The 110,312-nt window shown below is 61.8% G+C and carries 114 protein-coding genes, 2 tRNA genes and 3 pseudogenes (2 of these 119 cut by a window edge); 50 read left to right on the top strand and 69 right to left on the bottom strand.

Going from position 1 to position 110,312, the window contains the following annotated elements:
- On the top strand, positions 1–664 hold the final stretch of the coding sequence (gene ilvD / locus ACSQ3Z_RS14955; RefSeq protein WP_436172116.1) for a dihydroxy-acid dehydratase. It extends 1,061 nt beyond the left edge of the window; only the last 664 of its 1,725 coding nucleotides appear in the window; the start codon falls outside the window, past its left edge; its stop codon occupies positions 662–664.
- Positions 651–1,475 (top strand): tetratricopeptide repeat protein, encoded by an 825-nt coding sequence (locus ACSQ3Z_RS14950; RefSeq protein ID WP_436172115.1) that lies wholly within the window; start codon positions 651–653, stop codon positions 1,473–1,475. Before ilvD ends, ACSQ3Z_RS14950 begins: the two co-directional genes overlap by 14 nt.
- A 129-nt stretch (positions 1,476–1,604) precedes the next feature.
- On the opposite strand, the gene ACSQ3Z_RS14945 is transcribed toward ACSQ3Z_RS14950, so the two are convergent.
- From ACSQ3Z_RS14945 to erpA, 4 genes are all read right to left on the bottom strand, one after another.
- Positions 1,605–1,940, bottom strand: coding sequence for a hypothetical protein (locus ACSQ3Z_RS14945; RefSeq protein ID WP_436172114.1), 336 nt, complete (start codon positions 1,938–1,940; stop codon positions 1,605–1,607).
- Between the two features lie 79 nt (positions 1,941–2,019).
- Positions 2,020–2,814 (bottom strand): exodeoxyribonuclease III, encoded by a 795-nt coding sequence (gene xth, locus ACSQ3Z_RS14940; RefSeq protein WP_436172113.1) that lies wholly within the window; start codon positions 2,812–2,814, stop codon positions 2,020–2,022.
- Positions 2,815–2,821: 7 nt separating this feature from the next.
- Complete coding sequence (locus ACSQ3Z_RS14935; RefSeq protein WP_436172112.1) at positions 2,822–3,211, bottom strand: VOC family protein; 390 nt, start codon at positions 3,209–3,211, stop codon at positions 2,822–2,824.
- Between the two features lie 10 nt (positions 3,212–3,221).
- On the bottom strand, positions 3,222–3,569 hold the full coding sequence (erpA, locus tag ACSQ3Z_RS14930) for an iron-sulfur cluster insertion protein ErpA (protein ID WP_436172111.1): 348 nt from the start codon (positions 3,567–3,569) through the stop codon (positions 3,222–3,224).
- Between the two features lie 70 nt (positions 3,570–3,639).
- On the opposite strand from erpA, the gene ACSQ3Z_RS14925 reads away from it, so the two are divergent.
- From ACSQ3Z_RS14925 to ACSQ3Z_RS14865, 13 genes are all read left to right on the top strand, one after another.
- On the top strand, positions 3,640–4,869 hold the full coding sequence (locus ACSQ3Z_RS14925) for a deoxyguanosinetriphosphate triphosphohydrolase (RefSeq protein ID WP_436172110.1): 1,230 nt from the start codon (positions 3,640–3,642) through the stop codon (positions 4,867–4,869).
- Positions 4,870–4,930: 61 nt separating this feature from the next.
- Complete coding sequence (gene argS / locus ACSQ3Z_RS14920; RefSeq protein ID WP_436172109.1) at positions 4,931–6,688, top strand: arginine--tRNA ligase; 1,758 nt, start codon at positions 4,931–4,933, stop codon at positions 6,686–6,688.
- A gap of 103 nt (positions 6,689–6,791) precedes the next feature.
- Complete coding sequence (locus tag ACSQ3Z_RS14915) at positions 6,792–10,292, top strand: SPOR domain-containing protein (protein ID WP_436172108.1); 3,501 nt, start codon at positions 6,792–6,794, stop codon at positions 10,290–10,292.
- Between the two features lie 134 nt (positions 10,293–10,426).
- Entirely contained in the window at positions 10,427–11,446 is a 1,020-nt protein-coding gene (gene nagZ / locus ACSQ3Z_RS14910) for a beta-N-acetylhexosaminidase (RefSeq protein ID WP_436172107.1), read from the top strand.
- Positions 11,447–11,510: 64 nt separating this feature from the next.
- The gene (locus tag ACSQ3Z_RS14905; protein WP_436173911.1) at positions 11,511–12,311 is read left to right on the top strand and encodes a segregation and condensation protein A; all 801 of its coding nucleotides are present in this window, start codon (positions 11,511–11,513) and stop codon (positions 12,309–12,311) included.
- Complete coding sequence (gene scpB / locus ACSQ3Z_RS14900; RefSeq protein ID WP_436172106.1) at positions 12,308–13,063, top strand: SMC-Scp complex subunit ScpB; 756 nt, start codon at positions 12,308–12,310, stop codon at positions 13,061–13,063. The genes ACSQ3Z_RS14905 and scpB overlap by 4 nt, the downstream gene beginning before the upstream one ends.
- 179 nt (positions 13,064–13,242) lie before the next feature.
- Positions 13,243–13,464 carry a twin-arginine translocase TatA/TatE family subunit gene (locus tag ACSQ3Z_RS14895; protein WP_006203465.1) on the top strand — a complete coding sequence of 74 codons (222 nt, stop codon included), beginning with the start codon at positions 13,243–13,245 and terminating at the stop codon, positions 13,462–13,464.
- Between the two features lie 85 nt (positions 13,465–13,549).
- Positions 13,550–14,263, top strand: a complete 714-nt coding sequence (gene tatB, locus ACSQ3Z_RS14890; RefSeq protein WP_436172105.1) for a Sec-independent protein translocase protein TatB — start codon at positions 13,550–13,552, stop codon at positions 14,261–14,263.
- Positions 14,260–15,135 (top strand): twin-arginine translocase subunit TatC, encoded by an 876-nt coding sequence (gene tatC / locus ACSQ3Z_RS14885; protein WP_436172104.1) that lies wholly within the window; start codon positions 14,260–14,262, stop codon positions 15,133–15,135. Before tatB ends, tatC begins: the two co-directional genes overlap by 4 nt.
- Before the next feature lie 176 nt (positions 15,136–15,311).
- On the top strand, positions 15,312–16,742 hold the full coding sequence (gene serS, locus ACSQ3Z_RS14880; protein WP_436172103.1) for a serine--tRNA ligase: 1,431 nt from the start codon (positions 15,312–15,314) through the stop codon (positions 16,740–16,742).
- Positions 16,742–17,500, top strand: a complete 759-nt coding sequence (gene surE, locus ACSQ3Z_RS14875) for a 5'/3'-nucleotidase SurE (protein WP_006203469.1) — start codon at positions 16,742–16,744, stop codon at positions 17,498–17,500. Before serS ends, surE begins: the two co-directional genes overlap by 1 nt.
- The gene (locus ACSQ3Z_RS14870) at positions 17,497–18,150 is read left to right on the top strand and encodes a protein-L-isoaspartate(D-aspartate) O-methyltransferase (protein WP_436172102.1); all 654 of its coding nucleotides are present in this window, start codon (positions 17,497–17,499) and stop codon (positions 18,148–18,150) included. Before surE ends, ACSQ3Z_RS14870 begins: the two co-directional genes overlap by 4 nt.
- A gap of 142 nt (positions 18,151–18,292) precedes the next feature.
- On the top strand, positions 18,293–19,822 hold the full coding sequence (locus ACSQ3Z_RS14865) for a peptidoglycan DD-metalloendopeptidase family protein (RefSeq protein ID WP_436172101.1): 1,530 nt from the start codon (positions 18,293–18,295) through the stop codon (positions 19,820–19,822).
- A 99-nt stretch (positions 19,823–19,921) separates the two neighbouring features.
- On the opposite strand, the gene ACSQ3Z_RS14860 is transcribed toward ACSQ3Z_RS14865, so the two are convergent.
- Together ACSQ3Z_RS14860 and ACSQ3Z_RS14855 are read right to left on the bottom strand one after the other, a co-directional pair.
- Entirely contained in the window at positions 19,922–20,752 is an 831-nt protein-coding gene (locus ACSQ3Z_RS14860) for an isocitrate lyase/PEP mutase family protein (protein ID WP_436172100.1), read from the bottom strand.
- 134 nt (positions 20,753–20,886) lie between these two features.
- A complete protein-coding gene (locus ACSQ3Z_RS14855; RefSeq protein WP_436172099.1) occupies positions 20,887–21,762 on the bottom strand; it encodes an ATP-binding protein in 876 nt (291 codons plus the stop codon).
- Between the two features lie 271 nt (positions 21,763–22,033).
- On the opposite strand from ACSQ3Z_RS14855, the gene yajC reads away from it, so the two are divergent.
- From yajC to ACSQ3Z_RS14825, 6 genes and pseudogenes are all read left to right on the top strand, one after another.
- On the top strand, positions 22,034–22,369 hold the full coding sequence (gene yajC, locus ACSQ3Z_RS14850) for a preprotein translocase subunit YajC (protein WP_120017843.1): 336 nt from the start codon (positions 22,034–22,036) through the stop codon (positions 22,367–22,369).
- A gap of 52 nt (positions 22,370–22,421) precedes the next feature.
- Entirely contained in the window at positions 22,422–24,974 is a 2,553-nt protein-coding gene (gene secDF / locus ACSQ3Z_RS14845) for a protein translocase subunit SecDF (protein WP_436172098.1), read from the top strand.
- Between the two features lie 11 nt (positions 24,975–24,985).
- Positions 24,986–25,375, top strand: a complete 390-nt coding sequence (locus tag ACSQ3Z_RS14840) for an Mth938-like domain-containing protein (protein WP_436172097.1) — start codon at positions 24,986–24,988, stop codon at positions 25,373–25,375.
- A gap of 26 nt (positions 25,376–25,401) precedes the next feature.
- Positions 25,402–26,217, top strand: coding sequence for a phytoene/squalene synthase family protein (locus ACSQ3Z_RS14835; protein WP_436173910.1), 816 nt, complete (start codon positions 25,402–25,404; stop codon positions 26,215–26,217).
- Between the two features lie 36 nt (positions 26,218–26,253).
- Positions 26,254–26,682 carry a hypothetical protein gene (locus ACSQ3Z_RS14830; protein WP_436172096.1) on the top strand — a complete coding sequence of 143 codons (429 nt, stop codon included), beginning with the start codon at positions 26,254–26,256 and terminating at the stop codon, positions 26,680–26,682.
- Positions 26,682–27,631 (top strand): annotated as a pseudogene (locus ACSQ3Z_RS14825) (sterol desaturase family protein). The gene ACSQ3Z_RS14830 and the pseudogene ACSQ3Z_RS14825 overlap by 1 nt, the downstream one beginning before the upstream one ends.
- A 9-nt stretch (positions 27,632–27,640) precedes the next feature.
- Here ACSQ3Z_RS14825 and ACSQ3Z_RS14820 read toward each other — a convergent pair.
- The 4 genes from ACSQ3Z_RS14820 to ACSQ3Z_RS14805 form a co-directional block, all read right to left on the bottom strand.
- Entirely contained in the window at positions 27,641–28,219 is a 579-nt protein-coding gene (locus ACSQ3Z_RS14820) for a hypothetical protein (protein WP_436172095.1), read from the bottom strand.
- 3 nt (positions 28,220–28,222) lie between these two features.
- Positions 28,223–29,632: a methylenetetrahydrofolate--tRNA-(uracil(54)-C(5))-methyltransferase (FADH(2)-oxidizing) TrmFO gene (trmFO, locus tag ACSQ3Z_RS14815; protein ID WP_436172094.1), complete on the bottom strand. Its 1,410-nt coding sequence runs from the start codon at positions 29,630–29,632 to the stop codon at positions 28,223–28,225.
- 371 nt (positions 29,633–30,003) lie between these two features.
- Positions 30,004–30,144: a DUF1127 domain-containing protein gene (locus ACSQ3Z_RS14810; RefSeq protein WP_097576666.1), complete on the bottom strand. Its 141-nt coding sequence runs from the start codon at positions 30,142–30,144 to the stop codon at positions 30,004–30,006.
- 51 nt (positions 30,145–30,195) lie between these two features.
- Positions 30,196–30,336, bottom strand: coding sequence for a DUF1127 domain-containing protein (locus tag ACSQ3Z_RS14805; protein ID WP_006203483.1), 141 nt, complete (start codon positions 30,334–30,336; stop codon positions 30,196–30,198).
- 235 nt (positions 30,337–30,571) lie between these two features.
- On the opposite strand from ACSQ3Z_RS14805, the gene ACSQ3Z_RS14800 reads away from it, so the two are divergent.
- Positions 30,572–31,690: a DUF2157 domain-containing protein gene (locus ACSQ3Z_RS14800; protein ID WP_436172093.1), complete on the top strand. Its 1,119-nt coding sequence runs from the start codon at positions 30,572–30,574 to the stop codon at positions 31,688–31,690.
- Entirely contained in the window at positions 31,687–32,271 is a 585-nt protein-coding gene (locus ACSQ3Z_RS14795; RefSeq protein WP_436172092.1) for a GDYXXLXY domain-containing protein, read from the top strand. Before ACSQ3Z_RS14800 ends, ACSQ3Z_RS14795 begins: the two co-directional genes overlap by 4 nt.
- A gap of 179 nt (positions 32,272–32,450) precedes the next feature.
- Here the strand turns inward: ACSQ3Z_RS14795 and ACSQ3Z_RS14790 are convergent.
- A tRNA-Leu gene (locus ACSQ3Z_RS14790) sits at positions 32,451–32,535 on the bottom strand.
- A gap of 332 nt (positions 32,536–32,867) precedes the next feature.
- Between ACSQ3Z_RS14790 and tig the strand changes: the two genes are divergently transcribed.
- The 5 genes from tig to ACSQ3Z_RS14765 all read left to right on the top strand — a co-directional run bounded on the left by tig (position 32,868) and on the right by ACSQ3Z_RS14765 (position 37,748).
- The gene (gene tig, locus ACSQ3Z_RS14785) at positions 32,868–34,343 is read left to right on the top strand and encodes a trigger factor (RefSeq protein WP_436172091.1); all 1,476 of its coding nucleotides are present in this window, start codon (positions 32,868–32,870) and stop codon (positions 34,341–34,343) included.
- 175 nt (positions 34,344–34,518) lie between these two features.
- Complete coding sequence (locus ACSQ3Z_RS14780) at positions 34,519–35,037, top strand: hypothetical protein (protein WP_436172090.1); 519 nt, start codon at positions 34,519–34,521, stop codon at positions 35,035–35,037.
- A gap of 177 nt (positions 35,038–35,214) precedes the next feature.
- Positions 35,215–35,595, top strand: coding sequence for a c-type cytochrome (locus ACSQ3Z_RS14775; protein WP_436172089.1), 381 nt, complete (start codon positions 35,215–35,217; stop codon positions 35,593–35,595).
- A gap of 21 nt (positions 35,596–35,616) precedes the next feature.
- The gene (locus tag ACSQ3Z_RS14770) at positions 35,617–36,552 is read left to right on the top strand and encodes a heme o synthase (RefSeq protein ID WP_436172088.1); all 936 of its coding nucleotides are present in this window, start codon (positions 35,617–35,619) and stop codon (positions 36,550–36,552) included.
- A 377-nt stretch (positions 36,553–36,929) separates the two neighbouring features.
- Positions 36,930–37,748, top strand: coding sequence for a DUF2189 domain-containing protein (locus tag ACSQ3Z_RS14765; protein ID WP_436172087.1), 819 nt, complete (start codon positions 36,930–36,932; stop codon positions 37,746–37,748).
- A gap of 60 nt (positions 37,749–37,808) precedes the next feature.
- Here the strand turns inward: ACSQ3Z_RS14765 and ACSQ3Z_RS14760 are convergent, their stop codons facing one another.
- The 10 genes and pseudogenes from ACSQ3Z_RS14760 to ACSQ3Z_RS14715 all read right to left on the bottom strand — a co-directional run bounded on the left by ACSQ3Z_RS14760 (position 37,809) and on the right by ACSQ3Z_RS14715 (position 45,218).
- Entirely contained in the window at positions 37,809–38,282 is a 474-nt protein-coding gene (locus ACSQ3Z_RS14760) for an aminoacyl-tRNA deacylase (protein ID WP_436172086.1), read from the bottom strand.
- Positions 38,283–38,460: 178 nt separating this feature from the next.
- Positions 38,461–38,859, bottom strand: coding sequence for a cytochrome C oxidase subunit IV family protein (locus ACSQ3Z_RS14755; protein ID WP_436172085.1), 399 nt, complete (start codon positions 38,857–38,859; stop codon positions 38,461–38,463).
- A 9-nt stretch (positions 38,860–38,868) separates the two neighbouring features.
- Positions 38,869–39,591: a heme-copper oxidase subunit III family protein gene (locus tag ACSQ3Z_RS14750; protein ID WP_436172084.1), complete on the bottom strand. Its 723-nt coding sequence runs from the start codon at positions 39,589–39,591 to the stop codon at positions 38,869–38,871.
- 12 nt (positions 39,592–39,603) lie between these two features.
- A complete protein-coding gene (locus ACSQ3Z_RS14745; protein WP_436172083.1) occupies positions 39,604–40,308 on the bottom strand; it encodes a cytochrome c oxidase subunit 3 in 705 nt (234 codons plus the stop codon).
- Complete coding sequence (gene ctaD / locus ACSQ3Z_RS14740; RefSeq protein ID WP_436172082.1) at positions 40,305–42,074, bottom strand: cytochrome c oxidase subunit I; 1,770 nt, start codon at positions 42,072–42,074, stop codon at positions 40,305–40,307. The genes ACSQ3Z_RS14745 and ctaD overlap by 4 nt, the downstream gene beginning before the upstream one ends.
- Positions 42,075–42,094: 20 nt before the next feature.
- Positions 42,095–42,979, bottom strand: coding sequence for a cytochrome c oxidase subunit II (locus ACSQ3Z_RS14735; protein WP_436172081.1), 885 nt, complete (start codon positions 42,977–42,979; stop codon positions 42,095–42,097).
- Between the two features lie 143 nt (positions 42,980–43,122).
- Positions 43,123–43,425 (bottom strand): annotated as a pseudogene (locus ACSQ3Z_RS14730) (JAB domain-containing protein); the annotation flags it as partial.
- A 77-nt stretch (positions 43,426–43,502) separates the two neighbouring features.
- On the bottom strand, positions 43,503–44,720 hold the full coding sequence (locus tag ACSQ3Z_RS14725; protein ID WP_436172080.1) for an integrase: 1,218 nt from the start codon (positions 44,718–44,720) through the stop codon (positions 43,503–43,505).
- Positions 44,717–44,974 carry a hypothetical protein gene (locus ACSQ3Z_RS14720; protein WP_436172079.1) on the bottom strand — a complete coding sequence of 86 codons (258 nt, stop codon included), beginning with the start codon at positions 44,972–44,974 and terminating at the stop codon, positions 44,717–44,719. The genes ACSQ3Z_RS14725 and ACSQ3Z_RS14720 overlap by 4 nt, the downstream gene beginning before the upstream one ends.
- Before the next feature lie 88 nt (positions 44,975–45,062).
- Complete coding sequence (locus tag ACSQ3Z_RS14715) at positions 45,063–45,218, bottom strand: hypothetical protein (protein WP_436172078.1); 156 nt, start codon at positions 45,216–45,218, stop codon at positions 45,063–45,065.
- A 511-nt stretch (positions 45,219–45,729) separates the two neighbouring features.
- On the opposite strand from ACSQ3Z_RS14715, the gene ACSQ3Z_RS14710 reads away from it, so the two are divergent.
- Together ACSQ3Z_RS14710 and ACSQ3Z_RS14705 are read left to right on the top strand one after the other, a co-directional pair.
- Complete coding sequence (locus ACSQ3Z_RS14710) at positions 45,730–46,800, top strand: type I restriction enzyme HsdR N-terminal domain-containing protein (protein ID WP_436172077.1); 1,071 nt, start codon at positions 45,730–45,732, stop codon at positions 46,798–46,800.
- A gap of 162 nt (positions 46,801–46,962) precedes the next feature.
- Positions 46,963–47,526 carry a hypothetical protein gene (locus ACSQ3Z_RS14705; protein WP_436172076.1) on the top strand — a complete coding sequence of 188 codons (564 nt, stop codon included), beginning with the start codon at positions 46,963–46,965 and terminating at the stop codon, positions 47,524–47,526.
- Between the two features lie 121 nt (positions 47,527–47,647).
- Here the strand turns inward: ACSQ3Z_RS14705 and ACSQ3Z_RS14700 are convergent, their stop codons facing one another.
- The 3 genes from ACSQ3Z_RS14700 to ACSQ3Z_RS14690 all read right to left on the bottom strand — a co-directional run bounded on the left by ACSQ3Z_RS14700 (position 47,648) and on the right by ACSQ3Z_RS14690 (position 49,349).
- Entirely contained in the window at positions 47,648–47,911 is a 264-nt protein-coding gene (locus ACSQ3Z_RS14700) for a hypothetical protein (protein ID WP_436172075.1), read from the bottom strand.
- A gap of 95 nt (positions 47,912–48,006) precedes the next feature.
- A complete protein-coding gene (locus ACSQ3Z_RS14695; protein WP_436172074.1) occupies positions 48,007–48,840 on the bottom strand; it encodes an ATP-dependent DNA ligase in 834 nt (277 codons plus the stop codon).
- Between the two features lie 143 nt (positions 48,841–48,983).
- Entirely contained in the window at positions 48,984–49,349 is a 366-nt protein-coding gene (locus tag ACSQ3Z_RS14690; protein ID WP_436172073.1) for a sunset domain-containing protein, read from the bottom strand.
- Positions 49,350–49,515: 166 nt separating this feature from the next.
- Between ACSQ3Z_RS14690 and ACSQ3Z_RS14685 the strand changes: the two genes are divergently transcribed.
- The gene (locus ACSQ3Z_RS14685) at positions 49,516–50,049 is read left to right on the top strand and encodes a DUF4231 domain-containing protein (RefSeq protein ID WP_436172072.1); all 534 of its coding nucleotides are present in this window, start codon (positions 49,516–49,518) and stop codon (positions 50,047–50,049) included.
- A 400-nt stretch (positions 50,050–50,449) separates the two neighbouring features.
- Here the strand turns inward: ACSQ3Z_RS14685 and ACSQ3Z_RS14680 are convergent, their stop codons facing one another.
- Positions 50,450–50,929, bottom strand: coding sequence for a hypothetical protein (locus ACSQ3Z_RS14680; RefSeq protein ID WP_436172071.1), 480 nt, complete (start codon positions 50,927–50,929; stop codon positions 50,450–50,452).
- 630 nt (positions 50,930–51,559) lie between these two features.
- Between ACSQ3Z_RS14680 and ACSQ3Z_RS14675 the strand changes: the two genes are divergently transcribed.
- On the top strand, positions 51,560–51,997 hold the full coding sequence (locus ACSQ3Z_RS14675; RefSeq protein WP_436172070.1) for a hypothetical protein: 438 nt from the start codon (positions 51,560–51,562) through the stop codon (positions 51,995–51,997).
- Here ACSQ3Z_RS14675 and ACSQ3Z_RS14670 read toward each other — a convergent pair whose 3' ends face one another.
- Entirely contained in the window at positions 51,998–52,753 is a 756-nt protein-coding gene (locus ACSQ3Z_RS14670; RefSeq protein WP_436172069.1) for a hypothetical protein, read from the bottom strand.
- 242 nt (positions 52,754–52,995) lie between these two features.
- Complete coding sequence (locus tag ACSQ3Z_RS14665) at positions 52,996–53,379, bottom strand: hypothetical protein (protein ID WP_436172068.1); 384 nt, start codon at positions 53,377–53,379, stop codon at positions 52,996–52,998.
- 265 nt (positions 53,380–53,644) lie between these two features.
- On the opposite strand from ACSQ3Z_RS14665, the gene ACSQ3Z_RS14660 reads away from it, so the two are divergent.
- Positions 53,645–54,166: a hypothetical protein gene (locus tag ACSQ3Z_RS14660; RefSeq protein ID WP_436172067.1), complete on the top strand. Its 522-nt coding sequence runs from the start codon at positions 53,645–53,647 to the stop codon at positions 54,164–54,166.
- A gap of 191 nt (positions 54,167–54,357) precedes the next feature.
- Here the strand turns inward: ACSQ3Z_RS14660 and ACSQ3Z_RS14655 are convergent, their stop codons facing one another.
- The 9 genes and pseudogenes from ACSQ3Z_RS14655 to map all read right to left on the bottom strand — a co-directional run bounded on the left by ACSQ3Z_RS14655 (position 54,358) and on the right by map (position 62,736).
- On the bottom strand, positions 54,358–54,927 hold the full coding sequence (locus ACSQ3Z_RS14655; protein WP_436172066.1) for an HK97 family phage prohead protease: 570 nt from the start codon (positions 54,925–54,927) through the stop codon (positions 54,358–54,360).
- A 164-nt stretch (positions 54,928–55,091) separates the two neighbouring features.
- Entirely contained in the window at positions 55,092–55,655 is a 564-nt protein-coding gene (locus ACSQ3Z_RS14650; RefSeq protein WP_436172065.1) for a hypothetical protein, read from the bottom strand.
- A gap of 2 nt (positions 55,656–55,657) precedes the next feature.
- Complete coding sequence (locus ACSQ3Z_RS14645) at positions 55,658–56,188, bottom strand: hypothetical protein (protein ID WP_436172064.1); 531 nt, start codon at positions 56,186–56,188, stop codon at positions 55,658–55,660.
- 506 nt (positions 56,189–56,694) lie between these two features.
- A complete protein-coding gene (locus ACSQ3Z_RS14640; protein ID WP_436172063.1) occupies positions 56,695–57,480 on the bottom strand; it encodes a hypothetical protein in 786 nt (261 codons plus the stop codon).
- A gap of 1,279 nt (positions 57,481–58,759) precedes the next feature.
- Complete coding sequence (locus ACSQ3Z_RS14635; RefSeq protein ID WP_436172062.1) at positions 58,760–60,172, bottom strand: AAA family ATPase; 1,413 nt, start codon at positions 60,170–60,172, stop codon at positions 58,760–58,762.
- Positions 60,153–60,320: a hypothetical protein gene (locus ACSQ3Z_RS14630; protein WP_436172061.1), complete on the bottom strand. Its 168-nt coding sequence runs from the start codon at positions 60,318–60,320 to the stop codon at positions 60,153–60,155. Before ACSQ3Z_RS14630 ends, ACSQ3Z_RS14635 begins: the two co-directional genes overlap by 20 nt.
- Positions 60,321–60,476: 156 nt before the next feature.
- Positions 60,477–60,938 (bottom strand): annotated as a pseudogene (locus ACSQ3Z_RS14625) (UPF0758 domain-containing protein); the annotation flags it as partial.
- A 125-nt stretch (positions 60,939–61,063) separates the two neighbouring features.
- Positions 61,064–61,834 (bottom strand): TIGR01458 family HAD-type hydrolase, encoded by a 771-nt coding sequence (locus ACSQ3Z_RS14620; RefSeq protein WP_436172060.1) that lies wholly within the window; start codon positions 61,832–61,834, stop codon positions 61,064–61,066.
- Positions 61,835–61,908: 74 nt separating this feature from the next.
- The gene (map, locus tag ACSQ3Z_RS14615) at positions 61,909–62,736 is read right to left on the bottom strand and encodes a type I methionyl aminopeptidase (protein ID WP_436172059.1); all 828 of its coding nucleotides are present in this window, start codon (positions 62,734–62,736) and stop codon (positions 61,909–61,911) included.
- A 220-nt stretch (positions 62,737–62,956) separates the two neighbouring features.
- Between map and ACSQ3Z_RS14610 the strand changes: the two genes are divergently transcribed.
- From ACSQ3Z_RS14610 to ACSQ3Z_RS14595, 4 genes are all read left to right on the top strand, one after another.
- Positions 62,957–63,349, top strand: coding sequence for a hypothetical protein (locus tag ACSQ3Z_RS14610; RefSeq protein ID WP_436172058.1), 393 nt, complete (start codon positions 62,957–62,959; stop codon positions 63,347–63,349).
- 115 nt (positions 63,350–63,464) lie between these two features.
- The gene (locus ACSQ3Z_RS14605; RefSeq protein ID WP_436172057.1) at positions 63,465–63,701 is read left to right on the top strand and encodes a hypothetical protein; all 237 of its coding nucleotides are present in this window, start codon (positions 63,465–63,467) and stop codon (positions 63,699–63,701) included.
- 135 nt (positions 63,702–63,836) lie between these two features.
- Positions 63,837–64,133 carry a DUF982 domain-containing protein gene (locus ACSQ3Z_RS14600; protein WP_436172056.1) on the top strand — a complete coding sequence of 99 codons (297 nt, stop codon included), beginning with the start codon at positions 63,837–63,839 and terminating at the stop codon, positions 64,131–64,133.
- Positions 64,134–64,254: 121 nt separating this feature from the next.
- Entirely contained in the window at positions 64,255–64,551 is a 297-nt protein-coding gene (locus ACSQ3Z_RS14595) for a DUF6074 family protein (protein ID WP_436172055.1), read from the top strand.
- A gap of 79 nt (positions 64,552–64,630) precedes the next feature.
- Here ACSQ3Z_RS14595 and ACSQ3Z_RS14590 read toward each other — a convergent pair whose 3' ends face one another.
- From ACSQ3Z_RS14590 to ACSQ3Z_RS14570, 5 genes are all read right to left on the bottom strand, one after another.
- Positions 64,631–66,175: an efflux transporter outer membrane subunit gene (locus ACSQ3Z_RS14590; protein WP_436172054.1), complete on the bottom strand. Its 1,545-nt coding sequence runs from the start codon at positions 66,173–66,175 to the stop codon at positions 64,631–64,633.
- Between the two features lie 130 nt (positions 66,176–66,305).
- Positions 66,306–69,422, bottom strand: coding sequence for an efflux RND transporter permease subunit (locus ACSQ3Z_RS14585; protein WP_436172053.1), 3,117 nt, complete (start codon positions 69,420–69,422; stop codon positions 66,306–66,308).
- The gene (locus ACSQ3Z_RS14580; RefSeq protein ID WP_436172052.1) at positions 69,419–70,576 is read right to left on the bottom strand and encodes an efflux RND transporter periplasmic adaptor subunit; all 1,158 of its coding nucleotides are present in this window, start codon (positions 70,574–70,576) and stop codon (positions 69,419–69,421) included. Before ACSQ3Z_RS14580 ends, ACSQ3Z_RS14585 begins: the two co-directional genes overlap by 4 nt.
- Positions 70,557–70,781, bottom strand: a complete 225-nt coding sequence (locus ACSQ3Z_RS14575) for a hypothetical protein (RefSeq protein ID WP_436172051.1) — start codon at positions 70,779–70,781, stop codon at positions 70,557–70,559. The genes ACSQ3Z_RS14580 and ACSQ3Z_RS14575 overlap by 20 nt, the downstream gene beginning before the upstream one ends.
- A gap of 111 nt (positions 70,782–70,892) precedes the next feature.
- Positions 70,893–71,591, bottom strand: a complete 699-nt coding sequence (locus tag ACSQ3Z_RS14570; protein ID WP_436172050.1) for a hypothetical protein — start codon at positions 71,589–71,591, stop codon at positions 70,893–70,895.
- 213 nt (positions 71,592–71,804) lie between these two features.
- Between ACSQ3Z_RS14570 and ACSQ3Z_RS14565 the strand changes: the two genes are divergently transcribed.
- The 3 genes from ACSQ3Z_RS14565 to ACSQ3Z_RS14555 all read left to right on the top strand — a co-directional run bounded on the left by ACSQ3Z_RS14565 (position 71,805) and on the right by ACSQ3Z_RS14555 (position 74,249).
- Positions 71,805–72,530 (top strand): response regulator, encoded by a 726-nt coding sequence (locus ACSQ3Z_RS14565; protein WP_436172049.1) that lies wholly within the window; start codon positions 71,805–71,807, stop codon positions 72,528–72,530.
- Positions 72,527–73,774 (top strand): ATP-binding protein, encoded by a 1,248-nt coding sequence (locus ACSQ3Z_RS14560; protein ID WP_436172048.1) that lies wholly within the window; start codon positions 72,527–72,529, stop codon positions 73,772–73,774. The genes ACSQ3Z_RS14565 and ACSQ3Z_RS14560 overlap by 4 nt, the downstream gene beginning before the upstream one ends.
- A gap of 229 nt (positions 73,775–74,003) precedes the next feature.
- A complete protein-coding gene (locus ACSQ3Z_RS14555; RefSeq protein ID WP_436172047.1) occupies positions 74,004–74,249 on the top strand; it encodes a hypothetical protein in 246 nt (81 codons plus the stop codon).
- A 1,484-nt stretch (positions 74,250–75,733) separates the two neighbouring features.
- Here the strand turns inward: ACSQ3Z_RS14555 and ACSQ3Z_RS14550 are convergent.
- The 3 genes from ACSQ3Z_RS14550 to ACSQ3Z_RS14540 all read right to left on the bottom strand — a co-directional run bounded on the left by ACSQ3Z_RS14550 (position 75,734) and on the right by ACSQ3Z_RS14540 (position 78,214).
- On the bottom strand, positions 75,734–76,381 hold the full coding sequence (locus ACSQ3Z_RS14550; protein WP_436172046.1) for a helix-turn-helix domain-containing protein: 648 nt from the start codon (positions 76,379–76,381) through the stop codon (positions 75,734–75,736).
- A 122-nt stretch (positions 76,382–76,503) separates the two neighbouring features.
- Positions 76,504–77,757: an MgtC/SapB family protein gene (locus tag ACSQ3Z_RS14545; RefSeq protein ID WP_436172045.1), complete on the bottom strand. Its 1,254-nt coding sequence runs from the start codon at positions 77,755–77,757 to the stop codon at positions 76,504–76,506.
- A 10-nt stretch (positions 77,758–77,767) separates the two neighbouring features.
- Complete coding sequence (locus ACSQ3Z_RS14540) at positions 77,768–78,214, bottom strand: pyridoxamine 5'-phosphate oxidase family protein (RefSeq protein ID WP_436172044.1); 447 nt, start codon at positions 78,212–78,214, stop codon at positions 77,768–77,770.
- A 180-nt stretch (positions 78,215–78,394) separates the two neighbouring features.
- Here ACSQ3Z_RS14540 and ACSQ3Z_RS14535 point away from each other — a divergent pair, with 180 nt between their 5' ends.
- Complete coding sequence (locus ACSQ3Z_RS14535) at positions 78,395–78,619, top strand: hypothetical protein (RefSeq protein ID WP_436172043.1); 225 nt, start codon at positions 78,395–78,397, stop codon at positions 78,617–78,619.
- Here ACSQ3Z_RS14535 and fixJ read toward each other — a convergent pair.
- Both fixJ and ACSQ3Z_RS14525 read right to left on the bottom strand, forming a co-directional pair.
- Positions 78,616–79,230: a response regulator FixJ gene (gene fixJ, locus ACSQ3Z_RS14530; RefSeq protein ID WP_436172042.1), complete on the bottom strand. Its 615-nt coding sequence runs from the start codon at positions 79,228–79,230 to the stop codon at positions 78,616–78,618. The two genes, ACSQ3Z_RS14535 and fixJ, sit on opposite strands and share 4 nt — an antisense overlap.
- The gene (locus ACSQ3Z_RS14525; protein ID WP_436173909.1) at positions 79,217–80,731 is read right to left on the bottom strand and encodes a PAS domain S-box protein; all 1,515 of its coding nucleotides are present in this window, start codon (positions 80,729–80,731) and stop codon (positions 79,217–79,219) included. Before ACSQ3Z_RS14525 ends, fixJ begins: the two co-directional genes overlap by 14 nt.
- Before the next feature lie 227 nt (positions 80,732–80,958).
- Between ACSQ3Z_RS14525 and ACSQ3Z_RS14520 the strand changes: the two genes are divergently transcribed.
- The 3 genes from ACSQ3Z_RS14520 (at position 80,959) to ACSQ3Z_RS14510 (ending at position 82,914) form a co-directional block, all read left to right on the top strand.
- Complete coding sequence (locus tag ACSQ3Z_RS14520) at positions 80,959–81,771, top strand: universal stress protein (RefSeq protein ID WP_436172041.1); 813 nt, start codon at positions 80,959–80,961, stop codon at positions 81,769–81,771.
- 176 nt (positions 81,772–81,947) lie between these two features.
- Positions 81,948–82,283, top strand: coding sequence for a DUF6455 family protein (locus ACSQ3Z_RS14515; RefSeq protein ID WP_436172040.1), 336 nt, complete (start codon positions 81,948–81,950; stop codon positions 82,281–82,283).
- Positions 82,284–82,365: 82 nt separating this feature from the next.
- Positions 82,366–82,914 (top strand): hypothetical protein, encoded by a 549-nt coding sequence (locus ACSQ3Z_RS14510; protein WP_436172039.1) that lies wholly within the window; start codon positions 82,366–82,368, stop codon positions 82,912–82,914.
- Between the two features lie 76 nt (positions 82,915–82,990).
- Here ACSQ3Z_RS14510 and ACSQ3Z_RS14505 read toward each other — a convergent pair whose 3' ends face one another.
- From ACSQ3Z_RS14505 to ccoN, 9 genes are all read right to left on the bottom strand, one after another.
- Complete coding sequence (locus ACSQ3Z_RS14505) at positions 82,991–83,689, bottom strand: CBS domain-containing protein (protein WP_436172038.1); 699 nt, start codon at positions 83,687–83,689, stop codon at positions 82,991–82,993.
- Between the two features lie 89 nt (positions 83,690–83,778).
- Positions 83,779–83,931: a cbb3-type cytochrome oxidase assembly protein CcoS gene (gene ccoS, locus ACSQ3Z_RS14500; protein WP_436172037.1), complete on the bottom strand. Its 153-nt coding sequence runs from the start codon at positions 83,929–83,931 to the stop codon at positions 83,779–83,781.
- A complete protein-coding gene (locus tag ACSQ3Z_RS14495; protein ID WP_436172036.1) occupies positions 83,928–86,219 on the bottom strand; it encodes a cation-translocating P-type ATPase in 2,292 nt (763 codons plus the stop codon). The genes ccoS and ACSQ3Z_RS14495 overlap by 4 nt, the downstream gene beginning before the upstream one ends.
- Positions 86,216–86,713, bottom strand: a complete 498-nt coding sequence (locus tag ACSQ3Z_RS14490; protein WP_436172035.1) for a FixH family protein — start codon at positions 86,711–86,713, stop codon at positions 86,216–86,218. Before ACSQ3Z_RS14490 ends, ACSQ3Z_RS14495 begins: the two co-directional genes overlap by 4 nt.
- Complete coding sequence (ccoG, locus tag ACSQ3Z_RS14485) at positions 86,710–88,269, bottom strand: cytochrome c oxidase accessory protein CcoG (RefSeq protein WP_436172034.1); 1,560 nt, start codon at positions 88,267–88,269, stop codon at positions 86,710–86,712. Before ccoG ends, ACSQ3Z_RS14490 begins: the two co-directional genes overlap by 4 nt.
- Positions 88,270–88,437: 168 nt before the next feature.
- Positions 88,438–89,301, bottom strand: coding sequence for a cytochrome-c oxidase, cbb3-type subunit III (gene ccoP / locus ACSQ3Z_RS14480; protein WP_436172033.1), 864 nt, complete (start codon positions 89,299–89,301; stop codon positions 88,438–88,440).
- Between the two features lie 2 nt (positions 89,302–89,303).
- Positions 89,304–89,453, bottom strand: a complete 150-nt coding sequence (locus ACSQ3Z_RS14475) for a cbb3-type cytochrome c oxidase subunit 3 (RefSeq protein WP_258122841.1) — start codon at positions 89,451–89,453, stop codon at positions 89,304–89,306.
- Between the two features lie 11 nt (positions 89,454–89,464).
- The gene (gene ccoO / locus ACSQ3Z_RS14470) at positions 89,465–90,196 is read right to left on the bottom strand and encodes a cytochrome-c oxidase, cbb3-type subunit II (RefSeq protein ID WP_436172032.1); all 732 of its coding nucleotides are present in this window, start codon (positions 90,194–90,196) and stop codon (positions 89,465–89,467) included.
- Between the two features lie 11 nt (positions 90,197–90,207).
- A complete protein-coding gene (gene ccoN, locus ACSQ3Z_RS14465; RefSeq protein ID WP_436172031.1) occupies positions 90,208–91,818 on the bottom strand; it encodes a cytochrome-c oxidase, cbb3-type subunit I in 1,611 nt (536 codons plus the stop codon).
- Between the two features lie 246 nt (positions 91,819–92,064).
- Here ccoN and ACSQ3Z_RS14460 point away from each other — a divergent pair, with 246 nt between their 5' ends.
- The gene (locus ACSQ3Z_RS14460) at positions 92,065–92,481 is read left to right on the top strand and encodes a hemerythrin domain-containing protein (protein ID WP_436172030.1); all 417 of its coding nucleotides are present in this window, start codon (positions 92,065–92,067) and stop codon (positions 92,479–92,481) included.
- Between the two features lie 32 nt (positions 92,482–92,513).
- On the opposite strand, the gene ACSQ3Z_RS14455 is transcribed toward ACSQ3Z_RS14460, so the two are convergent.
- Positions 92,514–93,242, bottom strand: a complete 729-nt coding sequence (locus tag ACSQ3Z_RS14455; protein ID WP_436172029.1) for a Crp/Fnr family transcriptional regulator — start codon at positions 93,240–93,242, stop codon at positions 92,514–92,516.
- A gap of 136 nt (positions 93,243–93,378) precedes the next feature.
- On the opposite strand from ACSQ3Z_RS14455, the gene hemN reads away from it, so the two are divergent.
- Entirely contained in the window at positions 93,379–94,752 is a 1,374-nt protein-coding gene (hemN, locus tag ACSQ3Z_RS14450) for an oxygen-independent coproporphyrinogen III oxidase (RefSeq protein ID WP_436172028.1), read from the top strand.
- A 27-nt stretch (positions 94,753–94,779) separates the two neighbouring features.
- Here the strand turns inward: hemN and ACSQ3Z_RS14445 are convergent, their stop codons facing one another.
- The 6 genes from ACSQ3Z_RS14445 to ACSQ3Z_RS14420 form a co-directional block, all read right to left on the bottom strand.
- Positions 94,780–95,211 carry a potassium channel family protein gene (locus tag ACSQ3Z_RS14445; protein WP_436172027.1) on the bottom strand — a complete coding sequence of 144 codons (432 nt, stop codon included), beginning with the start codon at positions 95,209–95,211 and terminating at the stop codon, positions 94,780–94,782.
- 103 nt (positions 95,212–95,314) lie between these two features.
- Positions 95,315–95,764: a group III truncated hemoglobin gene (locus ACSQ3Z_RS14440; RefSeq protein WP_436173908.1), complete on the bottom strand. Its 450-nt coding sequence runs from the start codon at positions 95,762–95,764 to the stop codon at positions 95,315–95,317.
- A gap of 21 nt (positions 95,765–95,785) precedes the next feature.
- Complete coding sequence (locus ACSQ3Z_RS14435) at positions 95,786–96,658, bottom strand: SUMF1/EgtB/PvdO family nonheme iron enzyme (RefSeq protein ID WP_436172026.1); 873 nt, start codon at positions 96,656–96,658, stop codon at positions 95,786–95,788.
- 72 nt (positions 96,659–96,730) lie between these two features.
- On the bottom strand, positions 96,731–97,834 hold the full coding sequence (gene nirK / locus ACSQ3Z_RS14430; RefSeq protein WP_436172025.1) for a copper-containing nitrite reductase: 1,104 nt from the start codon (positions 97,832–97,834) through the stop codon (positions 96,731–96,733).
- A 301-nt stretch (positions 97,835–98,135) separates the two neighbouring features.
- A complete protein-coding gene (locus ACSQ3Z_RS14425; RefSeq protein ID WP_436172024.1) occupies positions 98,136–98,582 on the bottom strand; it encodes a pseudoazurin in 447 nt (148 codons plus the stop codon).
- Between the two features lie 133 nt (positions 98,583–98,715).
- Positions 98,716–99,966: an NnrS family protein gene (locus ACSQ3Z_RS14420; protein WP_436172023.1), complete on the bottom strand. Its 1,251-nt coding sequence runs from the start codon at positions 99,964–99,966 to the stop codon at positions 98,716–98,718.
- A 205-nt stretch (positions 99,967–100,171) separates the two neighbouring features.
- Between ACSQ3Z_RS14420 and ACSQ3Z_RS14415 the strand changes: the two genes are divergently transcribed.
- Positions 100,172–100,876, top strand: coding sequence for a Crp/Fnr family transcriptional regulator (locus tag ACSQ3Z_RS14415; protein ID WP_436172022.1), 705 nt, complete (start codon positions 100,172–100,174; stop codon positions 100,874–100,876).
- Here ACSQ3Z_RS14415 and ACSQ3Z_RS14410 read toward each other — a convergent pair.
- From ACSQ3Z_RS14410 to ACSQ3Z_RS14395, 4 genes are all read right to left on the bottom strand, one after another.
- Positions 100,873–101,088, bottom strand: a complete 216-nt coding sequence (locus tag ACSQ3Z_RS14410) for a DUF1858 domain-containing protein (RefSeq protein WP_436172021.1) — start codon at positions 101,086–101,088, stop codon at positions 100,873–100,875. The genes ACSQ3Z_RS14415 and ACSQ3Z_RS14410 overlap by 4 nt on opposite strands.
- Before the next feature lie 96 nt (positions 101,089–101,184).
- The gene (locus ACSQ3Z_RS14405) at positions 101,185–101,523 is read right to left on the bottom strand and encodes a DUF779 domain-containing protein (protein WP_436172020.1); all 339 of its coding nucleotides are present in this window, start codon (positions 101,521–101,523) and stop codon (positions 101,185–101,187) included.
- Positions 101,524–101,590: 67 nt separating this feature from the next.
- On the bottom strand, positions 101,591–103,108 hold the full coding sequence (gene adh, locus ACSQ3Z_RS14400; RefSeq protein WP_436172019.1) for an aldehyde dehydrogenase: 1,518 nt from the start codon (positions 103,106–103,108) through the stop codon (positions 101,591–101,593).
- A gap of 147 nt (positions 103,109–103,255) precedes the next feature.
- Positions 103,256–104,224, bottom strand: coding sequence for a helix-turn-helix domain-containing protein (locus tag ACSQ3Z_RS14395; RefSeq protein WP_436172018.1), 969 nt, complete (start codon positions 104,222–104,224; stop codon positions 103,256–103,258).
- A gap of 947 nt (positions 104,225–105,171) precedes the next feature.
- Here ACSQ3Z_RS14395 and ACSQ3Z_RS14390 point away from each other — a divergent pair.
- On the top strand, positions 105,172–105,459 hold the full coding sequence (locus ACSQ3Z_RS14390; protein ID WP_436172017.1) for a hypothetical protein: 288 nt from the start codon (positions 105,172–105,174) through the stop codon (positions 105,457–105,459).
- A gap of 524 nt (positions 105,460–105,983) precedes the next feature.
- Here ACSQ3Z_RS14390 and ACSQ3Z_RS14385 read toward each other — a convergent pair.
- The 3 genes from ACSQ3Z_RS14385 to ACSQ3Z_RS14375 all read right to left on the bottom strand — a co-directional run bounded on the left by ACSQ3Z_RS14385 (position 105,984) and on the right by ACSQ3Z_RS14375 (position 109,538).
- Positions 105,984–106,058: transfer RNA gene (locus ACSQ3Z_RS14385), tRNA-Glu, on the bottom strand.
- 179 nt (positions 106,059–106,237) lie between these two features.
- Positions 106,238–107,377 (bottom strand): D-Ala-D-Ala carboxypeptidase family metallohydrolase, encoded by a 1,140-nt coding sequence (locus ACSQ3Z_RS14380; protein ID WP_436172016.1) that lies wholly within the window; start codon positions 107,375–107,377, stop codon positions 106,238–106,240.
- A gap of 325 nt (positions 107,378–107,702) precedes the next feature.
- Complete coding sequence (locus ACSQ3Z_RS14375) at positions 107,703–109,538, bottom strand: PHA/PHB synthase family protein (protein WP_436172015.1); 1,836 nt, start codon at positions 109,536–109,538, stop codon at positions 107,703–107,705.
- Between the two features lie 97 nt (positions 109,539–109,635).
- Here ACSQ3Z_RS14375 and ACSQ3Z_RS14370 point away from each other — a divergent pair, with 97 nt between their 5' ends.
- Positions 109,636–110,043 carry a hypothetical protein gene (locus ACSQ3Z_RS14370; RefSeq protein ID WP_436172014.1) on the top strand — a complete coding sequence of 136 codons (408 nt, stop codon included), beginning with the start codon at positions 109,636–109,638 and terminating at the stop codon, positions 110,041–110,043.
- A gap of 47 nt (positions 110,044–110,090) precedes the next feature.
- Positions 110,091–110,312: the start of an LL-diaminopimelate aminotransferase gene (locus ACSQ3Z_RS14365; protein WP_436172013.1), read on the top strand. The gene runs 996 nt beyond the window's last position; only the first 222 of its 1,218 coding nucleotides appear in the window; it begins with the start codon at positions 110,091–110,093; its stop codon lies off the right edge, out of view.

Raw genomic sequence — 110,312 nt, 5'->3', positions numbered from 1 at the left:
TTTGGCCGAAAATATGCAGCATGTTTCCTGGAATGACAGTCAGGATGTGGTCCGTCCCGCCAACCGGCCAATCACCCAGACGGGCGGTGTGGTGGGCTTGAAGGGCAACCTTGCCCCCGAAGGCGCGATCGTGAAGGTCGCGGGCATGTCGGAACTGAAATTCTCCGGTCCGGCGCGTTGCTTCGATTCGGAAGAGGAGTGCTTCGAAGCGGTTACGCAGCGCAACTACAAGGAAGGCGAGGTTCTCGTCATCCGCTACGAGGGTCCGCGCGGTGGTCCCGGCATGCGCGAGATGCTATCGACGACGGCGGCTCTCTACGGCCAGGGCATGGGCGGCAAGGTGGCGCTGATCACCGACGGACGCTTCTCCGGCGCGACACGCGGTTTCTGCATCGGCCATGTCGGGCCGGAAGCAGCCGTGGGCGGCCCGATCGGGCTGCTGAAAGACGGCGACGTGATCTCGATCGATGCGGTCAACGGCACGATCGAGGTCGATCTGTCCGATGCGGAACTGGAGACGAGGGCGAAGAGTTGGAAGGCGCGCACGACCGACTATCAGTCGGGCGCGATCTGGAAATATGCGCAGACGGTTGGGTCGGCTCGCGACGGCGCGGTCACCCATCCCGGCGGTGCGAAAGAAACACATTGCTATGCGGATATCTGAGGTGTTGAGGTCGTCTGTCTTTTCGGCACTGGTCGCTGTAGCGACCTTGGGCGCCGTGGGCCAGGCCATGGCCTTCGACGACAAGGTGTTCGACGACAAGACCGGCGTGAAGCCGCAGTCCAGCCCGTGGGCGGTTTTCCAGTTCGGCTTCTCCGCCTACAAGAGCGGCCACAAGGAACAGGCGGTCGAGGCTTACAAATATGCCGCCGAGAACGGCCAGATCGGCGCCACCTGGAAGCTCGCACGCATGTATGCCGAGGGCGACGGCGTGACCCGTGACGACTATGCGGCGTTCAAGTTCTTCTCAGAGATCGTCGACCAGGATGTCGAGCCGGGGTCGCCGGAGGAAAGCTACGTGTCGGATGCGCTGGTGGCGCTCGGCGACTATCTGCGGAAAGGCATTCCCGGCAGCCCGGTCGAGGAAAACGAAGTGGCGGCGCAGGAATATTACATGCGTGCGGCCGCCAACTACCGCAATCCGAATGCCCAGTTCGAGATGGGCCAGATGTTCCTGAAAGGCGAGGGCGGCGTCAAGGCGAGCGTCCGACAGGCTGGGCGCTGGTTCCAGCTCGCCGCCGAAAAGGGCCATGCCGGCGCCCAAGCGACGCTCGGCAACCTCCTGTTCCAGAGCGGCAAGATCGTGCGCGGGCTGGCGATGATGACGGCGGCGCTTGAACGCGCGGCACCGGCCGACCAGCCGTGGATCCGCAACATGCAGGAAGAGGCGTTTGCCGCCGCCGGCGAAGCCGACCGCCGTACGGCCATCTCGCTGGCCGACGACATCCTCACCAAGGGCGGCGGCGACCAGTAAGGCGCCAACGACCGAACTGCCGAGATTCACGACGATCGCACGTTGACCGAAAGGTAAGCGATCCTTCGCGCCCCCCTCTGTCCTGCCGGACATCTCCCCAATAAGGGGGGAGATCGGCTCTCAGGCAAATCAGTTTTCGGTCGACTCCGTCGGCACCAGGCTTGGCACCGGTGTCGAGATCGACGTGGGGTGCAGCCGCGGCGGTGTGTTTGCCGGGCAATCGTCGTGGATCTTGGTCCACGAGGTGTTGTTGAGCACCATCTCGCAGCGGGCGAGGTGGCTCTCATCACCCAGTGTCAGGCAGGCGACCTGACCAACCTGGAATGATTTGCCGTTGGCGAGGCATTCCTGCGCGGCGAGAACCGGCGTGGCGCCTGCCATCGCAAGCGTGGCACTTGCCATCGCGAGCCCGCAGACAATCGGGCAGAGAACGGATCGGATAGTCATGGGAACCCCGGCCACCATGATGATTTCGCATCAAACGCGCGATTTGTGGCGATAAGAGGTCCGCTTGGCTCGTGCCGGCCCGCCCTGGCCGGGCCGCTCAGGCCGGCTGCAGCGCCAGGTCGATCGCTACCGGCACATGGTCGGACGGCTTTTCCCAGGCGCGCACATGCTTTTCGATCGAGGCCGAGGAAAAGCGATTGGCGGCTTCGGGCGACAGCAGCAGATGGTCGATGCGGATGCCGTTGTTCTTCTGCCAGGCCCCGGCCTGATAGTCCCAGAAGGTGTAGGCGTCTGCCGTGTCGGTGACGGTGCGCACCGCTTCGGTGAAGCCGAGATTCTTCAGCCGGCGGAAAGCCTGCCGGGTCTGCGGCTGGAACAGTGCGTCGCGCAGCCAGTTTTCCGGGAATTTCGCGTCGATCGGCTCGGGGATGACGTTGTAGTCGCCGGCCAGCACCAGCGCCTCTTCCAGCAATAGCCGTTGCTCGGCCCAGCGTTCCAGCCGCGCCATCCAGGACAGCTTGTAGGGAAACTTCTTCTCGTCATCGATCGGATTGCCGTTCGGCAGATAGAGCGAGGCAACGCGCAAAGCGCCCTTGTCGGTCGAGAACACGCCTTCGATGAAACGCGCCTGCTCGTCGGCGTCGTCGCCCGGCAGGCCGCGATTGACCTCGTCGAAGCGCAGCTTCGACAGGATGGCGACGCCATTGAAACCCTTCTGGCCATGGGTCTCGACATTGTAGCCCAGCGCCTCGATCTCGGCGCGCGGGAACTGCTCGTCGACGGTCTTGATCTCCTGCAGGCAGACGATGTCGGGCGCGCTTTCCGTGAGCCAATGGGTGAGGTTGCCGATACGGGCGCGAACGCCGTTGATGTTCCAGGTGACGATTTTCATGGCAGCCTCAGGAATCTGGCGGAAGACGTTCGACGAGGCCGATCGTATTGCCTGCCGGGTCCTTTAGAAAGGCCATCCATTCGCTTTCCCCCGCCGGCCCGAACTGACCCTCCGTATCACGATGGACGAGCGCCGGCGGCGCGGTGAAGGGAATGCCCGACGCCTTCGCTTCGGCGTGAAAGGCTTCGAGCCCCGCTATGTCGAGATAGACGATCCCCGCCGGCACGCCATCGGTGAAGAACAGGCGCACGTCGCCGGCCATGATGAAGGCGATGCCGGGCGGATCGTAGCGCGCGTGGACGCGCATGCCGAGCACGTCGCGCCAGAACGCTAGCGTGACGTCGAGGTCGCGCCCGGCCGAGAGCGCGACCTGACGGACCGCGCCGATGACAGGCATCGCGATGTCGCTAGACTGAGAAACTGGTGCCGCAGCCGCAGGAGGCGACCGCGTTCGGGTTCCTGATCTGGAACGACTGGCCCATCAGGTCGTCGACGAAATCGATCACCGAGCCGCCCATATAGACCAGTGACAGATCGTCGATGAGCACGGTGGCGCCGTCCTTCTCGATGGCCACGTCGTCGTCGTTGCGGGTGTCGACCAGGTCGAACTTGTAGGAGAAGCCGGAGCAACCGCCGCCTTCGACGGAAACACGCAACGCCGTCTTGCCGGCTTCGCCCGAAACAATCTTGGCGATTCGCTTGGCAGCGGCGTCGGTCATCTCGACTTTCATGGCGGTCTTGGCATCCGCGCCCATGGGCGTCACCTTGCTTTCGGTTTCATATGATAGGTATGAAGCGCGGGGGACCAAGTCAACTGGTGGATGAATGGGCGAGCGGCAAGACAGGGATGCTCTCGGCGACATCGGATTCGGCTATCGGCCGCGCGCGGCCTATGCCAGCGATCCGGCGCGCTCGCGCGGGCGGCTGTTCGACGAGCTGGAGAGCCCGACCCGCACGCCGTTCCAGCGCGACCGCGACCGCATCATCCATTCGACGGCCTTTCGCCGGCTGAAGCACAAGACGCAGGTGTTCGTCGCCCATGAGGGCGACCACTACCGCACAAGGCTCACGCATTCGATCGAGGTGGCGCAGATCGCGCGGGCGCTCGCGCGGGCGTTGCGCGGCGACGAGGATCTCGCCGAGGCGGTGGCACTGGTGCATGATTTCGGCCACACGCCCTTCGGCCATACCGGCGAGGAGGCGCTGAACGAGAAGATGGCCGCCTGGGGCGGCTTCGACCACAATGCACAGTCGCTGCGCGTGGTGACGCGGCTGGAGCGGCGCTATGCCGAATTCGACGGGCTGAACCTGACCTGGGAAACGCTGGAAGGGCTGGTCAAGCACAACGGCCCGCTGACGGATGCGAACGGCAAGGGCCTGAAGGGTCCGGTGCCGCAAGCGATCCGCGACTATTCGGAATTGCACGACCTGGAACTCGATCGTTTCGCCGGCATCGAGGCGCAATGCGCGGCGATCGCCGACGACATCGCCTACAACACCCATGACATCGACGATGGCCTCAGGTCGGGCTTCCTGACGCTCGACATGCTGGAAGGCGTCACCCTGCCGGGCTCGATCCTAGTGGGCGTGCGCGCGCGCTATCCGGCGCTCGATGCCGTGCGCACCGGGCACGAGCTGATGCGCCGGCAGATCACCATGATGGTCGAGGACGTGATTGCCTCCACCACCGCCAACCTCAAGCGCCTGAAGCCGGAAAGCGCCGATGCGGTGCGGGCCGCGGGCGAGACGATGGTGACCTTCTCGGCCGGCATGGCCGCGACCGAGAAGGAACTGAAGGCCTTCCTCTATAAGCACCTCTACCGGCACAGCGAGGTGATGCGGGTGCGTGGCGATGCCGAACAGATCGTCAGGGACCTGTTCGACGTCTATTTCGCCGACCCGCGCGCCATGCCCGACGGCTGGCGGGAAGGTCTCGACCGGGCCGAGGATCGCATCAAGGCGCGCAGCGTCGCCGATTTCCTGGCCGGGATGACAGACACTTATGCCCTCAAGGAGCACAGGCGCTTGTTTGACCATACGCCGGATTTAAGCTAGGGCGGGCGCGATTTTGCCGGCCAACGAGCCGGATTCCCTGCAAAGCCGCCAGAGCACACCCATGAATATCTTCGCCGATTTCACCGCGCGAATCATCAAAGCCGTCGAAGCCCTTGATTTGAAAGACAAGGATGGCGTTTCGCCGGACCTGTCGCGCATTGCCGTCGAGCCGCCGCGCGACGCCAGCCATGGCGATCTCGCGACCAATGCGGCGATGGTGCTGGCCAAGCCCACCGGGCAGAACCCGCGCGCGCTGGCTGAAAGACTGGCCGAGGCGCTGCGCACCGATGCCGACATCTCGGCTGCCGACGTCGCCGGTCCCGGCTTCGTCAATCTCAGGCTCAAGGACGGGTTCTGGCAGGCGCATCTTACGGCCTTGCTTGGCGAGGGCCGCAACTATGGCCGCTCGACGATCGGCGGCAACAGGAAGGCCAACGTCGAATATGTCTCGGCCAACCCGACCGGCCCGATGCATGTCGGCCATTGCCGGGGCGCCGTGGTCGGCGACACGCTGGCCAATTTGATGGCTTTCGCCGGTTACGACGTGACCAAGGAGTATGTCATCAACGATGCCGGCTCGCAGATCGACGTGCTCGGACGTTCGGTGATGCTGCGCTACCGCGAGGCGCTCGGCGAGACGATCGGCGAGATACCGCCAGGCCTTTACCCCGGCGACTATCTCGTTCCGGTCGGCCAGGCGCTGGCCAAGGAATTCGGTCAGAAGCTTCTGCAGATGCCTGAGGACGAGGCGCTCCCCATCGTCAAGGACCGCACGATCGATGCGATGATGGCGATGATCCGCGACGACCTGGCGCTGCTCAACGTGCATCACGACGTGTTCTTCTCCGAGCGCACGCTGCATGCCGACAATGCCAGGAAGATCCGCGCGGCGATCAGCGACCTGACGCTGAAGGGGCATATCTACAAGGGCAAGCTGCCGCCGCCCAAGGGCGAGAAGCCGGACGACTGGGAAGACCGCGAGCAGACGCTGTTTCGCTCGACCGCGGTCGGCGACGACATGGATCGGGCGCTGGTCAAGTCGGACGGCTCGTTCACCTATTTTGCCGCCGACGTCGCCTATCTCAAGGACAAGGTCGACCGCGGCTTCATCGACCTGATCTATGTGCTCGGCGCCGACCATGGCGGCTACGTCAAGCGGCTGGAGGCGCTGGCGCGCGCGATTGCCGGCGACGAGGTCAAGCTCACCGTGCTGCTGTGCCAGCTGGTGAAGCTGTTCCGCGACGGCGAACCGGTGCGCATGTCGAAGCGGTCGGGTGATTTCGTCACGCTGCGCGAAGTGGTGGAAGAGGTCGGCCGCGACCCGATCCGCTTCATGATGCTCTACCGCAAGAACGATGCGCCGCTCGATTTCGATTTCGCCAAGGTGACCGAGCAGTCCAAGGACAATCCGGTGTTCTACGTTCAGTACGCCTCGGCGCGCTGCCATTCGGTGTTCCGTCAGGCGAGCGAGCAACTGGGCGAGGCCAATTTCGATCGCAACAGGCTGGCCGCGGCAGTGGCGTCGCTGACCGACGAGGGCGAAATCGGCCTGATCCGGAAGCTGGCTGAATATCCCCGGCTAATCGAATCCGCGGCCCTTGCGCTGGAGCCGCACAGGCTGGCATTCTACCTCTACGATCTCGCGTCCAGCTTCCATGGACATTGGAACCGGGGCACCGATAATCCCGACTTACGTTTTGTTAAGGTTAACGACCGACAATTGACGTATGCCAGACTAGGGCTGGTGCAGGCTGTATCGGACGTTTTGACGTCCGGCCTAACGCTTATTGGGGCTGATGCGCCCACGGAAATGCGTTAGGTTTGACTAAAAAACCTGTCACCTTTTGCCCACATTGCGCTGGTATGGGCCAACCCTGCGCGACGTCCATGGCGTCCGAATGTGTGCGAGTTCGGGAACAATAATGGCAGACAGAACCCAGCTGAGAGCAGCCGACCATAACGACATCGCTGACGATGATCCGTTCGCGGAACTGACCCGGATCATGGGTTTCGACCCACGCCAGCCGGTAAAGCCGCAGGCGCCTGCAGCGCCGAAGGCTGCTCCGGCCGACCCGCTTGCCGAAGAGGGTGATTTCGATATCGACCTCGAGAAGGAGCTGATGGGCGAATTCGACGCCGATGAGGGCGCCGCGCAGCGCCAGGAGCCGGCTTTCGAATCCGTTGCCGCCAGGATGAACGACGAGCTTGCGGCTTCGCTCGAACAGGATTTCGTATTCGACGACCCTGCGGATCACTTTGCGCCCGTCGCCGAGGTTGCCGCGCCGCAGGTCGAAGCTGCCTTCGGTGATGATTTCGATCAGGCGGTTGCCAGCTCGCTGGAAGACGTGTCGCCGCTCGACGACGACCTGCCGATGGACGCCGAGCTTGCCGCGTCACTCGATCAGGAATTCCAGCTTGACGATCATCCCATGGCCGACACGGCCGAACATGGCGCAGCAGAGCACGCCGCGCCGGCGGTCGAAGCCGCATTCGATGACGACTTGGATAATGCCGTTTCCTTGTCGCTCGAGGACGAGCTGACACTCGACGACCACGCGCCGTTCGACGAAGAAGTGCCGGCGGAGGATCATCACGCCACTGCTGCCGCTGTCGAACATCCGGCGCCGGTCCAGATTGCCGAGGAAGCTGACCGTCAGATTCCCGAAGCGGAGTTTTCCGACCATTTCGACGAGGCGATGGCCGATGTCGATATGGGTATGGCCGACGTCGATATGGATTTCGATGTCCGTGCCGAAGAGCCCGCCGAAATCGATGAGCCCCTGGCTGTCGAAACACCTGTCGAAGCTGTCGAAGCACCTGTCGAGGCGGCTTATGTCGCCGAAGCCGACAATGACGATGTTCCCGAGCTTGCCGCGCAGGACGCGTTTGACGACGATTTCGACCTCGGCATCGACGAGGCGCAGCCCGAGGCGGACGAAGAGCAGGTTGCCGAAACCCCCGCCGCGGAGCCGATGGCGCCCGCCGCGGTTGCGGCCGAGCCGGCAAAGCCGGTTGCCGCCGCAGACGATCGGAGCCTGGAAGATGAGCTGAATGCGCTGCTTGGCGCCATGACCGCGCGGCCGGTCCCCGTCGCCGCGAAGGAGCCCGCGCCGGTTCAACAGCCGGCAGTCGTGGCGGAAACGGCCGCTGCCCAGCAGGCCGATCCCATCGAAGAACTCGATTGGGACCTTGACGAACATGAGCCTGCCGAGACGCAGCATCATGAGGCGGCCCAGGCTGTCGACGCCGATCTCGACATTGATCTCGCCGGCGGGCTCGATGGTGAGGATTTCAGGGCCGAGACTGTGGCAGCTCCAGACGTCGCGTTCGACGACGAGGCGTTCGATGCTGCCTTTGCCAGAGGTATCAACCCTGGTCATGATGAATCGGACCTTGGTCACGAATCGGACCTTGATCACGACCAGTCGGATCTTGGTCACGACCAGTCGGACCTTGGCCACGATGTATCGGACCGTGGTCACGATGTATCGGACCTTGGCCACGATGAAGCGGGGCGCACCGCTGTCGGGGAAGGCTTTGCCCATTCGGCGGACTGGATGCGCTCGACGCCGCCAGAACCGGCCCGTTCGTGGAGCCGGGTGACACCGGTCGCCGCTCCTCCGGTGCAGGCTTCGTTCTCGGCCCAGCCTATGGCCTCGGCGCCGCCGGTTGCTTCAGCGCCGGTTTCCGCCGCGCCCGCGTACCGGCAGGAGTCGGTCGAAGAGGTCGCCGCCCAAGTCGAGCCCGAGCCGGTGCGGCACGAACAGCCTCGCTATGACGAGATGCCTGATGTCGAGACGGTCGACGTGCCGGAGCGCGTGGTCGCGCTGGCCGACGACCTCGATATTCCCGAGCTCAACTTCGAAGAGGATCAGCCGGCGTCGTCCGCCTATGACGATCTCGAGGCCGAATTCGCCGGTTTGCTGACCGAGATGAACGCCACCGAGGTGCCCGCGACACCGGCGCGCAGCACGGCCTATGAAGACGATACCTACAGTGCCGGGTTCAAGCCGGGCTATGACCGAGGCGAGGCGCCCGCCTATGCGGCGAAGCCGGACGAAGTGGCCGCCGCGACGGCGACCGCTTCCCACGCTGCTGCCGCGAGCAGCTTCGGCATAAACAATCTGCTCGGTAGCAAGCCGGTTTCGCAGGCTGACGATTTCGCCGTCGACGAGCTCGACTACGATCCTGAACTGGACGAGGCGATGTCGGTGCCCGGTCTGGCCGAGCGCGAGGCTGCCAAGCCGCGCAGCCGCGGCCTGATGGTCGCCGCGATCGTCGGCGCGGTGGCGATCGCCGGTGGCCTCGGCGCCTTTGCCTTGTCGCTGGGCGGCAAGGGCGGCAGCGAAGCGCCCGTGATCGTCAAGGCCGACAACGCGCCGATCAAGGTCAAGCCGGAAAACCCGGGCGGCGCCGTGGTGCCGAACCAGGACAACAAGGTCTATGACGCTGTGGCCAAGGGCACCAAGCCGGCTGAGCCTGTGCAGGAGAAGCTGGTCACCAACACTGAAGAGCCGGTGGACGTGAAAGCCAAGGAGCCGGAAAGCCGCGTCGTCGATCTTTCACCCGACGATACCGATGCCGCTCCCGGCACGGATGCAGCGGGCAATGCCCCCGCGGCCGCGATGCCGGGCGTGGAGGCATCCGGGAATGCCGATGCCGCGCCGGCGCCGAAATCCGAGGACCGCATCGCGCAGGTCTTGCAGGAGGCCGACAAGGGTACCAACCCGGAAGTCGCCGCCGTTGCGCCGCGCAAGGTCAGGACCATGATGGTCAAGCCCGACGGCTCGCTGGTTCCGCGTGAGGATCCGGCGCAGGCGGCCCCGCAGGTTGCCGCGGCCGAACCGACCGATCCGGCACCGCAGCTTGTCGCTCCGGCGGCGCAGTCCGACGCGGAGCAGACCGGTACCGTGGCGCCCGCGACCGACCAGGCAAGCGATCAGCCGACCGATCAGGCTGCTACCGACCAGGCCGAGACCGCCAAGCCGCTCGAGCCGGCGGCGGCCCCCACGCCGAAGGCCGAAGCCAAGGCCCAGTCCGCCAACACGCAGTCGGCGAACACGTCGGCCACGGTTCCGGTGCCGCCGCAGCGCCCATCCGACCAGCCGGTCGACGTGGTCGGTGAGGTCAAGCCCGACCAGGTCGCCTCCATATCGCCGACCGCAGCCGCGGCAGGTGGTGGTTCGTGGTCGATGCAGATCGCTTCGCAGCCGACGGTCGAGAGCGCCCAGTCGACCTACCAGGACCTGCAGCGCCGTTATGGCAGCGTGCTTTCCGGCCGCACCGCCAACATCGTCAAGGCCGAGATCGCCGGCAAGGGAACCTTCTACCGCGTCCGCGTTCCGGCGCAGTCGCGCAACGATGCGATCAATCTTTGCACCAGCTACAAGGCGGCCGGCGGCAACTGCTTCGTGTCGCGCTGATCAGCCAAAACCAACCCGAAAACCGGCGCAGCCGAAAGGCCGCGCCGGTTTTTCATGTGGAAGGGAATGGGCATTCCGAGGCGAACGATCCGGGATGATTCCCTTTGCTCGCGCGAAGCCTTAAGCTTGTTGCCATGACCGAATCAAAATCCATGATCCTCGGCTGTGCCGGGAAATCGCTGACATCAGAGGAAATCCGCTTCTACCGCGGCGAGCGGCCCTGGGGCTTCATTCTGTTCGCCCGCAACATCGGCGACACCGAACAGATCCGCGATCTGGTCGCCTCGATGCGCGACTGCATCGGCCGCCCAGACGCGCCGGTGTTCATCGACCAGGAAGGCGGCCGGGTGCAGCGCCTGCGGCCGCCGCTGGCGCCGAACTATCCGGCCGGCGGCGCGCTCGGCGCGTTGTGGCGGAACGACCGAGCGGCAGGCACGCGCGCAGCCTGGCTGATGGCGCGGCTGCATGCCTTCGATCTGCTGCGCCTCGGCATCACCGCAGACTGCCTGCCGGTGCTCGACGTGCCGATCGAGGGCGCCAGCGACGTCATCGGCGCCCGCGCCTATGGCAAGGAGCCAGGAGCCGTCATCGAGCTTGGCCGCGCGGCGGCCGAGGGCCTGATGTCGGGCGGCGTGCTGCCGGTGATGAAGCACATTCCCGGGCACGGACGGGCCTTTGCCGACACGCATTTCGAACTGCCGACCGTCGATACGCCCATGGATCAGCTGCGGCGGCATGATTTCGCCCCGTTCAAGGCGCTCAACCATCTGCCGATGGCGATGACGGCGCATGTCGTCTATAGCGCCATCGATCCGAGCAATCCGGCGACGACCTCGGCAAAAGTCGTCAACGACATTATCCGCGGCGACATCGGCTTCGACGGGCTGTTGATGAGCGACGACACCTCGATGAAGGCACTTTCTGGGGATTTCCCGACAAAGGCGGCCGCGATCCTTGCGGCGGGCTGCGATCTCGTCCTTCACTGCAATGGCGTTTTCGAGGAGATGTCCGGCATTGCATCACGGACCACGGGGCTTGAAGGCAAGTCGCTTGCGCGCGCCGAGTGGGCACTGACCTATATAAAGGACCGCGACGCGGCTGAAGAAACCGCGATACGCGCTGAGTTTGCCACCTATTTCGACGCGGTGGCCTGAGCAGAGGAAAGAGACGAAGGCAGTGGCGGAAACATTGGACAGCAAGGCCGCGAAGGCCGCACCGATGGACCGTCTGTGGGCCGAGAACGACGATTCCCGGCTGACCGGCGATCCGTCGCTGGTCGTCGACGTGGCCGGCTTCGAAGGCCCGCTCGATCTGCTTCTGCACCTGGCGCGCAACCAGAAGGTCGATCTGGCGCGCATCTCGATCCTGGCGCTGGCCGAGCAATATCTGGCCTTCGTCGAGAAGGTGAGGGTGCTGCGGCTGGAGCTTGCCGCCGACTATCTGGTGATGGCGGCATGGCTTGCCTTCCTCAAGTCGAAGCTTCTGATCCCCAAGCAACCGGGCGAGGAAGGCGAGAGCGGCGAGGAACTGGCGGCCGTGCTGCAGTTCCGGCTGAAGCGGCTGGAAGCCATGCGCGACGCCTCGGCCAGGCTGGTCAACCGCAACCGGCTCGGCCGCGACGTGTTCGCGCGCGGCATGCCGGAAATGGTCATCATCGAGAAGCGCAACACCTATTCAGCCTCGCTCTACGATCTCTTGACCGCCTATGCGCAGCAGCGCCAGAAGCAGGCGATCAACAATGTGACGATCGCCAGGCGCGGCGTCTGGTCGCTCAAGGACGCGCGCGACATCCTGATCAGGCTGACCGGAACGCTACGCGACTGGACGGCGTTGGACTCCTTCCTGATCGAATATCTGTCCACTCCGGAAGAGCGGCGCACCGCGGTCGCCAGTTCGTTTGCCGCGACGCTCGAACTAGTGCGCGAAGGCAAATTTGACATGCGGCAGGACCAGGTGTTCGCGCCGCTCTATCTGCGCGGGCGCGCGCAAGTCATCAAGGCAGTCGAGGTGGTAGCATGAGCGAACGCGCCAACGCTTCGGTCATTCCGTTCAAGGTCGAAGACGAGACCGAGGAAGGCGCCGTCGAGCTGGGGACGGTCGAGAATCCGGCCGAGCGGCTGCTTCTGTCGGAAGCCGTGCGCATGGCCGAGGCGATCATCTTCGCCAGCGCCCAGCCGGTCAGCGAGAAGCAACTGGCCGCGCGCCTGCCCGATGGCGTTTGCATTGCCGCGGCGATGGCCGATCTGCAGCAGATCTACGCCAAGCGCGGCGTCAATCTGGTGCGCGTCGGCGATGCCTGGGCCTTCCGCACCGCCGGCGACCTCGCCTTCCTGATGAGCCGCGATACCGTTCAGCAGAGGAAGCTTTCGCGCGCGGCGCTCGAAGTGCTGGCGATCATCGCCTACCACCAGCCGGTGACGCGCGCCGAGATCGAGGACATAAGAGGCGTCGAAACCTCTAAGGGCACGCTGGACACGCTGATGGAAACGGAATGGGTGCGGATGCGCGGCCGGCGCAAGACGCCCGGCCGTCCCGTCACTTACGGCACCACTGAATCCTTCCTCGACCATTTCGCGCTGGAGGAGATCCGCGACCTTCCCGGCATGGAGGAACTGAAGGGCGCCGGGCTGCTTTCCACGCGCATGCCGTCGAATTTCTCGGTGCCGCTGCCGCCGGCCGACCCGGATGCGCTGACTGAGGACGAGGACCCGCTGACCGACATCGATCTCGAGGAGCTTGGCCTGCTGACGCCGCGCGTCACGGAAGATTGACCGCAAGCCCCTGTCAAAAGCCGCTTTCCGGCTGTAGATGCGCCGATTGGTAGCGGGCCGCACCGCCGAAAATGCGTGACATCCGGCGCGCCTTCATAAACTTTGTCGCGGTTCTGTTTGAATCCCAACGCGAATGCGCATAGATCATCGCCAGGGAAACCGTTCGAGAGAGATTTGCAATGGGTTCATTTTCGATTTGGCACTGGCTGATCGTGCTGGTGATCGTGTTGCTGGTGTTCGGCCGCGGCAAGATTCCCGAGCTGATGGGCGATATGGCCAAGGGCATCAAGAGCTTCAAGAAGGGCATGGCCGACGACGAGGTTGCCGACGACAAGCGCACCGTCGAGCACCGGGCCGATGAAACCGTTTCGGCGGCGAAGGAAAAAGCCAGCAAGAGCTGAGCCCAAGGTTGTTGCTTTGTGCATGTCGTTGTCCCAAAACCGCGTCGCACTTTTGAGCGACATGCATTAGTCGGAACAGATTGCCATGTTTGAAGTCGGCTGGACCGAGATGCTGGTGATCGCGATCGTCATGATCGTGGTCGTCGGGCCGAAGGATTTGCCCAATATGCTGCGCACTTTCGGCCGCACGACGGCAAAGCTGCGCGCCATGGCCGCAGACTTCCAGAAGCAGTTCAACGAGGCGCTGAAGGAAGCCGAACTCGACGACGTCAAGAAGTCGGTCGATTCCCTTCGAGGCCTCAATCCGGCGGCCGAGATCCGCAAGCAGCTCAACCCGTTCGAGCAGGCGGCTGCCGATGTCCGCTCCGGCGTCGACGCGGCGATGAAGCCGAAGCCGGCCGTCGATCCCGCAGCGCCGGCGGCAGAGACGCCGCAGGCTACCGAGCCGCTGAAGAACGGCGCCACGGTGATGCCCGGTGTCAACGGACCGGAAGCGGCGCCGGCCGCACCGATCTTTCCGGCGATGACCGACGATGCGGTGGTGACACCGGCAGTGGCTGCAACGCCAGCACCGCAAAAGGCGCCGGCAAAGAAGGCGGCGGCATCGAAGCAAGCCAAGGCTCCGGCGGCTACAGCCAAGGCAGCACCGGCAAAGGCGGCCCCCGTGGCGAAGGCTTCGGCCAAGCCGGCGCTTGCAAAAGTTACCAAGCCTGTAGCCGCCAAGGCGGCGACAAAGGCTGAGTCGAAGCCTGCGCCGGCGAAAAAGCCAGCGGCCAAGACGGCGGGAGCCGCCAAGTGAGCGTTTCGGACACGGAAAAGGACGAGATCGAAAAGTCGTCGGCCCCGCTGATGGAGCATCTGATAGAGCTGCGGCGGCGGCTGATCTGGTCGATCGGCGGCTTCTTCGTCGCCTTCCTCGTCTGCTTCTTCTTCGCCAAGCGGTTGTTCAACCTTCTGGTCATCCCATTCAAATGGGCGACGCAATGGGCGGGGCTCGACCCGCACAAGGTCGAGCTGATCTACACGGCGCCGCAGGAATTCTTCTTCACCCAGGTCAAGCTCGCCATGTTCGGCGGCATGGTCATCGCCTTTCCGCTGATCGCCACGCAGATCTACAAATTCATCGCGCCCGGCCTCTACAAGAACGAGCGCAACGCCTTCCTGCCGTTCCTGATCGCCTCGCCGATCCTGTTCCTGATGGGCGCGTCGCTGGTCTACTTCTTCTTCACGCCCATGGTGATGTGGTTCTTCCTCGCCATGCAGCAGGCCGGCACCAACGACCAGGTACAGATATCGCTGCTGCCGAAAGTGTCGGAATATCTCAGCCTGATCATGACGCTGATCTTCTCCTTCGGCCTGGTGTTCCAACTGCCGGTGGTGACCAGCCTGATGACCAGGGTGGGCATGCTGTCGTCCAAGGCGTTGGTCGAGAAGCGCAGATGGGCGATCGTCATCGCCTTCGTGGTGGCGGCCGTGCTGACGCCGCCGGATCCGATGAGCCAGATCGGCCTCGCCATTCCGACCATCCTGCTCTACGAGGTCGCCATCTGGTCGGCGCGGCTGATCGAACGCAGCAAGGAACGGGACCGCCTGGCGCGCGAGAAACAGGACGCCGCGGCAGAAGTGGCGGAGAAGGCGGCGGACGCGTCCTCGACGCAGGCTCCTTCGTAGACTACCGGAAAAAGACGCCAAGCCCGATCTTGCATCGATCAAGGATGCGGTTTACGCCCTCAGGCTGAAACGCATCGCTATCAAAGCGATGCGTTTCAGTTTTGTTTGAAGCATGTCGTTGTCCCAAAACCGCTGCGCACTTTTGGGCGACATGCTACCCGAGGAGCGTTCAGACCATGCTTGACATCAAATGGATTCGCGACAACCCGAAGACCCTTGTCGACGCGCTGGTGAAGCGCTCGTGGTCGGGTGATGACGCGCAATCCACCGTTGATGATCTGATTGCCAGGGACGAGGCGCGGCGCGAGCATCTGACCGAGCTGCAGACCAGGCAGGAACGCCGCAACGCCGCCTCGAAAGAGATCGGCAATGCGATGCGTTCGGGCGACGCAGCACTTGCCGAAAAGCTGAAGGCCGAGGTCGGCGAGATCAAGGCCTTCATCCAGAATGGCGAAGCACGCGAGCGCGAACTCGACAAGGCGCTGAACGATGTGTTGGCGGTGCTGCCCAATGTGCCGCTCGACGACGTGCCGGTCGGCAAGGACGAGCACGGCAATGTCGTCAAGCGCACCGTCGGCAAGGTGCCGACGCGGCCGAACTGGGTGAAGGAGCATTTCGAGATCGGCGAAGCGCTCGGCATGATGGATTTCGAGCGCGCGGCGAAACTGTCCGGCTCGCGCTTCACGGTGCTGAAGAGCGGGCTGGCGCGCATGGAGCGTGCACTCGGCCAGTTCATGCTCGACCTGCACACGACCGAGCACGGCTATGAGGAAGTGAACCCGCCTCTTTTAGTGAATGATGCTGCTATGCGAGGCACCGGCCAGCTACCAAAATTCAAAGAGGACCTTTTTATTGGAGCCGATATCCCAGGACGTTCGAAGTTAGGGCGGGAGGCTCTCGCCCAGCATACGGATGGTGATATTCAACGCCTGCGCGAGGGCAAGATTTCTATCCTTGAGTTGGTGGACGAGATTTACGAGCGCGCCGATACCCATGAACAGTTTTGGCTCATCCCCACCGCCGAAGTGCCACTCACCAACCTCGTGCGCGAGGAGATCACGCCCCACGAAAAACTGCCGCTGCGCTATACCGCGCTGACGCCTTGCTTCCGTTCGGAGGCAGGTTCGGCAGGGCGTGATACGCGTGGCATGCTGCGCCAGCACCAGTTCTACAAGGTCGAACTGGTTTCGATCACCGATCAGGAGTCGTCAATCGCCGAGCACGAGCGGATGACCGGATGCGCCGAGGAAGTGCTGAAGCGGCTCGGCCTGCCGTTCCGCACCATGACGCTGTGCACCGGCGACATGGGTTTTGGCGCGCGCAAGACCTACGATATCGAGGTCTGGCTGCCCGGCCAGAACGCCTATCGCGAGATCTCGTCCTGCTCGGTCTGTGGCGATTTCCAGGCCAGGCGCATGGACGCCCGCTACAAGGACAAGGACGGCAAGGGCAACCGCTTCGTCCACACGCTGAATGGTTCGGGTACCGCCGTCGGCCGCGCTCTTATTGCTGTCATCGAGAACTACCAGAATGAGGATGGCAGCGTAACCATTCCTGAAGCGCTTCGGCCTTACATGGGCGGTCTGGCAAAGATCGAATCGAAATAATGCGCATCCTGCTCACCAATGACGACGGCATCCATGCCGAGGGCCTGGCGTCGCTCGAGCGCATCGCGCGCACGCTGTCGGACGATGTCTGGGTGGTGGCGCCGGAGCAGGACCAGTCCGGCTACGCGCATTCGCTGTCGATCTCGGAGCCGCTGCGGCTGCGCAAGATCGGCGAAAAGCATTTTGCCGTGCGCGGCACGCCGACCGATTGCGTCATCATGGGCGTGAAGAAGATCCTGCCGGGAGCGCCGGACCTGATCCTGTCCGGCGTCAATTCCGGCGCTAACATTGCCGACGACGTCACCTATTCCGGCACCGTTGCCGGGGCCATGGAAGGCGCGCTGCTCGGCATCCGCTCGATCGCGCTCAGCCAGGCCTACTCGTATGTCGGCGAGGATCGCGTCGTTCCCTACGAGACCACCGAGGCGCTGGCGCCGGCGCTCCTCAACAAGCTTGTCGCCATGCCGCTGCCGGATGGCGTGCTGCTCAACGTCAACTTTCCGAACTGCCTTCCCGAAGAAGTCGCCGGCACGGTGGTCACATCGCAGGGCAAGCTCGTGCACAGTCTGTGGGTCGACGAGCGCCGCGACGGGCGCGGCCTGCCTTATTACTGGCTGCGCTTCGGCCGCGAGCCGGTCGAAGGCAAGAAGGGCACCGATCTCCACGCCATGCGCAACCGGCTGGTGTCGGTGACGCCGCTGCAGCTCGATCTCACCGCCCACGAAATCCGCGACCAACTGACCAAGGCACTTTCATGACCCTGCCACTCGACGACCGCGAAGGTTTTGCCGCCTTCCTGCTGCGCTTGCGCGGCCGGGGCGCGGTGCCGAAGGCCCTGATCGCCGCTTTCGAGGCGACGCCGCGGCGCGGCTTCCTGTCCGGACAGTTTCATGCAATCGCCTGGTCGGACGGCATGCTGCCGATCGAGTGCGGCGAGGCGATCGAAGGCGCCGACCTGCAGGCGGCGGTGATCGCGGCTTTGGCCATCGAGCCGGGCAACCGGGTGCTCGAGATCGGCACCGGATCGGGCTATACGGCGGCGGTGATGTCGCGGCTCGCAGCGCGCATCGTTACCATCGACCGCTACAAGACGCTGACCGAGCAGGCCAGGCAGCGCTTCGAGGCGCTCGCCATCGGCAATGTCGCCGCCCGGCAGGCGGACGGTTCCAATGGATTGCCCAGTGAGGGGCCGTTCGATCGCATCGTCGCCTGGGCGGCCTTCGACAGCCTGCCGCGCTTCCTGCTCGACCAGTTGTCGAGCGGCGGCATCGTCATCGCGCCGATCGGCCCGGAAGAGGGGGAGCAGGTGGTGGCCAAGCTGACCAAGGTCGGCAGCCGTTTCGAGCGCGAGGACATCGGCATCGTGCGGCTGCAGCCGATCCTGCGCAGCGTCGCCGCCGTTATATAGAATGATGCCGGTCCGGGACCCGGAACCGACCTCCCAAATGTTTTAAGAAAATTTTCGCCAGATTCTAAGGGGTTAACCGGCCAGTAACATTAACGCGCTTTAATCATGCCTAGTTTGTACCGGGTCTGTGCGGGTTAGTGCGATGCAATTCAGTGTTTTGAAGGCAAACGGACGCAATCTGGCGCGTGGCTGCGCCGTCCTCATGATTGCAGGCGCCGCCGCGGGATGCAGTTCCCAGGTCGCGCGATTCAATGGTGTCGACGACGTCTTCACCTCCTCGACCAACAACCAGCGCGCCATCATCAACAAACAGGATGCCGCCCAACCTTATCCGGGCGATGTCGCGGCATCTCCCGCGCCGGTCGATGGCAGCCACACCCAGTCGGTCAGCCGCTCCAGCCTGGAACCGGTTTCGGTGCAGCAGTTGCCGCCGGTCTCTCAGCCGGCCCCGGCACTGGCGCCCGCCGCGAAGCCGGTGCGCACCGCCTCGGCCCCTGTGCTGGCGCCTCCCGCCACGCATGTCGACAGGACGACCACCGGCACTGTCGCCCCGGCGGCAAAGCCGTTCAAGGACGCGCAGCCCGATGCGCCGAAAATGGCGACGGCGGGCGGCACGCCGCATGCAACCGAGATCGTGGTCAGGGACGGCGAGACCATCTCCGGCCTGGCGCAGCACTATAAGGTGCCGGCCGACGTGATCATGAAGGTCAACGGGCTGAGCGCGACCAAGGGATTGAAGACCGGCCAGAAGCTGGTCATCCCGGCCTATGCCTATTCGAGCAAGGCCTCGCAGCCGAAAATTGCCGACACCAAGCCGGCGAACAGCCCCAAGCCGCCGGCGACCGCGCCGGAGAAGCTCGCCGTGCTGCCGCAGCAGCCGAAGCTCAAGGACGGCAAGTCCGCCGCGCAGGTCGACGCGTCGGCCGCCGCAAGTGATCCGAAGAACGCCAAGCCTGTAACGCAGGCGGCCGCGGCCAAGCCGGCAGGCGCCGGCGGCACCTACACGGTCCAGCAAGGCGACTCGCTGTCCGCCATTGCCAGGAAGACCGGCGTCAGCGTGACCGCGCTCAAGCAGGCGAACGGCATGCAGGACGGCCTGCTGAAGATAGGCCAGACGCTGAAGGTTCCGGCCGGCGGCACGGCGACGGTGGCTAGCGCCAAGCCGGTCAAGGTCGACCCCGTCACGACAGCGACCACGCAGCCGGCGGCCAAGCCGACCGAAACGCTTGCGTCCTACACGCCGCCGAAGAAGGATGCCAAGGTCATCCAGCAGGCCGAGGACGACGACGCGGTGGCGCCGGACGCCACCGGCATCGGCAAGATGCGCTGGCCGGTGCGCGGCCGCGTGATCTCCAGCTTCGGTTCCGGCAAAGACGGCGTCGACATCGCGGTTCCCGAGGGCACACCGGTCAAGGCGGCGGAAAACGGCGTCGTCATCTATGCCGGCGACGGGCTCAAGGAATTCGGCAACACGGTGCTGGTGCGCCACGAAAATGGGCTGGTCACCGTCTACGGCCATGCCAGTTCGATCGAGGTGCAGCGCGGCCAGAAGGTCAAGCGCGGCCAGGAGATCGCGCTGTCGGGCATGAGTGGCACCACCGACTCGCCGAAGCTGCACTTCGAAGTGCGCAAGAACTCGGCCCCGGTCGATCCGTCGGGCTATCTCGAATAGAACAAAAAACGATTGCGGGCCGTCTGACCTCCAGTCCGGCCTGCCGGCTCAGCCCGCTCCGCAAGGGGCGGGCTTTTTCAGTCGCCAGCGGCGAGGCTCTCAGGCCTTCGTCGATCCGGTGAAGAAGCCCTCCAGCTCCGCGAAGCCCATGGCTTCCTCGGAAAACCGGAAGGTGCCTGCTGATCTCATTTCCCGCGCAGCGCGGACGAAGCTGCCAAAAGCAAGCCGTGCCAGCGCCGAGCCGACACTGATCCGCTTGACGCCGGCGTCTGCCAGTTCGGCCACACCAAAAGTCGCGCCTGGCATGCCCATCACGACATTGACCGGTTTCGTCACGGCACCGCAGACGGTGCGGATCATGCCGAGGTCATGGAGGCCGGGCGCATAGAGCACATCGGCTCCCGCCTTCTCGAAAGCTCGCAACCGGCGAATGGTGTCATCCAGATCAGGGCGCCCCCACAAGAAGTTCTCGCAGCGTGCCGTCAGGATGAAATCATCCGACAGTGCGCGACGCGCCTGCGCGGCCGCCTCGATCCGTTCGACCGCGAGTGCAAAGTCGTAGATCGGGTCGTCGCGTCTGCCTGTATGGTCTTCGAGGGAACATCCGGCCAGGCCGATGCCGGCAGCGGCCTCGATTGTCTCGGCGGCACTTTGCGGACTGTCGCCGAAGCCTTTTTCGAGATCGGCCGAGACGGGGAGCGGTGTCGCCGCCGCGATGGCCCGGCAGTGGCTTAGGGTAGCCTCCCGCGAAACCTGCCCCTCGGCGACGCCAAGAGAGAACGCCATGCCGGCGCTGGTGGTGGCGAGGGCACGAAAACCCATGGCTGCGAGAATCCGTGCCGTGCCGATGTCCCAAGGATTGGGAATGACGAACGCGCCTGGCTCCTCATGAAGCCGGCGAAACGCCGTGCCCTTGCTTTCCAATTGCATTCCCCTTCAGCCTTTCGAGTCGCGGGAGTCTGATGGAAAATGGCACAAGTTTTGGAACAAATAAAGAACACTGATGCAACACTCAGGCGCTTGTGACAGCCTGCTCACATGCCTTCGGTTTCAGATGACCGTTGCTAGTCCTTGAGCGGCTTGCCGAGCCGGCCCGCCAGATCCTGGGTGAATTGCCAGGCGACGCGTCCGGAACGGCTGCCGCGTGTCGTTGCCCATTCCAGCGCCTCGGCGCGCAGCGTGTCGGGGTCGATTGTCAGCCCGTGATGGCGGACATAGCCATCGATCATGTCGAGATATTCGTCCTGCGAGCATTTGTGGAAGCCGAGCCAGAGGCCGAAACGGTCGGAAAGCGAGACCTTTTCCTCGACCGCCTCGGACGGGTTGATGGCGGTGGAGCGCTCATTGTCGATCATGTCGCGCGGCAACAGATGCCGTCGGTTCGACGTCGCATAGAAGATGACATTGGCCGGGCGGCCCTCGACGCCGCCTTCGAGCGCCGCCTTCAGCGACTTGTAGGAGGTGTCGTCGTGGTCAAACGACAGGTCGTCGCAAAACAGGATGAAGCGGAAGGGGGCCGCCTTCAGCAATGCCATCAGCTTCGGCAGCGTGTCGATGTCCTCGCGGTGGATTTCGATCAGCTTGAGCGGCAGGTCGAGCTTGTCGGAAGCGTTGACCGCGGCATGCACCGCCTTGACCAGCGAGGACTTGCCCATGCCGCGCGCGCCCCACAGCAGCACGTTGTTGGCGGCAAAGCCGGCGGCGAAGCGCTCGGTGTTGTCGACAAGGATGTCGCGCACGTGGTCGACGCCTCTGATCAGGCCGATGTCGACGCGATTGACCTTGCGCACCGGTTCCAGATAGCCGGGATCGGCCTGCCAGACGAAGCAATCTGCGGCGGCAATATCCGTCTGCGGCACCGGCGGCGGGGCGAGGCGGGCGACCGCCTCGATCAGGCGGTCGAGCTTCCGATTCAGGGCGTCAATGGTGCTGTCGGTCATGTCTGGTCTTTGTTCTGGCTTCAGGGCGCGCCGGGCGGAAATCCACTCTTTCGCGGCGGCATAAGAACCGGTTCCAACCTTTTGTTGGAGCATGATCTTTTCTGGAAGCCGCGTCCGACTTTCGGCGACCATGCTCTAACACGGGCTCAACGGCCGGAAAAGCGGCGGATTTGCCCGCTAGCGCAGTTGCATTGGGAACTTTACCGACTATATTCCGGCCAAATTTCGCGGGGCCGCTTTGTGGCGGTTTTCACCATCCAGGAGTTTCTTGATGTTCGTTACACCGGCATACGCCCAGGGCGTCGGCGCCTCGCCAGACATGTTCATCAGCATTTTGCCGTTTGTCCTGATTTTCGTGATCATGTATTTTCTAATCATCCGGCCGCAGCGCACGCAGCTGAAGAAGCGCCAGGAAATGCTCGCGGCGGTGCGCCGCGGCGATACGGTCGTGACCGGCGGCGGCTTCGTCGGCAAGGTGACCAAGGTGATCGACGACAACGAGCTCGAGATTGACCTCGGCGGCACCAAGGTGACCGCATTGCGTTCGACGATCGCCGACGTGCGCGTCAAGGGCGAGCCGGTGGCGAACCAGAACGCCAAGAAATAATCCAATTCCAGGCGGAACGCTGCCGCTTGTACGCCTGAACGGACGATAACCAATGCTCTATTTCTCGCGCCTGAAGATGATCCTGATCTGGCTGGCCGTGGCCGCCACAGTGGTCCTCGCCGCGCCCAATCTGTTCCCCGCCAGCACATTGGCCAAGCTGCCTGACTGGGTACCGAAGCGGCAGATGACGCTCGGCCTCGATCTGCAGGGCGGCTCGCACATCCTGCTCAGGATGGATCCGAACGATCTGATCAAGGACCGGCTGCAGACGACGCGCGACGAGATCAGGACGCTGCTGCGCGACGCCAAGGTTGGCTATACCGGCCTGTCCGGATCGGGCCGCACCGTGCAGGTCCGCATCTCCGATCCCGCTCAGATCGATGCCGCCAAGACGGCGCTGAAGCCATTGACCACTCCGGTGGCAGCGGGTCTGTTCACCGGCGGCTCCGTCCAGGAGATGACGCTGGATGACTCCGAGCCCGGCCTGCTCAAATTCTCGGTCACCGACGCCGGCATCAAATACCGCACGTCGACGGCGCTGACGCAGTCGATCGAAGTCGTCGAGCGCCGTGTCAACGAGCTCGGCACGACCGAACCGATCGTGCAGCGGCAAGGCGACGACCGCATCCTGGTCCAGGTGCCGGGCCTGCAAGATCCGCAACGGCTGAAGGAAATCCTCGGCCAGACCGCCAAGCTGACCTTCCAGTTGGTCGACCAGTCGATGCCGGTGCAGGATGCGCTCAACGGCCGTCCGCCGGCTGGCTCCTCGGTGCTCTATTCGCAGGACGATCCGCCGGTTCCCTATCTGATCGAGAACCGCGTCATCGTTTCAGGCGAAAACCTGGCCGATGCGCAAGCGACGTTCAATTCCCAGACCAATGAGCCGGTGGTTTCGTTCACCTTCGATTCCAAGGGGGCGTCGCGCTTTGGCCAAGCGACATCCCAAAATGTCGGCAAGCCGTTTGCCATTGTCCTCGACAATCAGGTGATCTCGGCGCCAGTGATCCGTGAGCCGATCCTGGGCGGTTCCGGACAGATTTCCGGAAATTTCACGGCTCAAAGCGCCAACGATCTGGCAGTGCTGTTGCGCGCCGGCGCACTGCCGGCGACGCTGACCGTGATCGAAGAGCGCACCGTCGGTCCCGGCCTCGGTCAGGATTCCATCCATGCCGGCAAGGTCGCCGGTATCATCGGTTCGGTCCTGGTCGTGGCGTTCATGTTCGTCGCCTATGGCTTCCTAGGCTTCCTCGCCAACATCGCCCTGGCGGTGCATGTGGCGATGATCATCGCGCTGTTGTCGCTGCTGGGCGCCACACTGACCTTGCCTGGCATCGCCGGCATCGTGCTGACCATCGGCATGGCGGTCGATTCCAACGTTCTCATCTATGAGCGCATTCGCGAGGAGCGACGAAGCGGCCGATCGGTAATCCAGGCGATCGACACCGGTTTCACCAAGGCTCTGGCGACCATCGTCGATTCGAACGTCACGGCGCTGATCGCGACAGTGGTGCTGTTCTGGATCGGCACCGGACCGGTGAAGGGGTTTGCCATCACCTTCGCTATCGGCATTCTGACCACTGTCTTCACCGCCTTTACCTTCACCCGGCTGCTGGTGTCGATCTGGCTACGCCGCGCCCGCCCGAAGGAATTGCCGCGGCCACCGGTGACCTTCGTTCCGCCCGGCACGAAAATACCGTTCATGGGCATCCGCCGCTTGACGTTCGCGCTGTCGACTGTGCTGTCGATCCTGTCTGTCGTGCTGTTCATGACCGTCGACATCAATTACGGCATCGACTTCAAGGGCGGCTCGCTGATCGAGGTGCAGGCCAAGAATGGCAACGCCGATCTTGCCGATATCCGGAGCAGGCTGACGGAGCTGAACATCGGCGAGGTGCAGGTGCAGCAGTTCGGCGAGCCGACCGACGTGCTTATACGCGTCGGCACGCAGGACGGTGGCGAGAACGCCGAACAGACGGTTATCGACAAGGTGCGTGGCGAACTGCAGGACCAGTATGATTTCCGCCGCGTCGAAGTGGTGGGGCCGACTGTCTCCGGCGAACTCGCCAAGCAAGGCACCATCGCCATGCTTGTCGCGCTGTTCGGCATCCTGGTCTATGTCTGGTTCCGCTTCGAATGGCAGTTTGCGGTCGGCGCCATCATTGCCACCGTGCACGATATCGTCATGACACTTGGCTTCTTCGTCATCACCGGTCTCGAATTCAACCAGTCGTCGCTGGCGGCGATCCTGACCATCATCGGCTATTCGTTGAACGATACGATCGTCGTTTATGACCGTGTCCGCGAGGATCTGCGAAAATACAAGAAGATGCCGTTGCCGCATTTGCTGAACAACGCCATCAACGAGACGCTGTCGAGAACGACGCTGACCGCGGTGACGACGATCCTGGCGCTTTTGGCGCTGGTGCTGTTCGGCGGCGAGGTGATCCGCTCGTTTACGCTGGCGATGCTGTTCGGCGTGGTCTTCGGCACCTATTCGTCGATCTTCATCGCCGCGCCGCTGCTGATCCTGTTCAAGTTGCGGCCGCAGGCCGCAACCTCCGACGAGGAGAAGCCGGTGAATGGCGGCAAAGCCGTGGCGACCTGACGACCACGCCAGTGGCCAAAGGGATCGTCATCCGCGAGGCGCATTTCCCTGGCCGGGCGCCGATCGAGGCTTATGGCAATGGCGGCTTCCGCTTCGCCGATATGTCGCATCGCGGCTCGCTGCTGTGCCTGCCGTCCGGCATCCATGGTTGGGAGCCAGCCGATCCGCTGGCGCTGACGGCGGCGGATTTCGGCAAGCTCCTCGCCGAGGCCGGCAAGGTCGAGATCCTGTTGGTCGGGACCGGCAAGGATTTGAGGCCCTTGCCGACGGCGCTGCGTGCGGCGTTGAAGGAGGCCGGCATTTCGGCGGACCCGATGTCGACCGGAGCCGCCGTGCGGACCTATAACGTCCTGCTGGCCGAGGAGCGTGCCGTGGCCGCAGCGCTCATCGCCGTCGACTGACCGTGTCTGGTACCGTCAAGATCGTCATGGACGCGGTGCGCGCCGCCGACCATGACCGCTATGTCAGTGCGCTCTACGCGCCCGCGGACAGGCGCGACGCGCTGTTTTCGCTCTATGCCTTCAATGCCGAGATATCGGCCATACGCGACCGAATCCACGAGCCTTTGCCGGGTGAAGTGCGGCTGCAATGGTGGCGCGACGTCATTGCCGCCGAGGGGGAAGCCACCGGCAACCCGCTCGCCGACGCGCTGAAGGCGACGTTTTCCGCTCACCGCCTGCCGAAGTCCGCCTTAGACAACATGCTCGAAGCACGCATTTTCGATCTCTACGACGATCCGATGCCGTCGCGTACCGACCTCGAAGGCTATTGCGGCGAGACGGCAGCGGCGCTGATCCAGTTCGCGGCGATGGTGCTCGATCCGGTTGAGGCGCCGCGCTTCGCCGAACTGGCGGGAAGGGCGGGCTGCGCGCAGGCGATGACCGGTCTTTTGCTGCTGTTGCCGCTGCATCGTCGGCGTGGCCAATGCTTCGTGCCTGCGGATGTGCTTGCGGCGGCCGGCTCCTCGCCGGAAGAGTTCATCAAAGGCGACGGCGGTCCTGGCGCGCAACGCGGTGTGGCGGCGATGATCGCGTTGGCGCGGGAACACCTTGCGGCTTTCGAACAGGGTGCTTCGGCCTTGCCGGCGTCGCTGCGCGCGGCCTTCCTGCCGCTTGCGCTGTCTCGTGCCTATCTCGACAGGATGGAAAGCCATTCGCCGCTCGATGGCGTGGTGCGGTTGTCGGCCCTGCACCGGCATTGGCTGCTACTGCGTCGCGCCTCGAAAGGCTGGCCGCCCCTTTGACGTAAACGTCAATCATGGTAGGACTCCCGCCGGGTCATGAGCCTGCCCGTGCTGGTCGCACTTGTCGTCTTTGGCATTGCGCTGTCGGTCGCGGCCGTGCATTTCACCGGCGGCACCAAGACCGCGACGCTCGCCGGTTCGGATCAGGCATTGAGCCGCTTCGCGGAGGATTTTCCTGATGAAGTGGCGACGACGGTTCGGCTGACGGCGGACGCCAGGACGGCGTTTCTCGATCTTCGGAATGGGCGCACCGGCATCGTCCAAAGCATCGGCGACTGCTTTTTGACCCGCATCGTCACGGCCAGCGACATTGTTGCCCTGGATGTCAACGACAGCGGCGCCATTTCGCTCAAGCTTGCTGATTTCACTTGGAAGGGCGGTCGCTTCGCCTTCGCCGACCGGGCCGACACCGAGGCCGTCGCCGCTGCCTTGCGAAATCTCGATCAGGCCAGGGAGGCCGCGTGATGGACGACTACAATTTTCCGCAGGTCACCCAGCTTGCCATCCCGTTCTTCGTCGGCGCGATCCTGATCGAATTGTGGCTGGTGCGCACCGGCCGCGCCAAGGGTTCGTTCGAGACGCGCGACACGCTGGCCAGCCTGTTGATGGGCACCGGCAATGTCGTCGCCGGGCTGCTGCTGGGAGTCGTCTCCTACTGGGCTCTGCTCTGGCTCTGGCAATACCGGTTCTTCAATCTGGGCCTCTCGGTCTGGTGTTCCTCGTCGCCTTCCTGCTCGATGATCTGCGCTACTATGTCTATCACCGCATCGCGCATCGGGTGCGTTGGGTGTGGGCCGAACACGTCAACCACCATTCGAGCCAGCACTACAATCTGTCGACGGCGCTCAGGCAAAGCTGGACGGGGCTGTTCACCTTCATGTTCGTGCTGCAGGCGCCGCTGGTGCTGCTCGGTTTCCATCCGGCCGTCATCGCCTTCACCTTCGGCTTCAATCTGGTCTGGCAGTTCTGGATCCACACCGAGACCATCGGCAAGATGTGGGGCTGGTTCGAATTCATCTTCAACACGCCATCGCATCACCGTGTCCATCACGACACCAATCCGCGCTATCTCGACGCCAACTTTGCCGGCACGCTTATCATCTGGGACCGCATGTTCGGCACCTTCGTCGAGGAACTCGAGGAGGACCGGCCGCGCTACGGCATCGTCAAGAACATCGGCACCTTCAATCCGCTGAAAGTGGCTTTTCACGAGTGGGTCGGCATGTTCACGGATGCGTTCGCGCCCGGCCTTTCGCTGCGCCACCGTCTGAACTACCTGATCAAGCCGCCAGGCTGGAGCCATGACGGTTCGCGCGATACTTCGGAGAGCCTGAAGACCGCCTATGTCCGGCGAAATCCGGGCGAGGCGGGCAAGCCGGGGCTGCCAAGCGCGGCCGTCAGGCCAGCAGAGTAGGACTTCCTATCAGGATGGCCCGTCGCCATCACTGTCTCGCGCAGCCGCCGGACTGTCACCCGACATGGTGGCGCTGATGCGCCGAGTTGTGCCGAAATGCCGTCCGGACTTGCGGCCCAGCGAATCTGTAAAATTGGCTTCCAACTCGACCAGCGCATCGACGACCGCCGGCGCCTCAGAGCCGGGGCTCTCCCGCTGGAACCGGGCGCTGACATATACGCCACGAGGATGTGACGGATTGAGACGGGCTTCGACGGTCCAAGACGACGATAGCGAATAGAGCGCCTTCATCAAACCGATGAGGAACTGGTCATTGTAGGGACCTTTGAGGCGCTGTACGGCAACTATTCTCTTCAAGCTTCGATCGCGGTCCTCAATGTAATTTTCATTGTCGTGCAACCAACCTTTGCCTCCTTCGGGTTGGCCGATCAGCGCCTCGATCGCGGGTATATGAACCTCGCGCAACTTTTGTAGGTTGTTGCATCTGACGTAGATGCTCCAGACAATTTCGTAGTCGCCGGCGAAAGGCTCCTCGCTTGGCGGCAAGCCCGGCGGCAGAAGCTGGGGCAGACCGGAGCGTCTAGCCATGGACTACTCCGCCGCCTCCGCCCGCGCAGGCAGGCCCAGCCACTCCCGGCAGTCGGCCAGCGCGCGCGACGTCACGGCGCGCCGCTTGGCAACAGTCTTGTCCTTGCCGCGCAGGCGCTTTCCTTCGGCTTTCGGTGCTTCCACCGGCGGGAACAGGCCGAAATTGACGTTCATCGGTTGGAACGAGCGCTTGCCCGGCTCGTCGTCGGACACGATATGGCCGCCGGTGATGTGGTTGAGCAGTGCGCCGAACGCGGTGGTCAGGGGTGGCAGCGATGGTGCATGACCGAGCCGCTCGGCGGCGGCGAAGCGCCCAGCCAGCAGGCCGATTGCCGCGCTCTCGACATAGCCTTCGCAGCCGGTGATCTGGCCGGCAAAGCGCAGGCCGGGCCGCGACTTCAGCTGCAGCGATTGATCGAGCAGGGTCGGCGAATTGATGTAGGTGTTGCGGTGCAGGCCGCCGAGGCGGGCAAAATCGGCATTCTCGAGCCCGGGGATGGTGCGGAAGACGCGCACCTGCTCGGCATGCTTCAGCTTGGTCTGGAAACCGACCATGTTGTAGAGCGTGCCCAGCGCATTGTCCTGGCGAAGCTGGACGACGGCATAGGCTTTTACCGTCGGATTGTGGGCATTGGTCAGGCCCATCGGCTTCATCGGGCCGTAGCGCAGCGTCTCGACGCCGCGCTCTGCCATCACCTCGATCGGCAGGCAGCCGTCGAAATAGGGCGTGCCTTCCCATTGTTTGAATTCAGTTTTCTGGCCCTCGACCAGCGCCTGCACGAAGGCCAGATACTGCTCCCTGTCCATCGGGCAGTTGATATAGTCCTTGCCAGTGCCGCCGGGCCCGACCTTGTCGTAGCGCGACTGGAACCAGCAGATGTCCATGTCGATCGTGTCGAAATGCACGATCGGCGCAATGGCGTCGAAGAAAGCCAGCGCATCGGCTCCGGTCGCTTCCGCGATCGACTGGGCAAGCCCAGGTGCGGTCAGCGGGCCGGTGGCGATGATCGCCTGGTCCCAGTCCGCCGGCGGCAGGCCCGGCACTTCCTCGCGCTGGATGGTGATCAGCGGGTGCGCCTCAAGCTTCCTGGTTACGGCCTCGGAAAAACCGTCGCGATCGACGGCCAGCGCGCCGCCGGCCGGAACTTGGTTGGCGTCGCCGGCGCTCATGATCAGCGACCCGGCGAGCCGCATTTCGGCATGCAGCAGGCCGACAGCGTTGCTTTCGGCATCGTCGGAACGGAAGGAATTGGAGCAGACGAGCTCGGCCAGCCCATCGGTCTTGTGCGCATCGGTGCCGCGAACCGGACGCATTTCATGCAGCACGACGGGAACTCCGGCTTCGGCCGCCTGCCAGGCCGCTTCGGAGCCGGCGAGGCCGCCGCCGACGATGTGAATGGGGTTTTTGCTCATGAGCGCCGGAATAGTCGCTTGTAGCTGCGATTGCAATTGGCCGGCTGGGGCGGAGGAGCCGATGGGTCGGAAGCCTGGCCCAAAAACACAACACCCGCCGGGGGAGGAGGTCCGGCGGGTGTCGTTTTGGTGGTCGATCCTCGGGAGGAGGTGAAGATCGACCGTATTCGTCATCGCCGGGGAGGAGGTCGGCTTTGACGAAATTCCTTTCGCCATTTTGAAAAAGGGGCGAAACCCTTTTGGGAAACAACGCCCGCCGCGGGAGGAGGTGCGGCGGGCGCCGTTTTGCTGGTCAACCCTCGGGAGGAGGTGAAGGCTGACCGTATCCGTCAGGGTCGGGGAGGAGGTCGACCCTGGCGAAATTCTTGTACTTAGATCGCCTTGCGAGCGACGATCTTGATCTCGTCACGGATGATGCCGAGGTCATGGAGCTGGCGGTTCGAAAGGCGACCCAGCTCGTTAACGGTGTCGCGGTAGACGCGCCAGTTACGGTAGTTGCGGATCAGGTTCATTGTCGTTCTCTTTTTCAAAACTGGTTCGGACCATTTGCGGCCCGAAGAGGATTAGACCGCCTTGCGGGCCACGTAGTGGATGTCGCTGCGGCCGATGCCGAGGTCGTTCAGTTCGCGGTTCGACAGGCGGCTCAGCTCGGAAACAGTGTTCCGGTAGCGGCGCCAGTTGCGATAGTTGCGGATCAGGTTCATGGTATTCTCGTTTCGTCTTTCTTTCGGATCATTCCGTCTTTCTGTATGCCGTGAAGATAGGTGGGGTCATATCGATTTAAAAGCGCTATCGCTGCATGGCAGCAATGCAAATTGTGCAATGCACCATTAACGCGCGTTCACGTCTCGAACACAAAGAAACCCGAATCGGAAAATGCCGTGGCGTCAGCGGCTTGGCCGGCTCGGCTGAAAAAAGACCAAGCTTGGGGGAGATGACATGGCGAGCTATGCGTCACGGGCCAAATCGGACATTGCGCGATGGCTCGAGGCTGGCCTGATCGATGGGCCGACGGCCGACGCGTTAAGGCGCGACATCGAGGCCAATGAACGGAGGTCGCTGAGCTTCGGTTCGATCCTGGCGATGATGGCGGCACTGTTGTTTGGCGCCGCCATCCTGATCTTCGTCGCCGCCAACTGGGAGGCCATTCCGCGGCTGGCGCGGGTCGCCGCACTCTTCGCCATCATCCTGGCCGGCTATGTCGGTGGCGCACTGCTGAAGATACGCGGCCATGCGGCGATCGGCGAGGCGCTCTGGATCATCGCTGCGGCGGCGTTCGGCGGATCGATCGCGCTGATCGGCCAGATGTATCACCTGACCGGCGACGAGGCATCGGCGCTGATCACCTGGGGTGCCGGCACGGCGCTGGCGGCGGTGGCATTGCGCTCGAATCCGCTGACCGTCGCTTCCGTCGGCATCGCCGATGCCTGGCTGTTCGTCAAAGGATTCGACTATTTCAAGCGTACGGAATTTCCGCATTTCTTCGTCGTCATGGCCATTGTGCTGTTTGCCATTTCGTCCTGGACCCGCAGTCAGGCGGCGCGGCACCTGATCATCCTGTCGGTCCTCTGCTATCTGGTGCTGTTCGTGATTGACTACAGCACGCTGCAGGTCGCCATCCCGTTGGCGATCGTCTCGGCGCTGCTCTTTGCAGTGGCGGTCTTTGCCGCCGAGCCCGTCGACAGGATCGTCCAACTCGGCGGCCGGTTGCCCTTGCACGCCTTGATCGGTTTCCTCACGGGACTGGCGATGCTGCAGATGGAGCTGGCCGGCGACGCGAGCTACGACAGCGGCTTCGCCATCGCCTCTGCGATTGCGCTTGCCGGTATTGTCGCAGCGATCATGCTGGGCGGCCGCGAGAGCAGGGGCCTGCGCTGGGTTGCCTATGTGGGCTTCGCCTTCGAGCTCGCCCTCATCTATGTGGTGATGCTGCGGTCGATGCTCGACACCGCAGGCTTCTTCCTGGCCGCTGCAGTGCTTCTCGGTATCCTGGCGGTCGTCATCATCCAGATCGAGAAACGCATGAAGGCGCCGCGCGCCGAAGGAGTGGCAGCGTGATGACCGGGAAAAGACTTGTCATCTCGGCGCTGGTGCTGGCGCTCGTCCAGATCGGCTTTTTGAGCTGGATCATCGCCGGTAGGGCAGCGATCCTGCGCGACGGCAAGGACGTGCTTTTGAAGGTCGAGCCGATCGATCCGCGCGACCTCTTGCGCGGCGACTATATTCGCCTTGGCTACGAGATATCGCGTATTCCGGTGAAAATGATCGCCAACATCCCGGCCGACAAGTTCTCGAGTGACGACACCTCGATCGTGGTCAGGCTGAAAAAGGGCGCCGATGGCTATTGGCAGCCGACAGTGGCCTGGTTCGGCCAGGCGCCGACGCCTGCCGCCTCCGATGAAACCGATATTGTCGGACACGTTGGCGAGGGCTGGAGTTTGCGCGAAGAGGGAGGTTCGATCGCGCCGGACTACGGCATAGAGCGCTTTTATCTGCCGGAGGGCGAGGGCATGGCGATCCAGGACGACATGAGGGTGCGGCCGTTCGCTGTCCGTGTCGCGATCGCAGCCAACGGCACTCCACAGATCAAGGCGCTGATGGACGGCGACAAGACGTTGTTCGAGGAACCGCTTTATTAGACACGGCCAGCCGCTCCGCATGCTTGTCGCTCTTCGCCAGTCTCCGTGACCATTCGTCTGGAACTCGAGTGAAGCATGACAATTGAACTGACGGCGCCGGCACGACATCAATCTCGACGCTGTTCTGCGCGTCGCCTAGTCGTAGGGGCTTTTCATTTGGCGAGCCGATGCTCAGTTTTTGGTGCGGATGAAGGGACTCGAACCCCCACGCCTTTCGGCACTGGAACCTAAATCCAGGGCGTCTACCAATTCCGCCACATCCGCGTCGCCCGGCAATCCCATGTAGCCATCATTCTGTCAATGTCAGAGCCAAAATGCCGGTCAAACACGGAAACGCGAAGAGAGTTGAAAATTAGCCTCGCCTGTGACAAAAGGCGTGTCGAATGTGACGGGATGCGACGATCCGCTTCTGCAGAATGTGATAAGAAGTAGGAAAAACAAAGACTTATTCACATTTTGGAGCGCAGTTTGGGAGGATTTGACCAAGGTCAAATCGCCAGGTTCCGTACCAAAAGCCATTTCCGGCAGGATTATACCGGCAGGCTGTGAACGGCAGAGGCCGTGGCAGTCTCATTGGTGAAAACAAAGGTTTTACGATGCAGGTCACCGAAACGCTCAACTCCGGTCTCAAGCGCGAGATCAAGATCACCGTGCCGGCCGGTGACATGGAAGCCAAGCTGATGGCGCGGCTTTCGGATGCCCGCAACAAGGTTCGCATCAACGGCTTCCGTCCCGGCAAGGTGCCGGTGCAGCACCTGCGCAAGGTCTACGGCAAGTCGTTCATGGCCGAAGTGGTCAACGAGATTCTTAACGATTCGACCCGTTCGATCATCACGGGGCGCGGCGAAAAGGCCGCCATGCAGCCCGAAGTGATCATGACCGAGGACGAGAAAGAGGCCGAGAAGATCCTGGCCGGCGGCGCCGACTTCGAGTTCCGCCTCAACTACGAGATCATCCCGGCGATCGAGATCAAGGATTTCTCCGACATCAAGGTGACGCGCCAGGTGTTCGACGTTCCGGATTCGGAAATCGACGAGCAGGTCAAGCGCATCGCCGAATCGGCACGCAGCTACGAGCCGAAAGCCGGCAAGGCCGCCGAGGGCGACCGCGTCAGCATTGACTATGTCGGCAAGATCGGCGGCGAGGCCTTCGCTGGCGGCGCCGGCAACGACCAGCCGCTGGTGCTCGGCTCCAAGGAATTCATCCCGGGCTTCGAGGACCAGCTGATCGGCGCCAAGGCCGGCGACGAGAAGCAGGTCACAGTAACCTTTCCGGAAAACTACCAGGCGGCGCATCTGGCCGGCAAGGAAGCGACCTTCGACGTCACCGTCAAGGAAGTGTCGATGCCCGGCGCGCTGGAGATCAATGACGAGACGGCCAAGAACCTCGGCCTGGAATCGCTGGAGCGCCTGCGCGAGGTGGTCCGCGGCCAGATCGAGAACCAGTTCGGTTCGATGACGCGACAGAAGGTCAAGCGCCAGCTGCTTGACCAGCTTGACGCTTCCTATTCGTTCGAGGCGCCGTCGAAGCTGGTCGAAGCCGAGTTCAATAACATCTGGAGCCAGGTCAACCGCGATCTCGAAGCCGCCGGTCGTACCTTCGCCGACGAAGAGACGACGGAAGAAGAGGCGCGCGCCGAATATATGCGGCTTGCCGAGCGCCGGGTGCGCCTCGGCCTGGTTCTGGCCGAGATCGGCGAGAAGGCCGGCGTCACCGTTTCGGACGAGGAATTGCAGCGCGGCCTGTTCGAGCAGGTGCGCCGCTATCCGGCCAACCAGCAGCAGGAAGCCTTCGAATTCTACCGCAGCAACCCCGAGGCGCTGAACACGCTGCGTGCGCCGATGTTCGAGGAGAAGGTCGTCGACCATCTGCTCGGCCAGATTTCGGTTACCGACGTCAAGGTCAGCAAGGAAGAGCTGATGGCCGACGACGAGGAGGCCGAGACGGCCAAGGCCAAGCCGGCGAAGAAGGCCGCTGCAAAGAAGGCCGAGAAGCCTGAGACGGCCGACGACGCGGAAGAACCCAAGAAGAAGGCAGCGCCGAAGAAAAAAGCGGCCAAGGACGCCGAGTAATTCGGCACGTCAATCAAATCGTGAAAGGCCGCCGTCGGGCGGCCTTTTTCGTGGCCGCGCCCTGTGGCCATGGTGCAACAGAGGCGCCCTCGAATGATGCCAGATGGCTGGCGATTCGAAGCCTTGAACATTATCTGCGCTTTTGTTGTAAACCCGCGGGGTGTTGGAGGCATCGTTGAGGCTGTTCGTCGAAATGGGCGGCGTTGTGGCTGCGGCGCTCGTTCTTGCTTCACTGTGCGGCACGGCCGAGGCCGGCCTCGACAACTGGCGTTTCGACACCGGCAGCGACGGCCTGGCGACCGCCTCGCTCCATGCCAGCAACAAGCTCATCACCGGCGGCGGCGCGCTCAGCTACAGCCCGGTCCTGACCATTGCCTGCCGGGCGAACGGCGAGCCGCGCTGGAGCGAATGGCTGCAGCTCAACGATGCCGTCTCGGCCAGCCGCAAGATCACCATGTCGATCACGCTCGACGGCGGCGGCAAATTCGATGAAAGCTGGTCCGTCGGCACGCGCGGCAGGATTCTGGTCAGGGACGGCGCCGACGGCGTCAAGCGGCTGGTTTCGGCAAACCGGCTCCTGCTGTCCTGGCGGTTCGGCCTGCTGGCCGGGAGGGGCGAGGCCGACTTCGACCTTGCCGGGCTTGGCGAGGCGGTCGACCAGATTGCCGGGACCTGCAATGCCGATCCGCCCTGATCATGCATCCTCCAACCGTTGATTGAGTTCTCTACCTGCTTGGAAGATTCCGTGGTATGTAGGTGCCGCAATTCCACAGGGGGGACGCGGATATTCCGCTCTGCCGAAATAGGGCGCGTGCCGGCGAAAGAACTGGCGCGCGCAGATCGTCCGAGGACGGATCAGGGAGGAAATGCCATGCGCGCAATCGCGTTCTTTGCCGTCGTTTTCGTCGCAACCTTCTTCGCAAGCCAATCGCAGGCACAGGATGCCGCCGCGGGCGAGAAGGTCTTCACGAAGTGCAAGGCCTGCCACGTCGCGGACGAGGACAAGAACAAGATCGGTCCGTCGCTGCATGGCGTCATGGGCCGAACGGCCGGTACGCATCCGGATTTCAAATATTCCGAAGCCATGGTCGCGGCCGGCACATCCGGCGTCAAATGGGACGAACCGACGCTGGCGACCTACCTTCACGATCCCAAGGGCATGGTGAAAGGCACCAAGATGGTGTTCCCGGGTCTCAAGAAGGACGAGGACGTCGCCAACGTCATCGCCTATCTGAAGCAGTTCTCACCGTAAGCCTGATCTTCACCGGCTGACATGTCGACCCGGGAAAGCCACCTCGAGGATACCGGCCCCCGCCTCTCGGAAGCGACGGCCGGGGATTTCTTCGCGCTTTTGAAACCACGTGTCATGGCGCTTGCCGTTTTCACGGCTTTCGTCGGCCTGATGGTGGCGCCGGTCATGATGAACCCGGTCATCGCCGTGATCGCAATCAGCGCCATCGCGGTTGGAGCCGGTGCGGCAGGGGCGCTCAACATGTGGTACGACGCGGATATCGATGCGTTGATGTCGCGCACCGCAAAGCGGCCGGTGCCGTCCGGCCTTGTCACGCCAGGCGAGGCACTCGGCTTCGGACTGGTGCTTTCGGCGCTGTCGATCATGACGCTCGGCGTGCTGGTGGGATGGCTTGCCGCATCGCTGCTGGCCTTCACCATCTTCTTCTATGTCGTGATCTATACGATGTGGCTGAAACGCTCGACGCCGCAGAACATCGTCATAGGCGGTGCCGCGGGCGCGCTTCCTCCTGTCATCGGCTGGGCGGCAGCCACCGGCACCGTGGGCGTCGAAAGCCTCATCCTGTTCCTGATCATCTTCCTCTGGACGCCGCCGCATTTCTGGGCGCTCGCGTTGTTCAAGGTCGGCGACTACGCCGCAGCGGGCATACCCATGATGCCGAACGTTGCCGGCGAAGCGTCGACGCGAAAGCAGATCTTCGTCTATTCGCTCGTTTTGGCGCCGATCGGCGTGCTGCCGTGGCCCTTCGGTTTCGCCAGCGCTTATTTCGGGATCGCTTCGGCCGCATTGGGCGCCGGCTTCATCTGGCACGCCTGGAAGGTTCTGGCTGCTCCCGGCAAGGAGATGAGGCCCGCCAAGACGCTGTTTGCCTATTCGATCCTCTATCTCTTTGCGATCTTCGCGATGCTGCTTGTCGACACGATCGCAACGCGCGTGGTTGTTTCAGCCGGCGGTTGACGGCACGAGCGGTATTGCCGGGCTGCGCGCCGGGTTGTGGCGAGCGAGTCGCCCATGCTGCACTAATATCTAGTATCCGGGCTCACGTCACATCGGCAGAGCGCAGAATCCCAGCAGCAACAGAATCACTATGCCGAGGCCCAGTATGAGAACAGTCCTTGTGTCCATGACATGACCTTCACCGTTCACCGGCATAGAATATCGAAGAAGAGCCTCCAGAGCTAGCGTGGCCGCCCAGCCATCTTCAACAAAGGGCGACAAATCCCCTGCAGGAGAGTATGTTGTTTGCGGTGCAGGTCGCGGTTCGCGTGGCCCAGTCACGCTGAACGACGCACCGTGAAACCGCGACCTTACTGGACCTGGTCTGGAGGAACGGCATGACAAGTTTTCACGTGATTGCAGGCGCCAGCGAAACGCTGGAACACACCAAAATTCGAAAAATCGGTGTTTCCGACCTTTTTGATGCGCTCAGGCGGGGCGTCGACGATTTCATGGTCAAACCATCGCACATCGTTTTTCTCTGCCTGATCTATCCGCTGGTGGGTGTCGTGCTCGCCGCCTGGACATCGGGTGCCAATGCGCTGCCGCTGCTGTTTCCGCTGGTGTCCGGCTTTGCGCTCATCGGTCCGTTCGCGGCGATCGGCCTCTATGAGATCAGCCGCAGGCGGGAAGCCGGGCTCGATACTTCGTGGAGACACGCTTTCGAGGTCAGGAATTCTCCGGCGCTGCCGGCCATCGCGGCGGTCGGGATCATGCTGTTTTCGATCTTCATCGCCTGGCTTTTGACCGCGCAGCTGTTCTACCAACAGCTCTTCGGTCCGGCGCCGCCGGCATCGATATCCAGCTTCATCAGCGAGATATTCGCCACCGGGCGCGGCTGGACGCTGATTATCCTGGGACACGCCATCGGCTTCGCGTTTGCTGTGGTCGTGCTATGCACAACGGTGGTTGCTTTCCCGCTGCTGCTCGACCGTGACGTCGGCGCCTACGAAGCCATCCACACCTCGGTGCGCGTGGTGCTGGCGAACCCGATCGTCATGGCTGTGTGGGGGCTGATCGTCGCCGTCGCGCTGATCATCGGCTCGCTGCCGGTGTTTGCGGGGCTAGCCATCGTGCTGCCGGTCCTTGGCCATGCCACTTGGCATGTCTATCGCAAGGTGGTGGATTCGTCGCCGCCTGCCAGACCTGCCGATTGAGGACGTCCCGCCTGCCCGCACCGGCGAAAGGGCCGGTGCGGGCCGCCTGGCGAGGGCTTGTCAGTAAGCCGGATGGCTGAAGCGGGCTTGGCGTGCGTCCACGGTCAGGTCGCGGAAATCCTTGCCGCTGACATGCACCAGCGTCCTGTGGTCGCCGCCCTCGAAATAGACATCGTCGGCGGCACGAAGGCTCTCATCGACGATGACGGGCACATCGTAGGCCGCGCCGATCGGCGGGACGGCGCCGATGTCGCAATCGGCGAAAAGCAAAACCACTTCGTCTTCGGAGGCGAGACCAAGACGCCTGTCCATGACGTCCTGCAACGCGCCGAGTTCGATCCTGTGGGTGCTTGGAACCACGGCCAGCGCATAGCCAAGTTCGTGGTGAACGACCACCGATTTGGCCATGATGCTGCCCGGCACATGCGCGGCTATAGCGGACTGCCTGGTTGTGGATGTGCGGTGATGCGCGACGGTATCGTAGGAAATTCCCTTGCCGTCGATATAGTGCTTCAGTCTGTTGGCGATCGTCATCTTGGGCCTCCCTTGCCGGAGTTCGCGACGCGCGGGAATGAGAGCAGTCATTCTCCCGATGTCGCTTCCGATATCTGGAAAATGGACCAGCCGCCGGTTGTTTCAAGGCAGCCGAACGGCAAGCAGCATCCGCGCACAACTGAAGTCGCGGCTGCTGGATCTCACCCGGTTCTAGATTTCAGGGTCCGGCTCCGAAAAATGTCACCCGAGTGAGAAGCGTGTAGTCGGCTTCGAGGACCATCATGGCCACGAACACCAGCACCAGGATCGGCGGCAGGATGATCGCATAGGCCAGCGCCAGCCGTTCCCAGGCCATATGCATGAAGACGGCGACGATCAGCCCTGCCTTGAGCATCATGAAGATCAGGATCAGCGACCATCTGAGATAGCCGTGAATGCCTAAATAATCGACCATGTAGGAGCAAGCGCTGAGGATGAACAGCCACGCCCAAACCACCAGATAGAGCTTGATCGGGTGTTCCTGATGGACCTCGGCGGTGGCAACGCCGGCGGTCGTCGCATCGTGGGCACCGTGCAGCTGGTGTTGCCCAAGGCCGTTTGCGGTTGCTTCAGCCATATTTTCCTCTCACCAAAGATAGAAGAAAGCGAAAATGAACACCCAGACCAGGTCGACGAAGTGCCAGTAGAGCCCCATGATCTCGACGTTCTCGTAGCGGCCCTTGCGGCTAGTGAAGAAGCCGGGCCGTCCGGTGTCATAGTCTCCGCGCCAGACCTTGCGTGCCACGATGATGAGGAAGATCACCCCGATCGTCACATGCGTGCCGTGGAAGCCGGTGATCATGAAGAAGGACGAGCCGAATTGCGCGGCACCCCAAGGGTTGCCCCAGGGTCTTACGCCTTCGGTGATCAGCTTGGTCCACTCAAAAGCCTGCATGCCGACGAAGGTCGCGCCGAGTGCCGCGGTCAGAAGCATCAGGATTGCAGTCTTGCGGCGGTCGCGGCGATAGCCGAAATTGACCGCCATGGCCATCGTCCCGCTGCTTGAGATCAGCACGAAGGTCATGATGGCGATCAGGATCAGCGGAATCTCCTCGCCGCCGATGCGAAGGGCAAAGACCTCGCTCGGATTGGGCCACGGCACGCGCGTCGAGATGCGCGCCGTCATGTAGGAGAGCAGGAAGCAGCCGAAGATGAAGGTGTCGCTGAGCAGGAAGATCCACATCATGGCCTTCCCCCAGGACACGTTCTTGAACGCCCGCTGATCCGAGGACCAGTCGGCGGCAATGCCTCGCAGGCCCGCCGGCCGGGGCGCCGCTTGGCCGCTATGCGTCAGTGTCGTTTCGGCCATCCGCTTGATCCCTTAGGTCAGCAATTGTCGGCAAATGTCGATGAACGTGGCGGCCCAGCCGGCCAGCAGCGCGAAGATGGCGAGCCAGATGAAAAGCAGGAAATGCCAGTACATGGCGCACAGTTCGACGCGCAGGCGCAGCCGCTCCGGCTTGGCCCCGTTCCAGGCACCGGCGGTGGTTCTGCCAAGACCGACCAGGCCTCCCACTATGTGCAGGCCATGCATGCCGGTTATCAGGTAGAAAAAGCTGTTGGCCGGATTGGAGCTCAGCAGATAGCCGTCGATGTCCAGTTCCCGCCATGCCATGAGCTGCCCGACCAGAAAGGCAAGCGCCGTGATCCCGGCCGTGGCAAGGCTGAGCCTGACCATGTCCAACTGGCCTCTGCGCGCCGCGACCACGGCGCATTGCAGCGCGATGCTGCTGAGCACCAGCACGCCGGTGTTGAGCCAGAGCAAGCGCGGCAGCGGCAGCGGCTGCCAGTCCGACAGCGCCATGCGCATGAAGTAGGCGCTGGTGAACAGCGCGAACAGGCAGCCGACAACGGCGAGGAAGACACCGAGGCCGATCTTGGCCGTCGGCAGCGCCGAGCGGTCCAGGGCGACAAAATCCCCGGCCATGCCTTCCTCCAGCCATGGCTTCGACATCAGCCTCTGATGGGAAAGCCACCATCCGGCAAAGCCGACGATCACGAGCAGGAAGACGAGGATGACGCTCATGCCGGCTCCTTGGAGGTGCCGAAGGAGCCCGGCACGTTCTGCGGAATGAAGTCTTCCTTGGCGCCCGGCACACTGTAGTCATAGGCCCAGCGATAGACGATCGGCAGGTCCTTGCCGAAATTGCCGTGCGCTGGCGGTGTTTCGGCTGTCTGCCATTCCAGGGTCGTTGCGCGCCAGGGATTGCCGCCGGCCTCGCGGCCATGGCGGATGCTCCAGATCAGGTTGAACAGGAACACGATCTGAGCAAAGCCGACCATGAACGCCATGATGCTGATGAACGAGTTCAGGTTGTGGGCCGATTCCGTCATTATCGTCATGTCGGTCAGTTCGGCGTAGCGCCGTGGCAGGCCCACCAGGCCAAGATAGTGCATGGGGAAGAAAATCAGATAAGCGCCGAGGAACGTGACCCAGAAATGGAACTGGCCGAGCGTCTCGTTCAGCATCCGACCGGTGACCTTCGGATACCAGTGGTAGATCGCGCCGAAAATCACCAGGATCGGGGCGACGCCCATGACCATATGGAAATGAGCAACGACGAACATCGTGTCGGACAATGGAACGTCGACGACGACGTTGCCGAGAAACAGGCCGGTCAACCCGCCATTGACGAAGGTGACGATGAAGGCCAGGGCAAAGAGCATCGGTATGGTGAGATGGATGTCGCCGCGCCACAGCGTCAGCACCCAATTGTAGACCTTGATGGCGGTCGGCACGGCGATGATCAATGTCGTGGTGGCGAAGAAGAACCCGAAATAGGGGTGCATGCCGCTGACATACATGTGGTGCGCCCAGACCACGAAGCTCAGCGCACCGATGCCGACGATCGCCCAGACCATCATCCGGTAGCCGAAGATATTCTTGCGCGCATGGGTACTGATCAGGTCGGATACGATGCCGAAGGCCGGCAGTGCCACGATGTAGACCTCGGGGTGGCCGAAGAACCAGAACAGATGCTGGAACAGGATCGGGCTGCCGCCGTTATGCTGCAGTTGTTCGCCCATCTCGACGATCGCCGGCATGAAGAAGGAGGTGCCGAGCGCACGGTCAAACAACATCATCACGCAGGCGACGAACAGCGCCGGGAAGGCGAGCAGCGCCATGACGGTGGCGGTGAAGATGCCCCAGACCGTCAGTGGCAGGCGCATCAGCGTCATGCCGCGCGTGCGGGCCTGCAGCACCGTCACGACATAGTTCAGGCCGCCCATGGTGAAGCCGATGATGAACAGGATCAAAGAGACCAGCATCAGGATGATGCCCCAGTCCTGGCCGCCTGGCGTGCCGGTCATGATGGCTTGCGGCGGGTAGAGCGTCCAGCCGGCACCCGTCGGTCCGCCGGGCGCAAAGAAGCTCGACACCAGAACCAGAACGGCGAGCAGGTAAATCCAGTAGCTGAGCATGTTGACATAGGGAAAAACCATGTCGCGAGCGCCGACCATCAGCGGGATCAGGTAATTGCCGAAGCCACCCAGGAAGAGCGCCGTGAGCAGGTAGATCACCATGATCATGCCGTGCATGGTGATGAACTGGTAATAGGCTTCCGGGGTGATGAAGTCGAACGTGCCGGGGAAGCCAAGCTGCAGCCGCATCAGCCAGGACAGCACCAGCGCCACCATGCCGATGGCCGTTGCCGTCGCCGAATACTGGATGGCGATGACCTTGGCGTCCTGCGAGAAAACGTACTTCGTCCACCAGCTGTGCGGGTGGTAAAGCTCCATTTCCCCGACTTCGGCCGGCGGGACAGCATCTGCAGGCGTGATATCGACCATAGGAACACCTCCGTGTCCTTTCAGCGGGCCTCGACCGTTTCGAGCTTTGCCGAAATCCTCGAACCTGACGCGACGGTTCCTGCCTGCGCCGGGTCTGCCGATCCTGTCTGCTGGGGCGCCGACAATTGCGCGAAAGTCTGCTGCTGGCCGAGCCAAGCCACATAATCTTCCGGCGTATCGACCATGACCACGCCATTCATCAAAGGATGCCCCTGGCCGCAAAGCTCGGCGCACAGGACCTGGAAGGTTCCGGTCCTGGTCGGGGTGAACCAGAAATAGGTGACGGAGCCCGGGATCATGTCCATCTTGGCGCGGAATTCCGGTACGTAGAAATCATGCAGCACATCGATCGAGCGCAACAACATCTTGACCGGCTTGCCGATCGGCAAATGCAGGTCGGCCGCTTCGACCACGACATCGTCCTGGCCGTTGGGATCGCTGGCGATGACGCCGAGCGGATTTTCAGCGGTGACCTCGCGGGTGTCGGAGGTGCCGAGCTTGCCGTCCTTGCCGGGCAAGCGGAAGCTCCACTGCCATTGCTGACCGACGACTTCGACCTCGGTCGCATCGCTTGGCACGTTGACGAAACGGCTCCAGACGAACAGGCCGGGAACCAGCAGGGCCGTGACCCCGATCGCGGTGACGATCGTCAGCCACGATTCGAGCCGCTTGTTCTCGGGCTCGTAAGCGGCGCGGTTGCCTTCCCGATGACGGAAGCGGAACACGCAATAGGCCATGAAAAGGACGACGGCGGCGAAGACGACGCCGGTGATCCAAAAGGTAATGATGATGGTGTTGTCGATATAGTCCCAGTTCGAGGCTATCGGCGTCCACCACCATGGGCTCAGCAGGTGAAACAGCACCGAGCCCACAACAATTAAAACGAGTACAAGCGCAATGGCCATGTCCCGTTCCTCCCGGCATTCCAGGGGCGCGAAGCCGTCCGGGGAAATGCCGCGCGTATCATAGCTTGATTTGCAATCGAAATTCTAGAGCCGGTTGTGGATGAGGCGAAAATGTCGACTTTGCCGCTGCGAATCTCTCGGGATCAAATCAGCAGCAGGCCCTTCATCGAGGCGTTGCCGTTCCTGCCGATGATGATGTGGTCGTGGACGGCGATGCCGAGCGGTTTGGCGGTGTCGATGATCAGCTTGGTCATCTCGATGTCGGCGCGCGACGGCGTCGGGTCGCCAGATGGGTGGTTGTGCAGCAGGATGATGGCACTAGCCGAGAGTTCCAGCGCGCGCTTGACCACTTCGCGCGGATAGACCGGCGTGTGGTCGACGGTGCCGATCTGCTGCACCTCGTCGGCGATCAGCACATTCTTCTTGTCAAGGAACAGGATGCGGATGTGTTTCCCTCCCTCGATTCTATTATGTTTTTCAATAGCTTGCGGGAGGCGTCCCTCAAACGTCCCCCGCACGTCCCTTATTCGGGATTCTTGTTTCGTTTCGCCATGCGCAGCTGGGCAACGCGGCTAGTCTGTTCGATGGTGCCGCGGTTGTACCGAGCGCTGGTCTGCCGGTTTTTGTGGCCAGCCGATTTCATAACGTCGGTCTCGGTTGCACCAAGGCTATAAGCCTCGGTGATGGCGCCAGCCCTTGCGTCCATATTCCAGACGTTTCGCGGCAGTTCGGCCTTGTCAGCAATCTTGCGCCACCGTTCGGTGAACTTGCGATGCTTGTAGGGCTCGCCGGTCGTTTCAGCCAGGATCATAGGGCCGATGCGTTTCTCTAGCGGCACGAGCGCGATTTCTTCCAGCACCATCGGATGGAGTTTCAGGTCGTGCTCGACTTCGAACCCGGTTTTGGTGTGCGCCTTGCGCAGCACCATATCGGCATCGATGTCCGACCAAACCATTCCGTTGGTCCACCTTGTATCGCGGTGCAGGATGCCGCCCTTGGCGTCCCGTACCGGTTCCCATTCGCCGATAACGTCCTTCTGGCGCATGGTCAGCTCAAACTGCAAAACGGTAGCCAGGGCAATTGAAGGCCAGCCCTCGGCATGCGCCGTCTTGCGGATAGCCTCGACGTGTTCAGCGGTCATCACGGATTTGCGGGCAGGCGGCGTTGAAAATCGGATTTTCGACAGAATTGTGTCGGCACGGAAGCAATCATCATAGCCGAGGGTGACACCGTAGCTAACAAGCTGCCGCACCGAGTCCATACAATGCTTTGCGCGCCACGGCCGGGGAGGGGGATTCGGTTCTTTCTCGGTCGGCTCCTTGGGCTCACCCCACTGGCGATGCCAGCGCTTAAAGTCGGGTCCGAGTAGCTTTCCTATATGGCGCGAACCGACGGTGTTCTCGATGATGACGAGGCATTTGGTGACATTCTCCCTACTATTCCATTTCATCGATCGGTAAGGGGAATCCTCGTTCGTTTGGAAAAGGCGTGACAGGCTCGTCAACGAGCCGTCAAAGCTGGGTGCGGCGTGACTGTCGCGGGCAGCCCACTCAAGCATTTGAGCTTGTAGAAGGTGGCATCGGGCCGACAGGTGCTCTCGACCTTCTGGAGTGTCGGTATAATGGAGCCGAATGCTTGACGGTCGAAAACCGCGCCGCGCTAGGTCGCCGCGGGCTTCCCAATATTCGCGCGCCGTGCCGTCTTTGTTGTGCTTGCGCTTCAGGCCAGGGAAATCGCTCATGACCAGTTCTCCACGCCGTCTGCGGACGTCGGCAGGGTAGATTGGTGAAGGCCATGCCGTCTGTCCAGAAAGGCGCGCACGGCGGGCCAATAGCGATATCCGGTAATGGGGTCGATACGCGGCAAGCCCTCGCGCTCCCATACGGCCGCAATGGCTGCCCATTGAACTTTGGATTTGGCACCGAGAACGCGCTGGGAGATGGTCGCCTCGGAGAGATACAGCGGTGAATTATCATTGGCAGCGGTGCGGCTCATGCTGTTCTCCTCAGCGTACGCGAAAACGCCCGATGGGCGGTATGAAAACCCCGCCGAAGCGGGGTTCTGTCGTCGCGGTGCAGTGCGGTCAGCCTTGCCACATCTTCTCTTCGGCCAGTGCCACCGCCTCAGCATCCTCGTCCGCGACCGGTACCAACACATCACCCATTATCATTATGTCCCAATCGTCTCTCAGGCGGCGAATGCCGTAAACCTCAACCCCGCGTGATGTCTTGGTGCCCATAAGCACCATCGAGAGGAACGGATGATCCCGGTGAGAAACCAGTTGCCGATTGCGAACTTCCCTGCTTCCGCATTAACTGTCGCCCTGATTCACGTCCCAAACCCCTTATTGATTGTTTGTAGCGGAATCGCTACAATGTATCAACATTGCGCCTTGTCCTCGAAACGTCAAGTGAAATCATGCATCCAATCCAATGCAAGATGGCTAGAGCTGCGCTAGGCCTAGGCGTTCGCGATCTCGCGAAGTCTGCAGGGGTGGCCGTCAACACAGTGACGCGTTTTGAGCGCGGCGAGGAACTATTACCGCGAACGCTGGACGCCATTCGTTCCGTGCTTGAGTCAGCAGGCGTTATCTTCCTGGCAGACGGCGAGACGGTCGACGGCGGGCCTGGCGTGAGATTGCGTACCATAACCGGCATGCCGTTTGGCGCTTCGTAAGTCGTCAAACCTAGATCGACTTGCGCAAATCCATATTTTGCACGATCCTCCCTTCCAAATTTAGGGAGGGGACTATGAGTGTCGAAGAAAAACTGCGCGTTCTTGCCGATCGCATCAAGACGCATTCAAGTGCAATGCTTACCGAGGAAGCCTTAAAGACAGCGATTGTGCTGCCCTTTCTCGCAGCCTTAGATTACGACGTTTTCAATCCTGATGAGGTCATTCCAGAATTCTGTGCTGATGCGGTAGGAAAGAAGGGCGAAAAAGTAGACTACGCCATAAAGATCGATGGGGAGATCCGGATTCTCGTTGAATGCAAGCCAATCAGCACAGTGCTTGATCGAGTACATCTTGCGCAGCTCTATAGATACTTTTCCGTCACCAACGCCAAATTCGCCATTCTCACAAACGGTCGCGCCTTCCACTTTCATACGGATTTAGTTGCGCCGAACAAGCTCGACGACCGACCGTTCCTCACATTCGACCTTTCGGACCTACAAGGGCAATTGACGTCCGAACTGAAGAAATTCGCCAAGGCTGATTTCAACGTCGATGGAATCCTCCAGTCCGCCCATCGACTGAAGTACACTTCGGCGATCAAGAAGGAAATTGGGAGTGTGATGGAGAATCCGCCGGAAGACTTCGTGCGGATGGTGACTGTGGGACTCTACCAAGGGCGATTCACAGCCCAGGTGAAGGAGCAGTTTTCGCCCATGGTCAAAGCTGCCTTTCGAGAGATTGTTCGGGAGTCCGTTCAGTCGCGTCTATCCACTGCATTGGCTGAAACCGAGGTTTCGGAAATTGGCACGGAGGGACTTGGCGCCGAAGAAGAGGTTGTAACTACCGAGGATGAGCGCGAGGGATTTATGGTCGTTCGCGCTATCGTCCGCGACCTTCTGAAGCCAGCAAGGGTGATTATGCGCGACCAAAAAAGCTACTGCGGTATCCTTGTCGACAACAACAACCGTAAGCCACTAGCCCGACTATGGTTCAACAGGACCGTCAAATATCTCGGACTTTTCGATGGCGAGAAGGAAGAGAAGGTCAAGATCGACTCGCTGGACGAAATCTACGACTACGCCGATCGCCTACGAGCTACGGCAAAGGAATACTTGGCGGGTGCAATCGCCTCTGTGGCCCCCTGAACGTTCGGCGACCACTGGGTGACGTTACGTCAAGACTCAGCTATCGCTAACGCCGCGGCGGGTGTGAATTCCCGCTTGGGCCGGCGCCGTTCAGGCAACCTCCCCTTTGGCGCCGGCCAATTTTGCCAGCTATGCAGTAGAATCGCGGATTCGGGGATCCAATTGGAATTTCGCTTGATCTTTGAAGGCGACTTAAAGCCAAGGCAGCGGGCGAAGCTGGCGGACATCCACAAGATTCGGATGACGCTGCATCAGCAGATGAAAGCGCTCTGGAGCGTTCAGCCGTTGTCGCTTTTGCCGACATGGAAGCTGACGCCGAACGCGCCAGGGGCTGTCACTGCCTTGCAGATGGTTGGCGCACACAAATTCATTGCTCTTGTGCATGAAAGATTGAGCGTCCGCGCAAACCTTGACATCATTCTCCTTCGGTCTGAACCGCCAGAGGGTTCGCTGATAAACCACGGCGATATCGACAACCGCCTTAAGACGCTATTTGACGCGCTCCGGGTGCCGTCCGCGGCAGAGCTGAAGTCCTTGGGTGTGGGAGCCGTCGCCGACGAATTCACCTACTGCCTCCTTCAGGACGACAAGCTGGTTACTAAGGTGAGCGTTGAAGTCGACCGGCTACTCACCCCCGATGACGGTTCAAATAAGACGCTGGCGATCGTGAAGGTCAATTTGCGGGCGACTTTGGTCACAATGTCCAACCTTGGCATCGTGGCGTAGCGCGCCGCCCATCACCGCCTCAAATGCTCGCTGGCGCCGTCTGACGCTATAGGCACCGCGACATGATCGGCTCGGCGGCTTGCCTGCTGATGGCCGGCATGGGCGCCTATTTGCTGCTTCGCTAGCGCCGCTGGTCCGGTGTCAAGGCATGGTTTGTGAAAACCAGGTTGCGGTCAGGGCGCCCAGCGTCCCGGCAGGGCTGGCAGAACAGTACCTTGACCAAATCCCAATGCATGCAGCCGTGGTCATCGCCAAGGCGACGGGCAAGCGCCGGCACGTCGAGCACCACATGACGTCGACAGGTAATGCAGTCGACTGACAGGCCCGATCCGATCGCGACTTTCTTGCCGAGCGTGTCCTCGACAAAGGGGAACTTCATGGTCATGGGAAAGGCGATCTCCGTTGAAGGGCTCGCCGCAACGGGGAGGAATATAATCCTGAGAATGGCGCCGGCAAGCTCGCCGGGCTGGATTTCAACCGCTAAATCTCCTCTCGGAAGTCCTGCAGCGAGGCATGCCGCAAATCCTCCTCGCCGCGTAGGTGCTTCACACGGCCGATCAGCCCCGGCTTGACCCAGACTGTCGCCGGCCGCTTCATGCCCTTTGGCGGCTGTCCTGCATGTGTCTGGACGCGCTTCCAAAGCCGCTCCCGCACTTCATGGTTGCCGTTGATGAACGCGCTGCCGACATAACGGCCGGTGCCGCGCTCGGCCACCAGGGCAAATGCCGGCTTGCCCGGTTCGCGCTCGACACCGAGCAGATCGTATTCGTCGATCGTGAAGGCCTTCGTCTTCAGCCAGGCTGTCGACGGTCCGCTGCGATACTTGCTGTCCCGCCGCTTCGAAACCATGCCCTCGAGGCCTGCTTGGTCGACCAGATGAAAGATCGACTTGGCGTCGCCGGGCAGCGCCTGGCTGAACTGGATACGGCCGCCAGCCGGGATCATTGCCTGCAGGATCTCGCGCCGATCCTCCAGCGGCATATCTCGGAGATCGTGGCCACTGAGGTGCAGCAGATCGAAGGCGACGAAGTACAGATCGTGCTGGCGGCGGGTGATGGCCTTGCGTAGTGCCTTGAAGTCCGACAGGCCGGCCTCATTGGTCACGATCACCTCGCCGTCGATGATCGTGCTCTCAACGCCAAGGTTGCCGGCGGCTTGAGCAAGGTCGCGGTACTTGTCGGTCCAATCGAGGCCTCGCCTGGTGAATAGGCGAACGCCATAGCCATCAACGATGATCTGGGTGCGGTAGCCGTCGAACTTGATTTCGTGCAGCCAGCCGTCGCCCTCCGGCGGTTTCTCTACAAGGGTAGGCATCAACGGTTCGATGAACGACAACCGATCACCGCCGGCACGCTTACGCATTGGAACCCCGCGCAACATCGAATTTGATTCAATATCGCACGGTCGTTTCCGTTCCGTTAGCTGACGCTAAAAAACATCCGGAGGGAGCACCCGCCTCAGACCTTCGCCTTCCGCCAGCCAGCCCACCAAGCTTCCCATTGCGAGCAGAACCAGCGCTCGCCTCGAGCTGGGTTGATCCGAGTTGCCGAATAATATTCCTGCCCCGGCATATGGTAGATATGCTCGCCCCGCTCGTTAATGTTGCCCTTGATATCGCAGCCCGCTTTGCGGACAGCAGCATTGCTGGTCGATGAGCCGCCACCATGGTGAACGCGCGGCAGATCATGCCGATCGTCGATAGCAAAGTAGGCTGCGGATGTGACCCCAAGCATCGCCAGAACTGTAATAAGACGATAGCGCAGAAGCGAACGCCACCAAGGCTTACGCCTCCTAGTCCTCGCAGCATGAATGATGTTGCCCATGATCCCTTCCCCAAGAGCAGAATGCGTCCGCTGCTGGAAGGAGTCCAGTTCGACAGATTAGGCAGTGAGCGCTGGGAGTTCGGTGGAGAATGGCATTCACATACATTATGATGCCCTTAATCAAACGCCGCGCTCCCGCATTCGTGAGAAGCCGGAGGAGGGGAAAATGGGTGCCGACCAGTCGGTGGTATCGCAAGAGGAAAGTCTGATCTCCGTAGCGGGTGCGGAGGCTCAAGAGCAAGCGCCACCGGAGCGGATAAAGTTCCTCCGCCAGAAGCTGATGGACAATATGGAGGATTATGACTGGGATGCGCGCAGGAGTATGAGGCGTGCGTTTCAAATAAGAATGATAATTGTCATATTGGGTGCACTAACAACATTGCTGTTGGGCTTGCAGTCGAATAAATGGGCCGAAGGACTGTATGAGCCATATATGTCTGCTGCTGCGCTGGTTTTCAGTGCTATAATTCCGATATTTGCCGCGTGGGATGCCTTTTACGACCATCGTTGGCAGTGGATACAGAAAACAGTTACCCATAGGACCCTTGCTGCAATTCTCTACGATTTGGAATATGAAGCGTCCGGAAGTTCTACTGTCCCAAAGACTACACTCGATGCTCTTTATAAGCGGCTCAGATCAACCTTCGACGAAACCAACCGCGCCTGGCAAGACAAGCGAAACATGCCAGCCGAGAAATAGGTGAAGCGGCTCGTCAAGGTGGTTTGTTAGTGGGAAAATCGCGGGATCGAACATGAGGATAGTGCTCGCCGGGCTGTGCCTGCTGATCCTTCTTTTCATTGTCGCACTGCTCGCGACGTCGAGCGGGGTTCTCTATCACGAAGAGAAGAGCCCAACGGGCGCGTCCACGTGCCACTATTTCACGGGACTCGGCGTGTTTACGACGCCAAGTTATTCCGTGGACGGCTGCCCGCGATTTATCCGCGTAGATCGGTAACTCAGTCTGGCGGAGGCGGCGGGCCTTCCTGCCTCACGAAAAGGGGCCGGCGGCCAACCTGCAGAAGCCCCGTCGCCCGCCCATGGCTTCTTAAGCCTGAGCGAAGGTTGGCAGCAGCCAGGATCCAGAATCTCTGTTTGTCGGCTAGCCGGCGCTCGGATGTGCCATTTGCTGTAAAACCTGCTGGAACGCTTCGGCCGGAACCTTGGCTTCAACCGAGCCACCCCTTCCGACAAGCTTAAATTCGAAACCATCTACTGCGGCCTTTTGAACGTCGCTTTCGCTCAGGCGAATACCGCCTTGTTCAACCATGCTACACGCGCCACCACCACAGCCAGCCAAGGTTTCATCGGCCACTACGTACTCGTATTGCTTGCCGAACGACCAAGCCTCTCTGAAGAACATCCAACCTAGGCCGGTGGATGTATAGGTTAGGGCAATGGTATAGCCTTTGCGATCTGAGTGGCCTACGAAGGCATTTAGATTGTACAGCAGCCCGTTTTTGATCGGGTAAACCCGAGAGTGCGCTACAGTCACTCCCATATGCTTATCAGTCACAGTTCCCGCTGAGTTCTGGCACGCTGCAAGAAAGCACGCCGCGACGAGCACAACAATGCGCTTCATAATAATACCCCCTAGGCTTCAAAAAGCTTCGATAACACGGATATTCCGGAACTCCAGTCAATGCGGCCGCGTATGACGCGATTTCCGAGGCTGAAAAAGACTACGCAAAGGCAGGGTATGCCTTCTGGTGGAGGAGCTTGCCGCGTGGTACGCGTCTCCGATGAGTGAGCAAGCGCGTGTCGACTATCATGGTACGGCCGTAACCTTGCTCGCGGACCTTCGTAGCTCGGGTCACTTCGTCGCCTAGCGACGGCGCGCAAGCGTTCGCGCGGCGCTCTGCCGCGTTAAAATCAGTCATTGGAGAAGGAAGCCTTTTAGGGCGAAAGCGATGGAGCAAGCGTGCGGCAAGCGTAGAATTGAAAACGAAGAGAAGCAGGCTTACGTAACGGTGTCGTCGTGCGGGCGACTCGCGCGCGCTCTGATCGGATCCGGAGGGAAAATGGCAACTAAAGGTGGCGGTGGTGGCTCAGCCAAAACGGGCGGCGCTGGAGGAGGAAAATCCGGCGGGTCAGGCGGCAAGAGCACCGGAGGAGGCTCCGGCAGAGTTGGGTCTGTAAACAAAGCTGCGACCACAAGTCACTACGCAGCTCGTTTGGGCGGGAAAACCGGCGGAAGTGGCGGCTCTAAGAAGTGAATGCCGGGAACATTGCCAATTATGTAACGATTGTCGCGTTTCCTGCGACCCTTCTTGGCTTATTTGTCGTTTTCCGGCAGATTAAGATGGACAAGTTGTCCGCCTCAGCTGGGGCGGTTGTAACGATCCATGAGGGTATTCGCGAACGGTTGAATCTAATTTCACAAATAGACCGCACCGTCGATAATGCCGAGTGGCTTGGTGCATTTTTTGACTTGGCTAACGACTTGGAGCTTGCGTGCGCTATAGTTTTGGACAGTCAGTTGAGTGGTAGGACCGGCAAATTTGCTGAGTTTTTGATTGGCGACATGCTGAAGATGATTGAAAGCGATCCTGAGCTAAGAGAACGGTTCGCGCAGGCCATCCATGACCCAGAGACCTTTTCTAATATAAGGGACTACATGGCGCTTCGGAAGTTGAAAGGATTTTCTTAGTTATTTCACTTTTGCAGTGCCGGCTCTAACTCTTCTTGAATAAATGAACAGCGCTCCAAATGCGAGCGCGTTTAACGCGATAGGAGGGATGTTAAACAGATCGTCAGGTGATTTTACGAATGGAAACATCCCAAACGTATATGTCGTCCCGGCCTCTGCGGCACATAAGTTGATAGTGGCCATAGTCAAAATGGCGCCATACGATATCAATCCCCTATCATATATTATAGATGATCTTTTCAGAAGAATTAACGATATAAGTAAATACACAAGAAATAGAAATACTAAGAAAACGATGGCTGGACCATCGTGAAAAATCATCAGCGAACCCACATTCTTTAATCTCTTAATTGGATCGGGTGAGTTGGTAATCTCACTCAGATTCGCTATTCTCGCTTTCCATGAGACGATCGGCTTATCATCCTCTGTCTGCTTTGTGTAAGGTCCCGGCTTTGTAAAATAAAGTGTCAGGAAGACGTTGTCGCTCGGATTGAGAAGCTCAGCATCGGACGTGAAGACGTAATTATCAACATTCTTCCAATTTATCTTTACACCTTTATCCGAACTTACTACGTTTACTATCATCCACGGCGCTTTAGATGAAATACTAATTGGAGAATATTGTTCAGAAGGTAGTATTGGCGAGAGCCCGTTATTTGTAATCACTGCTTGACCGATGCGCAAATTTTCTAAATTTGTTCCGTTGCTGGTAGCAGTCACGGTAATCTTGGCGTCTTGGGTCTGCAGGTCCTCCAAGGGGCCGGAAACTCCCCAAAAGCTAACTTCCAATTTTTTTTTGGCGTCACCGGTCCAAGGTTGTGCATCCAGTAAGTCATGTATGCACCCATAAGAGGGCCAAACAGAGCCAGCGGAATGCCAACGAAACTAAGTATGGTTTTTACCACTGGGGATTGCATGGAATTCCTCGTGACCAACGAAGAATCCTATAGTGAGTGTGGCGGCCATCGCAATGCTGGCGCAGCTCTCTCAACACATATCTACCGAAAATACTTCTCCGACGGATCCTCATTGTCGTCCGCTGGCGGCAACCATCCGACCTTCGGAAACGACTCGGGAGTGGCGCCGAGTTTGCCAAGACACTGATTGAGCAGTGTCATACCAGACAGGCCTAAGGCATCCTTCTTCATTTTGCCGACAAGTATCGCGGTGATACCCACAATGCCTCGATGGCATCGTCGCAGCCAGGGAAGATTTGGCACCATCTCACGCCACGCTTCCCGTGCTTCAGCCGGCAGCCATTCATACGGTTCGCCGACGGCACGGTCGTCGGGCGGCTCATAGCGAGTTGCATACCGGCCAGGATTCTTTCCGAGCGTTCCGGAAAGCCGCAATTGCTCGAGGCTTTTTCTGGGTTTGGGCATTTGACCCCCATATCTGGATTGGTTGCGCTGCGTATGTACGGGCCGGACCGGTAGCCGAAAAGCGATTGCGCCAAGTCCTTCGACACCCCCTAGGGGGTCATTCTCGACTTGTCGGCAGCGGCCGTAGGACCGCTCGCCCCAACTAGCGTTAGTGCTATTGCAGTTTTCCCTCGCGCGTGCGCGCAAGCGAGCGAGCGGTGACCTGTGCGCACCGGATCTATTGAGCTACGCTGCCAGCTAGTCCGCGCCGTGGGGGAGAAACCGAATGGACCGCTTCGCCTTCTTTCTAGGCCTGGTTGGCTTGGCGATATCCATATTTACGAGCGATCGATATCCCGAGGTTGCCACTGCTCTTTTCTGGATAGGGCTGGCGGGCATAGTGTGGGGTGGTTGGCTGCTTGTCCGCCATTATCGCGATGCCTTGGTCGTGATCATTCGAACTGCTTCCGGCTACCACCCAATGATAATGGTGCTTGAGCGGCCGGCTATAAACGCTACCGAGGCGCAACAGGATAAAATCCATCGACGCGTTGAGGAGTTGGCACAAAGCGGCCAGATCGTTATCTACGGAGAGCGAGGATCAATTAGAAAGCTGACATCCATACCCGCCGAGTACTGGAAAGAGCATGGGATCTTTTGGAGTCGTCCCACTCAACAGGTTCAGACGTTTGACAACACTAAGAGCTTGGGTGACCAAGACACGGACGATATCTATTTCAATCTCTATATAGTGTCCTCAGACTTACGGCTGATTTATGCCAAGCCTCTGGAGACCATCGCTGGCTAAAAATAATCCCAAAACCTGCGGGATGACGTCTTCGTTTCTGCGGGCGGTCAGTGCTATTCCCCATCGGCGCGATGTGGCCGCCCCCGGCAGGGGGTGTCCTCCGATCCACAGCCTCTCCGCCTAGGACCGCCGTCCCAAGGAAAGTTTCGCATCCGCAAAATCGGAAATCTGGAAAGTGAGCAATGGCATCTCTAGATGCCACGCATCCTATGCATCGCCTCGGCCTTACGCAGGAGTCGTTCCTTGGCTGCGCTATGGTTGCTGGCCTTACGGTGTTCATCCAGCGATCGAAGAGCGGCCGTGGTGTCTTCATAAGCCGGCATGCCTACGATGCTGATCTCTAACAACTCAGCCTCTATGATGGTGCGCAGCGGCAGTGGGCCGTTGTCGTCCCATGCTTCCTTCATGACATAGAAGCCTGGCGAGATACCCTTCAGATCGGCGCGACCGACTAATCCTTTAGCGGCGGAGCCATCAGGGGTTGAGGTCTCAGGGTCAAGCTCGAACGCTAGACCGTGGCCGGTGTCGCTAAACCGAAGCGTGCCACTGCTTGTGCGACCAAGTACACGACCGTGATCGTGGGCCATTAGCGCCAGCACGTCGCGGCTCCGGATTGACTTGCTGAGACTGCCTGGCGCGAACTGTTCTAGGAACAATCCGCCGATGTTGGCCTTGGTATTGTAGGGAACGGCGAGACCTTCGATAACGCTGCCCGCTGCGCCGATTTCGATTGTACGAGTCTCTATCTCACCTCGCTGCATTGCGGACCTTTGCCTCGGCAGCAAGCAGCCGCTCTTCACGTTTGGAGTGCTTCCTGCGAACGATTGCCCTTGCGATGTCCGCCGCCGACGCGTCGCCGAGATCAAGGGATTTGCCGTTTAGCGTGACCTGCCGTTTGACCTTTCCGCTCTTTGCGTCTGACCGTTCAAGCATAATAGTTGGCCTCCTTGGCCTCACGCACAAAACGCGGGATGTGGCCATCCCTCGGTTCGCCGAGGAAATTTAGGCTTATCGGGCCAAGGCCACCCCAAGAGATGTCTTCGCGTTCGAGCTGATCCCGAAAATCGTCATAGCTTCCGCGTGCCGTAGCGACGGCCTCAAGCGCCCGCGCAATCGCAGCAACGCGCCGTCCATATTCTGGCCGGCATGCCTCGATGATTGTCTTGCTGGCAGACGACCTTGCTACTGCAAGGCGCTGGCGCAACACCTCCAGTGCCGCTTCGATGTCCCTATCGAGGGTCGTCAATTCTGCCAATTTCGCGCGCAGGGCAGTTGAGCTGTCGGAGGCCTCATCAAGAAGCTCGGCAACACCGCGGCGCCAAGCTGGCGCAGGAGTTTCTCGAATCTGTTTCTCGATTTCTCGACGCTCTGTTTTGACGGCGGAATGGCGTCCGAGAAGGGTATCCCTTTTTTCTACGAGTGCGGCGTACTCTGGCTGAGTGGTTAGAGCCGGCACAATGAATTCCGCCGCCTTAGCAACAATGGCCATTTTCATTTCCCCTTGAATAGGTCGTTGATGGCATCGGCAAAAGCCGCGCCATTGATTACGGTCGATCGGCGGTTGCCCGACTGCTGCCAATGACCAGGATTGGCGCCCTGCTCAACAAAGCGGCTGATCGCGCCGTCCGGTTGACGAACGGCCAATTCGAGCCAGTTGCTGACGAACTCGATTTTGGCCTTGCGAACATCATTCGAGCCGACTGCTGCCATGTCGGCGAGTGCGTCCAAATAATTGCCCGCCGAATATTGCAAGCTCGCTGGCAATGACTCGATTGGCGTTCCCGCTGGCGTAAGTTCGCGGATGCTGGCAACGGTGCTTGCAACGGCTCGTAATGGCACGTCGAGGGCGCTGCCTACTAGCAGGTCGACAACGTTGCCGATGTCGAGCACCGGGGATTTGGCAGGTGCGCCAGGTGGGAGGCGCCCGGCGTCGGTGAGCGCACGCGCAACCGCACGAACTCGGGGTTTGTCGAAGCCGATGCGCGCAGCTAGCACGTTCACGGCCTCCGATGTGGATGGCATGATGTGTTTTCCTATTTTCGAAAATGGCTAGTTCGGGCGCAAAAAGTGGTGCGGCCTTCGACAAGCAGAAGCTCGATCGAAGGCCGCGTTTCCGGCGCTGACGGAAACGAATGGTCCCGCCTGGCCTACTGGACCAATGACGGGTTGCGCACGAACGGTGACGGGTCGTTCTGCGCAAACAGAAAGGGACGCCGAAGCGCCCCAATCCTTGTTGTTATCCTATAGGTTTTTCGAGGCCACGATTTGGCACCGTGAACTTCGCCGGAACATGATGATTCTGCACAACAGACTGATTTTATTGCGTTTTTCTAATGGGATGATAGGTGATTATGCCGTCGCACAAATTCCGAAAAAAACTTCTTGCCGAACCCGGCTCGGCGTGGTCCACATAAGAAATCGGCCGACACCGATTCTCATTTGAGTTTTTCAAATGGAGAATTGTATGCGCAGGCCACCCCCCAAGAAGCAAAAATGGTGGCACCTCTCTCGTGATGAGGTGTTCAAGCTTATGCAGATGCTGCTCGCTCTTGCGAGTTTGTTGCTACATTGGTGACTATGCTGCCTGTGTTGTCGTTCGCGATGGCGTGCTTTGCCCACCTGCCGGCAGCGAGTAACTCTGCACCCCCACGACGATCGGCATATCCTCCCCTGGCGCCGAATGCTTTGCCGACGTCGGCGACGTTGCCGCCGGACAATATGATCTCGATGACGGTCTCAACGTCGTAGGGCGGGGCAGACGGAACTGCTCCGCCAGCAAGACGAACATCGCCGCGGCTCTTGCCTTGCTTTGGCCGACCGAGACCACCTATCGAACCTAGAAAGATCGCGCCAGGCGCAATTCCTGGCTCGCAAAAGCCAAACCGGCAATTTTGGCTGAACTTGAAGATGTGCCGCTGTGGCTTGATGGCGATGCCTCGCGATTCCGCATCCCAATTCCCGCCTGTCGCTGGCTCTAGCTCCGCATCGCCAAGCCGTGGCTGTACGGTGGGAAGCGCCAGGTAGGCATCCAATGAACGCGGATCCGGGTTCTTGCCGCGCGCCCTCCCATCCTTGCGGCTGCGGTCGACGTTTAGCCCCGCCTCAGTAGGAAGGTTGTCGTTGGCGGCTTGCGGCAAGCGCTCTCGAGCAATGAACCACAATGCGGCAGCGCCGCACTCGTCATGCTTCTTCAGCCAGTTCCAGGCTGGTCGGCCACCGCGGTAACGAATGCGCGCTGTTGTGCGGCTTTCTGGGCTGGCTTTCAAAATGGCGTCGGCAGCGGCAAGCATTTCCTTGCGGGTGGTCTTAGTCATGGGGTGGTCATCCAATCTTGAGAAGCCGGCCAGGCCGGGCAGTGCCGCCCGCAAAGCGCAGGGGCGGGTTATCAACTTTACTGATGGAGCGACCTAGACCGCTTCATCGGTATTTTCCCTTTGCGGGAACGAAATTATGCGAATATCTAGAAGGTCGTTCTCAATCAGGATGACCGGAATGACCTTCCTCCAATTTGCCTATTTGATGGTTGCCGCTTCCTACATATTGGCGGCAGTGGCGTTGTATGCCGGTCATGGCTGATGCCCCATGTCCGAAAGTTTTTTCTACAAGTTTAGCGTCGTTCGCCGGCATCGGCGGTCCGCCCATTGGTTGCGCCAACGATGGCAGTACCCCTCCACTCATTGTCATTGTCTGGCTTCAAATCAGGGCGCAAACGGTAGAATTCTAGCCACGAGATGCGACGTACCTGCACGGTGCCGTCGCCTAGCGCGATGGTGCGAGGAGTGTTCATCTGTATCTTCAGGGGATGGGCGCTAGAAGCGCGGGTTCCGGCGAGGCCGGTCTTCATCATCGCCAACGCGGCGAAGGTCTTAGATACTTGTCATATAGGCGCGGAGTGCGTCAAAATTCAGCACGAGAACTAAATATAATGCCCGTGTGGCCCGAATATCACTAATCTAGGTTTGGGGGCGATCTAATCTACCCTGATGACGGCTTTGGACGGATCGGGACGCCGGCCTAAACCGACGCCCCTCTCTATCAGTGCATCAGGGCCTTTATGATAGCAGCGATGCCAAAAAGGCATAGAGCCACATTGACCGTGATCGTCCATTTAACCGAAGGGCGATTGTTCATCGCGTAAACCTCCGGGTCGTACCGGTACAACCCAACGGGGTTGAAACACGGAGTATTTGTATCCCGCCCTTGCTAGCGGCTGGTGCCGCCTGACTAGTATCAGCTTGCACCCTTCGACGCTCAGTCATCGGATCTATCGCGTGTCAACAGCGAGCCGATTTCTCGGGGCGGTGTTGAGGCGAATTCCTACCGGCCTCACGCCAATCAGCCCGTTTAACCGACGGACAGAAAGCGATGGTTGGTCGCTGGCTCGGATATATACGCGATTCTTGGCGCTGTGTCTCGTTTTGTTCTCCACCAGTCGGGCAGCTTTTGGGTGCGCCGACGCCTGCGCCGAAGGGCCATTTGCGCCAACACTGTTTTTTCTCTCACTCATGCGCGCGACGACCAATCCACAAGGGATAAGGTCGTCGGCGCACCGTGATTTGCGAGAATGCGCCAACGGGTTTGCGCCAACACTTTTTACGTTGGCGCACTTGCCGGTTTTATGAAGTTTCGGGGCTTTCTGGCAGTCGCGTCGTACTGCTCTACAACTGCCAATTCACCCATTTCAACCCAAGCATCAAGCATCGCCTTGGCCTCTTTCCGGTCGGTTGCTCCGGTTAGTTCCATGACAACATCACCAGCCCATGGCTTTCCCTTCGGGTCGGCTTTGTAGGCAGCAGCATCAAGCCTCACTTTTAACCCGGTCAGCGTGTCGACTGGCACCTCAGCCACGACTGACATCCTGGCTTCGGCCTGCCGCTCGGCTAGCACGTCCGACGAAGGCCAGCGCCACGGTTCAACCACGCCGATCTCGTCGCCCAAGCTGAAGACGCCCCCGTTGCCGAGCGGTACGGAAACGAACCGCCGCCACTGGCTGCGGCCAGAGGCCACCATGTTGACCTTGCCGAAGTCGAGACGGAAGTACGCACGCGGATCGTCAATGCCGGCCTTCTCGGCTTCAGGCAGGGTCATCGCGTTGAACACGCGCATACTGCGGACCTTGTCCTTAAAGGCACCACCGCCTCGAGCGCTGTCTGCAGTGACCTCGCCCTGGTTTTTCGCAACGTGGTGGACCAGTTCAACACCGCAGTTCGCCTCGTCGGCGACGCGTACCCATGCCGCGGTCACTCGCTGCATGGCTGAGTTATCATTCTCCGGAGCCTCATGGGTCGATACGAACGGATCCACGATGACGATGTCGATTTCTCGCCGTTTGATCTCCGCCACCATCTCCGCAACGAAAGGCTCGGCGACCTTCAGGTCTCGTCCCTCGGTGCGAGCAATGACGAATTCTTGGTCGCGGCCGGAATCTGTGAAGAGCCTGCCGCCGATCTGCTCTGCCGTTACCTTGAAGTGCTTTGCGGCAGCATGAAAGCGACGATCGATCTCATCTTGCGGGTCTTCGCAGTTCACCCACCAAACCCGAAGCGGCTTAGTGAGCGGCCCGTCCGGGTCAAGCAAGGGGCGACCCGTCACCATCGCCAGAGTCTCGCTGATGGAATGCGCGGTCTTGCCGCCACCACCGGGGCCTACAGAAGCCGTCGCATATTTGCGGATGTAATGGCGCCCGAACAACCAATCACGTTCAGGCAGGCTAGCAGGGTCGCGCAGTTGGAATGCGGTGGCGGTGACAGGCTTCTTGGGAGTCTTCGTGGTGGGCGGCGCCTTTGCTTTCGCTTCCGCCTCAGCCTCAGCTTCCGCCGCTTCCCGTCTCGCCTCAATTCGTTCTCGCGCCTTTTCGGAAATCTTGGGCGGCAAAAGCGGGTACTTTTTCATCACCGCCTTGATCGTTTCGCCAGGCGGAAGAGGCAGAGTTGGACCCTTGCCGATGCGATTGAGATTAGTCCAAGAAAAGTCGTATGGGTCAAACTCAGGCTGCGGATTGTTCACTCGGATTCTCTCCCAATGCGTCGCTAGCCGCGCGCACGATCTGTTCGGCAATTTCGGTCGTAAAGGTGGCGGCGGGACCGCCGAAGGCGTTTGGCGCAAAAACACGCCGCGCACCGTCTGGCTTTTCCGCGAGCTTCAAATTGTACATGCGCACGCCATCGACCAACTGAAGGTCGAAACGCGCGAGCGTTCGCCCGCCCGATTCCGGACGGATTGCTAAGATTTGCACTGTCTTGGGTTCCCCATTTGAATCTGCCCGCATCCGCGCTAAGGGACGCTGGCTAGCAATATCAATGACTTGTCACAGGATGCGGAACTGCTCGCGGTTCTCGAAGGCCATCGCCGAGCGGCAATAGTCGAGAAGCTGCGTCCAGTTGGACAGAACCTCGCGGCCGCGGATCTCGCTGCGCGCCATGCGCTGCGCGGCGGCAGTAATCACCTTCAGATCGACTGCTACCGATGGGCCAATGCCCTTCACCTCCTGAAGCAGCGCCACCGGCGCGCCAAGCACCTCGGCCAGCGTGCCGAAGCGCGAAAGCAGCGCCTTGGCGATCGGCTTGGTGTCGACGCGTGGGATCAGGCGAAAGAGCAGGAGTTCGAGAAGCTCGTAGTCGGGCAGGGCGTCGGGGCCTGCGGTGGCGAAGCGCTCTCGCAGGCGGTCGCGATGGCCGTGATAGTGCGGCTTTTCCACCGCCGCGGCCTTCGCCGGCGGTTCGCTCCACCGCTCGGAGAAGAATCCCCGCTCGTCGTCGCCGCTTTTCCCCATCGACCGCCCATATCCAGCTGACCGGAACAGACAGTAGAGCATGATTCTAAAAGGGGAAACCGACTCGCGATGGTTTTCAAAAAGAGCCGCCAGACGCCGATGAGCTTGAGCTTCGGTCCGCGCGGTCAGTCTCGGCGCGCAATGATCCAGTCGGCTGCCGCCGCGAGATCGGCGACGGTTGCGGTCGGGCGCGGGTCAAAGCGTCTCTCGTCGCCTTGCTGGTATTTGCCTGTCCGCACCAGCAATGCACTCGAAATTCCGGCGCGCAGGGCGCCAGCTATATCGGCCTCGGCGTCGTCACCGACCATGATCGCCTGATCCGGCGGACAGTTCATGCTTGCCAGAGCCGACAGAAAGAATGCCGGCGACGGCTTGCCGAGAACGGTTGCGCGTTTCAGGGAGGCATATTCCAATGCCGTGACGAACGGCCCTGCATCGAGGCTGAGCGCACCGTCGGCATCTCGAAACGTTCGGTTGGTGGCAAGGGCCAGCAGTTCGGCCCCCGCGTTCAACGCGCGGAACGCGTCATTCAGGACCTTGTAGGTGAAGGCCTCTCCGGCATCGCCGACGATGACGGCGCGCTTGTCGCGAACCGGCAGTTCGAAAAAGTCCGGCTCAAGGCCGGGGTGAACCAACAGATATGGCGCACGGCCATTGCGAAGAAGCCATTCGCGTGCTGCGTGCGCCGGGGTGAAAACATCCGCTTTGGTGACGGTCAGTCCCAGCGTTTCCAGATGCTGGAGAACCATCTGCTTCGACGAACGTGTCGTATTGCTCACGAAGCGCACGGCCAGGCCGGCCTGGCGCAAACGCGCAACGGCATCAACCCCGCCCGGTATGGCGGTTTCGCCATCATAGATGACGCCTGCGAGATCGAGCAGCACGCCTCTGGTCATCGCTCCAACATGGCGAGAAGTTCGCCCTGCGTCAAAGCCGGGCGGATGTCAGTCAGGCTTTTGGGCGATATTCATCAGCCCGGCAGGCCTGGGCGGTCGAGTTTTTTCGGCGACAGCGTGAAGATCTCGCAACCGGTGTCGGTGACGCCGATCGTGTGCTCGTACTGCGCCGACAGCGAGCGGTCGCGCGTCACCGCCGTCCAGCCGTCCGACAGCACCTTTACGTGCGGCCGGCCGAGATTGATCATCGGCTCGACGGTGAAGATCATGCCCGGCCGCATTTCCACGCCTTCATTGGCGCTGCCATAGTGCAGGATGTTCGGCGCGTCATGGAACAACTGGCCGACGCCGTGGCCGCAGAAATCGCGCACCACCGAGCAGCGCTCGGCCTCGGCATAGGTCTGGATGGCGGCGCCGATGGCGCCGGTGCGGGCGCCGGGCCTGATCGCGGCGATGCCGCGCATCAGGCATTCGTGGGTGACCTCGAGCAGCCGTTCGGCGGCGCGCTTGATGGTGCCCACCGGATACATGCGCGAGGAATCGCCGTGCCAGCCGTCGAGGATGTAGGTGACGTCGATGTTGACGATGTCGCCGTCCTTCAACGGCTTGTTGTCGGGGATGCCATGGCAGACGACGTGGTTGATCGAGGTGCAGGACGATTTGGTGTAGCCGCGATAGTTGAGCGTCGCCGGCAGCGCGCCGTGGTCCATGCCGAATTCGAAGACGAAGCGGTCGATGATCTCGGTGGTGACGCCCGGCTCGACCATCGGCACCAGCTCGTCGAGGCAGCGTGCGGTGAGGTCGCAGGCCTTGCGCATGCCGGCAAAACCTTCGTCGCCATAGAGGCGGATCTGGCCGGTGTTCCTGAGCGGTGCCGTGGCGGCGTCGAGATAGGTGACCATTTTGTCCGTCTGTCGAGTGGAGGCTCCAAATGTGAGCCGGCGCGAAAATCTTCCCAGATTTGGCACCGGAAGCCACAAGGTTCAAGGAGGAACTGTCGGCGGCGGGCACAGGCGGGCGATATTCTTGCCTTTGTGACCTCAGCCTGTCCGGCCGCAGTGCTTTCCTTTCGCGGCCCTGTGGGCTAGGGCGGGAGGCAAAGTTCGGAGAACCGTGCCCCTGATGGCGTCCAAGCGCGCAACATCATTTCTGTCGCCGATCAGGGCCGCCTGCTCGGGCCTGATGGCGCTGCTGTTGCTGTCGCTGTTGTGCCTGGCGCAGTTGGAGGCGACGGCTTCGACGAAGATCGTATCGGGCGGCGCCGGCATCAGTGTCGCCCGGCAGGGCGACGCGGTGGCGCTTTTGCGCATCACCGGCAAGATGAAAGCGGCCGAAATCCGGGCCGCTCGGCCACTGCCGACCAAGTTTGTCGGTGGCGATGCGAACACCCTTCGGCCGGAGGCCGGGTTCCTTCCGCTCGATCAAGTCTCTTCGGTCTGGGCATTGGTCGTATCCCTGTCCGTGCCTGCGCCGCGCACGCGCGCCAACCAGCCGCGCGCGCCGCCTTCAGTATAACTGGCGGTCGCGGACCGCGCTTTTCAATCCCATCCATATCCTTTTCGCGTCGTGACCCGTGCGGCGGCCCTGGCCGTGCATCGGCTGTGTGACGCATCATTTCCGGAGCATCCAGATGCAACGTGTCAAAACCCTCAAAACCCTCTCGCGCGCGGCTTCGGCCGCCTTGTTTCTTTCGGTCCAGGCGCTGATCTGTATCGGGACCGTCTATTGGGCGATCGCCGAAACGCTCGGCATGACAGGAACGGCGGCGCTGGTCTTCGCGGCCATCTTTGCGGTGCCGTCGTTCTATGTCCTGACGATCGTCGTTCGCATGGCCTATGACGCCGAAACCGACCCGGCAAACCAATGAGCCCGCGCTTCAGCGCCGGCCTCCTCGGGCCACTTCGACCGCACTGACGTCACATTTCTGGAGCACAAGCCGGCCAAAGCAACTTTCACGACGACCGGCGTTGCCGCGCAGTGACGCCGGTTCGGGAGCGATGGAATGGACAGATTGCAATTCGAGGTGCCGGTGCGCATTGCGCCCGCGCCCGGCTTGCCGGTCGAGGAAATCTATAGCGTCGAACAGGCGCTCGATTTCCTGCAGAATTGGCCGGCTCGTCGGCAGGGCAAGATCCATGAGGCCGCCTTCAACGCCTGTTTCGGCGCCACGGTGGACGTGGTCAAGACCGAGGACGCCTGCCGGGCGTTCATGACGTTCTGCCGCGTCAGCGGCCTGCTGGCCAGGGACATGATGGTTCCGGGCAAGCGTGGCGGCGAGGCGAAGGGATTGAGGATCTAGTCCGAACACTTGGCTCTCCGGTCGTCCACCGTTTGCACTTGCCTCGACCTCGATATCCCACCGCAAAATTGACAATGGACTTCGCCGTTAAGGTTCTGTTTCCAACCTCGCAGCTAGGCCAGTGACCGTAGAGCAGCGTGTGATTCGTTGCGTCAGTGTCGTGGTCCAGAAGATGTCGTCAGCAAACGTGCGAGCCTTTCCAATAGACCGGCAGATGGTCCTGGTTCGCGATGTTGCCGCCAAGCTCGGCAATTTGCATGGCGACACGGCCACTTCCTTCTGGAAGGCCACCGCACGCGAACTCCTCGACCTCGCGATCGGGTCTGGTCACGATGCTGCTTCCGCCAGTAATGAAGTGCGCCGGTTTTTCGCCGCTGTTCAAAAAGAGATGCATATGCTGGCGGGTGAGGTGGCTTAGCCCACTGCTCTGCCTGCGGGATCGTCGCCAATCTGAATTGCCCGATTGCTCCGCCAACTGCGAAGCAGATTGACGGTCCCTAGATGTCCTTGTCCTTCGGCGGTTTCGACGCCAGCCGCGGGCCGGTCTTGGCGTCTACGATCTCGGGCCTTGAGCTGTCGATAGCGCCGTCCCAGCCGCCGCCGAACGCCTTGTTGAGGGCAATGTAGTCGGTGGCGATCAGGACGCGGCTTTGCAGGAGAGCGTCCTCGGCCGAATAGAGCGAGCGCTCCGCGTCCAGCACATCGAGAAGGCTGGTCTCGCCGGATTTGAAGAGCATCCGCTCCAGGCGCGCCGCGTCGCCGTAGGATTTCGCGGAGGAAGCTAACTTGCCGTTCCTGATGCGCTCCTGCGTCAGCGAAACGCTGGCGTTTTCGACGTCTTCGAGCGCCGTCAGGACGGAGGCTTTGTAAGCGATGAAATATTGGTCGCGCTGGGCCTCGGCGACGTCGACGGCGGCCTGCAACTTGCCGGCATTGAACAGCGGCACGCTGAGCGTCGGCCCGAAGGACCAGCCGATGGTGGAGTTCTTGCCGAGATCGCCGAGCTTGAAGGCGGAGGTGTCGATGTCGCCGGTCAGACTGACGCTCGGATAGCGCGCCGCCTCGGCCTGGCCGATCCTGGCGGTGTACTCGGCATACTGCCGCTCGGCCATACGCACGTCCGGCCGCGAGAGCAGGATATCGGCGGGAACGCCGGTCGAGATGGGCAGGCGCGGCGAGGGTATCGGCGCGCCGCGCTTCAATCGCTCGGTCAGCGCGGCCGGCGGCCGGCCGGTGAGCACCGAAAGGCGGTGTACCGCTTCGGCATAGCTCGCCTCCAATGTCGGGACATCGGCTTCGGTGCTGCTTGCCTGTCCCTTCGCTTTGGCGACATCGGCCGCCGTCACCGTGCCGGCTTCGGCCATGGTGCGGGTCAGCTCCGCCGTCTGCCTTTGCGACGCGGCCGCGCGGCGGGCGAGCTGGATACGCGCCTGATAGCCGCGCGCCTGGGTGTAATTGGAGGCGACATCGCCGACCAGGGTCAGCAGCGTCGAGCGCAATTCCTCTTGCGCGGCATCCATCCCGTAGCGGGCGGCCTCGACGCTCCTGCGATTCGCCCCGAACAAATCCAGCTCCCAACTGGCGTCGAAACCGGACTGGAACTGGCTGTACGCGTCGCTGGCGGTTCCGCCCGATGTGGTCGCAGCCGTCTTGTTGCGCGTGGCCGATCCGGAGCTGTCGGCGGACGGGAACAATGTCGCGGCACTCTGGCGGTAACTGGCGCGTGCCTCGCGAATCCGGGCCTTGGCGGTGGCGACGTCGAGATTGCCGGCAACCGCTTCTTCGACAAGCGTGTTCAATTCGGGGTCGCGCAGCCGCTGCCACCATTTCGACAATTGCACCGGCCTGGCGGCCGTGGCTTCCTTCTGGCTGCTCCACGCCGCCGGCATCGGCAGAAGCGGCTTTTGATAGTCCGGACCGACGACGCAGCCGGCCAGTGTCGTCGCCGCCAGCGCCACGGCGCTCAGCTGCCTCCAGGTCGACCGACTGGCCGGCGCCGAGCTTCGGCCGGTCGTCCGGCTATTGGAGTCCTTACGCGTCATATCTCACCCTCAACTAGGATTGGTCATGGCCCCCGGCCTGGTATCCGTCGATACGCCCGGGGCATTCGTGAGGCCGCTGTCGGGCGACAACGAAGCCATGATTGGGCAGGCTGCCTTGATTGATGTTCAGTCAGCTCGAGGCGTCCGCCGCTTGCCCGTTGGCGGCGGATCGTTCGACCAGCAGCTTGCCGAGATGGCGGGCGAGGAAGCGCTGGATGTCGTCCATGAAGGTGTAGACCACCGGCACGTAGACGAGGCTGAGGACGGTCGAGGACAGCAGGCCACCAACCACGGCGATGGCCATCGGCGCGCGTGTCTCGGCGTCGGCGCCGATGCCGAACGCGATCGGCAGCATGCCGGCGCCCATGGCGATCGAGGTCATGACGATCGGCCGGGCGCGCTTGCGGGCGGCGTCAAGCAACGCCTCGAAGCGGCTGAGGCCGCGCTCCTTCTCGGCGAGCAGCGCGTATTCGACAAGCAGGATCGAGTTCTTGGCTGCAATGCCCATCAGCATCAGCAGGCCGATCAGTGGTGACATGCCAAGCGCCTTGCCGGTGATCAACAGGAAACCGAGCGCGCCGCCGACGGACAGCGGCAGCGCGACCAGGATGGTCACCGGCTGCACGAAGCTGCGGAACAGAAGAACAAGCGTCAGGTACATCAGCAGGATGCCGGCGGCGATGGCGGTGGCGAAGCCCGAGAACAGCTCCTGCATGCGGGCGGCGTCGCCGCGCGCCAGTTCGTGCACGCCGTCCGGCAGGTCCTGCATGACCGGCAAGGCGCGGATGGCCGTGGTCGCCTGGCCGAGGGTCAAGCCGGAAAGATCCGCCTCGATGGTCGCGCTGCGGCTGCGGTCGACCCGCGTGATGCTGTTCGGGCCGGCGTTGAAGCCGATGTCGGCGACGGCGCCCAGCGGCACAGTGCCCTTGCTGCCGGTCAGCGGCAGCACTGCGAGCTTGGCCGGATCGTCGATGGCGCCGTCCGGCAGGGTGACGACGATCGACACCTGGCGGTCGCCGAGATTGAATTTCGCCAGGCTGGTGTCGGTATCGCCGATGGTGGCGATCTTGACCGTCGCGGCGATCTCGGTCGGCGTGATGCCAAGTTCAGCCGCCTTGGCGCTGTCGGGACGCACGATGAGTTCCGGTTTGGTCGTGGCGGCGGTCGAGGTCGGGTTGATCAGGCCAGAAACCGACTTCATCTGATCGACCAGCGCATCGCTCGCCTTCTCAAGTGCTGTGCCATCGTCGCCGACCAGAGTGATCGACACTTTGGCACCGGAAAAGCCGTCGGCGCCGAACTGGATGCGGGCGCCCGCAATGTCGTTGAGCTTGGGCGAAGCTTCGGCCTCGAATTCCTGCTGGCTGACTGTGCGCTCAGTGCGCGGCTTGAGATTGACGGTGACGGTGGCGGTGCGCACTTCGGCCGAGCTCGAGCCCTGGTTCGGCCCGCCGCCCGAGCTGGCCGCCGTGCCGATGGTGGCAAAGACGCTGTCGACCGCCGGCTCTTCCTTGAGGCGCTTGGTGATGCTTTGCACCACGGCCGTCGTCTGTTCGATCGTCGAGCCCGGCTGCAGTTCGACGGAGATCATCGAGCGGCCGCGATCGGCCGCCGCCATGAATTCGGTCGGCAGTTTCGTCGCCAACGCCATCGAGCCGGCGAAGGAGGCAATGCCGGCGAACAGCGTGATCCAGCGGTGGTTCAGCGCCTTGCGCAGCAGCCAGAGATAAGTCGGCACCCAGGCTGGCGTATCCTCCTCGCTGTGGCCGCCGGCACGCACCAGATAGGCGCCCATCAGCGGGGTGAGCATACGCGCCACCAGCAGCGAGAACAGCACCGAGACGCAGACGGCGATGGCGAAGCTCAGGAAGAATTTGCCGGGAATGCCGGGCATGAAGGCCACCGGCAGGAACACGGCGACGATGGTCGCGGTGGTCGCCACCACGGCAAGCCCGATCTCGTCGGCCGCCTCAATAGCCGCCTGGTAGGCGCTGGCGCCGGTCTGGCGCATATGGCGCACGATGTTCTCGATCTCGACGATGGCGTCGTCGACAAGGATGCCGACCACCAGCGACAGGGCAAGCAGAGTGATGTTGCTGAGCGAGATGTCGAAGGCTGCCATTACGGCGAAGGTCGGGATCAGCGACAGCGGCATGGCGACAGCCGACACCAGCGTCGCTCTGATGTCACGCAGGAACAGCCAGACGACGCCGACCGCGAGCAGGGCGCCCATCCACAGCGCTTCGAGCGCTGCATCGTAGCTTTCCTGCACGAAGCCGGACGAGGAGGTGACCTCGGTGAATTTCGCCGTGGTGGTCTTGGCGCCCATTTCGGCGATCGTGGCGCGCGCGGCCTTGACGACATCGATCTCGCTCGATCCGACCGACCTGTAGACGTTGAACGCAACGACCTGCCTGCCGTCGAGATAGGCGGCCTGGCGCGGCTTTTCCCAGCTGTCGACCACGGTGCCGAGATCGGAGAGCTTGACATCGCCGGCGCCTGAAAGCGCGATGCGGGTGTCGGCCAGCGCCTCGACGCTCGTGGCGCTGGCCAGCGTGCGCACGGACTGTTCCTGGCCGCCGATTGCGGTGCGGCCGCCCGGCTGGTTGACGTTGTTGGAGGCGAGCGTCTGGCTGACATCGCCAGTGCTGATGCCGAGCGCCGCCAGGCGGTCGGGATCGAGTTCGACGCGGATGACCCGGTCGACGCCGCCGGAACGGGTGATCTTGGAGACGCCGTCTACGCCGAGCAAGGCCTTGGCGACGTCGTTGTCGATGTACCAGCTCAAAGCGTCGGGCGACATGGTCGGCGCCTCAACCACATAGGTCAGCACCGAATTGCCAGTCGCGTTGACCTTGGCCACCACCGGTGTCTGGGCCGCGGCCGGCAGGCTGGACTGCACTTCGGATACGGCGTTGCGGACGTCGTTGGTGGCGGTCTCGGGATCGGTGCCCAGGGTGAACTCGACCGTGGTAACGGAAGAACCCTCGCTGATCGAGGTCGAGACGTCGTCGACACCTTCGAGCGTCGCCACGGCATTCTCGACCACGCGCGCGACCTGCACCTCCATCTCGCTCGGCGCGGCACCCGGCTGCGCCACCGTCACGGTGACCGTCGGCAGGTCGATGTCGGGCATGTTGTTGGTGCGCAGCTGCATGAAGCCGTAGAGGCCGGCAATCGTCAGCGACAGGAACAGCACGATGGTCGGAACCGGGTTGCGGATCGACCAGGAGGAAATGGCGTTCATCGTGCGCTCTCCGTCGAAGGCGCGGCAGCGCCGGCGTTGGCCTCGGCGGAGGCGACGCGAACCAGATTGCCGTCGCTGAGGAAGCCGGCGCCGGCGACGACGACACGATCGCCTTCCGACAGGCCGCTTTCGATCGCGACCCGGCCGCTCTGGCGTGCGCCGGTTGCGACGGCGCGCGCGCTGACCTTGCCAGCACCATCGACGACGAAGACCGCCGGCTTGCCGTCATGCCAGACAAGGGCTGCTTCGGCGACGCTGAGCTGTTGCGAAGCAGCGGTCGCTATCGACACGCGTGCGAACATGCCGGGCTTGAGGCCCGACCCTTCGCCGAGGCCGACATAGACGGTGGCGAGCCGCGTGGTCGAATTGACCGTCTGAGCAATCGAGGAAACGCTGCCGGCAAAGCTGCGGCCGGAGGCGTCGGTGACGCTAGCGGTCTGGCCAGCCGAGATCGCCGCCAGATCCTTCTCTGGGACGAGGACGCCGACCTCCAGCCTGCCGTCGCGGATGATCTTCATCAGTTCGGTGCCGGCCTGAACGATCGAGCCGGCGACGGCAGGCTTGCTGGAGATGATGCCGTCGAAGGGGGCACGGATGGTCGTCCGGTCGAGTTCGGCTTGCAATCTCTCTGCAGCGGCCGCGGCCTGTTCGACCTGCGCCTGGCCGGTCTTGACGGCGGTTGCTTTCTCTTCCGCCGTCTCGGCGCTGACGGCGTTGCTGGCCAGCAACTTGTCGGCGCGCGCAGCGGAGGAGATCGCCGAGGTCAGCGTCGCCTGGGCTTGCGCGACCGCGGCCTTCTGCTCGGCGAGTTGGGCCTTGAGCAGCGAGGCGTCGAGGCGCGCGACGACATCGCCCGTCTTGACGTGGTCGCCCTCGGCCACCAGGATTTCGGTCAGGCGCAACCCGCTCTCTTCTGCACCGATCGTTGCTTCCTGCCATGCAGCGACCGTGCCGGTGGCGCTGACGGAGGACGTGATGGCGTCGGAACGGACCGTCTCGGTGGAAACGGTCAGCGTGGCAGCCTGAACCGGCGCGGCCGTTTGCGCAGCTGGTTCGGCCGTGCCGCGGCCATAAGCGTTGAGCACCGCGACAACGCCGGCTGCGACCAGCACGGCTACAAGGAGAAGATGGCTCTTACGCAATTTTCTGGTCATGATCTTTAGTGCTCAAACGTGTGGAAATCGGAAGCGACAGGCGGTAGGCGGCGAAACTCAGCCGGATCGCGCCCGTCAGCGTGTCCGCAGGCAGGGCCGGTGGCGTGGCGCGGGTGCCATGACTGGTCGGCAGGACCGGACCGATCGGCAGGGACGGCGGACCCATCGACGCGATCAGCCGCAGCATCATCAGCGCTTCCCACATTTTCGTGCTTTCGTGGTTCGATGGCGGCCGGGCGAACCGGCCGCCATTTTGGGAGAAAGAACCCGGCCGGCCCGAGAACGGGTGGGTCAACGGGCCGGCCGGCGCAGCCGGTCAGAGTTGCTCGCCATCGCGGGGCGGCGGGAGCTGTCTGCCATGGCCAGGGAGACCTCCGGGGCCGGCTGCGTCGTCCGGCGGGCCGCCCCAAGGACCGGGGGGTGGTCCGTGCGGCCGTTCCGCCGAAGCGAGGATTTCGAGCTGTTCGGGCGTCAGCCTGGTGCGGAGTGCTGTGATCGCATCCTTCAGCTTGCCGGCTGCGACCGCGCGTTTGCTGATGTCGTCGGCGAGCCTTTCCTGATGGGCGAAGGGATCGCGCGGTGCCTGGGCCGCGCTGCCATCGGGGTCGGGCTTTCCGGCGTCGGCGCCGCGTCCACCGGAGCCGCCCGGGCCATGATCGGGCCGCGGTGGGGTCAGCGTCTCCTGCAGCGCGCCGGTGTAGTCGCGCCAGGCGTCGAGTTGCTCGGTCCGAATGCCAACCTTGGTTTCGAGCGCTGAAAGCCTAGCTGCCAGCATGAATTCCGGCGGCGGTCCCATGCGCTGCGCGCGGAAGCGCTGCGGGCCAAAACCTTCCGGCCCGTGCCGCATCGGCCCGTGCGGACCGGGTCGGGGCATCGGGGGCTGGTCCGGGCTGTCCTGCATGGCCACCATTGGCGGTTCGTCGCTGGAGGGGGCGCCAGGGTCGGCCTGCTGCGCCAGCGCCGGATGAATGGCCGCGACAGAGAAGAGGCCGAGGGCAAAAAGTCTGCTTCGCATGATGTTTTTCCTTTCCCACATGCTTCGGATGGCTGGAGGATAGGAGGCGTCTTTTGCCGCTTTGCTTCGGCGCGTTGCCGAAGGTTTCCACAAAAGGGAGATTTGTTTCCGAATGTTTCTGTTCGCCTGCCGGAAACATTCGGTTGCAATTTTCCATGCCGTTCGCCTGCGGCTCTCCCTATAATCAAAAGCGAACAGGCAACCGGGCCAAGAATGCAGGCACAATCCCGTATCCTTGTCGTCGACGACGACCGCGAGATCAGGACGCTTCTCGGGCGCTATCTCGACGGGCAGGGCTTTCGCGTCTCGGTGGCGGCCGACCGGCGCGAATGCGAGCAGAAGCTCGGCACAGGCCAGTTCGACCTGATCGTGCTTGATGTCATGCTGCCCGACGGCTCGGGGCTCGATATCTGCCGCGCCTTGCGCGACCGAAAACCGCATATTCCGGTGATCCTGCTGACGGCGCTGAAGGAAGACGTCGACCGCATCATTGGGCTGGAGCTTGGCGCCGACGACTATCTCGGCAAGCCGTTCAATCCGCGCGAGCTCACCGCCCGCATCCGCGCCGTGCTGCGGCGCTCGACGCCGGAAGAGGCCGCCCCGCCGCGCGTGCGCGTCTACCAGTTCGCCGGCTACAGGCTGGAACCGGATACGCGCAAGGTGACGGATGCCGAAGGCGGGCTTGTCGATCTTACTGGCGCCGAGTTCGACCTGCTGCAGGTCTTCCTCGACCGCCCCGGCCGGCTCTTGTCGCGCGACCAGCTTCTCGACCTGACGCAAGGCCGCGAGCGCGATCCGCTCGACCGTTCCGTCGACGTGCTGATGAGCCGGCTGCGCCGCAAGTTCGGCGATACGGGCGAAGGACCTCTGTTCAAGACCGTGCGCAATGGCGGCTACCAGCTCACCGCGCGCGTCGAGACTGCGGAGGCCGAGGCATGAAGTCGCTGCGCCGACGCCTGATCATCCTCTTGGTCGTTTCGATCGTCGGCGTCGTCGGCCTTGCAACGATCGTCGCCATCAAAGTGCTTGGCGGGCCGTCCCCCGAGTTGAGCATGGGTCCGGTCGCCCGACAGATCCAGTTGATGGTGCAACTGGTCCCGGGCCACGTGCCGGGCGCCGGCGACGCGCCGGTCAATGTGAGCGATCATCCCGCCGATGGCGTCGAAGACCAAAGGCACACGCATGTGCTCAACCACATCCTGCAAGAGATCGGCGTCAATGCGTCCGCGGTTGTAACCCGCAACATAGGCGGGCCCGGCATGGTCGCCTCCGTCGCCTTGCCCGAGAACCGATGGATGATCGTCGACGCCCCCGATTTCGGGCCGCCGCGAGATGCCTGGTTCGTGCTCTCGGGCTGGATCACGCTGATCGTGCTCGGCGCCACCGCGGTGTCGGTCTATTTCACCGCCGTGCTGGTGCGGCCGCTGGAGATGCTGGAGACCGCCGTCAGCAAGATCGGCTCGGACGGTGTGCTGGCGACGGTGCCTGAGGAAGGGTCGGCCGAGGTCAGGGCAACGGCGCATGCGCTAAACCAGCTCTCCGCCAGGCTGAAGACGGCGATGGAGAGCCGCATGCGCCTAGTCGCCGCCGCCGGGCATGATCTCAGAACACCGATGACGCGGATGCGGCTGCGGGCCGAATTCCTCGACGACGACCGCGACAAATGGCTTCACGACCTCGACGAGCTCGACCGCATCGCCGACAGCGCCATCCGGCTGGTGCGCGAGGAGGTCAACCAGGATGCGGTCGAGCCGGTCGACCTGGCAAAGCTGGTCCGCGAAATTGCCGCCGAAGTGCGGTCGCTCGGACATGCGGTATCGACCGATCATTTGGACAAGGTCTCGGTCAGGGCAGGTTCGCTCGGCCTTCGCCGCGCCTTGCGCAATTTGATCGTCAACGCCGCCACGCACGGCAAGGGTTGCAGCGTTTCGCTGGCCGCCACCGGCGATCAGGCCGTGCTGACGATTGCCGACAGCGGCCCCGGCATCCCGCCGGAGCTGCTCGCCAAGGCGTTCGAACCGTTCTTTCGCGTCGATCCCGGCCGCCGCCAGTCCGTTCCCGGCGCCGGCCTCGGTCTCGCCATCGCCAAGGAAATCATCGAGCGCTACGGCGGCACCATCACCCTGGAGAACCGGACGGGTGGCGGCCTTTCCCAGACGGTGGTCTTTGCCGCTGTTTCCTAGGGCGGTCAGGCTTTGGCCGTTCAGGAAGTGCTCGAGAGCAAACTGAAATGGCCAGCCGACACCCTGACTGGCTGGTGGCAACCGACGCGAAGCTGCAGGCCAGGGCTGCAACGGGTGGCGGGTTGTCGCCGTGCCATCCGCCGCCGTTCGCCTTGGCGGGCTCTTTGCAAGGTCAGTCTCGCAACAGCCAGCACGGATATCATTGAACCGTCACCAGAGGAGGTTCTCAATGGTTTCCGCGATTGCAAGTCAACATCGGCATATACCGGAAAATCAACTGAAAGCGGGAAAGCCGGAAACAGGTGAAGGATTTGCGCCGGGCAACAGCGCCGACAGCGTCGGACATCGCGCCAAGGCGATGGTTGCCGAAACCGGCGACACGGATCCTGGTGCGCAAGGTCGCGCGGCATCGACGATCGCCAGAATGGACATCACAGTCTTGACGCCGCCGCCCGAAGAAGCGCCAGCGGAGTAGGCTGGTAGGACCGCCGCTGACCAAGCAATTCCAGGAAAAGTGTGAAACGGTTTTCCGTCCGGAATAGCGTCAAAACAGAGAAATAGAGCGGTTCTGCGTTTCCGTGAAACGATGAACCGCTCAAGACGTGGCGTTGGCCAATGACGGCACCGACTGGAGGATGAAGAACGGCCTTCAGCGCGCGCCCGCGCGGCGCGCCCAGGCCGGACCGGGGCCGCGCATATAGTGGAGCTCCGGCCGGTAGCGCGGTGCAACGAATTCGCGAATGGCCGATGCCAAGCGAGTGATCAAAGCCCAATGTTCCGTCACCCAATCTCTGCAATACGCCGCTGCAGGAGGCTGTTCATTTCCGGTTTTTGTCTGGGCAATCCACAGTCTCGCGGCCATCGATGCGCTCCCTATGACCTTGTGACGCCCGGCGGACATGGTGGCAAAGTCCGCGACGCCGACGTCGATACGGTCTCGGGTGGTGGACCGCTCGAACAAAAGACCGAACCGGATTGGGTCGCAGTCAGAAATTCCCATGAGGTGACGGACGACCAGAGGGCTACCGCTACGGCGGTGGCCAAGAACACTGCGGGAAGGGCGAACAGAAGCTTACGCGACATCATTGTCCCAACCTCACACGCCGGTGTCGATGTGGAACAAGGTCTTCGCGCCCGGCGTATCTAAAGCTGTTGATGCAAGAACCGTGCCACACTTGCCCGCGTACGACAGCTGTCAGGGCAAGATCGCGCGCTGGCGGGCTCCCTTGCGACCTTTAACCCGGTCTGAGCTGCAATCGATCCATCGCCAAGGAAGGCCTGCCTTGCAGCGAAAGGGAACGAAATTCAGAGCGTTAGCGTTCAATAGGCGATGGCGTTAGGTGGGGCTGTGTATGATGAGCTCTCTTCGTGAAAAGCCTACTCTTACATTCCACACAGAGGCGGAACGCCACGCCCGGCTCGAAAAGAACGCGCGTCTGAGGGAGCTTCGATCTCATGCGTCTTGGATAGTGCTCGATCCTGATGCTCCGTTTCATGATGAGATCGATTGTTCCGCCATCTTTGAGGAAAAGACTTCGCGCAAGTGGTAACCCTTCGGTAGTTGCACAGGCGGTCGCCGGGCGTGCGGGACGCCTCAGCCACGCAGGATGGGGGCCAGCCGGAAGTTGGCGCGGCTCTGGGACTGGAAGGCGCCGGCCCTGCCCCACAATGGGTCATTTGCCGCTGGCTCCAGAATTGCAGCGTTAGCATCGCCGAGTCTTGGGGCTCGGCGATCAGGGGTGAGTGGGGGCCCCGCCGCTTCGCAAATGGAGCGGCGGGGTTTTCTGCTCTATGGGCTATTTTAGCAACCCTGCAACAAAAGCCAGGGCGGACCGTTTGCAATTTGCCAGATACCACACTCTGGCTACCTCAGACCTCCCGCTGGCTCCGGCCGGCGGGCTTTTTCGGGGAGACTGGCTGCCAGGTTTCTTGCAAGGTGAGGGAGCCTGAACAAGTGGTTCACTCGCTCATATTTTGAAGTGCCTTGTGTTCGACGATTTCGACGCAGCGCAGGTTGAGCAGGCGAATGACGCCTCTTTCCTTCAGCTTGGTGAAAACGCGCGACACGGTCTCGATGGTGAGGCCGAGATAGTCGCCGATATCCATACGCGACATGGGCAGCTCGACCTGACGCAGACCCCCTTGGCGCTCTGCCATATCGACCAGGAACGCCGCGACGCGCTCGATGGCGTTCTGGCGACCGAGGACCAGGAGGTGTTCCTGTGCCCTTGTCAGGCCTTTGAGCGCCAACGGCAGCAGTTGACCAGACATGTCAGCCCCGGCAGCAAGACGGAATACGCGGACGCCGGTGGCGCTGATCGCTTCGGCGAAGAAATGATGCGTCGTGCCGGCTTCGAAGCCGAATGTCTCTCCGGCCAGGTGGAAGGCACTGATCTGCCGGCGGCCGTCGGCAAGCATGCGGTAGATGCGCACGGCGCCAAACTCGACCTGGTAGAAGGCTCCGGCCTTTTCCCCTTGGGCATAGATTTCCGCACCGGCGGAAAAGAAGCTGAGCGGCTGCAGCAGCGTGGGATGGAATACCTCCGACGGGTGCGGCTGAGGCGTCCGTGACTGTGCTGCGATTCGGGAGGTCGTGTAGGCGTGCATGGCTGTTCCCCGGTTAATCCGTGCCACAGCAATCGCCCGAATCCGCAGGCGGCGAAATTCGGTTATGTCCCTACGGGAAACTACCTAGAGCCAAGTCACGGACGTGGTGGAGAAACCTGGGCTCAGACGCCAGACAGCAGCGCCATAGCGAAATAGCCGGCGGCGACTGCCATCAGAGTTGCGCCGGCCAGCGGCAGCCAGAACCTGATGGGGCCGGCAAATACCGCCAGTGACAGGCGGCCGATCGCATTTGCCGCCAGCGCTGCCAACACCGCCTCACCAATGGTCTCGACAGGGACCGACTGCCTGACCAGACGCAACGCACCGAGCACCGAGACATCAACATCGAACGTGCCCGCCAGTGCTGAGGTCGCCAGCAAGCCGCGGCCGCCGAATTGAGCCGCCAATGCTGCGCTTGCGGTCGCGACAACCGCGAAGAACAGGGCGAACAGCAGCAGCGGGCCCAGTTCGAATGGGTTGCGTGCCAATCCACTGCTTTTCGGATCCCCGTGTTCACGGACCAATAGGAGTGCGCCGCAGGCAGCGAAAACGAGCGCGGCAGCAATCGCCGGGATGCCGACCGACATGAACACGCCGGGCTCGATGATCAGAACCACGGCGCAGACGCGGAGCACCGAAACCATCGCAGCCAGCGAAGCCGCCCCGGCGAGCGGCAGAGCATTGCCCGCCGATGTGGCGTTGCGGGCAAGCGCTGCTGTCACCGCAGTGGACGAAACGATTGCACCAACGAGCGAGCTGACAAGCAGACCGCGTGTGGTTCCGAGAAGGCGGACGGCAACGTAGCCGGCGAACGAAATCGATGCCATCAGCACCGTCAGGAACCAGACCTCCCAAGGGTTGAAGCCGCCCCAGGGATCCATCGTCCGGTTCGGCAGCAAGGGCAAGACGATCGCCGTCATCACCGCCAGGATCAGCGCCGAACGCAGTTCGATCCAGGTCAGTCGCTTCAAGAGCCTGTGCAGGATCTCTCGACTGGCAAGGACTGCCGCAAGTGCAGCCCCTCCGGCAGCTGCAACCCGAAAGTCACCGGCGACCGATAGCGCACCGAGTGCGAAAACGCCGAGCGCGGCGATCACTGCCGTAACGCTGAAATCCTTGTCATGAGCCGCCTCGCGCGCCTTGTACCATGCAAAGATCGCAGCGAAGGCGACAAATCCTCCCACCAGCACCGACACCGCGCTAAGCGCTTCCGCCAGGGCAGCGAGAATACCGCCGAGCAGGCCGGATATGCCGAAAGTGCGAATTCCGGCCGTGCGGCTGCGGTCGGGAGCATCCCGCTCCCGCCAGCCACGCTCCAGTCCGACGAGCAGTCCAATTGCCAAGGCCAGTCCCAGCCGGGCGATGAGCGGATCCATAGGAGGCAGTTTACTCGCTCACTTCCCGGCCCGACACCTGCTCGATGAGGATTCGGAAGAAGACGTGGGGTTCGCTATCGGCCTTGGGAGGAATGGCTGGCTTGAGGGCGCCAGGCTCCCACCAGCCGGGATGCTTGCTCAGCACTGACCAAGCATGATCGCGCTGAAGCTTGTGGCCGACCCGGTCAGGCAGTTCTTCGTAGCGGCCGTCGACAATAACGCTCCTCCAACCTCGGCCTTGGCCTCGCTTATCGACTTGGACCGATACCAGCGGGTTGGCTCGCATCCAGTCGATCTTCTTGCCGGGCATGGAAAACGCATAGAGATGGTTGTCTGCGTGCGCATAGTACAACGGCACGACGTAGGGCTGCCCGTCCTTCGCGCACGCCAGGCGGCCGACACGATTTGCCGTCAGCAATCTCGTATATTCCAGGGCAGAAAGTGTGCGGATCAGCATCGCTGCGATGTCCTTCTTCTCGCGGCCATCCCGTGTCGCTGTTGCTGCCGCTTTGAATCATGGCAATCCCGGTGCTCTCGCTCCGGCTCACAGGCGGCGAAGCGCATAGTCGCGCATCCGGCAATTTCGGAAAATGATTCAGATCAAGGCGCGCTTGCTGTCTCTGCGCATCCTAGGGGGATGTGGAAGCCAATCCTAAGCGCTCCGTTTGGTCGCAGTCTCGAACTGGCCGTCTTCGACGAGGAGGGCGAGCATGCGCTCGTATTTCCCTGCGTGCGAGGGACGGAGGGCTGGAAGAATGCCGCGACGGGCGCACGCATCGACATCGGTCCGACCCATTGGCGCGACTGGGCGCCGGAGCGGTTTGCGGCCAGCAACAGCGACGGCTTTGGCGACCGTCCCTAGGCTTTGGCTTCCACGATCAGTGCCATGCGCACGAGATGCGACAGGCTGCTTGCACTCATCTTGCTCATGACGTTGGCGCGATGAATTTCGACCGTGCGCGGGCTGATTCCGAGATCGTAAGCGATCGTCTTGTTCGGCAGGCCCGACACCAGCCCGTCCAGCACCTGCCGCTCCCGCTCTGACAGCGTCGATAGACGGCCGTTGATTTCTGCGGATTGTGGGTGCGCTGCATTCGCCTGGTTCCGACTATCCAACGCCGAGCGGATCGCATCGATCAGGATCTCGTCGTCGAAAGGCTTCTCGATGAAATCCGCGGCTCCTTCCTTCATCGCCTGAACGGCGAGCGCCACATCGGCATGGCCCGTCATGACAATGACCGGAAGCCTGTGCCCGCGTGCTCTGAGCTGCCGCAGGAACTCGATGCCGTCGATACCCGGCATGCGCACATCGGTGACGATGCAGCCGTCGATATCGTCGGTCGCCGTGGCAAGAAAGGCTGTCGCGGATTCGTGCAGGCGTACGGCAAAGTCGGCGGTCGCCAGAAGAAAACCAAGCGACTTGCGAACCTCGACGTCATCGTCGACCACATGCACAAGATCATTGCCGGCCATTGGCGACTTCTTCCTTCTCAACGATACGCAACGTGAACCGAAAGGCGGTTCCTCCGGCCGGCATTGGCTCGGCCCATATGTGGCCGCCATGTGATTCGACGATGGTACGGCAAATTGACAGGCCGACACCCATCCCTTGCTTCTTGGTGGTGACGAACGGCTGGAAGAGCTGGGCCGAGACCTCGGGCGCAAGACCAGTGCCGGTATCGATCACGCTCACCTCGGCCATCCCGTCATCCCGAGCGACGGTCACGACGTGCAGTTCACGGCGTGGGGCACCTTGCATGGCCTCGACCGCATTGCGCATCAGGTTGAGCAGAACCTGCTGGATCTGGATGCGGTCGGTCAGGACCAGCTCGGCTGCAGGATCAAACCGGTAGCTGACGTGCACGTCTATTTCCCGTGCGCCGACCAGGGCCAGTGACGCGGCTTCTTCGATCAAGGCTGGCAGGCGTTCGACCTGACGCTCGCTTTCCCCTCTCGCGACGAAGTCGCGAAGGTGGCGGATCACATCTCCTGCCCGCAAGGCCTGTTCCGCCGCCTTTTCCACAGCCTCCCTCAACATCGGCGCGTTCTCTTCCGTGCTTCTTTCGAGAAGCCGGCGGCTGCCCTTGAGGTAGTTCGTGATTGCCGTCAGCGGCTGGTTGATCTCATGCGCCAAGGTCGAAGCCATTTCGCCGAGCGCGGTAAACCGCGCCATGTGGAGAAGCTCTTGCTGCTGCTCCTGTATTCTTGCCTCTGCACGGTGGCGTTCGGTCAGGTCGCGACAGAAGCCCGTAAAGAAGCGCCCGGTTCCCGGATGCATCTCGCCGACGGAAAGCTCCATGGGAAAGGTCGAGCCATCCTTGCGCATCCCCGTGACGGTGCGACCGAGTCCGATGATGCGGCGCTCTCCGGTCGTCAGGTAGCGCTGCAGGTAGGCGTCATGCTCGTCGCGATAGGGTGACGGCATCAGCAGGCTGACATTCTGACAGATGACTTCACTGGACTGGTAGCCGAATAACGTCTCGGCAGCCGTGCTGAAAGATTGAATGCGGGCTTGTTCGTCGATGACGACCATTGCGTCGGGCACCGTTGCCAGGATCGAGCGCAAATGGTCCTCACGAAGCCGAAGCGCGGCATTGGCAAAGGAGAGTTCGCTGACATCCGTGCCTTCGACGAAGATCGCGCTGACGCGGCCGTCGTCGGCTTTGATCGGCTGGTAGACGAAATCCAGGATGCGCTCTTCTATCGGCTCGTCGTCCTTGTTGCGAAGGCCGACCTTCACGCCTTGGCCCCTGTATGGCTCGCCGGTCCTGTACACATGGTCCAGCTGCTCGAAGAATCCTTGACCTTGAAGCTCGGGAAGTGCCTCGCGCACCGATTTTCCAATCACCCGCCTGTCGCCGATCAGCCGTTGGTAGGCGGCATTGGTCAGTTCGAAGACATGGTCAGGCCCACGCATGAGAGCCATGAAGCCCGGGGTCTGATCGAACATTTGTGACAGGACTGATTTCAGCATCGTCCCGCCGGCCGACAAAATAGGCGCTTCGTTCTGGCTCACCTGAGGTCCTTGGGTCCGGACGCCTGCAACAAAGGCTAATTATCACTCCTCGCCGCACAAGCAAAACGGATCGAGGTCGACGTTTTTCGGATGCAATTGGCGGCTTCTTTGACGCGCATCAAGGCATTGGGCGCCGTTGAATGCAATTCATCGGGCATTCCATCGCGTCAACCAAAGGCCGTGCAATGTCCTACAAGTCAATTATCGTGAACCTTGCCATAGACGCGGCTCCTGCGCCCATCGTGAAGTTGGGCGTAGAATTGGCCGAGCGCTTCGGCGCCCACCTTTTCGGCCTGGCAGCCGCAGACGTTCCACCGCTGGTCGCCACAGGCAACGGTATGGTCTACGAAGGCGAGGTCATGCAGATCCAGCGAACCGAGATCGAAAAGCGGCTTGCCGGACTGCGGGACGAATTCGAGCGATTGGTTCCGGCATCGGTGAGCAGCGAATGGGGCCAAGCGGTCAGCAGTCCAACCCGCTTCCTGAGCATTTCCGCCCGAGCCGCCGACCTCATCGTTACCGGCGGTGGGGATGGAGAAAATGTCTACCGTGCCGTGGATATCGGCAGCCTTGCTCTCGGCACAGGCCGGCCAGTCCTCGTTGCCGCAAGCAATGTCGAACGTGTTTTGGCAAAGACCGTGCTGGTGGCCTGGAAAGACACCAGGGAGGCGCGACGGGCGATAGCGGATGCATTGCCTTTCCTGGCCGGGGCCAACGAGGTCATCGTCGCCACCATCGATAACGACCGCGACGAAAGCGTCCGCGGCAGCCTCGCCGACATCGCGGCTTATCTCGAAAACCATGGCATCATGCCACGAACCGAACTGCTCACTGGCGAGGCTGATGGCGACCGGCTGCTGACGTTTGCGCGCTCGATCCATGTCGACCTGATCGTCTCCGGTGCCTACGGCCATAGCCGCCTACGGGAATGGGCTTTCGGCGGCGTCACCCGCACGCTGATCCAAGACAACGGCATCAATCGCTTCCTGTCGTATTAAGGTCCGTCGAACCACATTCACCGAAGCCAAGCGCGCTCTAGTCGACGGCAGGAATTAGCCCCATCCGGCGCGCTCGCTTTCGTCAAAGATGGCGCTGCTTTCGCGCTCTGAAGTCGGCAACCGACAACGCAACCGCTTGCAAGATCCACTGCTCGAGTCGGCAACGGAGCATCCTGTTGACCGAGATCAATGTCGTCTGCCGCCAACGTAGCAATGATTGCCAAAATGCAGGAGTGAACGACATGACGTTTCTCGACTACCTGATTTCGATTGACGCCAGGACGGCCTTGATGGGCCGCATGATGCAGAGGCTCGGCGTCGACAGACAATTGAAGGTCGTGGCGGACCATGCAGCCGTCACCAATCGGGCGGTGGACCGCTGCCGCTCCTGCGGCCATCAGGACGAATGCGCGACCTGGCTCGACGAACACCAGCATGCCGATGATCCGCCGGATTACTGCCGCAACCGCGACTTGATCGCACGGCTTCAACACGGAGCCGGCCAACGCTAGAAAGGTCACCACAGATGCGTCTGACGGGTCGACGCAAACGGAACTTATGCCGATAGATTTGCATCCCATGGGACCAGGCAGTTTGGACAATCTATTTCTTCTAGAAGCATTTCTGCTCTTTATTGCGCCCGGGCCAACCAATGCTCTTTTGATGGCGGGTGCGGCCAAGCGAGAGAAGGCGATTGCACTCCTGGTCTCACAGGCCTGCGGATACGGGATCGCGGCAGCCTGCTGGTTTTCGCTGCGACCCTTGCTGCCATCCGGCGCCATCCAGGTACTCGAGCTGGTCGCGGCCCTATGGCTCGTAATTCTTGGCCTGCGCCTGATAGGCAGCGACCAGATCGACGCATCCGAAGACGGGGATAGCCTTTCTGTTATAGTAACTACTGCCCTCAATCCGAAAGCCTTTATCTATTGTCTGGCAATCGTGCCGGTGGACGCGAGGCCGTACGAACTGGGCTTCTTCTGGATTGTACTTTTGGTGACCACAGCTGCCACCGGGTCGATGTGGCTTTTGCTCGGTAGGCGGTTGAACGGAAGCAGAGAGATGGCAGACAGGGTCGCGGGCGCGGTGCTTATCGCATTCGCCTTGTTGTTGCTTCGACCATTAATAGCGGTAGCTGCGACTTAGGTTCAACGCGGACATTCTTCCAATTCGAATGTTGGGGTCACTCGATGCGGAGTCCGCAAATTCTTGTAGTGCTGAACTAAGAGACAAGCACCACCGACAGCGGCCCCGCGCAGAAAAGGTTATCCTTGACGGCCCTGACGCCGGCGACGTTTTCGGCGGCGACGATGGCTGCCTGGCGCTCGCGTTCGTCGAAGATCGCACCGCTCAGTTCCACCACTCCTTGGTCCACGGTCACGTCGATCATGTCCTTGCCGGCCCATTTCTGCCTCGCAAGCTCGGCAAGGATGGTCTGTCGGATCTGATCGTCGTCAATGACTGTCGGGGCCGCGTTCGGCAGGACATTGAGCAATGCACGTAGAAGATCGGCACGGGTGACGATGCCGACAACCTTGCCACCGTCGACGACCGGAATGCGTTTGACGTGATGGCGCGTCATCAGCTCGACGATCTCGGGCAGCGATGCGCCAAGGGATGCCGTGACGACATCCGCCGTCATCACCTCCTCGATACGCCGTCCGTTGGCTTGAACGTATTCTTCGGCGGCTCTTCCGGGGCTGACAAGAAACTCCAGCCAACGCGAGCGCTTGCGCCTGGTGCCGAGCTCTCCACGGCACAGGAAATCGCCCTCGCTGACAATGCCGACCAGGGTGCCGTCGCTGCGAATGACGGGAAGGCCGCTGATCTTCCTGGAGAGCATCAATCCTGCCGCATCGGAAATCGATGCCGTTGGTTCAATTCCGATGACCGGTGCGGTCATTATGGCTTCGGCTTGCATGCCTGACTCCTCCGACATCTATCGGGGCCATTATCGAGGTCCTGTTAGGGACGTGCCTTGATCTGCATCACTTTCGACAACGCCAGACGTCACTTTTGCTGGTCGTCCCGGTCGATCAGAATCCGCTCCGCCGCGCCGTCGAGATCCTCGTATTGACCGCTCCTCAGCGCCCAAAGGAACCCGGACAGCCCAAGCGCGCCGAGGAACAGGGCCACAGGAATGAGGTAGGCGAGCGTCGTCATGAGGATCGTGCCAGCGCGCCGATGTCGGAGCGCCTGTCAGGCGCGGCGCTTCTTGCTGGGGCGTGCGGCCCAGACCCCTGCAGCCGCAGCGCATTTGCGATCACCAGCAGCGAGGAGGCGGACATCGCGATCGCCGCGATCAGCGGCGTGACATGGCCGAGAATGGCGATCGGCACGGCAACGGCATTGTAGACGATCGCAATGGCAAGGTTCTGGCGGATCAGCCGCCCGGCATTGCGCGAGATGTCGAGGGCGAGGGGCACCGCCAGGAGGCTTTCGCGCAGGAAGACGAAATCGGCGGCATTGCGTCCGACATCGGCGGCGGTTGCCGGCGCGATCGAGACGTGCGCGGCCCCGAGGGCTGGCGTGTCGTTAAGCCCGTCGCCCACCATCAGAACCTTGTGGCCCGCCTTGGTCAGGGTTTCGATCCGCTCGACCTTGCCGGAGGGAAGCAGCGCCGGCACGAAGCTCTCGATCCCCAACGTCCCGGCAACTTCGCCGCAGGCATTGGCGATGTCACCAGACAGCATCTCGACCGACACGCCGGCATCCTTCAATTGCCCGACCGCCGCCCTGGCATCGGAGCGCGTAGCGTCCTCGAACGTGAAGGATGCGACGATCATCCCATTCTGCGAAAGCACCGTCCCGCCAAAGCCGCCATATTTGCCTTCGCCACCGGTCCGAGCTTTCCATCCGGCCCAGCCGCGTCGGCCGAGACGCCATGTGCTGTCCGCGGTCGTGGCTTCGATGCCGAGACCCGGGTGCTCGCTGACGGCGTCTAGCTTCGGCTGGCCGGCAAATCCTGCGAAGGCGGCTATGGCCTTTGAGAACGGGTGACGGGAATGCGCGGCCATGTCGGCTGCCATCGCCAGCATCGCCGGATCGATGGACGAGGCGTTGACCAGCCTGGGCTGGCCGAGCGTGAGAGTGCCGGTCTTGTCGAACACCGCGATGTCGATCGCTGCCAGACGCTCCATGGCCGATCCGTCCTTGACCATGACGCCAGCTTCGAACAGGCGGCGCGCTGCAACCACTTGCACGATCGGCACGGCGAGGCCGAGCGCACATGGGCATGTGATGATGAGAACGGCAATGGCGATCGTCACTGCCTGGTGCCAGTCGCCGGCTGCCGCCATCCAGCCAAGGAACGTCACGAAGGCGGTGAGATGGACCACCGGCGCGTAGAGCGCCGAGACGCGGTCGGCGATCCGGCGGTAGTGCGCACGACCGCCTTCGGCGGCCTCCATCAGCCGGACCATTTCCGCCAGGAAGGATTCTTTTGCGGCAGCGGTCGCCTCGATGGTTAGCGGACCGGTAAGATTGAGCGTGCCGGCCTGAACCTGTTCTCCGGACGCCACGGTTCTCGGCGTGCTTTCGCCGGAAACCAGCGAGCAGTCGAGGTCCGACGTTCCTCGAATGATCCTGCCGTCGACAGGCACCCTTTCGCCGGCAGCGACCAGCAGCTGCATGCCCGGTTGGATCTCCTCGACAGGCAGGTAGTCGTTGCTGCCGTCATGGCGCAGCACCATGGCGCCGCGTGCCGCCAGCCGCGCCAGTCCATTGACCGCCGTCCGTGCCCGCTCGCGCATCACGTGATCCAGCGTGCGGCCAATCAGCAGGAAGAACAGCAGCGACACCGATGCGTCGAAATAGGCGTGCTCGCCGTGGGTCATCGTCTCGTAGAGGCTCATGGCATAGGCAAGTGAGACCCCGACCGCGATCGGCACGTCCATGTTCATGCGGCCGTGGCGCAGCGCATTCCAGGCAGAGCGGAAATAGATGCCGCCGGCGAAGGCAAGCGCGGGGATGGCGATCAATGCCGAGACCCAATGGAAAAGGTCCCGGGTCGCACCTTCAGCGCCGGACCAGACCGAGACCGAAAGCAGCATGATGTTGCCCGTGGCAAAGCCGGCAACGGCGACGGCGCGGATCAGTTCCGAGAGCGTCTTGTCCTTGCCGTCAGCCTCTGGATCGAACAGATGCGCGTCATAGCCCAGCCGTCCAAGCGCGGCGACGAATGATGGAACCTCCTCGCCGCGCCACCGGATGGAGACCCGTTTCGTCGACAAGTTGACGCGCGCGCCCTCGACGCGGTCGAGCTTTGCAAGCGCGGTCTCGATCGTCTGGATGCAGGCAGCGCAATGAACCGTCGGCACCGAAAGATCGGTCTGGCGAAGATCGTCGCCAAGCGATCGGCTCGCCAGCCTGACTTCTTGGCTGGATGGCAGGGCGGATATGCTGCTTTCCAGGTCCAGCGCCATTTCAGCGCCCGGTGCACAACAGCTCATTGCAGCGCTCCATGGGAAATCATGATTCTACGGACGTCGCGATAGGGTTCCGCGAGACCAGCATCGGCGTCGATTTCGACAATCCAGACGCCATCTCTCGGCGTGTGTTGCGCGGCAAATTCCTGGCCCGCAACAGAGGCCAGAGTGACGGTCTTGTCCTCTGCCTCGTAGGCGGGGTGACGAAACAGAACCTTCACGGCGCGCAGGGGAACGGGCTTGCCTGCGGCATCGCTGAGGCCGTAGTGGACCTCGCCCCATGCGATCGTCAGTTTGCCGGTCCAGCCGAGTGCCGCTTGCGCACGTCCTTCCTCCGCTTTTCGGTTGAACTGCTGGCTGGCCACATAGGTGTTTTCGACGACGAGGCCAGTCCAGCTCTTGCTGGCCAGCGTCGCCATGGTCAGGTTGACGCCAATCACCACCCCGAAGAAGCCGAGAATGATGAACAGCATATGCCTGCCGGTGAATTCGCGGGATTTCGGCGAATGAGCGCTCATTTGGCGATCTCCGGAGCATTGAAGGTGGCTATGTATTCGGCGGACTCGAGCCCTGCCTTGTCCTCGATCCGGAACGTGAAGCTCTGCGCTGTTCCCTCGATCTGATCCGCCGGTTGGCGCACGAAAACCTTTAGCGTCTTCAACCGGTCGGGATCGGCCAGGGTGGCGAAGGACCGTGCGGGAGGAAGATCGACGCCGACCGCGCTCATCTCGGCGCCCGGCAGGCCTTGCAAGGTGACGACGATCATCCTTGGCTCGGGGATCATGTTGAGCAGCTTGACGGTGTAGCCGTTGCGGATCGAGCCATCGGAGAGCGTCACGAATTGCGGGTTGCGATCGTGCAGGACGTTGAGCTCCAGCCGCTCACGGGTCAGCAGCGAATAGAGCAGCGCGAGCCCGACCGCCGACCAGGCGCCCAGATAGATGAAGGTGCGCAGGCGGAAAATCTTGCGAATATGGAAATGCGCCAATCTGTCAGAAAACTTGCCTTCATCCGTCCTGACAAGGGAGGGGTTCACCGGGGAGGAACCGCCCGCGGTCGCTACCGCCATGTTGGCGTTGTAGTCGGACAATGTCGCATAGGAGATCAGCCCGCGCTCCTTGCCAAGCTTGTCCATGACGCCGTCGCAGGCGTCGATGCAGAGAGCGCAGGTGATGCATTCGAGCTGCTGGCCATCGCGAATGTCGATCCCCATCGGGCAGACGGCGACACAGGCATTGCAGTCGACGCAATCGCCGACAGGCTGGCCGGCCGCCCGGACCTTCTTGGCATGACGCGAACGAGGCTCGCCGCGCCAGTCGTTGTAGGTCACGGTAAGCGAATTCTCGTCGAGCATGGCAGCCTGGATGCGCGGCCAAGGGCACATGTAGGTGCAGACCTGCTCGCGCATCAGCCCGCCGAATGTGTAGGTGGTCGCCGTCAGCACGCTGATGGTCACGTAGGCGACCGGCGCGGCGGTGCCGGTGACGACCTGGCCGATCAGTGTCGGCGCGTCGGCGAAATAGAAGATCCAGGCGCCGCCGGTGGCTACCGCAATGACCACCCAGATGGCGTGCTTGGTTCCGCGCAGCACCAGTTTGCGCGCCGTCCAGGGGCCGGCATCGAGCTTCATGCGGGCGTTGCGATCGCCTTCGATCGCCCGCTCTACCACGAGAAACAAGTCGACCCACACGGTTTGCGGACAGGTATAGCCGCACCACGCCCGGCCGACGGTGGACGTGATCAGGAAAAGACCGATGCCGGCCATCATCAGAAGGCCGGCGACATAGTAGAATTCCTGCGGCCAAATCTCGATGAAGAAGAAGTAGAAGCGGCGATTGGCAAGATCGAGCAGCACAGCCTGGTCGGGGGCAAACGCCCCGCGATCCCACCGCAACCAGGGCGTCAGGTAGTAGATGCCCAGCGTGATCGCCATCACCAGCCATTTGAAGCGGCGAAAGCTGCCTGAGGCGCGCTTGGGGAAGATCTTCTTGCGCGGGGCATAGAGCGGCTGCCTGATCCTGGCGGAATTGACCGCTTCGGCTTCGAACCGCTCTATTTGTGTCTGATCCAGCACGACTATCTCCACTCGCGCAACCGATGATCCTGCCCGTGTGAGCATTCTTGCCGTGGGGCGGGTCGCGTCGCGTTGATGCAGGTCAATCTTCAGATGTCGGAAAAAAATCGAGGCCCGGCATTTGGCCGGGCCTCGTCGCTTGGGCGGGCCGAGAACAGGCCCCGCCTCCTATTCTCCGCCGCCAAGCGAATGGACGTAGACAGCCAGCTCCTTGACCTTGGTCTCTCCGAGGCGACCGATCCAGGCCGGCATCACGCCGTGTTTCGGCGCGCGGACCTGGGCGGCGATCGCTGTTTCGCCGGATCCGTAGAACCAGATCGCATCAGTCAGGTCGGGCGCGCCAAACTCCTTGTTGCCTTTTGCGTTGGCGCCATGGCAGGCCACGCAATTTTCCGCGAAAACCTTGGCGCCGGGCTCGATCAGACTTGCATTGTGAACCGGGCCGGAGAGGCTGGCGACATAGGTACTGACCTGCGTTGCCTGCTCCGGCGTGATGATGTCGCCAAAGGCAGGCATCTCGGACTGGCGCGTATCGGGATCCGAGGCGAAGCGGATGCCGTGCGTGATCGTCTGCTGGATCTGTTCTGCGCTGCCACCCCACAGCCATTCGTCGTCATTGAGGTTGGGAAAGCCGGCTGAGCCTTGGGCGCCCGAGCCGTGGCACTGCACGCAGTTGACCTTGAACGCGGCACCGCCGGCCGCGACCGCGAATTCGCGCAGCGCGTCGTCAGCAGCAATCTCGGAGACGGTCTTCGCCTGGATGGCGGCGACATACTTGCCTTTGGCGGCTTCGGCAGCCGCCAGCTCATTCTTGACATCGTTGCGGCTGGAATAGCCGAGCACGCCCTTCGTCGCGGAAGACAGCATCGGCCATGCCGGATAGGCGATGGTGTAGCCGGCCGCCCAGGCGATGGTGATGTAGAAGGTTATCACCCACCAGCGGGGAAGCGGGTTGTTGAGTTCCTTGATGCCATCCCACTCATGGCCGGTCGTCGAGATGCCCGAGACGTCATCGATATCGTCTTTGCTCATGATCAGTCGTCCTTGAGAGGAATTCGGGCGGCTTCATCGGCTTGCCTGCGGCTGCCGGGACGAAGTGCGAAAGCAACGCATCCAACGAAAAAGAGAGCCATGGCGAGCAAGGCCCAGCTGTCGGCGAACTCCCGCATGAGGTTGTAATCCATGGTCATGCTCCTCAGCGGTAACCGGCGGCTTCGTCATAGGTCTTGAAATCGACCAGCGTGCCGAGCATCTGGAGATATGCGACCAGCGCATCCATCTCGGTGACCTGCTGCGGATTGCCGTCGAAGTCACCGATCTTGGCCTTCGGATAACGTTTCTCCAGGCCGGATGTGTCGGCGTTCGGGTCGGCCTGGACCGTCAGATCGGCGTTGGCGTTGGCGATCATGTCATCGGAGTAGGGGACACCAACGCGCGCGTTCGCAACCAGGTGCGTCGAGAAATCCTTCACCTCGATCTGTGCGTCCTTCAGGAAGGCATAGCTCGGCATGATCGATTCCGGCACCACCGAGCGCGGGTCGGCAAGATGCTGGACGTGCCATTCGTTGGAGTAGCGGTCGCCGACCCGGGCAAGGTCGGGGCCGGTACGTTTCGAACCCCATTGGAAGGGGTGGTCGTACATGGACTCGGCCGCCAGGCTGTAATGGCCGTAACGCTCGACTTCGTCGCGGAAAGGCCTGATCATCTGGCTGTGGCAGAGGTAACAGCCTTCGCGCACATAGATGTTGCGGCCTGCGAGCTCGAGCGGCGAATAGGGCCGCATGCCTTCGACCTTCTCGATCGTGTTGTCGAGGTAGAAGAGCGGCGCGATCTCGACGATACCGCCGACCGTCACCACGAGTAGCGAGCCAACGAGAAGAAGCGTGGCGTTCTTCTCGATGATTGCGTGTCTGTCCATCAAGCCCATTGTCTGGCTCCCTATTCGGCAGGCTGGAGGGCGGGCACGGAACCCGGCATCGGTTGTTCTTCGCGCTGGTATCCGAGGATGGTCATGGCGATGTTCCAGGCCATGATGAGCGCACCGGCGAGATACATGGCGCCGCCTGCGGCACGCATGACGTAGTAGGGATGCATGGCGGCTACGGTTTCGGCGAACGAGTAGACCAAGAAGCCCTGTTCATCGTATTCGCGCCACATCAGACCCTGCATGATGCCGGAGACCCACATTACCGCCGCGTAGACGACGATGCCGAGTGTCGCCAGCCAGAAGTGCCAGGTGACGAGCCGCAGCGAATAGAGCCGCTCGCGGTTCCAAAGCTTCGGCACCATGTAATAGATCGCGCCGAACGAGATCATGCCGACCCAGCCGAGCGCGCCGGAATGGACATGGCCGATGGTCCAGTCCGTATAGTGCGACAGCGAGTTGACCGCCTTGATCGACATCATGGGCCCTTCGAAGGTCGACATGCCGTAGAAGGCGATGGCCATCACCATCATGCGGATGATCGGATCGGTACGGATCTTGTCCCAGGCGCCGGACAGCGTCATCAGGCCATTGATCATGCCGCCCCAGGAAGGCATCCAGAGCATGATCGAAAACACCATGCCGAGCGTCTGCGCCCAGTCGGGCAGGGCGGTGTAGTGCAGGTGATGCGGCCCTGCCCAGATGTAGAGAAAGATGATTGCCCAGAAGTGGATGATCGACAGCCGGTAGGAATAGACCGGCCGGTTCGCCTGCTTGGGCACGAAATAATACATCATGCCGAGGAAGCCGGCGGTCAGGAAGAAGCCGACGGCATTGTGGCCGTACCACCATTGCGTCAGGGCGTCCTGGACACCGGAGAAGGCCGAGTAGCTCTTGGAGCCCAGGAATGAGGCCGGCATCGACAGGTTGTTGACCACGTGCAGCATCGCGATGGTCACGATGAAGGACAGGTAGAACCAGTTGGCGACGTAGATGTGCGGTTCCTTGCGCTTCAGGATGGTGCCTAGGAAGAGCAGGAGGTAGGCGACCCAGACGATGGTCAGCCACAGGTCCACATACCATTCGGGTTCGGCGTATTCGCGGCTCTCGGTGATGCCGAGCAGGTAGCCGGTCGCGGCCATGACGATGAAAAGCTGATAGCCCCAGAACACGAACCAGGCGAGATCGCCGCCGAAGAGCCGGGCGCGGCAGGTGCGCTGTACGACATACAGAGACGTGCAAAGCAGCGCATTGCCGCCGAAAGCAAAGACAACACCGGATGTGTGCAGCGGCCGCAGGCGGCCGAAATTGAACCAGGGCTCGATGTTGAGATCCGGGTAGGCAAGCTGCAGCGCGATGACCACGCCGACCAGCATGCCGACGACGCCCCAGAACATTGTGGCGATGGCGCCGTAGCGGATCGGCCCATCCATATAGGCCGAGGGATCAATCGGGGCGGATGCCGCGAAGCTGGTGTTGCGCAGAAGGACAACGACGAAACCGAGCAGCACAAAGAACAGCACCCACATGTGCTGCCGGAAAGGCTCGTCGACACCAAAGCCGGCTGCCACCAGCGCCAGGAAGGTGAAGAAGCACAACAAGACAATTTCCGTGCCGAATTTCATGGCATGTCCCCGACCTTGGAGTCCGTACGCGGACATCGATCCGCTTCGGCACCAATTCCGCAATTGCTTCGGTGTCGCCTTGATCCAGGTCAAAGCCGCTTCGTTTTGGATTGGGCAGCGTCGGTCCGGCCAGGGAACGGGAGACAGCAGTTGAACGGGGAGCGAAGACCGTTTTTGTTCGAAACGCGCTGCGAAAACGCGACGTCTGGCGATCGATCAGGCAGAGAGGCAATACCGGCCGCGGTGATGAAGCGAGCCCACCGGGAAAAACTGCAGCTTTGCGATGCCCTGGAAAAAATCGCCGATGACTTGCCGAGGGTCGATCGGCTGAAATGCCTGGGCACGGCCAACGCCATCGTTCCCTTGCTGCGCAACATCCATCACTATGAAGAGACGATCATCTTTCCGGCATATGAGGCGGCCATAAGCGGCGGAGAACCCAATCTTGCCTCAACCCGCCGACTGCGCGCCGAACATGTCGAAGACGAATGCTTTGCTGGCGAGGTTACGGAGATTCTGCTGGCGATCGGCCATGGCAAGGCGGTCGACAATGCCGAAGCCGTCGGCTTCATGCTGCGCGGCCTCTTCGAGGGCCTGCGCCGGCATATTGCGTTTGAACGCGAGCACGTCTTGCCGAAGATCGGGATTGTCGATCCAGGCTAGATCCGCGATGGGTGCCGACTGCGCCGCCGGGTCTAGGCGCCGGAGCGCTGCTCCAGCCGGCTCAGATTGTCCACCGTCACATGCCGGTTGTTCTCGATCCGGATCACGCCGTCGGTTCGCAGCCTGGTCAGCTGGCGGCTCACCGTCTCGATCGTCAGACCGAGGAAATCCGCGATATCGGCGCGTGTCAGTGGAAGTTCGAAAGTCGCCGCGTTGGCGGCCAGCTCAACCGTGGGATCGATGTTCCTCGCGATCATCAGCAGGAAGCTCGCCACCTTCTCGGACGCGGTCTTGCGCCCCAGCGTCACCATCCAGTCACGCGCTTCGTCGAGTTCGTTCAGCGCTTGCCTGAGCAGGCGATGCTCCAGCTCCGGCGATTCCTTCATCATCCGTTCGATGGCGGTCTTCGGAAACGAACAAAGGGAAACGGCTGTAGCCGCTTCCGCGTTGATCTCGCTTTCCGCCTTGAACGGCCGTCCCAGAAAGTCTGGCGCGAACTGGAGGCCGACAATCTGCTGGCGTCCGTCCGAAAGGCTCTTCGTCAGCTTCACCACGCCGGAAAGCACGTTCGAATAGCTGTCGACGGTCTCGGCGTCGCCGACCAGTTCGACCCCCGGCTCGATCCTGTGCCTCGACGAGGTCTTGGCGAGCCCGACAAGCTGGTCGGGGTCAAGCGCGCCGCAGACACCGCGGTGCCGTGCCTCGCAGGACTGGCAAAGCACGGGGATGCTGGCACTGTGAACGTCCTGTCTGATGGTCATTTCGTCGTCCGGGATCAAACGTGCCGGCAAGATACCACCGCTGCCTCGCGATATTTATTGCGTCAGTTTGTCCGTGCCCCGGCCGCCTTGATTGAAATCAAGGCTTCGTCATCGCGGCACGGGCAGATTGCCCGCCATGCAACCGACAGCAGCCAACGATACGCGCACGATCTCGACCGGCAGCCTGGGCGAGACCGTCCCGCGCTATACGAGTTATCCGACCGCCCCGCACTTCCACCCTGGCGTCGACGCCATAACGGTTCGCGGCTGGATGAACGCGCTCGAAGGCGATGATGAGATATCGCTATACCTGCATATTCCGTACTGCGACAGGTTGTGCTGGTTCTGCGCCTGCCACACCAAGCAGACACGGCATTATGCGCCCGTGGCAACTTTCCTGCGCTCGTTGCATAAGGAGATCGAGACGGTCGGTGACCTTGTGAGTGGGAAGGGCAGGGTGTGTGCCGTTCACTTCGGTGGTGGCTCGCCGACCATGCTAAAGCCGGAGGACATCCTGGCACTTGGGAAAGCCCTGAGGGACCGCTTCGATTTTCTCGACAATGCCGGTGTCAGTGTCGAAATCGATCCTAGCGACATGGATGAGGGCCGCCTCGACGCCTTCGCCGCGATCGGCATGACAAGAGCGAGCCTTGGCGTGCAGGATTTCGATCCCAAGGTGCAGAAGGCCATCAATCGCGAACAGAGCTTCCTGCTGACCAAGAGCGTGGTGGACGCGGTGCGCGCGCGGGGCGTGGATTCCGTAAACCTCGATCTGCTTTACGGACTGCCGCACCAAACCCTCGAGAGCGTCGCCAGGACCGTCGCCCAGGCGTTGACACTCGAACCGGACAGGTTGGCCCTGTTCGGCTATGCGCATGTCCCATGGTTCAAGAAACATCAGACGATGATCGATGAAGCCTGGCTGCCCGATTCTGCCGAACGGCTGGCACAATCGCAGCTCGCCGCGCGGCTGATCGTGGATGCAGGCTATGAGGCCTTGGGGCTCGATCATTTCGCCAAGCCGGACGATGGGCTCGCGATCGCGGCTCGCGTTGGCAATATCCGCCGCAATTTCCAAGGCTATACCGAAGACAATTGCGAAACCCTGATCGGTCTTGGACCATCGTCGATCAGCCGGTTCCGACAAGGTTACGCACAGAACATCGTTGCGACGGGCGAGTACGAAAAGGCTGTAAATTCGGGACAGTTGGCAACGGCGCGCGGTATCGAGTTCAGCGTCGATGATCTGGCGAGAGGATGGATCATCGAGCGCCTCATGTGCCATTTCGCCTTTTCGGCGATCGAACTGGTCGAACGCTTCGGCGACGTCGGGCAGAAACTCTTGGCCGCAGCAAGCCGTCTCGCCATCAACGGCGCAGACAGGTTGCTTCTGCTCGACGGTGAAAACTTCGTCGTGCCGCAGGAGAGCCGCCCGCTTGTCAGGATTGTGGCGGCGAAATTCGACAAATACCTTCAGACCGGGACGGGCAGACATTCCCTGGCTGTCTGAACGAGACGGCAGGGCCGATCGTCGGCTCTAAAAGTGCTCGCCAGCCTTGAACGGGCCGATGCGCGTTCCGGCTGCGATCAGGTAGGCAGTCGACCAACCAATCAGAAGAAACCCGTTCACGCCCTCCAGCGCCGCCAGGACACGCCAGTCGTGGGCCGGCACCACGTCGCCATAGCCAACCGTCGAAAAGGTGATGGTCGAAAAATAAAGTGCGGTCTCAAAGTCCGGCAAAACGCCGAGCTGGCGGTACACACCGGCCCACAGCCAGACCTCGGCTGTCATGACTGCAAAGAGGCCCATCACCACGCTGATCATTGCGACGATCCGGCTTCGCCGACCGTGCATGCGAAATCGCGCCACCAGATGTCCCATCGCATGGGTGACTGCGATGAGGCCAAAGGTGTGAATGAGGACCGTCAGGCTTATGACGAGAGTACCGACGAAGAGATTGAGAGCCATGCCAGGAGACTAGAATTTCGAGGGATGGTTTCCTTGCGCGAAATCAAAGGCGTTGGCCTTTCGAGCTTGGAGGCAAACCGGCCGAGTTTTCGCCAAAGCCTGCCTATTGACCATCGGCCCTGGCGGAAGGAGCGAGACGAAAGAACATCGCCAGTTTCAGGCTTGTTGCGATCCGCTCAGCTCTGTCGACAAACACCCCCGCCAGCTCCGGATCAAAGAGTTCCGCCGTCGTCTTGGCGAACAAGGTCAGCCAGATCTCGAAATCGGCCTCGGTGACATCCTTGAGTTTCAAATGCGCCAGCACCGGGCGTCCGTGATAGTCGCCGCTCTTCAGGATGACGGAACACCAGAAGTCCGTCATTTTCTCGAGATGAGGTTCCCAATCGCCGGTGATTTCGCGCGCGAAAATCGGCCCCAGACGCCCGTCGCTCCTGACCTTTGCGTAGAATTCGCGGACCAGTTTTCCGATCGAGGCTCGATCGACGCCGGCATGGTTCAAAGGCTGTTCCGCGACCGGGCGTGCCCGATCGGCCAAAGCTGGTTTCAATGTCATCATCCACTCTTGTTCATGCTGTCAGGAAAATCCCAGGCGCCGGAGGGCGACCTGCACAAGACCGGGTCGGTCGCGGACAAGCCGGAAACCCAGATTGTCGGGCGGCGTGCCGACGGCGCAACCGCCGCTCTTTCCGTCGCGGATGAAGTTCGACATGTAGGTGCGGTGGAAGCCCTCGACAGCGTGCACCCCACAATTGTCGATCGATCTCGCGGTTCGCTTGCCATCCATATCAATCGTGGCATGGGAATAACATGTCGAGGTCCATTCCCAGACATTTCCGGCAACGTCCGCCAGGCCTTTTGAATTGGTGCCGAAGGAACCTTGAGTCCTCGGCTCTGGATCAGGTTTGCGTCCGAGCGCTGCCTCCAGGCGGTACTGTGTCAGCCACCGGCGCGCCGGGTTGTTCGGGTCGCTTTCGCCGCCCTCGATGTCACCCCGGAACCGTTCGCTGGCGGCATAAGCCCACTCGACATCCGTTGGCAGCCGCCATACCTCGCCTGTGCGGACTGACAGCCAGGTCGCATAAGTTTCAGCATCGATGTGGCTGACGCCAGTGACCGGAATGTTGCCATTCCTGCGTGAGTCGGCGGGCTTGCAGGCGCCGTCCGCCACGCACCGCCCATATTCCGAAGCGCTTACCTGGTACTTCATGATTTCCAGTTGCGCATCGATGGTTTCATGCACGATGGGCGCCGCGGCGGGACGGTTCTCCTTGAGGAATTCCCCGGGCAGTTGGTGATCAAACGAGCCGGGTCCCAGGGCAACCAGTTCGCTCACGGCTACCGGTTGGGGGAACTCCAACGATCTCTCGTCGAGCGCATGGGCTATGCCCATGCCGATTAGCGCGGCAGCCCCGATTGTTCCGAAGGTGAAGACAGGATCGAAGGACATGGTATCAAGGCCGGCCGCGAGAGCAACCCTTTGGCTTCGCCGCAGGGCTGCACTGAGGATCGGATCTCCCGTTTACGAGGCAATTGCCTTGGGCGCTTCGACCTGCATCATCAGATCGTCGTCCCAGTTTCCTTCGACCGTGAAGTGCGCGCTTGCGCCGAGTTCAACGGCCTCAATCAGATTATGGTTCACATAGGCATAGATACCCGGTTGCAGGAATGTGTAGAATGCCGCCCCGGCCGATCCGCCGCGGATGAACCAGGTTTCCAGATCCTTGGCCGGAGGGTTGGCGAACTTGCCCTGTTCCCAGACAAAGTCGCCATGACCGCCGATTAGGTGCGGACGCGTGTCGCGGTTGGCCTGCGAATGAACGATCAATATCGTTTCGCCGACCTTCGCCTTCATGGCGTTGTCGCCGGTCAGCGAACCTGCCTTGCCGTTGAACACCACATGCGTCGGGATCAGCCCGCGCATGACCTTCATGGTGTCGTCGTAGTTGTCGCCGGCCGACTCGTACTTCTTGAATTGCCCTTGCTCGTCGCGCGGGATGTAGAAGTCGTTCTCGCCGATGTAGTAGATGCGGTCGTAGTGGACGGGCTTGCCCTTGTCGTCCTTGAGGCCGTCACGCGGCAGGACCATCACCGCACCGCTCATCCCTGACACGACGTGCCACGGGATCATCGATCCTCCGGGTGCGCAGTGATAGACGAACGTTCCGGACCGGGTGGCCTTGAAGCGCAGCGTGACCTGTTCGCCGGGATTGACCAGCGTCAGTTCGCCGCCGCCGAGAGCGCCGGTGGCAGCATGGAAATCAATGTTGTGGGCGAGCGTATTGGTCTCGGGATTGATCAGTGTCAACTCGATATAGTCGCCTTCATGCACGACCATCAAAGGACCGGGAACCGAGCCGTTGTAGGTCATCGCATTGAGCTGCGTGCCGTCGGCATCGATGACCATCGGCTTCTCCTCGATCGTCATGGTGAATTCGACGACCTTTGGACCACCCTTGGCGACCTGGTCATGAGCGTGAACGAACGGCGGCGGGACCAAGGTCACCTTTTCACGGGGCAATCCGGCAACGTCCTTGGCACTTGCCACTGCGGGCATTGCACCAACGGTTGCGACCGCGGCTGCGGCAAGGACAGTTCCCAACAAAGCTTCGCGTCTCGTAAGCATTTCCATCTCCTTGGTTTCGGCCATTCGATGTCGTGAGAATAGTCTCGGCTCCGGCCAAGTCTTTGCGCTAGCGCAAACCCAATGGCATTGGCGCCGTTTCTGTTTTGGAGACCGGGTGCATGGACGCGAACGCTGAACCGGATGGGAAGGGCGCGTCTGTGGGAGATCAACCTGGAGCGGAAGGGATCGGCTCTGTGGCTCGAAGTCCCGAATGAAATAGGCCGGACCAGACCGCTCCTCCGGTCTGTCCGGCCTCTGCCTCCGGAAGATCGCGAACCGGAGGGCATCTGGGAAAAGCAGGTCAGTTGGAAGCAGTCTTGGTCGCTTCGGCGAACAGTTCGGCGAATACGGGTTTGGCCTTTCCGACCTGCTTGACGGCTTCCGCTGCTGCCAGGTTGACGGGCTTGCCGACGACGATCAGCGCCACCATGCCCATGCCGTAGTGTGGAGCGCATTTGACGCCATAGACACCTTCCTGGTTCAGGGTCACCGTCACTTCCGCATTCGGCTCGCCTTTGAAAGCTTCAGCGCCGTCCGGAATCATGTCCTTGATGCTCTCGGCGTTGTGGGACTTGTCGGTCGGCACGAACTTGATCGTGTCGCCGGGCGCCGCCCGAACGAAGGCGGGCTGGAAAACCATCGAACCTTTTTCTCCCTTGTTGAGCATCTGCACGATGTGTTCTTCGGCATTTGCGGCGCCGGCGATAGAAAGCAGGGCGATGGCCGCGGCGATCAGGGGCAGTTTCATTTGGATGTCCTTTCTTGAGTTCGTCACGGCATCAACCGTTGCGCTCTTCTACTGGACCGGGAGACTTGATGATTTGCGCTGGCGCAAATTGGCGTGTGAAATGTGCAAGACATTCTCGGAGAGAGCTGCCGGTCTAGGGATCCGGTTCGATCGGTAGCCGGTTCCCGCCGATCTCCGGCCTCAAAACGGCGGCTCTCACCTGCCTCGTTTGCAAACGTGGTCGAACGAGCATCCCGCCGAACAGGCCCGCATAGCCGATGAAGGACGCGATCCATAGCGCCGCCGACGTATGGAGGAGCATCGATTGCGCCGGAGCGAATGCAGTTGCGATGCGAAAAATGGCGGCAAGCACGATCGCGACAAAGACCGCACATGTGCCGATGCTTGCCCTAAGGTCGCGGCCTGTGTGTCCGAGCGTGGCTCGCGTCATGACGGCGAGCGTCATAGAGGCCACGGCTCCGACGCCGAACGCATGAATGCCGGCTATTGCAGGGATTTTCCCAGGAACGAAGATAGCAAGGCCGGCGAGCAAGAGACCGATCGGAACGAAGGCGAACGCGACGTGCAGGATCACCACCAGGGGATCGCGTAGCGTTCGGTCTCCAGCCCAACGGGCAAGCCGAACGGCATTGAGGATCGCCCCCGCGATCAGCATCGCCCCTGTGCCAGCACTCTCTGGAAAGAAAGCCCAGGCCATCAATCCGGCCGCAGAGAGCGCGATCGTCCCCACATCGAACCTGCCGAATGGGACCGGCAGACGCCCCGGTTTCTTGCGCGCCAGCCAGTTTCGGGTGAAGGAAGGAACGATACGGCCGCCAATGATCATGATGAGTACGACCGCCGCGCCGAGACCGAGGCGGCGGCTTATGTCGGACATGCCTTGATAGTGCGCTTCGGCATGAAACATCATGTTCGCTGCCAGAAGCGCCGTCACAGGCAGCAGAACCTTGAGGTTTCGCCAGTTTCGGCCGGCGATGATTTCCGTTGCGGCGGCGACGGCGACCGCGAGAAGGAAAGCGCAGTCTATGACGGCGCCGAGCAACCAGCCTAGGTCCGCCGAAAAGAAGACGACGAACCGTCCCGCGCACCAGAGCAATGCGAGCGCCAGCAGGGGAAGACCCTGCACGGGAAGACGTCCGCTCCAGTTCGGGATTGCAGTCAGCAGGAAGCCCGTCACAACTGCCGCCAGATAACCAAACAGCAACTCGTGGACATGCCAATCCACGGGCGAGAAGACGCTGGAGGTTTCGAGCCTGCCGTAAAACAAGGGCAGCCAGAACAGGATCGCCGCACCGGCCTGCAGGGAGCCGAGGAGAAAGAATGGCCGGAAGCCGTAGGAGAGAACTGCCGGATAGGCACTTGGCCGAGTGCGTGGAATTGTCATGACATTCCTTCAAAGAGAAATTACAGGTGTCCCTGGCAGGTCATATCGACGGCTGCCACTTCGGTCGTTCTATCCCGGCTTGGCAGACGGAATTTGCCGCTGCGCAAACAAGATCGGGAATTTCAGGGAAAGGCGGCCGGCGTGCACCTTGCCGCCCATACGGACCTGAATGCGTCGGCCTTGGTCAAGTTGGGGAGGAACGGAGTTGGGTAGCCTCGATCGCTCGCTGATTGCCGGGCTGTCCGTCTTTGAAGGCATAGCCGCCACGGATCTCGACCATATTGTCGGCCAGGCGCGGTCACTGAGGATTGCCAAGGACCAGCCGGTGTTCGAGCAGGAGCAGGAAGCGCATTCCTTCTTCCTGTTGCTCGACGGACATGTGCGCGTCGTGAAATCGACGCCTGACGGGCACGAGGTGACAGTGCGATACATTAGTCCAGGCGAGCTGATGGGCATCGCGCACGCGCTTGGCCGCACCACCTATCCGGCCAATGCAATAGCCGCCGTCGATTGCGTGGCTCTTGCCTGGCCAAGCCATCTATGGCCAACGCTCGCAGCAAATTTCCCCAGCTTCAGCGCCAACACATACAAGTCCGTGGGCGGCAGGCTGCAGGATGCCCATACGCGCGTCATCGAGATGGCCACCGAACAAGTGGAACAGCGCGTCGGCCATGCACTGCTCAAGCTGGTCAAGCAGGCGGGTAAGAAGACGGAGGAAGGCATCCTGATCGACTTCCCCATCTCACGCCAGGACATTGCCGAGATGACAGGGACAACGCTTCATACGGTGAGCCGGCTGCTCTCGGCGTGGGAAGACCAGGGATTGGTCAAGAGCGGGCGCCAGAAGGTGACCGTGGTCGAGCCTCACCGGCTTCTTCTGATTGCAGAAGGTCGCGCGGAGAAAAGCTAGTCGGAGTCGGTACTTTCGACCGCGGCCCGCAAATCGCAGCTGAGTTGTTCCTCATTCAGATCGTGCTCCCGTGCGGCGTCGGAAACGGTGTGGAACGAAGCAATCGGGCAGCCGACGCAAAGCAGGCCGTGCTGGAGCACGACCCGGATGGCTGCCGGCGACCGGCTCATGATTTCGTCCATCGTCGCATCGTCGCTGAATTTGTGTTTCATGCTGCTTGTCCGCGCTTTGGAAGCGGACATCTTGCATCCGCTTTGCGGGATGCTCGTTGCGCTGAGACAAAGAGCAAGCAGCCCGATCCTCGCTTGTTACCCCTGAATGGCGCAGATCGTCGACCGTGTCAGGAACCGCTTCTCCCGGCCGTTGTCCAGCGAGAACATGCCGCCGCGGCCAGGTACCACGTCGATAATGAGATCGGTGTGCTTCCAGGCCTCGAATTGCGAAGCGCCGATGTAGAACGGCGCGTCGCCGATGTAGCCGAGCAGCACATCCTGATCGCCGACGATGAAGCCGGCACGCGGATAGCACATTGGCGAAGAGCCGTCGCAGCAGCCGCCGGATTGATGGAACAGCACCGGACCGTGCTCGGCAACGATCTCCGCGATCAGTTCAAGCGCTGCCGGCATTGCCGTGACCTTCGCATGCATGGCTTTTTTCGATTTCCAGCTTGGGCGCGGCCCCTCGCGGAGCCGCGCCTGTGAGCCAAAGAGGCGATCAGAAGAAACCGAGCTTCTTCGGGCTATAGCTAACCAGCATGTTCTTGGTCTGCTGGTAGTGGTCGAGCATCATCTTGTGCGTCTCGCGGCCGATGCCGGACTGCTTGTAGCCGCCGAAGGCCGCATGCGCGGGATAGGCGTGGTAGCAGTTGGTCCAGACACGGCCGGCCTGGATCGCGCGGCCAAAGCGATAGGCGCGGTTGGCATCCCGCGTCCAGACGCCGGCGCCGAGGCCGTAGAGCGTATCGTTGGCTATGCTGAGCGCTTCGTCGTCGTCCTTGAAGGTGGTCACCGACACCACGGGCCCAAAAATCTCCTCCTGGAAGACGCGCATCTTGTTGTGGCCTTTGAACACGGTCGGCTTGACGTAGTAGCCGCCCGCCAGGTCACCGGGCAGCATATTGCGGGCGCCGCCGGTCAGCACTTCCGCGCCTTCCTGGCGGCCGATGTCGATGTAGGACAGGATCTTTTCCAATTGGTCGGACGAGGCCTGCGCACCGATCATCGTCGCCGGGTCCAGCGGATCTCCCTGTACGATCGCCTCGACGCGCTTGAGGGCGCGTTCCATGAACCTGTCGTAGATCGATTCATGGATGAGCGCACGGCTCGGGCAGGTGCAGACTTCGCCCTGGTTCAGTGCGAACATGACGAAGCCTTCGATCGCCTTGTCGAAGAAATCGTCGTCCTCGGCGACGACATCCTTGAAGAAGATGTTGGGCGACTTGCCGCCCAACTCCAGCGTGACGGGGATCAGGTTCTGGCTGGCATATTGCATGATCAGCCGGCCCGTCGTGGTCTCGCCGGTAAAGGCGATCTTGGCAATGCGCGGCGAGGACGCCAGCGGCTTGCCGGCATCGAGGCCGAAGCCGTTGACGATGTTGAGCACGCCCGGCGGCAGCAGATCGCCGATAAGATCGGCCCACAGCAAGATGGCTGCCGGGGTCTGCTCGGCGGGCTTCAGGACCACGCAGTTTCCGGCGGCGAGCGCGGGAGCAAGTTTCCAGCACGCCATCAGCAGCGGGAAGTTCCAGGGGATGATCTGGCCGACCACGCCGAGTGGCTCGTGGAAATGATAGGCGACAGTATCGTCGTCTATCTGGGAAAGGCTGCCTTCCTGGCCACGCAAGGCGCCAGCGAAATAGCGGAAATGGTCGATGGCCAAAGGCAGGTCGGCCGCGGTCGTTTCACGGATCGGCTTGCCGTTGTCCCAGGTTTCGGCGCGAGCGAGGAGATCGAGGTTTTCCTCCATGCGGTCGGCGATGCGGTTGAGGATGAGTGAGCGTTCGGCCACGCTGGTGCGTGCCCAAGCGTCTTTGGCGGCATGGGCCGCATCAAGGGCCGCCTCGATGTCCTGGGCGTCCGAACGCGCCACTTCGCACAGCAGCTGGCCGTTCACCGGCGAGAAGTTTTCGAAGTAGCGGCCAGAGTGCGGTTCCGCCCATTTGCCGCCGATGAAATTGCCGTAGCGCTTGTCGAAGGGCGCCTTGAGCGAGCGTGAGAATTCAACCTTGTTCATGTGTCTTCCTCCCAAAACTGACGTCGCGGGATGCGACGCTTCGGAAGAGAGACTTGCGATTTCCGCCGCCATTGTCACCGGGCCGAGGACAGTGGCCAGGCGGGATGTGTCGCAGAACTGCGACAGTCAGGCGAGGATTCGAAAAGGTCAGTGAGACCGGTGGACAACCAGGCGGTTGAGCTTGCGATGAAGCGTCGCGCGGCTGATGCCAAGCGCCTGAGCCGCAGCCGAGACATTTCCGTCAGCGCGCGCCAGCGCCCGCTGGAGAACGCCGCGCTCGGCCTCGGCGAGAACTTCGGGGCCGCTCTCGGCCCAACCGAGCAGATCGGCTGCGGGCATCGGCTTGTCAAGACAATGTTGGGTAATTCCAAGCGCCAGGCGAGCCGACCGGGTCGCACCGACTACAAGGTCGTCCGCATCAACGGCGATCAGCGCGCCGGAGCCTTTGTCGGTCACCGGCGCCAAAAGAATTCGCGCCTTGGGAAACGCCATCCTGAAATTCTCTGCCTCGATCCGACGCACCGCGTCGACCACGGCCACCGAAATAAGACTGGCGAAGGCCTCGGTCAGATCGGCCCGGCAGGAAGAGACGTCAAGCGCAGCCACAAGATTCCCCTCATGATCGTAGATCGGAGCGGTGGTGCAGCTCAGCCCCGTGTTGCGCGTTTGAAAATGCTGGTCGCGGTGGATCGTCAGCGCCCGCTGCTCGACCAGACAGGTGCCGATACCGTTGGTGCCCTGGCTCTCTTCGTTCCAGATGGAGCCAGTCCACAGCCCCCAGGAATGAAACGTCTCGTCATCCACGGGCGCGCCGCGCCGTTCTACCGGCACGCCGTTGCGATCTGCGAGCAGGGCGCAGCACCCGACGCCGCCCACCGCTAGATAGAGCCGGTCCAGACTCGATTGAGCAGCCCGGACGAGTGGTTCGATGCGTTGCCGGGCCTCCCCCAATTCCGCCTCTGTCAGATAGCGTGGCGGGCTGCAATCGGCCGGATCGAGCCGATGCAAACTGGAAGACCGTCGCCAGGAGGCGACCAGCGCGGACTTCGCCGCGGCGTCCGAAGCGATCGCGGCCTGAATGCGGGCGGCATGATGACCGGATAGATCCTCACCCATGCTATCCTCCCAAATCCCAACCTTGCCTTTTCAGCTTCTTGACCAAGGCTGCTTCAAGACAGGTAATGCTGGTTTAGTGTCAGGTTCCGCTTTCAATCAGCGCACTGTCAATCCGACAGAAGAATTATAAAGGGGAACATTTGCCATGTTCCCTTCCATCTCGCGATGTCCAACTCGTCCTCGCCGGCAACATGCTCTCAAGAATACAGAAAGCCTACATGCTCGAAACTGGCATTTATTGATCGAGAGCAAAGTTCCAGCGAATTTCCGGCGTTCGCACCCTCATAGGAGAGGTTGACATGTCCGTACCGAAAGCTTCCCAACGGACGATGCTTCCCGAACAGGCAGACCAACCTGCCTATGGCGACGAAACGGCAAAGCACGGCAAGCCCGGAGCCAACCCTAGATCTTCCGAGAAGACGAGCTCACGGTCTTGCTGGCTCGGTCACTGGGCCGGCTTAGATAGCGAAGGTCGCAGAGCCGTCACGAATGATGGCAGAGCGCGGCACCGGCCGCTATGTCGGCAGCGCCTTCAATCAACACCAATCGTGAGATGCGGGAGCGGTTGTGGAAGCGCGTCCAGGAGGCTCCAGGGCAGCCGCCAAAGGGCATGAAGCGGCCGGCGACTGGCTGGGTCAAGCCGGGGCTGATCGGCCGTGTGAAGCACCTACGCGGCGAGGACGATTTGCGGCATGCGTCGCTGCAGGATTTCCGGGAGGAAGGCCGATAGCTGCCGGCTGCCGATCGAACAGCAAACAGGGATCGACAGGCCGGCGCTCTAGGGCGTGGCCGGGTGCGATGCCTGGTGGCAAACCGCACCGGTCACCTGCGGCTGAAACTGGGTGAGTTCCCCTCCGCCTCGAATCGTTGATCGATACATTAGGGATCACGCAATTCAGCCAAAATGAATAGGACGCCTTACCATTTCTACTATCGACAGGCGTAAAGTGCTGAAGAATTTTGCAGTTCCCTGCCACACACTGGGTCTGTACGATCATCGCGCCATTCGCCGGCCCACCAAGCTAAAAGATGGAGATTTCCATATGGAAGCAGCCGAATTGCGGGCGATTAGCGACACCCTCACACGGATTGTGAAGCCGGACATGACCCCCAAGCAATTGATCAAAGCGGCACGCAGGGTGCATCCAAACGCCTCGAAGAAGAAAGTCGTTCGGGCCGCGTTCTTCTTGATCATTTCCCATGCGGATCGAGACGTCGGCAACTGGAGGAAATAGGAGGGTGGCACGCGAGAATTACCATCCAACGTAGATCGTGTGAAAAGGCCGGTGCAGCGCCCTAGCCAAGCCCCAACTGCACCGGCCCTGCGAGACGTCGCATTTTATAGCAGATTAGCAATCCCTCAAATGAGACCTAGGGCCCAAGGTGCTAAGCACAAAGACGTAAGGCGAGAATGGCCGGTGCAACGGGGGCTCACTGGGGGCGGGGCGCCGCACCGGCCACAGCGGGTGGTGGCAACCATTCCCCGCGCTGATTAATTTATGAGCACATTGCAGGTCGCTCAATTAAGACTGAGTGCCCTAGTTTGCCGGGGCCCCAAAGGGTCTAGTTCACCGGCCGCTGTTTCCCCATGATGTCGTGTCCATGTCGCGCGGATCCGCCGATAATCGCAGGAGAAACCCATGGAAGGCAACGAGGTGGTTCCGAGCTCACGCCGAATCTGTTCACGGAAATTCGCGGGCGTTTATTCGGTCGATATTCGACGGAAGAGAGTGAAAAGCAGCTAAGTATTTGAAAATTCTGGTACGCCCAAGGGGAATCGAACCCCTGTTACCGCCGTGAAAGGGCGGTGTCCTGACCGCTAGACGATGGGCGCGCTCAGATGAGCGGCTTATAATTGCGTTGTTCGCAGCCGGCAACCCGTCTGCTGCTGCCTGCGACAACTTTTTTCGACAGTGGCAAAAACAGCGTTTTTGGCTGTCGGGCCGAAGTTTCGCAGCCTTGCCCGGTCTTCGGAAACGTGTTCGGCAGAGTTTGCGCAGATCGGGCGAAAAATCAGCCGGCGCTGCGCCTACGGCAGCGCCAGTTCCAGTCGCGCTCGGGGCCGACGTCGACATGGACGGATTCGGTGTGGCAGTAGGTGCCGACGCCGCCACGGCCCGGCATGGTGCGGATGTAGTTTGCCAGATCCCATTTGGAGACGCCTGGAACCTGGATGTCGGCGGCAGCGCAATACATGTGCAGCGAGTTCTTGGCGCCGTTGGCGCGGCGGTTGCGGGCGGGGTCGCGGTAGCCCGAGGTGACGACCATCTTGCGGCCGTAGTGACCTTCGATCGTCTTCAGCACGCGCACCAGCGAGGGCTTCAGGCAGGCGACGTCGACGCTCTCGGTCTGCTTCAGCAGGCCGTTGGGGGCAAGGCGGGCAAGGCCCGCGGCGGAGGCCACCTGGTAGGCGCCGCCCTCGTCCTCGTTCAGATCGACGTCGCTTTCGTCGTCGAGGCCGGATTTGCGCTTGATCTCGAACAGCGCCGTCTGGCGCACGCCGGGCAGGGCGTCCGCACCGGTGATGTGGTTGCTATCGCCGCCGATCGAGGCAAGCTGCACCGGCTTTTCGGCCGGAGTGGCCGAGGCCAGCGTGATAATAGGCTTTGCCGGCGCCGTGGCCTTGGCCTGCGCAGGCTGCTCGCCCGAGCGCGCGTTGACCAGCGGCGCCGGTGCCGCCGAGGCCGGTGTGGTGCTGAACAGCGAGGCGAGGAAACCCTTCTTCGGCGCGCTAACCTGCTGCGGCGCCTCGCCGGCCGTAACATAGACCTGATTGGTCGTTGCCGGGGGGGCGGCGGCTATGGCTTCCTGCTTCGGCGCAGTCGTGGAAGCATCGGCGGCGGCTACTTTCTGCGCCACTGCGTCGGTCTCGGCGGCTGTCTGCGCCGGCTGTACCAGCGGCTGCGGCGTATTGCCGGCAACGGTGTCGGAACCGGCAGGTACGTTGATTGGGAAGGCCGCCCCGGGCTTGGTCACCGGCACAAAGGCGACCTTTTCAGGCAAAGGCTTGTCGCCCTCGCTCATCACGGTCGATGCCTCCGAAGAGGCTGATGTCACCTGCGTGGACGAATCGGTCGCGGTCGCCGTCGTGGCGCTGGAGGCCGCATTGATGTCAGCCGAGGTGGCGTTATAGCCTGGCATGCCGACGGACATTGTAGGGTCGCCGGCCGAGGTGCAGGACGCCAGAAGCACGGAGAAAAGCGCTGCCGCAATGCTGCGGCTTTCCCCTCGCGTGAGACGCCAACCTGCTGACTTCAAAACAAAATTCCCCCTCGGTATCCGGCCGGTTCATCGTCGACTCGGCGCCTCGCGCTCCATCGCAATGCCCCTTGTTCCCCAACCGGAAACGGGACCTGTGTCAAATCTGCAAGCCTCGGATTTATTCGTTTGTAGAAGGCGAATTGAGGCTGCCGGATGGTTGACGACACCATTTCGGCCTGTTTTGCCGAGCCGTCAACTCACCAGACATTACAGTCTGTTACACACGCACCTTGACATAGGTGCCCGGCGCATCACCCAAGGTTTTCATATGCTTGCCGGGTTTGCGGGCTGGCACGCGGGTGTTGTCCTGGGTCTCGACCCAGTGCTGCCAGTGCGTCCACCAGGAGCCAGGATGCTCCACCGCCGAAGCGAACCACAGGCCAAAGTCGCCCACCGGCTTGCCGCCGGTCCAGTACTGGTACTTCATCGACGCCGGCGGGTTGACGACGCCGGCAATGTGGCCGGAACCGGCCATCACATATTCGACCGGGCCGCCGAAATATTGCGAACCGAGGAACACCGAAAGCGCCGGCGCGATGTGGTCTTCCTTGGAGGCGAGGTTGTAGACCGGAATGGTGATGTCGGCGAGCGACACGATGCGGCCGGCAAGTTCCATCGTGCCTTTCGAGAGGTTGTTCTCGAGGTAGCAGTTGCGCAGATAGAAGGAATGGTTGGCGGCGGCCATGCGTGTCGAATCCGCGTTCCAGTAGAGCAGGTCGAAGGGCAGGGGATCCTTGCCGCGCATGTAGTTGTTGACGACATAGGGCCAGATCAGGTCGCCCGAGCGCAGCATGTTGAAGGCTGTCGCCATCTTGGTGCCGTCGAGATAACCCTTCTCGTTCATCGATTTTTCGACGGCCGCGACCTGGTCTTCGTCGACGAAGACTTTCAAGTCGCCGGCATAGGTGAAATCGACCTGGGTGGTGAAGAAGGTCGCCGATTTGACGCGGTCGTCGCCCTCCTGCGCCAGCAACGCCAATGCCGCCGCCAGCAGCGTGCCGCCGACGCAGTAGCCGATGGCGTTGACGTCCCTTTCGCCGGTGGCCTTCTCGACCATGTCGAGGCCGTATTGCAGGCCCTCGCGGATATAGGCCTCCCAGCTCTTGGTGCCGTGGCGCTCGTCCGGATTGATCCAGGAGATGACGAAGACGGTGTGGCCCTGCTCGACCGCCCAGCGGATGAAGGATTTCTGCGGGTTGAGATCGAGGATGTAGTACTTGTTGATCCAGGGCGGGCAGATCAGCAGGGGACGCTTGAGCACGGTCTCGGTCGCTGGATCATACTGGATGATCTCCGCGACATCACTGCGGCCGACCACCTTGCCGGGCGTGGTGGCGACGTTCTTGCCGATCTCGAAGGGCGAATAGTCGGCCTGCCTGAGCTTCAGGTCGCCCTTGCCGGCGGCGATATCCTCGGCCAGCATCTTCATGCCGCGCACCAGGTTCTCGCCGTTGGAGGCAACCGTTTCGCGAAACAGCTCCGGATTGGTCAGGATGAAGTTCGACGGCGAGATCGCGTTGGACACCTGCTTGACGTAGAAGCTGGCCTTGTGGCGGGTGTGTTCGTCCAGCCCCTCGGCATGCTCGACCAGGTCGGCCGCCCAGCGCGAGGTGACGAGATAGGCCTGCTTGAGGAAATCGAAGAAGGCGTTGCGGCCCCATTCGGGATCCTGGAAGCGCTTGTCGCCGCGCTCCGGCTTGATCGCGTCGTCAGGCGCCTCGGCGTTGGGGCTGACGCGCTGGATGGCATTTGCCCAGACCGTCATGTAGCCGGCGAACAGACGCGTCTGCGCCTCCAGCGCACGCTGCGGGTCGGCAAGCCAGTATTCGCTGAGCTTGGAGAAAGTCTTGACCATGTCGACCACGGGTTCGGCGACGTGGTCGCGCACCTCGCCCTTTTCGCGCGGCTCGGCCCAGGCGGAGGCGGCCTTGCCGGCCTGCTCGACCATGCGCGCCATGTTCAGCGCGAAGCGTTCCGGGTCCTTTACCAGATATTGCTCGACGGTCGAAGGTCCGCCATCTTCCGCTTTGCCCGAATCGGGTGTCTTGGACATGGTTCTCGGGGTTCCTCCCGGAGCGTTTTCTTGACATAGTATCATGGGACATTCGGCCGGGTCCAACACGCTCTAACCCGGCTGCCAGGAAAACAATATGACGATTAATATCGGCGAGACCGTTTTTTCGAGCGCTGTTGGTATTTGCCGCATCGCTGCCGCGATGGCCTTGCTGGGGGGCACCCTGCTTGCGGCCGGCGGTTGCGCCAGCAGCAACACCGGCAACACGGCGCCGGTCGCCCTCGTCGACGGCCCGAAAGACACCGGTTCCTATCCGAACCTCAACATCCCGCCGCAGGTGGCCGCCAAGCAACTGACGCCGGAGGAGACCAAGGCCAAGCTTGCCCAGTTGAAGGGCGACCAGCAGGCGCAGCTCGGCAAGAGCGGCGGCACCGGTGCGAGCAATCCGGCGGCGCTGAACTCGCTGGCGAAGACCCATGGCGACGATACGCTGAAGCAGATCGAGACCAAATGCGATCCCGCCCTCGACCCTACCTGCAATTAGGGCTATATCGCGCGCCGAAAACACCTCTTTGAATGTCTGGAACTGACATGGAAGAATTTCACAAGGTCCGCCGGCTTCCGCCCTATGTCTTCGAGCAGGTCAACCGGCTGAAGGCCAGCGCCCGCTCGCGCGGCGCCGACATCATCGACCTTGGCATGGGCAATCCGGACCTGCCGACGCCGAAGGCGATCGTCGACAAATTGTGCGAAGTGGTGCGCGATCCGCGCACGCATCGCTATTCGTCGTCGCGCGGCATTCCGGGCCTGCGC

Origin of the sequence: Mesorhizobium sp. LjNodule214, assembly GCF_964252735.1 — a bacterium.
Taxonomy (GTDB): Bacteria; Pseudomonadota; Alphaproteobacteria; order Rhizobiales; family Rhizobiaceae; genus Mesorhizobium.
This window is presented reverse-complemented; position numbering and strand designations above follow the sequence as displayed.

Excerpts from the sequence above, each read along its gene's own strand:
- ACSQ3Z_RS14950 (WP_436172115.1), top strand. The coding sequence starts at position 651 with ATGCGGATATCTGAGGTGTTGAGGTCGTCTGTCTTTTCGGCACTGGTC.
- ACSQ3Z_RS14945 (WP_436172114.1), bottom strand. The coding sequence starts at position 1,940 with ATGGTGGCCGGGGTTCCCATGACTATCCGATCCGTTCTCTGCCCGATT.
- xth (WP_436172113.1), bottom strand. The coding sequence starts at position 2,814 with ATGAAAATCGTCACCTGGAACATCAACGGCGTTCGCGCCCGTATCGGC.
- ACSQ3Z_RS14935 (WP_436172112.1), bottom strand. The coding sequence starts at position 3,211 with ATGCCTGTCATCGGCGCGGTCCGTCAGGTCGCGCTCTCGGCCGGGCGC.
- erpA (WP_436172111.1), bottom strand. The coding sequence starts at position 3,569 with ATGGGCGCGGATGCCAAGACCGCCATGAAAGTCGAGATGACCGACGCC.
- ACSQ3Z_RS14925 (WP_436172110.1), top strand. The coding sequence starts at position 3,640 with ATGGGCGAGCGGCAAGACAGGGATGCTCTCGGCGACATCGGATTCGGC.
- argS (WP_436172109.1), top strand. The coding sequence starts at position 4,931 with ATGAATATCTTCGCCGATTTCACCGCGCGAATCATCAAAGCCGTCGAA.
- ACSQ3Z_RS14915 (WP_436172108.1), top strand. The coding sequence starts at position 6,792 with ATGGCAGACAGAACCCAGCTGAGAGCAGCCGACCATAACGACATCGCT.
- nagZ (WP_436172107.1), top strand. The coding sequence starts at position 10,427 with ATGACCGAATCAAAATCCATGATCCTCGGCTGTGCCGGGAAATCGCTG.
- ACSQ3Z_RS14905 (WP_436173911.1), top strand. The coding sequence starts at position 11,511 with ATGGACCGTCTGTGGGCCGAGAACGACGATTCCCGGCTGACCGGCGAT.
- scpB (WP_436172106.1), top strand. The coding sequence starts at position 12,308 with ATGAGCGAACGCGCCAACGCTTCGGTCATTCCGTTCAAGGTCGAAGAC.
- ACSQ3Z_RS14895 (WP_006203465.1), top strand. The coding sequence starts at position 13,243 with ATGGGTTCATTTTCGATTTGGCACTGGCTGATCGTGCTGGTGATCGTG.
- tatB (WP_436172105.1), top strand. The coding sequence starts at position 13,550 with ATGTTTGAAGTCGGCTGGACCGAGATGCTGGTGATCGCGATCGTCATG.
- serS (WP_436172103.1), top strand. The coding sequence starts at position 15,312 with ATGCTTGACATCAAATGGATTCGCGACAACCCGAAGACCCTTGTCGAC.
- surE (WP_006203469.1), top strand. The coding sequence starts at position 16,742 with ATGCGCATCCTGCTCACCAATGACGACGGCATCCATGCCGAGGGCCTG.
- ACSQ3Z_RS14870 (WP_436172102.1), top strand. The coding sequence starts at position 17,497 with ATGACCCTGCCACTCGACGACCGCGAAGGTTTTGCCGCCTTCCTGCTG.
- ACSQ3Z_RS14865 (WP_436172101.1), top strand. The coding sequence starts at position 18,293 with ATGCAATTCAGTGTTTTGAAGGCAAACGGACGCAATCTGGCGCGTGGC.
- ACSQ3Z_RS14860 (WP_436172100.1), bottom strand. The coding sequence starts at position 20,752 with ATGCAATTGGAAAGCAAGGGCACGGCGTTTCGCCGGCTTCATGAGGAG.
- ACSQ3Z_RS14855 (WP_436172099.1), bottom strand. The coding sequence starts at position 21,762 with ATGACCGACAGCACCATTGACGCCCTGAATCGGAAGCTCGACCGCCTG.
- yajC (WP_120017843.1), top strand. The coding sequence starts at position 22,034 with ATGTTCGTTACACCGGCATACGCCCAGGGCGTCGGCGCCTCGCCAGAC.
- secDF (WP_436172098.1), top strand. The coding sequence starts at position 22,422 with ATGCTCTATTTCTCGCGCCTGAAGATGATCCTGATCTGGCTGGCCGTG.
- ACSQ3Z_RS14835 (WP_436173910.1), top strand. The coding sequence starts at position 25,402 with ATGGACGCGGTGCGCGCCGCCGACCATGACCGCTATGTCAGTGCGCTC.
- ACSQ3Z_RS14830 (WP_436172096.1), top strand. The coding sequence starts at position 26,254 with ATGAGCCTGCCCGTGCTGGTCGCACTTGTCGTCTTTGGCATTGCGCTG.
- ACSQ3Z_RS14820 (WP_436172095.1), bottom strand. The coding sequence starts at position 28,219 with ATGGCTAGACGCTCCGGTCTGCCCCAGCTTCTGCCGCCGGGCTTGCCG.
- trmFO (WP_436172094.1), bottom strand. The coding sequence starts at position 29,632 with ATGAGCAAAAACCCCATTCACATCGTCGGCGGCGGCCTCGCCGGCTCC.
- ACSQ3Z_RS14810 (WP_097576666.1), bottom strand. The coding sequence starts at position 30,144 with ATGAACCTGATCCGCAACTACCGTAACTGGCGCGTCTACCGCGACACC.
- ACSQ3Z_RS14805 (WP_006203483.1), bottom strand. The coding sequence starts at position 30,336 with ATGAACCTGATCCGCAACTATCGCAACTGGCGCCGCTACCGGAACACT.
- ACSQ3Z_RS14800 (WP_436172093.1), top strand. The coding sequence starts at position 30,572 with ATGGCGAGCTATGCGTCACGGGCCAAATCGGACATTGCGCGATGGCTC.
- tig (WP_436172091.1), top strand. The coding sequence starts at position 32,868 with ATGCAGGTCACCGAAACGCTCAACTCCGGTCTCAAGCGCGAGATCAAG.
- ACSQ3Z_RS14775 (WP_436172089.1), top strand. The coding sequence starts at position 35,215 with ATGCGCGCAATCGCGTTCTTTGCCGTCGTTTTCGTCGCAACCTTCTTC.
- ACSQ3Z_RS14770 (WP_436172088.1), top strand. The coding sequence starts at position 35,617 with ATGTCGACCCGGGAAAGCCACCTCGAGGATACCGGCCCCCGCCTCTCG.
- ACSQ3Z_RS14765 (WP_436172087.1), top strand. The coding sequence starts at position 36,930 with ATGACAAGTTTTCACGTGATTGCAGGCGCCAGCGAAACGCTGGAACAC.
- ACSQ3Z_RS14760 (WP_436172086.1), bottom strand. The coding sequence starts at position 38,282 with ATGACGATCGCCAACAGACTGAAGCACTATATCGACGGCAAGGGAATT.
- ACSQ3Z_RS14755 (WP_436172085.1), bottom strand. The coding sequence starts at position 38,859 with ATGGCTGAAGCAACCGCAAACGGCCTTGGGCAACACCAGCTGCACGGT.
- ACSQ3Z_RS14750 (WP_436172084.1), bottom strand. The coding sequence starts at position 39,591 with ATGGCCGAAACGACACTGACGCATAGCGGCCAAGCGGCGCCCCGGCCG.
- ACSQ3Z_RS14745 (WP_436172083.1), bottom strand. The coding sequence starts at position 40,308 with ATGAGCGTCATCCTCGTCTTCCTGCTCGTGATCGTCGGCTTTGCCGGA.
- ctaD (WP_436172082.1), bottom strand. The coding sequence starts at position 42,074 with ATGGTCGATATCACGCCTGCAGATGCTGTCCCGCCGGCCGAAGTCGGG.
- ACSQ3Z_RS14735 (WP_436172081.1), bottom strand. The coding sequence starts at position 42,979 with ATGGCCATTGCGCTTGTACTCGTTTTAATTGTTGTGGGCTCGGTGCTG.
- ACSQ3Z_RS14725 (WP_436172080.1), bottom strand. The coding sequence starts at position 44,720 with ATGAGCGATTTCCCTGGCCTGAAGCGCAAGCACAACAAAGACGGCACG.
- ACSQ3Z_RS14720 (WP_436172079.1), bottom strand. The coding sequence starts at position 44,974 with ATGAGCCGCACCGCTGCCAATGATAATTCACCGCTGTATCTCTCCGAG.
- ACSQ3Z_RS14715 (WP_436172078.1), bottom strand. The coding sequence starts at position 45,218 with ATGGGCACCAAGACATCACGCGGGGTTGAGGTTTACGGCATTCGCCGC.
- ACSQ3Z_RS14710 (WP_436172077.1), top strand. The coding sequence starts at position 45,730 with ATGAGTGTCGAAGAAAAACTGCGCGTTCTTGCCGATCGCATCAAGACG.
- ACSQ3Z_RS14700 (WP_436172075.1), bottom strand. The coding sequence starts at position 47,911 with ATGACCATGAAGTTCCCCTTTGTCGAGGACACGCTCGGCAAGAAAGTC.
- ACSQ3Z_RS14695 (WP_436172074.1), bottom strand. The coding sequence starts at position 48,840 with ATGCCTACCCTTGTAGAGAAACCGCCGGAGGGCGACGGCTGGCTGCAC.
- ACSQ3Z_RS14690 (WP_436172073.1), bottom strand. The coding sequence starts at position 49,349 with ATGGGCAACATCATTCATGCTGCGAGGACTAGGAGGCGTAAGCCTTGG.
- ACSQ3Z_RS14685 (WP_436172072.1), top strand. The coding sequence starts at position 49,516 with ATGGGTGCCGACCAGTCGGTGGTATCGCAAGAGGAAAGTCTGATCTCC.
- ACSQ3Z_RS14680 (WP_436172071.1), bottom strand. The coding sequence starts at position 50,929 with ATGAAGCGCATTGTTGTGCTCGTCGCGGCGTGCTTTCTTGCAGCGTGC.
- ACSQ3Z_RS14665 (WP_436172068.1), bottom strand. The coding sequence starts at position 53,379 with ATGCCCAAACCCAGAAAAAGCCTCGAGCAATTGCGGCTTTCCGGAACG.
- ACSQ3Z_RS14660 (WP_436172067.1), top strand. The coding sequence starts at position 53,645 with ATGGACCGCTTCGCCTTCTTTCTAGGCCTGGTTGGCTTGGCGATATCC.
- ACSQ3Z_RS14655 (WP_436172066.1), bottom strand. The coding sequence starts at position 54,927 with ATGCAGCGAGGTGAGATAGAGACTCGTACAATCGAAATCGGCGCAGCG.
- ACSQ3Z_RS14650 (WP_436172065.1), bottom strand. The coding sequence starts at position 55,655 with ATGGCCATTGTTGCTAAGGCGGCGGAATTCATTGTGCCGGCTCTAACC.
- ACSQ3Z_RS14645 (WP_436172064.1), bottom strand. The coding sequence starts at position 56,188 with ATGCCATCCACATCGGAGGCCGTGAACGTGCTAGCTGCGCGCATCGGC.
- ACSQ3Z_RS14640 (WP_436172063.1), bottom strand. The coding sequence starts at position 57,480 with ATGACTAAGACCACCCGCAAGGAAATGCTTGCCGCTGCCGACGCCATT.
- ACSQ3Z_RS14630 (WP_436172061.1), bottom strand. The coding sequence starts at position 60,320 with ATGTACAATTTGAAGCTCGCGGAAAAGCCAGACGGTGCGCGGCGTGTT.
- ACSQ3Z_RS14620 (WP_436172060.1), bottom strand. The coding sequence starts at position 61,834 with ATGACCAGAGGCGTGCTGCTCGATCTCGCAGGCGTCATCTATGATGGC.
- map (WP_436172059.1), bottom strand. The coding sequence starts at position 62,736 with ATGGTCACCTATCTCGACGCCGCCACGGCACCGCTCAGGAACACCGGC.
- ACSQ3Z_RS14610 (WP_436172058.1), top strand. The coding sequence starts at position 62,957 with ATGGCGTCCAAGCGCGCAACATCATTTCTGTCGCCGATCAGGGCCGCC.
- ACSQ3Z_RS14605 (WP_436172057.1), top strand. The coding sequence starts at position 63,465 with ATGCAACGTGTCAAAACCCTCAAAACCCTCTCGCGCGCGGCTTCGGCC.
- ACSQ3Z_RS14600 (WP_436172056.1), top strand. The coding sequence starts at position 63,837 with ATGGACAGATTGCAATTCGAGGTGCCGGTGCGCATTGCGCCCGCGCCC.
- ACSQ3Z_RS14590 (WP_436172054.1), bottom strand. The coding sequence starts at position 66,175 with ATGACGCGTAAGGACTCCAATAGCCGGACGACCGGCCGAAGCTCGGCG.
- ACSQ3Z_RS14585 (WP_436172053.1), bottom strand. The coding sequence starts at position 69,422 with ATGAACGCCATTTCCTCCTGGTCGATCCGCAACCCGGTTCCGACCATC.
- ACSQ3Z_RS14580 (WP_436172052.1), bottom strand. The coding sequence starts at position 70,576 with ATGACCAGAAAATTGCGTAAGAGCCATCTTCTCCTTGTAGCCGTGCTG.
- ACSQ3Z_RS14575 (WP_436172051.1), bottom strand. The coding sequence starts at position 70,781 with ATGTGGGAAGCGCTGATGATGCTGCGGCTGATCGCGTCGATGGGTCCG.
- ACSQ3Z_RS14570 (WP_436172050.1), bottom strand. The coding sequence starts at position 71,591 with ATGCGAAGCAGACTTTTTGCCCTCGGCCTCTTCTCTGTCGCGGCCATT.
- ACSQ3Z_RS14565 (WP_436172049.1), top strand. The coding sequence starts at position 71,805 with ATGCAGGCACAATCCCGTATCCTTGTCGTCGACGACGACCGCGAGATC.
- ACSQ3Z_RS14560 (WP_436172048.1), top strand. The coding sequence starts at position 72,527 with ATGAAGTCGCTGCGCCGACGCCTGATCATCCTCTTGGTCGTTTCGATC.
- ACSQ3Z_RS14555 (WP_436172047.1), top strand. The coding sequence starts at position 74,004 with ATGGTTTCCGCGATTGCAAGTCAACATCGGCATATACCGGAAAATCAA.
- ACSQ3Z_RS14550 (WP_436172046.1), bottom strand. The coding sequence starts at position 76,381 with ATGCACGCCTACACGACCTCCCGAATCGCAGCACAGTCACGGACGCCT.
- ACSQ3Z_RS14545 (WP_436172045.1), bottom strand. The coding sequence starts at position 77,757 with ATGGATCCGCTCATCGCCCGGCTGGGACTGGCCTTGGCAATTGGACTG.
- ACSQ3Z_RS14540 (WP_436172044.1), bottom strand. The coding sequence starts at position 78,214 with ATGCTGATCCGCACACTTTCTGCCCTGGAATATACGAGATTGCTGACG.
- ACSQ3Z_RS14535 (WP_436172043.1), top strand. The coding sequence starts at position 78,395 with ATGTGGAAGCCAATCCTAAGCGCTCCGTTTGGTCGCAGTCTCGAACTG.
- fixJ (WP_436172042.1), bottom strand. The coding sequence starts at position 79,230 with ATGGCCGGCAATGATCTTGTGCATGTGGTCGACGATGACGTCGAGGTT.
- ACSQ3Z_RS14525 (WP_436173909.1), bottom strand. The coding sequence starts at position 80,731 with ATGCTGAAATCAGTCCTGTCACAAATGTTCGATCAGACCCCGGGCTTC.
- ACSQ3Z_RS14520 (WP_436172041.1), top strand. The coding sequence starts at position 80,959 with ATGTCCTACAAGTCAATTATCGTGAACCTTGCCATAGACGCGGCTCCT.
- ACSQ3Z_RS14505 (WP_436172038.1), bottom strand. The coding sequence starts at position 83,689 with ATGCAAGCCGAAGCCATAATGACCGCACCGGTCATCGGAATTGAACCA.
- ccoS (WP_436172037.1), bottom strand. The coding sequence starts at position 83,931 with ATGACGACGCTCGCCTACCTCATTCCTGTGGCCCTGTTCCTCGGCGCG.
- ACSQ3Z_RS14495 (WP_436172036.1), bottom strand. The coding sequence starts at position 86,219 with ATGAGCTGTTGTGCACCGGGCGCTGAAATGGCGCTGGACCTGGAAAGC.
- ACSQ3Z_RS14490 (WP_436172035.1), bottom strand. The coding sequence starts at position 86,713 with ATGAGCGCTCATTCGCCGAAATCCCGCGAATTCACCGGCAGGCATATG.
- ccoP (WP_436172033.1), bottom strand. The coding sequence starts at position 89,301 with ATGAGCAAAGACGATATCGATGACGTCTCGGGCATCTCGACGACCGGC.
- ACSQ3Z_RS14475 (WP_258122841.1), bottom strand. The coding sequence starts at position 89,453 with ATGGATTACAACCTCATGCGGGAGTTCGCCGACAGCTGGGCCTTGCTC.
- ccoO (WP_436172032.1), bottom strand. The coding sequence starts at position 90,196 with ATGGGCTTGATGGACAGACACGCAATCATCGAGAAGAACGCCACGCTT.
- ccoN (WP_436172031.1), bottom strand. The coding sequence starts at position 91,818 with ATGAAATTCGGCACGGAAATTGTCTTGTTGTGCTTCTTCACCTTCCTG.
- ACSQ3Z_RS14460 (WP_436172030.1), top strand. The coding sequence starts at position 92,065 with ATGAAGCGAGCCCACCGGGAAAAACTGCAGCTTTGCGATGCCCTGGAA.
- ACSQ3Z_RS14455 (WP_436172029.1), bottom strand. The coding sequence starts at position 93,242 with ATGACCATCAGACAGGACGTTCACAGTGCCAGCATCCCCGTGCTTTGC.
- hemN (WP_436172028.1), top strand. The coding sequence starts at position 93,379 with ATGCAACCGACAGCAGCCAACGATACGCGCACGATCTCGACCGGCAGC.
- ACSQ3Z_RS14445 (WP_436172027.1), bottom strand. The coding sequence starts at position 95,211 with ATGGCTCTCAATCTCTTCGTCGGTACTCTCGTCATAAGCCTGACGGTC.
- ACSQ3Z_RS14440 (WP_436173908.1), bottom strand. The coding sequence starts at position 95,764 with ATGACATTGAAACCAGCTTTGGCCGATCGGGCACGCCCGGTCGCGGAA.
- ACSQ3Z_RS14435 (WP_436172026.1), bottom strand. The coding sequence starts at position 96,658 with ATGTCCTTCGATCCTGTCTTCACCTTCGGAACAATCGGGGCTGCCGCG.
- nirK (WP_436172025.1), bottom strand. The coding sequence starts at position 97,834 with ATGCTTACGAGACGCGAAGCTTTGTTGGGAACTGTCCTTGCCGCAGCC.
- ACSQ3Z_RS14425 (WP_436172024.1), bottom strand. The coding sequence starts at position 98,582 with ATGAAACTGCCCCTGATCGCCGCGGCCATCGCCCTGCTTTCTATCGCC.
- ACSQ3Z_RS14420 (WP_436172023.1), bottom strand. The coding sequence starts at position 99,966 with ATGACAATTCCACGCACTCGGCCAAGTGCCTATCCGGCAGTTCTCTCC.
- ACSQ3Z_RS14410 (WP_436172021.1), bottom strand. The coding sequence starts at position 101,088 with ATGAAACACAAATTCAGCGACGATGCGACGATGGACGAAATCATGAGC.
- ACSQ3Z_RS14405 (WP_436172020.1), bottom strand. The coding sequence starts at position 101,523 with ATGCATGCGAAGGTCACGGCAATGCCGGCAGCGCTTGAACTGATCGCG.
- adh (WP_436172019.1), bottom strand. The coding sequence starts at position 103,108 with ATGAACAAGGTTGAATTCTCACGCTCGCTCAAGGCGCCCTTCGACAAG.
- ACSQ3Z_RS14395 (WP_436172018.1), bottom strand. The coding sequence starts at position 104,224 with ATGGGTGAGGATCTATCCGGTCATCATGCCGCCCGCATTCAGGCCGCG.
- ACSQ3Z_RS14380 (WP_436172016.1), bottom strand. The coding sequence starts at position 107,377 with ATGTCCGTCGGCATGCCAGGCTATAACGCCACCTCGGCTGACATCAAT.
- ACSQ3Z_RS14375 (WP_436172015.1), bottom strand. The coding sequence starts at position 109,538 with ATGTCCAAGACACCCGATTCGGGCAAAGCGGAAGATGGCGGACCTTCG.
- ACSQ3Z_RS14370 (WP_436172014.1), top strand. The coding sequence starts at position 109,636 with ATGACGATTAATATCGGCGAGACCGTTTTTTCGAGCGCTGTTGGTATT.